Raw genomic sequence first — 113466 nt, 5'->3', positions numbered from 1 at the left:
ACACGCGCGACATTCGCCTGCTCGGCGCCTATCAAGGCGGCGCCGATGCCGAGCTCGACATTGCGGTGCGCCAGGTGCCGCTGATCTACGAAGCGCTGACGCAGTCGCCAAAGGACCGCGCCTCGAACGACGCATTCTCCGACCTCGCCCGTCATCTGAAAGGCAAGCAAAGTGTCGATGCAGGAGACTGAGCGCCAATACACCGAACGGCTTTTGCGGGAGATGCTGGCCGAGGCCACCGCCGCCGAGGAAGCCAGGGCTGACGAAGCACGGGCTGCCAAGGCGAAAGCTGAACGCGCCAAGGCAGCCAAAACCGAGGCCGCATTGGCCAGGGCGGCCAAGCCACCTTTGCCGAGACTGGTCCAGCCTGCGTTGCGCAGCGTGCCCGAACCTGCCTTGCTCGGCTCGCCTGAGGCTGCCTTGCCGAGCGTAGCCAACCTTGCCTTGCCAGGCATGGGTGAGCCATCCACGCCCGGCGCGTTCAGGCTTGCCCTGGTCGGTGCACCGAAGGCTGCCTTGCGCGGTATGTCCAGGCTTGCATCGGGCAGCGCGAAGCTTATATCGAGCAGCGCGTCCAAGGCGGCGTCGCGCAAAGCAGCCAGGGTAGCGGCGCGCAAAGCAGCCAAATCTGCCTCGCGCAAAATGGCAAAGCCTGCACCAACCGACGAAGCCAAGTCAGCATCGCTCAGGGCAGTCGAACCTGCATTGCGCAATGTCGGCAAGCCTGCCTTCCCGGAGGTGGCCAGACCTGCGCCTCCCGCTTTCGCCAAGCCCCCACTGCCCAAGGCTCCGCATGCCGAACTCAACGAGGCGATCGCGGCCAGCCGTGACTCGCTGCTCGACGGGCTCTTTCCCGACGTCGACTGGCCGCAGCCGCCAAGGGCGCAGTTTCCCAGGTTGAAAAAGAAGGATGACCGCCGCAGCGATATCGTCTTTGCCGCGCTCGGCATCACGCTCGGCCTGATATGCGCGCTGTTTCCCTGGTATATCTTCTTCAACCAGGACCAGTTCGGTGTCCAGGCGATCAAGTTCGGCGGCAGCGGCACCAATGCCGGTCGTGTCAGCGGTGGCTCGCAGATGGAAAATTCCGGCCAGCCGCTGACCGCAAACGATGTACCCGATGTCGACCTGTTCGCCACCGGCACGCTGCAGCACCCCGACGACAAGACCCAGCCTCCCGGGGCCGACGAGCAGCCCTTTCCGGGCGATCCCAAATTCCGCATGGTTCATGTCGCCAACGGCCGCGCCATGATCGAGGACGATGCCGGCCTGTGGATCGTCCAGCGCGGCTCGAAGCTGCCTGATGCCAGCACCGTCTCGTCGATCGAGCAGCGCGGCGGCAAATGGGTCATGGTCACCAGCACCGACCAGGTAATCGAACTCTCCAACTAATCCCACGCTTCAGCTGCGGCACGGGCCGGCCCGCGCAAGGTCCGCGCAAGACTGGCGGCCTAGTCTGGTGCGTACCAGCCTGGAGATCCCCATGGAGCCCGTCAACCTTTTCGATCTTGCAGCCAAGCAGTCGCAATGGCTGTCCGTGCGTCAGTCCGCCATTGCCGGCAACATCGCCAACGTCAACACGCCGGGCTACACCGCCGGCGATGTCGAGCCGTTCGAGAAGGTGCTCGACCGCACGGCGGTGTCGCTGACCGCGACCCAGGAAGGCCACCTCGGCACTGCCGCCACCAATGCCGGCTTCACGGTCAAGCCCGAAGAAACCACCGGCGCGATCATGCCGTCGAAGAACACCGTGGTGGTCGAGAACGAGCTGATGAAGGCCGGCGAGGTCCGTCGCTCCTTCGAGCTCAACACAGCGATCGTCAAGGCCTTCCATTCGATGATGATGATGGCGGTTAAGACCTGACCATGGACGCGCTCACCGCAGCCCTCAAGATCGCCGCATCCGGCCTCGGCGCCCAGTCGGACCGTTTGCGCGTGGTTTCGGAAAACCTTGCCAACGCGCAGTCGACCGGCAACACGCCGGGCGCCGACCCCTATCGCCGCAAGACCATCAGCTTCGTTTCCGAGCTCGACCGTGCCTCGGGCGGCACGATGGTCGAGGTCAACTCCATCGACCGCGATCCCAGCGACTTTCCCGTCGAATTCCAGCCCGGCAACGAGGCCGCCGACGACAAGGGCTATGTCAAGATGCCCAACGTTAACGTGCTGGTCGAGATGGCCGACATGAGCGAAGCCAACCGTTCCTACGAAGCCAACCTTCAGGTCATCAAGCAGGCGCGTGATCTGATCTCCATGACCATCGACCTGATGAGGAACCAGTAATGATCAGCGGCATTGGCGGTATCGGATCGCTTCCCCTCAAGCCGGAGATCGGCGGCACTGATGCCGCGACCGACCTGTTTCAGGGCACCACGGCGCCAATGGCCGGCGGCGAAATCGCCGGCACCTTCGCCGAGGCGCTGAGCCAGGCTGCCTCGAAGACCGTCAACACCTTGCAGAATGCCGAACAGGTCTCGATCCAGGCGCTCAAGGGCGACGCCGATACCCGCCAGGTCGTCGACGCCGTCATGAGCGCCCAGCAGGCCCTGCAGACCACGATCGCCATTCGCGACAAGGTCGTCTCCGCCTATCTCGAAATCAGCCGTATGGGCATCTGAGGAGACTTGCCGTGAAAGCACTCGCCATTGCAGCGACCGGCATGAACGCCCAGCAGACCAATCTGGAAGTCATCGCCAACAACATCGCCAACATCAACACCACCGGCTACAAGCGCGCGCGCGCCGAATTCTCCGACCTGCTCTACCAGGTCGACCGCTCGCAAGGCGTGCCCAACCGCTCCAACTCCTCGCTGGTGCCGGAAGGGGTGTCGATCGGCCTCGGCGTCAAGACGACGGCGGTGCGCAACGTCCATACACAGGGCGAGCTGACCTCGACCGGCAACAGTTTCGACATGGCGCTGACCGGCCGCGGCTGGTTCCAGATCGAGGGTGCCGACGGCGGCACGCTCTACAGCCGCGCAGGCGCCTTCAACACCAACGCCACCGGCCAGCTCGTGACCGTCGACGGTGCCAATGTCATCCCGGCCATCACCGTGCCGGTCGACGCCATCGAAGTCATCGTCAACAAGACCGGCCAGGTCTTTGCCCGCATCGACGGCCAGACCGATCTCCAGCTGCTCGGCCAGCTGCAGCTCGCCAACTTCGCCAACGAGGCCGGCCTGGCGCCGCTCGGCGACAATTTGTTCCAGGAAACGCCGGCCTCCGGTCCGGCCAATGTCGGCGTGCCCGGCGATCCCGGCTTCGCCACGGTCCAGCAAGGCTATCTCGAGGCGTCCAACGTCGATCCGGTCAAGGAAATCACCGAGCTGATCTCGGCGCAGCGCGCCTATGAGATGAACTCCAAGGTCATCCAGGCCGCCGACGACATGGCCTCGGTCGTGTCCAAGAACATCAGGTAAGGTTTGATGCTCTCTCCGGCCTCCCGCTTAGCGCTTTGCCGCACCGCGCTGATCCTCGCGCTGGCGGCCGGCGGCGTGCCTGCTTTTGCCCAGGAGAGCGCAGACCAGCAGGCAACGCAGGTCGCCAGCAACCAGGCGGCCGGCGAAGTCGTGTTGATTCCCAACCGGGTCATCTATCCCGGCGAGATGATCGATACCGGCGCCCTGAAGCCGGTGACGCTGCTGCCCGGCAAGCACAGGCCGGATGCGGTTGCCACGCAGGCCGAGGAACTCCAGGGCAAGGTCGCCAAGCGCACGCTGCTCCCCGGCCGCTACATTCCGGTCGCCGCCATCCGCGATGCCTGGCTGGTCGAACAGGGCGCCGCCGTGCAGGTCTATTTCATCGCCGGTGACCTCACCATTTCGGCCACGGCGGTGTCGCTGCAGCCGGGCGCCGCGGGCGATCTGATCAAGGTCCGCAACACCGACAGCGGCAAGATCTTTTCCGGCACGGTGATGGCCGACGGCACCATCCGGGTCAGCGCATCATGAGACGCGGACCTGCCCTTCTGCTCGCGGCCATTCTCGGCCTGCAGCCGGCGCTGGCCGACGGTCTTACGCCGAAGCAAAAGCGTGATCTCGCCGGCCAGAATGGTGGCGCCTTTGTCGACCCCGAATACGACCCGGCCACAACCAGCCGCATGTTCAGGGTGTCCAACGGCCCAAGCTCGCTGCCGCCCGGCCAGGTCGCATCGCGCATCAAGGACATCGCGCAACTGCAGGCTTCGCGCGACAACCAGCTTGTCGGCTACGGCCTCGTCATCGGCCTCGCCGGATCGGGCGACAGCTTGCGCAATTCGCCCTTCACCGAACAGTCGATCCGCGCCATGCTGGAAAATCTCGGCATCGCCACCGAAGGCGGCAGCGCGCGCGCCAAGAACGTCGCCGCCGTCATCGTCACCGCCAACATGCCGCCCTACGTCCAGTCGGGCGCCCGCATCGACATCGACGTCTCCTCGATGGGCGACGCCACCTCGCTTGCCGGCGGCACGCTGGTTATGACGCCGCTGAAGGCGGCTGACGGCGAGATCTACGCTGTCGGGCAAGGCTCGGTGATCGTTTCCGGCTTTACCGCGCAAGGACAGGCTGAGCAGCTGACGCAGGGCGTGCCGACGGCCGGCCGCGTGCCCAACGGCGCCATTGTCGAGCGCACGGTGCGCGCCGAGTTCGAAGACCAGTCGCTGCTCACCTTGCAGCTGCGCAATCCCGATTTCTCCACCGCCGTTCGCATCGCCGACGCCATCAACGGCTACACCTCACAGCGCTTCGGCATGCGCGTGGCGGCCGAGCGCGATGCGCGCACCGTCCAGATCAGGCGGCCGAAGAATGTTTCGGCGGCACGCTTCTATGCCGAGATCGAGAACCTGGTGGTCGAATCCGACACGCCGGCGCGGGTCGTCATCGACGAGCGCACCGGCACCATCGTCATCGGCAACGAGGTCAAGATCTCACGCGTGGCGATCAGTCACGGCACGCTCACCGTGCGCATCACCGAACAGCCGAAAATCGTCCAGCCGGAACCCTTCTCCAAGGGCGTGACGGCTGAGGAACCCTTCACCACCATCGAGGCCACCCGGCCCGACGCCCGCGTCGCCGTGCTCGACGGGCCTAATCTCGAAACGCTGGTGTCCGGCCTCAACCGTCTCGGCGTCAAGCCGGACGGCATCATTGCCATCCTGCAAGGCATCAAGTCGGCCGGCGCTTTGCAGGCCGATCTGGTTCTTCAATAGGCCATGAAGATGATCGATCGCCTTTCCCCAAAACATCGCCGCAACGCAGCCCTGGCAGCCTGCGCCGTCGCCACGCTTCTCGCCGCCACCTCGGTCGGTGCTGAAGAACCAGTGCGGCAGGTTCTGCCCGGCGGGCAGCAGCCGGCGGCAGCCCAGCAGCTGGTTCGCGAGAAAGCGCCGGACGAAAGCGAAATCCAGCGCTTCTGCTCCAACATCGCCGATGCCGCCCGCGACCGCCGCTACGCGCTGCAGGCCGAAGAGCTGAAGCAGCTGCAGGCCGGTATCGACCAGCGCATGAAGGCGCTGGACGACAAGCGCGCCGAATACGAGCAATGGCTGAAGCGGCGCGAAGTTTTCCTGGCCCGCGCCGAGGACGGCGTCGTCAAGATTTATGCCGGCATGAAGCCGGACGCCGCCGCCGAGCGCCTGGCCATGGTCACCCCCGATCTCGCCGCCGCCATCCTGATGAAACTCGATTCGCGCAAGGCCGGCGTCATTCTCAACGAAATGGACCAGAAGGCTGCGGCCACTCTCACCGGCATCATGGCCAGCGCGGCCCGAAGGGTAGATCCGTCATGAAGTTGCAGTTGCTCGTCCTGGTCGCGGCTGCCTCGCTGTCCGGCTGTGCCATCGACCCGAAGGAGATCGGCAGGGAGCCGGTGATGTCGCCGGTCGGCTCCGGCATTACTGGTAGCGTCAATGCGCCCTATGCATACCCGGAAGAGCCGCGGTCGCCGGTAAAGAAATTCTCGCTCTGGGACGATCGCCAGAGCCGATTGTTCACCGATCCGCGCGCGCTGCGCGATGGCGACATCCTGACCGTCAGGATCAAGCTCAACGACAAGGCCAACTTCAAGAACCAGAACGACCGCAGCCGCACCGCCGCGCGCAAACTCGGCTATGACGTCAAGCTCGGATGGGAAGATGCCAGCACCAGCGGCAAGGGCGACGCCGGCTTGAGCTCCAGCACCGAAACCAACGCCGACGGCGAGATCAAGCGTTCGGAAAACCTCGAGCTCAATGTCGCCGCTGTCGTCACCGAAGTGCTGCCCAACGGCAATCTGATGATCCGCGGCTCGCAGGAGGTGCGCGTCAACTACGAGCTCAGGGTGCTGACCATTGCCGGCATGGTGCGTCCCTCCGACATCGGCGCCGAAAACACCATTTCTTACGAACGCATCGCCGAGGCGCGCATCTCCTATGGCGGCCGCGGCCGGATTGCCGAGGTCCAGCAACCTGCTTACGGCCAGCAGATCCTCGACCAAGTCCTCCCCTTCTAGGTCAGGAGAACGGCGTCGTGGCAAATGTCGAACAGGTCCAGCCCAAGAAAGGCCCATCGCTTGTCATCCAGCTCGCGATGCTTCTCGCAGTGACGGGCGCTGCGATCGGCATGGGCTGGGTCTCCGGCGGCTATCTGAAGGGTGTCGGCGGACCGGTCCCGGTGCCCGCCGCACCCGAGAACCAGTCCAACGCCGAGCAGCCGAGCCCGGCCGCCGAACATGCGCCGGGCACCGGGCCGGCGCTCGTGCAGCTGCCGCCGATCACCACCAATCTGGCCGCGCCGGCCGATATCTGGATAAGGCTGGAAGCGTCGGTGGTCTATGACGCGCCGCAACCCTCGGAGATGACCGAGAGCATCCACCAGGACCTGCTGGCCATGGTCCGCACCTTGAAGATGCATCAGATCGAAGGAGCCAGCGGCTACCAGCATTTGAAAGCCGACCTCGAGGAGCGCGCAGCGATCCGCAGCGGTGGCCATGCCAAACAGATTCTGATCAGGACATTGCTGCTCGAATGAGAAAACTCATCCTCGCCGCCGCGATCGTCGTTGCTGCCACTTCTGTCGCCGCTGCCCAGCAGCTCGACCTCGGCGGCATCGGCAAGGCCGACGGCGCCACCGTCGGCTACATCATCCAGATGTTCGGCCTGCTCACCGTGCTGTCGGTGGCGCCGGGCCTGTTGATCATGGTGACGAGCTTCACCCGCTTCGTCATCGCCTTCTCGATCCTGCGCGCCGGCATCGGCCTGCAGTCGACGCCGGCCAATCTGATCCTGATCTCATTGTCGCTGTTCATGACCTTCTATGTCATGGCGCCGACCTTCGACCAGGCCTGGAACACCGGCGTCAAGCCGCTGATGGACAACCAGATCAGCCAGACCGAGGCGTTCGAGAAGATCTCGGACCCGTTCCGCACCTTCATGCTGCACAACGTCCGCGACAAGGATTTCGACCTGTTCGCCGATCTCGCCCGCGAACGCGGCCAGGTGGTTGCCAAGGAAACCGTCGACCTGCGCATCCTGGTGCCGGCCTTCATGATCTCCGAAATCCGCCGCGGTTTCGAGATCGGTTTCCTGATTGTGCTGCCGTTCCTCGTCATCGATCTGATCGTTGCCACCATCACCATGGCCATGGGCATGATGATGCTGCCGCCAACCGTCGTTTCGCTGCCCTTCAAGATCCTGTTCTTCGTCCTCATCGACGGCTGGAACCTGTTGGTCGGCAGCCTGGTGCGATCCTTCACCTGACCGCCGGCGGCGCTGCGTGGCGCCTGGCTAAAACTTTATCCAATATATTTCCGGTTAACCGTCCCGTTTAGCCCTTTGGTAGGGACTTGCCCGCATATTGCTCGCAGATGGCGGGTGATCGGGTCTCACGATCATTGGCATGATGCCGCTCCGTCATACCGGAAAAGCCGGTATGCAAAAAAACACCCTGTAAAAATCAAGGTACGAGTAGCCATGTCCAGTATCATGACGAACGCCTCGGCGCTGACCGCGCTGCAGAGCCTGAACAACACCAACAAATCCCTCGAGCAGACGCAGGCCCGCATTTCGACCGGCTACCGCGTCGCCACCGCCAGCGACAACGCTGCGTACTGGTCGATCGCGACCTCGATGAAGTCCGACAACAAGGCACTTTCGGCCGTTCAGGACTCGCTCGGCCTCGGCGCCGGCAAGGTTGACACCGCCTACACCGCCATCAACGACGTCAAGGACCAGGTCGACCTGATCAAGTCCAAGCTCGTCACCGCTCGCGGCGCCTCGAAGGAAGACCAGCAGAAGATCGCGACCGAAATCAACGCCATCCAGGCGCAGATCAAGTCCTCGGTCGCCAACGCCAACTTCGCCGGCTCGAACCTGCTGCAGAACGACGGCCTCGCTGCGTCCGACCTGAAGATCGTCGCTTCCTACAACCGTACCGGCGCGACCGTCACCATCGACACCATCGACGTCAAGGCTTCCGATACGCAGGTTCTCGACGTCGCCGGCACGGGCGGCATCGTCGGCGGCCTGCTCGCCACGGCCTTCTTCGATCCGAGCACCACGGCGGTTGCTTCCACCGCCATCGACACCGCGCTCGGCACCGTTGAAACGGCGCTTGCCAAGCTGTCCACCGGCGCTGCCTCGCTCGGCGCTGCCAAGTCGCGCATCGACACCCAGAAGAGCTTCCTGTCGAACCTGTCGGACTCCATCGACAAGGGCGTCGGCGCTCTGGTCGACGCAGACATGAACAAGGAATCGACCCGTCTGCAGGCCCTCCAGGTCCAGCAGCAGCTCGGCATCCAGGCGCTGTCGATTGCCAACGGCAACTCGCAGTCGATCCTGTCGCTCTTCCGCGGCTGATCTCTCGACTTTACGACTGACAAGATCCGATCGGGCCGCGCCAACAGCGCGGCCCGATTTCTTTTTGTGGCTGCTGATTTTCTGTTTAAATGGCGGCCGATTTTGCTTTTGGCCGGCGCCCGGATTGGCTTGTTTTAACAGGCCATTAACCATATCCCGCTAGTCATGGTTAACCATACCATGGCGGGCAGACCAGACGGTCGATGGGCTTATGCCTACCCCCTGATGAAGTTGATCCGGCGTGTGCAGGACACGCCAGTTTTTGAAAAGGGGTAGATATCTTGGCAAGCATCATGACGAACGCTTCGGCGCTGACCGCGCTGCAGAGTCTGAACAACACCAACAAGCAGCTCGAAATGACCCAGGCGCGCATTTCGACTGGCTACCGCGTCGCCACCGCCAGCGACAACGCCGCCTACTGGTCGATCGCCACCACGATGAAGTCCGACAACAAGGCGCTTTCGGCCGTCCAGGACGCGCTCGGCCTCGGCGCCGGCAAGGTTGATACCGCCTACACCGCCATCACCGACATCAAGGACCAGGTCGATCTGATCAAGGCCAAGCTGGTTACCGCGCGCAGCGCCTCGAAGGACGACCAGCAGAAGATCGCGACCGAAATCAAGGCCATCCAGGACCAGATCAAGTCGTCGGTCACCAACGCTTCCTATGCCGGCTCGAACCTGCTGCAGAACGATGCTACTGCAGCCTCCGACCTGAAGATCGTCGCGTCCTACAACCGCACCGGCACGACCGTCGCGATTGACACCATCGACGTCAAGGCTTCGGATACGCAGGTTCTCGATCTTCCCGGCACGGGCGGCATCGTCGGCGGCCTGCTTGCTGCGACCTTCTTCGATCCGAGCACCACCCAGGTCCTCCCGGCTGCCATCGACACCGCACTCGGCGCTGTTGAAACGGCGCTGGCCAAACTGTCCACGGGTGCCGCCTATCTCGGCGCCGCCAAGTCGCGCATCGACACCCAGAAGAGCTTCCTGTCGAACCTGTCGGACTCCATCGACAAGGGCGTCGGCGCTCTGGTCGACGCCGACATGAACAAGGAATCGACGCGGCTGCAGGCCCTCCAGGTCCAGCAGCAGCTCGGCATCCAGTCGCTGTCGATCGCCAACGGCAACTCGCAGTCGATCCTGGCGCTGTTCAAGCAATAGGCCTGACCCGGCTTTCCTTGCCTTCGAATTGAAGGGCCGCGCCAACAGCGCGGCCCTTTCGCTTTGTGGCTGTGTTTTGATGCATGTCGTTGGCCCGGAACCGCCGCACACTTCCGGGCGACATGCTCTATCATCTTCGCACAAGCTTCGCGGTCTAGTGTTCCCACGGAATATCATGCTGGGAGCGCTTGAATCGTGCCGCAACAGATCCAGAGCATCATCTCGAATCTCAGGGCATTTGGCGTCAGGCGCCTTGCCATGCTGGCCGGTATCGCCGCGCTGGTCATGGCCGTCATCGGCATTGGCTCGGTCTATCTCAACCGCCCCGCCTACGAGACGCTCTATGTCGGGCTCGACCGTTCCGACGTTAACCAGATCGGCCTGGTGCTCGGCGAGGCTGGTATCGGCTTCGACGTCGGCTCCGACGGCACGTCCGTGCTGGTGCCGGCCGGCACCACCGCGCAGGCGCGCATGCTGCTTGCCGAAAAGGGCCTGCCGACCAGCGCCAATGCCGGCTACGAACTTTTCGACAATGTCGGCGCGATGGGCCTGACATCCTTCATGCAGCAGATCACCCGGGTGCGCGCGCTGGAAGGCGAGATTGCCCGCACCATCCAGTCGATCGCCGGCATCAAGGCGGCACGCGTCCACATCGTCATGTCCGAGCGCGCCAATTTCCGCCGCGACGAACAGCAGCCCTCGGCCTCGGTTGTGATCCGCTATTCCGGCATCGACGCCGAAAAGAGCGCCATGTCGATCCGCCATCTCGTCGCCGCTGCGGTCCCCGGCCTGTCGGCCGACAAGGTGACCGTGCTCGATTCCAACGGCAATCTGCTGGCCGCCGGCGACGACCCCTCCAACACCAGTGCTGCCCGCACGCTCGGCGTCGAGCAGACTGTCGAGGCGCAGATCGGCGACAACATTCGCCGTGCACTGACGCCCTATCTCGGACCAGACAATTTCCGCGCCAGCGTCAAGGCCGATGTCAACACCGACACCCGCCAGACCGAAGAAACGATCTTCGATCCGGAGTCGCGGGTCGAGCGTTCGGTGCAGTCGGTGCGCGCCAACGAGAACAGCAACCAGAGGCAGACCTCGACTCCGGCCAGCGTCGAGCAGAACCTGCCCGAGACCCAGGCGACCAGCACCGAAGGTCCGCAGACGACATCGGCCAACGACCGCAAGGAGGAGATCACCAACTACGAGATCAACTCCAAGAAGATCGCCACCGTCTCCAACGGTTACTCCGTCACCAAGATGTCGATCGCCGTCGTCGTCAACCAGCAGCGGCTGATGACCATCCTCGGCAAGGACGCCACCCCCGAGCAGATCGCCAAGCGCGTCGCCGACATCCAGAAGATGGTGGCCTCGGCCACCGGCTTCGACGACAAGCGCGGCGATATCATCGACGTCTCGGCGGTCGAGTTCATCGACGGCCTGGACGGCGAGCCGATCGAGCAGCCGGGCATCATGGCATCGATCGGAATCCATGCCGGCACGATGATCAATGCCGGCGCCTTCATCGTCGTGGTGTTCCTGGTCGCCTTCTTCGGCCTGAGGCCGATGGCCGCCGCGCTGACCGCGCGGCCGACGCCCGCACTCGCCAGTCCAAGCTTCGACGATGTCCAGCGTTCGCTGCCGACACCTGAAACCACCGCCACTGCCGAACCCCCGCCGGCGGCATTGCCGAGCGGCCGTCCCGGGCCGACCCCGCTTGACGATCTTCGCCAGAAGATCAGGCCGGCGCCACAGGAACGGCTTGCCCGCATGGTCGATCTCAACGAGGAGCGCACCGCGCAGATCCTGCGCAAATGGGCGGCCCAGGAAGCAGCGGTGTAGACCATGGTCTCGGCAGCGCTTTTCGACCTTTTGCCTGATTTCGGCGCGCGCACCCAGCGCGCCGGCCAGCCGCCGCTTGCGACCAAGGCCGAGCCAAGGCCGGAGACGCCAGCGCCGCAGGCCGACATCGGCGCGCTGATCGCCGAAGCGGTCGTCGATGCCGAGGCCGCCCTTGAGGCCCGCCTTGCCGTGGCTCACGAGGCTGCGCTCGAAGCAGAACGCCAAGCCAGCGCCGATGAAGCAAAGGCCTTTCTGGAAAGCTTCGGCGGCGATGTCGGCGTAGCCGTTGCTGCCCGTATCGACGCCATGGAGGCAAAGGTCAGCGAGCTTGTCGGCGCCACCGTTGCCCGCATCATTGGCGGCATCGTCAGCGACGACCTGCAGAAGCGTTCGCTGGAAGCGCTTGCCGGCACGATCCGCGAAGCCGTCGGCGACAGCGAGGCGGTGCGCATCGCCGTGCGCGGGCCGCTGTCACTGTTCGAGACGCTGAAGGCTTCGCTTGGGCCGCGCGCGACCAATCTCGATTTCGTCGAGGCGCCCGGCTTCGACCTCACCGTCGCCATCGACGAGGCGGTGTTTGAGACCCGCATCGCCGAATGGTCTTCCGCCTTGTCCGAGGCCCTGTCATGAGTGCCGCCGACGCCGCCGAACACCCGCACGAGATCATCATCGTGCGGCGCAGTCACGACGACCACGACGACGCCCACCATGGTGGCGTCTGGAAGATTGCCTTCGCCGATTTCATGACCGCCATGATGTGCTTCTTCCTCGTCATGTGGCTGATCAACGCCGCCAACGAGCAGACCAAGGCAGCCGTCGCCAGCTACTTCAACCCGGTCAAGCTCGTCGACCGCAACGCCAGCCGCAAGGGCCTGGAGGATCTCGGCAACGGTCCGAGCGCGGCCGGCCAATCGTCAAGCGACCCACAGGAAAAGACCAGCAAGAGCGGACAGGACGAGAGCGGCGCTTCCGGCACGTCGGACAGCAGCGCTTCGGCGGCTTCGGAAAAGGGCACAGCTAGCGCGCCAGCCGAAAAGCAGACGAAGGATCTGGAGCAAAAGACCGATCTTTCCGACGAGCATCTGTTTGCCGATCCCTATGCGGTGCTGTCGGAAATCGCCACCGACACCGGCGTCATGCAGAATGTCAGCGAAAAGGGCGATGGCGGCGCGCAGGCGTCCGGCCCGGCCACCGGCGCATCGGGCGGCCAATCCTATCGCGACCCGTTCGCGCCGGATTTCTGGTCGCAGCAGGTGGCGGCACCAGGCGCCGAAGCCACCGCCGAACGCAGCAAGATCGAAGGCGATCCTCTCAAGCCCGGCGACAAGGCCGCAAAGGAGCAAGTGGCTGAAGTGAAGGCCGTGCCGCCCGCGCCGCCGGTGGTCGATGCGCCACTGCAGCCGCTGGCGAAATCCGCATCCGACAAGCCGCTTACGAAGGCTGAAGCCAAGGCAGAGGCCAAGGCAGAAGCCGCAAAGGCGGAAATTGCAAAGGCTGACGCCGCCGAAGCACAACCCGCACCCAAGCCCGAAGCCGCGGAAAAGGCGCCGAGTGCCGCCGCCGTCCAGGCCGCGGCGCAGGTCAAGCAGGAACTGGCCGAGGCCTTCAAGCCAGGCGACAAATTGCACGACGGCGTCTCCGTCGAGGCAACCGACAAGGGCGTCGTCATCTCAATCACCGACCAGTTCGATTTCGGCATGTTCGAGATCGGCTCGGCAGTGCCCAGGCGTGAACTGGTGCTGGCGATGGAAAAGATCGGCCGCATCGTCAACGAACAGAAAGGCACGATCAGCATCAACGGCCACACCGATGCGCGGCCGTTCCGCAGCGACACCTATGACAATTGGCGGCTGTCCACGGCGCGCGCCCATTCCGCTTACTACATGCTGGTGCGCGGCGGCGTCGACGAGCGCCGCATCACCGAGGTCGCCGGTTTCGCCGACCGCGAGCCGAAAATTGCAGCCGACCCGATGGCGGCCGCCAACCGCCGCATCGAGATCCTGATGGCGACCGACGGATGAGAAGCGGCGCCATCATCGGCCGCGCCGTCGGCCTGCTGCTGCTGAGCGCTGTCCATGTGCCGGCGGCTTTGGCCGAGGAGGGCCTGCAGCCCTATCAGCTGGTGCGCTCGCTGCAGCTGGTGCAGGACCGCATCGCCGCCGGCGACCATGCCGCGCTGCCGATGCAGGCCAAGCTGCTCGAAATGACCGACACAAGGCTGCGCGCGGCGGGCGCGCAGGACTTCAGCGACCCGAAGAATTTTCGCGCCTTGCTGGTCTATGGCATGAGCGGCGGCAACCCCGTCACTGTCGAGGCGGCGGTGTCACGCGCCAAGACCGACCCGCAAAGCCTTGCCATCGCCAAGGGCATTGTCGACTATCTGAACGGCCGCCCGGCGGCCGCGATCGAGGCGCTGAAGCCGATCGACCCGATGACGCTGCCCACCGATCTCGGCGCTTTCCTGGCGCTGGTCAAAGGCTCACTGCTCGCCACCGAGCAACCGGCCGCAGCACTTGCCCTGCTCGACGACGCTCGCCTGCTCAGCCCCGGCACGTTGGTCGAGGAAGCAGCGCTGCGCCGCTCGGTCGGCATCGCCGCCGCGCAAGGCGACGGCGCGCGCTTCGCGCTTGCCTCGACCCAGTATGTCGAGGACTACCTCTATTCGCCCTATGCCAGCCAGTTTGCCGACGCCTTCGTGTCCGGCGTGATCACGCTGCACATGGCGATCAGCCAAGACAAGCTCGCCGACATCACCGCAATGATGGATCCCGAACGTGAGACGGTGATCTATCTGCGCATCGCCCGCCGCGCGGCGATCGACGGCTTCGCCGATCTCTCCGCTTTTGCCTCGGCCCGGGCCGAACAGGGTCGCGACGGCATCCACAATCAGGACGACCCGCGCGCCCAGCTCTATTCCAGCCTGTCCACGGTGACATCGGGCACCATCGACGAGGTCCGCGCCAAGCTCGCCAAGATCGATCGCAGCCAGCTTTCGCAAAGCGATCGCGACCTGCTCGATGCCGCGCAGGCCGTGGCCGGCGAAGTGATCGCGCCCCCGGCGCCGCTGCCTGCCGACAAGCCGGCGCCCGCCGCAGCCAAACAGGAACCGGTCAAGACCGCGGCTGCGGTAAACCCCGATGAGCCCGAGCTGCCGCCGGTCGAAGGCGCAATGCCGGAGCAGCCAGCAGCTGGCGGACCGGCCGCAACCGACCAGCCGAAGGCCCCAGGCGAGCCTGCCGCTCAGGCACAAAGCACGCCTCAGACAAAGGCGCCGCAAGCGCCTGCGGTCGCCACCGCCGGTGATGCGGCGCCTGTCGTGCCGGCATCGGCGCCCGCAGCCGGCGCCGAGCCCGCCGATCCCACCGACGCCGCCATGGCCAAGACGCGTCGCCAGCTCGATTTGATCGACCAGATGCTTGGAGCAGCCCCGAAATGACCACCAATGTTGGCCAGGCCCTGCCGGGATTTGCGCCCGTGCACGCTGGATCGAAGCAGTCGGCACCGAACGCCAAGGGTGACGACAAAAGCTTCGGTGAACTGGTGCGCGGCGAGGACAATCCGCCGACCCAGAAAGGCCAAGGTGCAACTGAGGCCGCGCCGCACGAGCCACGCTGGACCCGACGCAGCGCGGCCGGTCCCATCAAGGGCGAGACTGCACACGCAGAGACGGGCAAGACGGCCTCCAAACCGGTTGTCGGGAAAGCTGCAAAAGACCCTGTCGACGGCGATCCGGACAAGACATCCGCTGACGCTGAAGCCGATGGAGAAGAGGCGGGCACGGCACCGCTGCAGGATCATCTGCCATTGCTGATAGCGTTGCATGATATCAGCCGTTTCTCGGCGGCCAGGGCGAGCGGGAACGGGCCCGCCGCGAACGAACAGAGTGAACAACCGGCACTCGACGGCGACACCGTTCCTGCGCAGACGCCGCCTCTGTCGTTGAAGAAATTCCGCGCGGCATCCGGCCCCGACAACAGCCTCGAAACGACGCCACGGCCCGAGCGGGCCAAGGCCGGCGCTGACATTTCCGAACAGGATCAGGGGCAAAAGCTGGCCACGATCGGACCCCAGTCCGACAAGCCGCCGCACCAGGATGGCGCGACGCCAACCCTGCCGGCGGACGGGCCGGCTAGCGACGGTTCAGCCCCCAATGCAAAGCGGTCTGCGCCGTCAATGAAGGCCGTCGATGGAGCCCATCCCGCTGCATCGTCCACACCCGAAAAACAGGCGCCGTCCGCCGGGCGCGTCGACATTGTCACCGAGCAGAGTTTCCCGGCGCCGGCGCAAAGCCCAATGAACCAGACGACGTCAGCTCTGGTCGACGCACTCGCTTCGGAAAACGGCCTGCGGCAAGCGGTTTCGACGCCGTCGACAAGCGCCCAGACTGCCGGCTCTGTTGCCGTTCCGACACATATATTGAAGATCGAGCTTCACCCGGCCGAGCTCGGCATGGTCACGGCCAGTCTCAGGCTCGCCGGGGAACAACTTTCGATAGAATTGAAGCCGGAAACGCATGAGGCTTATCGCCGTCTCGCCACCGACAGCGACGCCATTGTGAAGTCGTTGCGCGGGCTCGGTTTCGATGTCGACAAGGTCACCATCCTGCAACCCTCGATAGCAGTCCACGCGCCGGCGCGCAGCGATGCGGCGAACTCCCAGCCGATGCCGCAAGGCCGCGATCAGTCAGCTTTTCAGCCCGGTAACTCGAGCGGCAACAATGCGGGTTCGGGCGGCCAGCAGTCGGGAAGAAACCGCAATGACGATGCACAGGAATTCGGCCGCCCTGCAGCGCCTGTTCGCGAGCGTGCTGGCGACGATATGTTTATCTAGCCTCGGCATTGGCCCGGCCAACGCCGCTACCAACCCTTGCGAGCCCGAGATCCTGCGCGCCGCCGATCGCTATGGCGTGCCGGCCGGCATCCTGTATGCCGTCGGACTGACCGAGACCGGAAAGAAGGGCAGTCTGCAGCCTAATGCCTTGAATATAGAAGGAAAAGCTGTTTTTCCGAAGAGCCGCACCGAGGCTTTGGCGACCTTCGAAGCGGCCCGGCGCGAGGGCAAGACGCTCATCGATCTCGGCTGCATGCAGATCAACCATCACTATCACGCATCGCATTTTCGCAGCGTCGACGACATGCTCGACCCGCGCCAGAATGTCGACTATGCGGCGCGCTTCCTGGCCAGCCTGCATGCCCGTCACGTCAGTTGGTCGATGGCGGTCGCCCGCTACCACGCCGGCCCCAACAACGATCCCGCGCAGAAATTCTACGTCTGCCGCGTCATTGCCAACATGGTCGCCACCGGCTTCGGCAAATGGACGCCGAACGCCCGCACCTTCTGCAACCCATAGACGCATCCGCCCTTGTAGATGTGCCCAAGCCGCGAGCCTGCCAATGCCCCGGCACGTCACCGGTATCGGCAACCAACGATGCAACCCTGTGACTGCTGTTATTTCGAAAGCCGAAATAACTCCCAAGAAAATAGCTACAAGAAATGATGGTTGTTCAGGATTCCCGCCACCGGTTACGCCTCTTCCCACGGGGCAGATGATCTGATTCGGAGGCGGGGCCGATGATTGTAATCGTTGACGAGCGTGAGCTCGTAACTGAGGGGTATAACTCACTTTTCGATCGCGAGGGGGTCGCCTGCGCGGGCTTCGCGCCTGGCGAATTCGGCGAGTGGGTGACATCGGCCGCCGACACCGATTTGAAGTCGGTCCGTGCCTTCCTCATCGGCGACTGCCGCGAAGGCGCCATCTCGCCACGCCAGATCCGCGACCGCACCGGCGCTCCGGTCATTGCGCTCAGCGAACAGCACTCGCTTGAAAACACCCTGCGGCTGTTCGAGAGCGGCGTCGACGACGTCATCCGCAAGCCGGTCCACATCCGCGAGATCCTGGCCCGCATCACCGCCATCCGCCGCCGCGCCCATGAGGACGTCAGCTACACCGAGATCGGCGCCATGCGCATCTTCATGGACGGTCGCGATCCCGAGATCGATGGCCAGCCGCTGCCTCTGCCGCGCCGCGAGCGCCGCATCCTCGAATATCTGGCGAGCAACCGCGGACGCCGCGTCACCAAGACCCAGGTCTTCAACGCCATCTACGGCATCTTCGACGAAGAGGTCGAGGAAAACGTCGTCGAGAGTCACATCTCCAAACTGCGCAAGAAATTGCGCGAAAAGCTTGGCCAGGACCCGATCGATTCCAAGCGCTTCCTCGGCTACCGGCTGGTGTTCTGATGGCGGTCTGCGCCAGCCTCGCGCAAGACAGAAATTATACCCTCGCGACCACAGACATGGGCATTGAGGAGACGTTTCGATGAGCCTTTACGGAATGATGCGGACCGGCGTTTCCGGGATGAACGCACAGGCCAACCGCCTGTCGACGACAGCCGACAACATCGCCAATTCCGACACCACCGGCTACAAGCGATCCTCGGCCGAGTTTTCGACGCTGATCATGCCGCAGGTCGGCGGCGCCTATAACTCCGGCGGCGTCAACACCAGCATCCGCTCGGCAATCAGCGCCCAGGGCGTGCTTCAGTACACGACCTCGGTCTCGGACCTGGCAGTCAACGGCAACGGCTTCTTCGTTGTCCAGGACCCCAGCGGAACGCCTTTCCTCACCCGCGCCGGCGCTTTCGTCCCCGACGCCCAGGGCCGGCTGGTCAACGCCGCCGGCTACCAGCTTATGGCCTACAGCTACGCCAACGGCACACCTGCTGCCACCGCCAACGGCTTCGAAGGCCTGGTGCCGGTCGAGATTTCCGACCAGGAAATGACGGCGACGCCCAGCACCACGGGCAACTTCAACGCCAATCTGCCGGCCGGCGCCACCCCGCCCGCCGGTCCGCTGCCGTCTACCAACAGCCCGACGGCGGAGTACACGTCGAAATCCTCGATCGTCACCTACGACAATCTCGGCAACAAGAAGCTGCTCGACGTCTATTTCACCAATACCGGCACCGGCACCTGGTCGGTTTCGGTGTTCGACCAGTCCAAGGCGACGCCCGGCACGTCATTCCCCTACACGGGCGGTGCGCTGGCCTCGGCCAACCTGACATTCGACACCACCACCGGTAAAATCACCGGCGCCGTCGACTCGATTACGATCCCCGTACCCGGCGGCGCGTCGCTCGATCTCGATCTGTCCAAGCTGACCCAGCTCGGCACCGGCTTCACCGTCTCCGAAGCGAAGGTCAACGGCAACGCCCCCAGCACGATCGAAAAGATCCAGATCGGCGAAGACGGCGTCATCTACGCCCAGTATCAGGACGGCTCGACCAAGCCACTGTTCAAGATCCCGCTGGCCGACGTCCAGAGCGCCGACAACCTCACCGCACTGCCCGGCAATGTCTATGCGCAATCCACCGACTCCGGCACCGTGCGCATCGGCTTTGCCAATGAAGGCAAGCTCGGCAGCATCATCTCCGGCGCGCTCGAAAACTCCAACGTCGATATCGCCGAAGAACTGACCAACATGATCGCGGCGCAGCGCAGCTACACCGCAAACTCGAAAGTATTCCAGACCGGTTCCGACCTCATGGACGTCCTTGTCAACCTGAAGAGATAAACGACGGGCGCTAGTGGGATGAACCCAAACCAGAGCGGCGCGGTGCGCGGAGTTCGAATTCAAGGCCACACCGGCAAACCGGCTGGTGTGGTTTGGACTTGGAGGTTTCCGAATGCTGACGCCGCCAACAGGGCAGAAACGTCATCCCCCTCCCACTGGCCTCGTGAAAGACCCGCATGTCGCTGACTTCCGCATTGACCATAGCCCAACAGTCGCTTCAGACCACGTCGAAGCAGACCAGCGTCCTTTCCCGTAACATTGCCGACGCTAGCAATCCCGACTACGCCCGCCGCACGGCGGTCGTCGTCAGCAGCGCGCCCGGCGCCCGCTCGGTGGAAATCCAGCGCGCCGCCAACGCCCTGCTGTTTCGCCAGAACCTCAGCGCGCAATCGGCCTGGAGCGGCCAGAGCACGCTTTACAGCGGCATTGACCGCCTCGCCGTTGCCGTCAACGGCGTCGACAACGCCTCCTCTGCCTCGACCGCGATCGGCAACCTGCAAAACGCACTGCAGCTTTACGCCGCCACGCCATCCAACCAGAACCTCGGCTCCAGCGTCATCGACGCGGCCCAGCAGGTGGTACGCGCGCTGAACGACGGCACCAACGCGATCCAGGATTTCCGCACTCAGGCCGATGGCGAGATATCAACGGCCGTCGACGATCTCAAATCGCTGCTCAGCCAGTTCCAGGACGCCAACAAGGCAGTCATCTCCGCAACCCGCTCGGGAACGGACGCGTCCGACGCGCTCGACCAGCGCGACGCCCTGTTGAAGAAGATCGCCGACTATGTGCCGGTGTCAACCTTCACGCGTGGCGACAACGATATGGTCATCACCACCAAGGACGGCACGACGCTGTTCGAGACCATTCCGCGCTCGGTGAGCTTCACGCCGTCGGCGGGCTACACCGCCGGCACGCCCGGCAACACCATCTATATCGACAATGTGCCGGTCAGCGCCGGCACCGGCGGCAACGCCAGCGCCGACGGCAAGCTGGCCGGGCTGATCACCTTGCGCGACGGCGTTGCAGCGACCATGCAGAGCCAGCTCGACGAAGTCGCGCGCGGCCTCATCACCGCCTTTGCCGAGACAGCACCCGCGCAGCCCGACCGAACCGGTCTGTTCACCTGGTCTGGCGCGCCCGCCATTCCGGCCGCCGGCACGCTGATCGACGGCCTTGCCGGCTCGATCAAAGTCAACGCCGCAATGGATCCGAGCGTCGGCGGCAATCCGGTGCTGCTGCGCGACGGCGGCGCCAATGGCGCCGCCTATATCGCCAACACCGCCGGCAATGCCTCCTATTCGCAGCTTTTGATCGGCTATGGCGACAAGCTCGACAAGCCGATGCCTTTCGACGCTTCGGCCGGCATCACCGTCACCTCCAGCGTCTCCGACTACGCCGCCAACGCCATTGGCTGGTTCGAAGGCCAGCGCCAGCAGGCCTCGACCAACGCCGACGCCAAGGAAGCGCTGGCATCGCGCACCGCCGAGGCGCTCTCCAACGACACCGGCGTCAATGTCGACCAGGAGATGTCGCTGCTGCTCGACCTCGAACACACCTATCAGGCCTCGGCGCGCATGATGAAAACCGTCGACGACATGCTGTCGTCCCTGCTCGATGCTGTGGGATAAGCCATGAAAGCCACATCCGTCTCCTCAGCCGCCCTCTCCAACGCCGCGCGCTATCAGCAGATGCGCATGCAGGCCGAACTGGTCAAAGCCACCAAGGAATCGACGACCGGCACCGTCGCCGATGTCGGCCTGGCGCTCGGCGCGCGCACCTCGCAGGCGGTGACCTTCTCGCGCGATCTCGACCGGTTGAACGTCATCATCGATTCCAATTCGCTGGTCACCGCCCGGCTGTCCTCGACACAGAGTGCGCTTGGCCAGCTTTCCGACACGGCACAGAATTTGCTGACCGCGCTGACCGCCGCCGGCAATTCCTCGAGCACCATCACACAGCAAGCCGGCAAGGCCGCCGTGCAGCAGATGACCTCGATCCTCAACGCCAGCGTCAACGGCGAATATCTGTTTGCCGGCACCAACACCGACGTCAAGCCGATCGACGATTTCACCGCCGCCGGCTCACCGGCTAAGGCGGCATTCGACGCTTCCTTCGCCTCCTATTTCGGCTTCACGCAGACCGATCCGCTCGCCGCCAACATCACCGCCGCCCAGATGGACAGCTTCATCACCAGCAATGTCGTGCCGCAGTTCATGGGCGCAGGCTGGCAGGCCAACTGGTCGAATGCCACCGACCAGCAGATCGTCAGCCGCATTTCGCTCGGCGAAACCACCCAGACCTCGGCCAGCGCCAATGACGACAGCATCCGCAAACTCGCCATGGCTTCCGCCATGGTCACCAGCCTGCTCTCCGGCAACATCAGCCAGGCCGCGAAGACCACCGTTGTCGGCCGCGCCCAGGCGATGGTCGGCGAGGCCTTGGGCGGGCTCGGCCAGCTGCAGGCCGAGACCGGCCTTGCCGAAAAGCGCGTGTCCGACGCCAGCGACCGCATGAAGACGCAGGTCGACCTCTTCGAACGCCATATCCTCGATCTGGAAGGCGTCGATCCGGCCGAAGCCGCCACCCGCGTCGCGGATCTGACGCAGCATATCGAGACGTCCTTCGCGCTGACCGCGCGCCTGCAGCAGATGAGCCTGCTGAACTACCTGACCTGACAATCTCAACCGCAACGGTAGAGCCAAACGATGTACCAATTCTCCTACGCCGACATCCAGACCGACTCCGTCACCGACGCGAAGGATCGCGAGCGGCAGCTTTTGACCCGCTCGATCGAAATGCTGTCGGCGGCGGCGGCCGTCGGCCACACTTCGATGGAAGCGATCGAGGCGCTGCACTTTACCAACCGGGTCTGGACCACTTTCGTCGAGGATCTCGGCTCCAGCGACAATGTCCTGCCCAAGGAGTTGCGCGCCAACCTCATCTCCATCGGCCTGTGGCTGCTGCGCGAGGCCGAGGACATCCGCCAGGGCCGCACCAACAATTTCGAGGGCCTGATCGAAGTGTCCCAGATCATCCGGGACGGCATTCAATGACCAACACGCTGAAGATATCGCTGAAGCCGAACGAGAAGATCTACATCAACGGCGCCGTCATCCGCGTCGACCGCAAGGTCACCGTCGAGCTGATGAACGACGTGCAGTTCCTGCTCGAGAACCATGTCATCCAGGCCGAAGAGGCCTCGACACCTCTCAAGCAGCTCTACTTCATCCTGCAGGTCATGCTGATGAACCCCGCCGGCGCCATCGAGGCGCGCGCCATGTTCCGCCGCTCGCTGCCTCTGCTGTTGGCAAGCTTCGAGGACGAGCAGATCAGCAGCGCGCTGAAGCAGATCGACCGCATGGTCGGCGAAGACCATATCTATGAAGCGCTGAAGGCGATCCGTGCGCTTTATCCGCTCGAACGCCGCGCACTTGGCGGCAATGACGATGTTCAGGGCGCGCAGCGCCCGCTGGCCGTGGGAGCACACTGATGAATGTAGACATGACGACACAGATCCCGGCTGGCGCCAACCAGGGCACCCAGCAGACGTCGAAGACAGCGGTCGACTACCAGTCGTTCCTGAAGCTGCTGATCGCCGAGATGAAAAACCAGGACCCGACGAAACCGATGGATTCGACACAGTATGTCGCCCAGCTCGCCACCTTCTCGCAGGTCGAGCAATCGGTGCAGACCAACACCAAGCTCGACCAGATCATGCAGTCCTCGGCGCTGTCGCAGGCGGACGCCCTGATCGGCCGCTCGATCACCTCGGCCGACGGCAAGACGACCGGCGTCGTGGCCTCCGTCAAGCTTGCCAGCAACGGCCTGATCGCGGTACTTCAGAACGGCACCGAAGTGCCGGTCGGCGCGGGCGTTTCGATAAAGCCGGCCAGCTAGGCCCGGGTTCCGTAGAGGCGCACTCACATGAACGAGGCCGACGCTCTCGACATCGTCCAGTACGCGGTGTGGACGGTGCTCGTCGCCTCCGCGCCGGTGGTGCTGGTGGCCATGGCGGTCGGCATCGGCATCGCGCTGATCCAGGCCCTGACCCAGATCCAGGAAATCACCCTGACCTTCGTGCCCAAGATCGTCGCCATCATGCTGGTCGTGGCGCTGACCGGCCCATTCATCGGCAGCCAGATCTCGGCCTTTACCAACGTCATCTTCGAGCGCATCGAAAACGGGTTCTGAGCACCGCTTGCGGCCTGCCTCGTTCCAGCTAAATTGCGAGTCATGACCCAGGCAACAGCGACCGGCAGGCCATGTGCGGAATAGCCGGCGTCTGGCGTAAGCGAAACCCGATCGACGCCAATGACCTGTCGGATGTGATCCGCATGATGCAGGCGCTGGTGCATCGCGGCCCCGACGATCATGACAGCTGGAGCAACAACCGGCTGGCCCTCGGACACCGCCGGCTGACCATCATCGACCCCTCGCCCGCCGCCCGCGAACCCATGCTGACCGCATCGGGCCAGGGCGTGCTCGTCTACAATGGCGAGGTCTACAATTACCGCTCGCTGCGCGAAACACTACAGGCGCAAGGCTTGGTCTTTCGAACCGTCAGCGACACCGAAGTGGTGCTCGAAGCCCTGCATCACTGGGGCCCCGAAAAGGCCGTGCCGCTGTTCGACGGCATGTTTTCCTTCGCCTATTTCGACGCCCGCAACGGTACGCTGTGGCTTGCCCGCGATCGCCTCGGCATCAAGCCAATGTCGGTGGCGGAGATGCCAGATCGGATCCTGTTTGCCTCGGAGGACAAGGCACTCCTCGCCTGCGACGGTTTTGTGCGCGACATCGACAGCCGCGAGATGACCTTGCGGCTGGCCTGGCAGAGCCGCGATTCCAGCTACAGCCTGTTCGACCGCATCGAGCGCCTGCCGCCTGCCGGCCTGTGGAAGATCACCGACAGCGGCATCGAAAAGCGCCGCTTCTGGCACGTGCTGGACGTGCTGGAGACCGCGCGCATCACTGGCGACGTTGCCTCCGATGCCGAGCACACGGCGACGCTCGAGGCGCTGCTCAAGGACAGCGTCGGGCTTCACTGCATCGCCGATACCGGCGTCGCCACGGCCTGCAGCAGCGGCGTCGATTCAGGCCTGATAACGGCGCTGGCAAAGCGGTTCAGGCCGGAAGTCCATGGCTATGTCGTCGACCCCCGGCTCGGCCGCAGCGAGGCCGAAGACGCCGAACGCACCGGCCGCCATGTCGGTGTGCCCTTGCGCCGGGTGCCGGTCGACAGGGACCGGTTTTTCGAACTTTGGCCAAGGGTGATCTGGCATCTGGAAAGCGACGGCTGGCACGCCAGCCATGTCGGGCTGCTGGCGCTTGCCGAACAATGCCGGGCCGATGGCATCAAGGTGCTGCTGACCGGTGAAGGCGCCGACGAATTGTTTGGCGGTTACGCTCTACAGGCCCTGAGCATGAGGAAGTGGCGTTCCTGGTCGTGGCCCCGGCGTCTGTTGCATTCGAAGCGCTCGCTCGACCGGAAATTCGAACATCTGCGCCATGCCCCTTATAAGGTCTCGGCTGGCGGCCAATCGCAAATGGATCGCAGCATGGTCCTGCGCGCCCTGTCGCCGGAACTGAACTTCCTCCAGACCGAGATTTTCGACCGGCTGCAGCCGGTAGCGCCGCCCGCCGATCGTGCCTTCCTCGGACATTGCCTCTATGACCTTTATTCGCATCTGCAGGACATCCTCAACCGGCACGACCGGCTGAGCATGGCGGCGTCCGTCGAGCTCAGGGTCCCGTTCCTGGAGAACCGGTTGATCGACTTCGCGATCCATTTGCCGAGACGGCACAAACACCGCGACAAGACAGGAAAATGGCTTTTGCGGAAGGTCGCTGAAAAGCATATTCCGCGTCAGAACGTCCGGGCGCGCAAGATCGGCTTCGAGATATCGTCCGAATTTTCGGCCGGAACCGAGACTTTGCTGCGCGGCGGTTTCCTGCGCGATGCCATGAAGTGGCCCACAGCCAGCTTGGAGAACATGATCCAGCTGGCGCGGCGCGAGGAACCGTCCAGACTGCGGCTTGTCGGCATGGAGCTTTTCCTGCGCCTTCACGCCGGCGGCGAGACGACCGGCCGGCTCACCGAAGCCCTGCATGCCGCCGCCCGGGACAAAAGCTGACTTTGCCCAGCCGATAGCCCGGGGCCGATACCCTCCGCCGATACCCCGGCGCGGTGGACCAACGAGAACACCGCCCCTGGGTGGCGAACCCTTGCCGGCTGACGTATTTTCGCCTTGCTACCCTGTTGTTGGACCATGATCTTTCTCAAAGAGGCGTTCGCCCTTTTGGATGTCGTGCTCTATTTCAAACGGATGCCATGATTGTCGTCCCGGCGGACGAAACCAGCGCATGAAGGTGGGACAGGTCTGATGATCGATGACGAGCCGGACAGCGAACGCGTCTCGGCGCTGGCGCCGTTCCGGCATGGTATTTTTCGCGCCGTCTGGTCGGCCAGCCTGGTGTCGAATTTCGGTGGCCTGATCCAGGGCGTCGGCGCCGCCTGGATGATGACCACCATCGCCACCTCGCCCTACCAGGTGGCGCTGGTCCAGGCCTCGACCACGCTGCCGATCATGCTGTTTGCGCTCGTCGCCGGCGCTATCGCCGACAGCTTCAACCGGCGCAAGGTGATGCTGATCGCGCAGGTCTTCATGCTGGTCATCTCGGCGCTTTTGACGCTGTTCACCTGGAACGGCTGGATGACGCCGTGGACGCTGCTTGCCTTCACCTTCCTGATCGACAGCGGCACGGCGCTCAACAACCCGTCCTGGCAGGCGTCGGTCGGCGACATGGTGCCGCGCAACAAGCTGCCGGCGGCTGTTGCGCTGAATTCCCTCGGCTTCAACCTGACCCGCAGCGTCGGCCCGGCGATCGGCGGCATCATCGTTGCCGCCGCCGGTGCGGCCGCGGCGTTTGCCGCCAATGCGCTGAGCTATATCGGCCTCATCATCGTGCTCTTCCGCTGGAAGCCGGAGCTGCCGGTCTCGACCCTGCCGCGCGAGACGCTGGGCGCCGCGATGGGCGCCGGCCTGCGCTATGTCGCCATGTCGCCCAACATCGGCAAGGTGCTGGTCAGGGGCTCGGCCTTCGGCTTCAGCGCGGGTGCTGTGCTGGCGCTGCTGCCGCTGGTGGCGCGCGACGTCGTCAAGGGCGATGCCTTGACCTATGGCATCATGCTCGGCGCCTTCGGCATCGGCGCCGTTGGCGGTGCGCTGATCAGCGTGCGTCTCAGACAATTGCTGTCCAGCGAGACGATGGTGCGCATGGCCTTCGGCGGCTTCGCCGTCTGCGCCTTCAACGCCGCCATCAGCCACAATGCCTGGCAGACATCGGCGGGCCTGCTCATAGGCGGCGCTTGCTGGGTGATCGCGCTGTCGCATTTCAACGTCACCGTGCAGATGTCGACGCCGCGCTGGGTCGTCGGCCGGGTGCTTTCGGTCTACCAGACGGCGACCTTCGGCGGCATTGCGCTGGGCAGCTGGATCTGGGGCGTCGTTGCCGATGCGCATGGTGCCGAAACCGCGCTGATTGCAGCCGCCATCGCGATGCTTGTCGGCGGCGCCATCGGCCTGCTCCTGGCCTTGCCGCAGCAGGCCGCGCTCAACCTCGATCCGCTCAACCGCTTCAAGGAGCCGCATCTCGGCCTTGACCTCAAGCCGCGCAGCGGCCCGATCGCCATCATGATCGAGTATGTCATTCGCGACGAGGACGTCCCCGAATTCCTCGCCACCATGGCCGAGCGCGGGCGCATCCGCCGCCGCGACGGCGCCCGCAACTGGACGCTCGCGCGGGATCTGGAAAACCCATCCGTGTGGATCGAGCACTACCACACGCCGACCTGGCTGGAATACATCCGCCACAACCGGCGCGCCACTCATGCCGACGCCGTCGTCACCGAGCGGGTGCGGGCGCTGCACAGCGGCGACGAACCGCCGCGCGTGCGCCGCCTGATCGAGCGCCCGACGACCGCCGGCACCGCGCTGGTATCGCCGAAGGGCCCGATCGACCACTGATTTCGTCTGAACCGGTCCGCGCCTCTCAGCCCACGCTCTGGATCATGTAGAGCTTGCGGGTCGTCTCGCGTATCCGCCACTCGCCCTTCCAGCCCTGCGGCAGGACCAGCAGGTCACCTGGACCGAGTTCGCGCACCTCGCCATCGATGCGGCTCAGTTCCACGCGTCCTGAAATGATGTGGCAGATCTCCGACGAATCCGAACGATCGGCGGTGAAGCGGCCGGGCGTGCATTCCCAGATGCCGATATCGACGCTGCCGTCCGGTGACTGGAAGAACGAGCGGACGGCCTCGACCTGATCGCCTTCGAGGGAGGTCGGCTTGGGCGAGAACGCGCCGATCTCGGCATTGGCGAGATCGTGGAAGGTCGAAAGGTCGATCAAGTCTGGCTCCATGCAATGAGCAATTCCAGGAAAAGTGTGCAGCGGTTTTCCGTCCGGAATTGCGTGAAAACAAAACAAACTAGAGTGGTTCGGCAAACGCCGAGCCGCTCTAGTGGCCTGTGAGGCTGTCGGCAATGGCCGCCAGCTTCGAGGTGTGCGCAAGCCCTGCGGCCTCGCGACGATCGGCAATGCTGTAGAGCTGGTACATCGAATGCACGCCTAACCACCGGAAGGGCTCCGGCTCCCACGGCCTGACCTTGCGGTTGACCCAGGGCAGCTGCGTCAGCTCGGTGTTTTGGCCGAGAACAAGGTCGGCAAGCGTGCGCCCAGAAAGGTTGGAGCTCGACACGCCGAGCCCGACATAGCCGCCGGCCCAGCCGATGCGGGTTGCGGGATCGAGGCCGACCGTGGTGCACCAGTCGCGCGGCACGCCGAGCACACCGCACCAAGCATGGTCGATACGGCAGCCCTTGGTCTGCGGCAAGAGCGTCGTCAGGATCGTGTGCAGCTGGTCGATCGTGGCCTGCTGCGTCTGGCCGTTGACGTCGGTGCGCGAGCCGTAGCGATAGGGCACGCCGCGCCCGCCCATGGTGATGCGCCCTTCGCGCGTGCGCTGCGCATAGCAATAGGCGTGCGCCGCATTGCCGAGCAGTTCATGCCCTTCCCAGCCAATGTCGCGCCACAGTTCCGGCGGCAGCGGCTCGGTCACGATCTGCGCGCTGTTGAGCGCCAGCCAGGTCCGCTCCTCGCCGGGGATGCCGGCGGTGAATCCTTCGGTCGCGCGGATGATCGTCTCTGCCCTGACCGTGCCGCGGTCCGTCGTCACGCTGCCCTTGGCGATGCTGGTCACCGTCGTCTTCTCGTAGATTGGCACACCCAGCCGCTCGACGGCATCGGCCAGCCCGCGCACCAGCTTGGCCGGCTGCACCCGCGCCTGGCCATGGACGACGAAGCCGCCCATGACATTCCTGATGTTGATGCGCGCGCGGGTTTCGGCAGCGTCCAGCATCTCGACGCGGTTCGGATCGACATCCCACGAGCGGATCGTCTCGCACTCCTCGCGCACGCGCTCGAGCTGTGCCGGATTGGTCGCCACCGTCAGATTGTCGACGCGGCGAATGTCGGCGTCGATGCCTTCCTCGGCAGCCACCCGGATCACCTCATCCACGGTACCCGCCATCGCTGCCTGCATCGCCATCACGCCTTGCCGGCTCGATGCCTTGAGATATTTTTCGCGCGACCAGCTGAAGCCGCCCGACAGCCAGCCGCCATTGCGGCCCGAAGCGCCGAAGCCGGCAAATTCGCGCTCGACGATGACGACGCGCAGCGATGGCCTCGCCTTCTTCAGATAGTAGGCGGTCCACAGGCCGGTATAGCCTGCGCCGACGATTGCGACGTCGGTTTCGATCTCTCCGGGCAAGGACGGCCGTGGCGCCGGAACTGCCCCCAGATCCGCATACCAGAACGATATGTCGCCGTTGCGCTTGGCTTGCATGGAATGACTTTCAGACGGGATTACGTGAGAGTGGTATCGGCGGTGCTGTCGTCGGCGAGCATCTTGGCATCGGTGCCGTCGAAGCAAAGTTCGACCTTTTCGCCCAAGCCAAAACTCTCACCGGTCAAAGGTGAGCGCACGATGGCCGCGGAGCCGTCGGCGAGCTTCACTTCGTATTTCGATTCCGAACCGAGATAGATGGCTTCCGCGATTATCCCAGACAGGCGGTTGCCGCCGCCGGCGGCACTCTGGCCGGGTCGGCGGATCGCGAGTTTTTCGGGACGCAGCAGCATCACCGGACTGGCCTCCCCTGCCAGCCGGCGCGGCGCCGTCACCGTCTCGCCGGCGATGCTCAGCGCGGTGCTGGTGCCGTCGCTTCGCGCTTGCCCGCGCAGCACGGTGGAATCGCCGATGAAGCGGCCGACGAACAACGTTGCCGGTTCGTCATAGAGCTGGCGGCCGGTGCCGACCTGCTCGATGCGTCCGCGGTTGAACACGGCGATGCGGTCCGACAGCACCAGCGCCTCTTCCTGGTCGTGCGTCACATAGACGAAGGTGGTGCCGAGCTCGCGGTGGATGCGCTTGATTTCGAGCTGCAGCCATTCGCGCAGCTTCTTGTCGAGCGCGCCGAGCGGCTCATCCATCAGGAGCAGCGGCGGGTCGAAGACGATGGCGCGCGCCAGCGCCACGCGCTGCTGCTGGCCGCCCGACAATTCGCTGGGATAGCGATGCGCGAAATCGCCCATCTTGACCATGTCGAGCGCCCTTGCCACGCGCGCTTGCCGGCTCGCCTGGTCAACGCCGCGCAGCGTCAGCGGATAAGCGACGTTGCGGCCGACGCTCATATGCGGGAACAGCGCATAGTGCTGGAAGACGACGCCGATGTTGCGCTTGTGCGCCGGTACGCCGACGACGCTCTTTTCCCCGACCAGAAGCTTGCCGCTGGTCACATCGGTAAAGCCTGCAATCACGTTGAGCGTCGTCGTCTTGCCCGAGCCGCTCGGCCCGAGCAGCGTCATGAACTCGCCCGGCTCGATGCGCAGCGACACGCCGTCCAGCGCCTTGAAGCCGCCATAGGCCTTGCTGATCCCTTCCAGATCGATCGCCGCGCCCCTGCTTGCCTGCACCGGGTTCATGGGCGTCCTTTCCGCTCGCGGCCAAGAAGAAGCATGCCGCCGCCGATCAGGATCGTGGTCGCGAAAAGCAGGATCGTGCCAACAGCCGCAACCGTCGGGTCGGCGTCGCGCGTGATCGAGGCAAAAATCTGCACCGGCAATGTCTTGAGATAGGGGTTGGTGATGAACAGCGACACGACGATCTCGTCAAACGAGGTGGCGAAGGCGAACAGCAGGCCGGACGCCACACCGGGCGCGATCAGCGGCAGCGTCACCGTGCGAAACGTGGTCAGCGCGCCGGCGCCCAGGCTCGCCGCGGCTGTCTCCAGCCGCCGGTCGAACACTTCGAGACTGGCCGAGACGGCGATCAGCACAAAGGGTAGCGCAAGGATGGTGTGGGCGAGAACGAAGCCGAGCAGCGTGCCGACAAGCTGCGTGTCGAGATAGACGGCGTAGATGCCGATGGCCAGCACCACGCCCGGCACCACCATCGGCGTCAGCATCAGCATGCGCAAAAGGTTTGCCGGCCGCGCCTTCATACGGTCGAGGCCGAAGGCGGCAAGCGTGCCGAGCACCGTTGCCAGCACCGCCACGATCGACGCCACCTTCAGCGAGTTGAGGAAGCTCGACGACCAGTCCGGATTGGTGGCGAAATTCTGGTACCATTGCCAGGAGAAGCCTTGCGGCGGAAACGCCAGCGACTTGTTCTCGTTGAACGACATCGGCACCACGACCAGCGTCGGCGCCACCAGCCATATCGCCACCAGCAGGCAGACAAGGCCGAGAAGAACGCGGGTGAGCGGCTTCATTTCCATCAGCGCCGCCCCACTTCCCGGTGCCTGGACCGCATCACGGGTGCAGCCAGCGCCAACAGCACGAAGGTGGTGACCAGCAGCACCACGCCCATGGCGCCACCCCTGCCCCATTGCAGCAGGCTCAGCACCTGCGTCTGCACCAGCGTCGACAGCATGGTCGAGCGCGGTCCGCCAAGTAGGGCCGGCGTGATGTAGAAGCCGAGCGACAGGATGAAGACGATGATCGCGCCGGCATAGACGCCGGGCAGCGACAGCGGCAAATAGACGGTGAAGAACGCGCGGGAAGGTCGTGCGCCTAAACTTTGCGCCGCCCGCATCAGCCTGAGGTCGATGCCTTGCATAACGGAATAGAGCGGCAGGATCATGAATGGCAAAAGCACCTGCGCCATGCCGATGACCACGCCCGTCTGGGTGCGGATCAGCTTGACGCCGCTGAACCCGGCCGCGCGCAGCAGCGAATTGATGACGCCCGAATCCTGCAGCAGGATCACCCAGGACAGCGTGCGCACCACGCCGCTGACCCAGAACGGGATCAGCACGCACAGCACCAGCACTAGCCTCACGCGCGGCCCGACCGCGGTCATCAGATAGGCATAGGGATAGGCCGCGATGACGCAAACCAGCGTCACCCAGGCCGAAATGGTGAAGGTCCGCTGCAGCACCGTCAAATTGACCGGCGCACCGAAGAACCAGGTGTAGTTCTGCAGACCCCATTCGGGCTCCGACAGGCTGCGCAGCACGATGGTGGCGAGCGGATAGCCGATCACCGCAAAGAGCAGGATGAGCGCCGGCGCCGTGAGCGCGAACGGCCGCCATGCCCGACCCGGCCGCGCGTCGGCGGCGGGTTGGGCGATGGGGTCGGACGCGCTCACGGTCTCCCTCTCACGCGTTCGTTCAGTTGCCGGCCATCAGCGCCGCCCACTTCTCCTGCGCCACCGCAAAGTTCGGGACCCAGAACTTGAAGTTCTGCTTGTAGCCCTGCTTCTGGCGCTCTGGCGTGTTGGTCAGGAAGGCTGCGACCGAAGCGTCGACCTTGGGCTGCGCATCGTTGTTGATGGGCGTGTAGGAGGTCTTCTCGGCCAGGATTTCCTGCGACTGCTTACCGAGATAGGCGTTGAGCAGCGCATAGGATGCGTCCGTATCCTTGACGCCGACCGGGATCGTCATCTGGTCCATCACCACCAGCCAATCCTGCCAGGCCGGCGTATATTTGGCGCCGTTCTTCACCGCCGTCATGGCGCGGCCGGTCCACATCATCAGCATGTCGGCCTCGCCGGACTCGGCGAGCTGCTGCGATTCAGCACCCGTCTTCCAGAAAATGGTATCGGGGCCGAGCTTGCGGACCACATCGATGGCCTTGTCGATATCGGCCACCGTCATTGCCTTCGGGTCGCCGCCGGTGAGCTTGAACGCCTGTTCGAGCAGGCCGCCGGTCGGGCTGCCGGAGCCGTCGATCCCGCGCACGCCGGGGAATTTCTCCGTGTCGAAGAAGTCGGCCCAGCTCTTGGGCGGATTATCCTTGTACTTCTCGGTGTTGTACATCAGCACGACGCCGTAGTTCATCGCCGGCACCGAGCATTCGCCGACCTGGCCTTCCGGGATTTTCGAGACGTCAAGCTTCGTCAGATCCAGCTTCTGGAACAGCTTGCCGCAATAGACGTAGGGCGGCAGGTCGTCGGTGTCGACGACGTCCCAGGTGACGTTGCCGGATTCGACCTGCGCCTGCAGCTTGGCGATCTCGGTCGGCCCGTCATTGAGCAAGGTGACGCCGGACTTGTCGAGGAACTCCTTCAGGGCCGCCGCCTGGCCGTCCTGGTAGATGCCGCCATAGGAAACGAGCGTAAGCGTCTTGCCCTTGAGCGACCCTTCCTTGACCTCGCCGGCGACCGGCTTTTCCTGCGCCAGTGCCGCGGTTGCCAGCACGCCAAGCGCCAACACGGCGCCAAGCCCCAGATGTCTTGATTTCAGCATGATTGTCATTCTCCCATTTGTGACCCGCATTGGATTGAATCTACCTGGCTGCGAGCGGTTTCCAGGCCGTGTATTGATCGAGTTCGGCGCGCACCGATGTCGGCGGTGCAATGATCCACATCACCTCGGCTCGGCCACTGCCGATGTTCTCGGTGCGATGCGGGGTGGCGGTGGTGTATTCGACGCTGTCGCCTTCTTCGAGGACATGGCGCGCCTCGCCGAGCGACACCTCGACGACGCCGCGCAGCACGACGAGCATCTCGTGCGCGTCGCCATGCGTGTATTGATCGGAGCCGGTGGAGCCGCCGATTTCAAACTCGCCGACATAGACTTCCATGTCGCTTAGGGGAGGACGTGAAAGCAGCATCTTGCTGCAGCCGTCGCTGGGCGGCAGGCTCGGCCGCTCGCTGCGCCGCAGCACCCCGTGCTGCCCGGCGGCGCTGTCCTCGAACAGCATCGCGACGCTCACCCCAAGGGCGGAGGCTATCTGGTTGAGGGAAGCGGTGCTGGCGCCGGTCAAGCCGCGTTCGAGCTGGCTGATGAAGCTGGCGCTGGTTCCGGTCAGCTCGGCGAGCTCGCGCAGCGAAAGCCGGCGGCCAAGGCGCAGGCTCTTCAGCCGCTGGCCCAACATCTGATGGGCATGTGTCGCCGTCGAAGCGGCGCCATTCTTGACCGGAGCCTGGTTGCTGCTCATCCCGTCTTTCTCCCACTGAACAGTTTGTACAGTGACACTGTACAACTGGCAAGCACTGAGGCGGGGAGATTTTGAGATGCCGGCCGGGGGCCTACTCCTCCCCCGACAGGTCGCGCCGGGCCTTGTCGAGTTCCTCGGCGTAGCGCCGCATCAGATGGCTTTCAGTCAACAGGCCGAGCACGACGCGATTGTCGAAATCCTCGACCACGGCCAGTTCCTCAGCGCCGGCACGCTGAAAAGTTTCGGCGGCGGACTGGACGTTCATGGCGGGCACCAGCACCGCATCCGTGAATTTGGCCAGCGCCAGCACCGGCGTCTCGCCGTCGGACGGGTCGCTGTGCAGTTCGGCGACGATCAGCACGCCGACATAATGCTGGTCTTCGTCGACGGCGATGACGCGCTGCGCCGAACCGAGCGGCACGTCCTTGCGAAATGCGGCAAGCGTCTTTGCGGCATCGACGGTGCGGACATCCGACCGCATCATTTTTCCGACCGTCAGATTGCGCATCCAGCCGACGTCATGGGCGCTGCGGATCGTCTCGCCGCGCAGGTGAAAACGCCAGGTCGAGAAGGAGTAGCCGAAGGTCTCGCGCACCAGGATCGCCGCCATCAGCGACGCCGCCAGCACGACGCCGGTGAGCGTCAGGTCGCGGGTCGATTCCAGCGCCAGGAACGTCATCGTCAGCGGCCCACCGACGACGCCGACGGCAAGCGACGTCATGCCGACGACGGCGGCGACGGAAGGATCGATGCCGGTCGCCGGCGAGATGATCGCCATCACGGCCGCGAAGGCCTTACCGAGCAGCGCGCCAAGAAACAGCGAGGCAAAGAACAGGCCACCGCGAAAGCCGGAGCCGAGCGAGATCGCCGACGCCGCGAGTTTTAGCACAAAGACACTGGCGACGACGGCGAGCCCGTAATTCATCGCGAATTCGCGATGCAGCGCGCCATGGCCTGAGGACAGAACCTGCGGCGTGATCAGCCCGAGCAGTCCGACGGCGATGCCGCCGATCATCGGGCGCAGCGACCCGTCGACCGCCAGGCGCGCAAAGCCGCGCTCGACCAGGCTGACTAGATGCATGATGGCGATGGAGGCCGCACCGCCGAGCAGCCCGAGCAGCAGGAAAGGCAGATACTGGCTGGCGGTCAGCTCCGGCAGGCCGGAGAGTTCCATCGGAAACGGCACCACGCCGAACATCTCGGCAGTCAGCGACGCGCAGATCGCAGCAGTCATCACCGGCGCGACATTGGCGACCGAATAGATGCCGATGATCAGCTCGAAACCATAGAAGGCACCGGTCAGCGGCGCGTCGAAGGCCGCCGCGATGGCGCCGGCCGCGCCACAGCCGACCAGGATGCGGACATCGTTGCGGCGCAGCCTGAACGCCCGCGCCAGCCGCGACGCCAGGCCGGAGCCGACCTGCGTGTAGCCGGCCTCCAGCCCGACCGAAGCCCCGAAGCCGCTGGAGATCATCGTCTGTCCGGCGATGATGAACGTATCGGTGAGCCACATGCGTCCGCCATAGAGCGCATTGGCCTCGATCGGATCGACCGGGGTGCGGAATTTCCGCTTCCGCAGCCAGATCACCGTCAGGCCAAGCAGGATGCCGCCGATTGCCGGTATCAGCGCCTGGAACGGGCTTTGCAGGGAAAACATCCCCGACAGGCGGCCACCGGGCTGGACGCCGAACAAAAGGAAATGCAGGCCTTGCACCGCCTCGCTCATGCCGGTGACCAGCACCGCCGAGATCACCCCGACGACACCTGCGAGCGCAACGATGACGATGCCGCGTGCCTCGAGCAGCGGGATCGATCGGATCAGCACGGCGCGCAGGCGACGGGCATAGACCTGGGGTTCGTTAGGCAACGGAGCGGCTCGCCGGGTGCGAGGGATGAAAGCTGCCGTGCCTGTTACGCCCGGCGGCATTGCGTGGCAATCGCAATGCCGACTGCTTGTGGCGCCATTTTGGCGCTGCGGAGCAGATAGGCTTGCTGCCCCGGTTTCAACTTCCGTGCGAGCGTCTGTCGAGCTATATGAGAGGTCGCTTACGCAAGCGATGCAACTATGGTATTTTGCCCGTCTCCATGTCCCTCAAGGAGGAGAACATGAGTGCGCGGGGATTTTTTTCATTAGCTGTTGGCATGATTTTTTTGAGCTCGTCTGCAGTGAGCAACTCAAGCGTGGATATGCCAGTCAAGTTGAGTATCTCATACCCAACGTCTCTTTTGTCTGGCGACAATCCGGAAAAACAAAGTCGGCCAATAACAGAGTTTATTCAGACTGCGCAGCAAGACGTTTGCTGTCCTGGCGGCTATCCTTGGTATCGCAATTCGACAAACACCTGCTACGGCAGCTATGAAGACTGCCACGATACCGATGGCGGAGGTTGGTCCTGCAGACAGGTCAACGCCTGCTAGACCTTCTTGCCCCTAGGCTTACTTAGCCATTGCCTGATCCTCAGGTCGGCTTGGGCTCGCCTGCCTCATAAAGCAAGAGGTTGCGCTCGCCTATGCCGTGGACTGCCCAGCTCGCCCGCCAATCGGCGATGTGCGGCGAGCGAAAATGCGCGTCGAGTGCGGCCCTGTCGCCCCACACCTCCGTCACATGGATGAGCCCGGCGTCGAGCACGTCCTGCGCATAGGAATAGTCGATGCATCCGGGCTCGGCGCGGCTGCCTAAGATCATGCGCTGCATGGCCGGCTTTGCCTCGTCGAGCCGTTCCGCCGGCAGGCGGATGGTGCCGATGATCACCAGCATATTTTCCTCCTTGAGCACTGTGACCTCCCGGCAGTAGCCAGTCTCCCACCCTCGCGCAAGCTTGGCCGGTTAGGCTCGAAGGGCTGCCCTCATATCCGGGCAGTCCATGGCTCGGGGACGATATGGCGATCAGCGAAAGCTTAGCGACGGGAACAGTGGCCAAGAACGGCCGCGATGTCTTCTTCGCCATCGGCATCGTCATCATCCTGGCGGTGCTGTTCCTGCCGATCCCGGCCTTCCTCATCGACATCGGCCTCGCCTTCTCGATCGCGCTGTCGGTGCTGATCCTGATGGTGGCGCTGTGGATCCAGCGGCCGCTCGATTTCTCGTCCTTCCCGACCGTGCTGCTGATCGCGACGATGCTGCGGCTATCCCTCAACATCGCCACCACGCGCATGATCCTGTCGCATGGCAATGAGGGTACGCATGCCGCCGGCTATGTCATCGCCGGCTTTTCCAGGCTGGTGATGGCGAGCGACTTCGTCATCGGCCTCATCGTCTTTATGATCCTGATCGTGGTGAACTTCATCGTCATCACCAAGGGCGCTACCCGTATCGCCGAAGTCGGCGCCCGCTTCACCCTCGACGCCATCCCCGGCAAGCAGATGTCGATCGATGCCGATCTGTCCGCCGGCATGATCGACGACAAGACGGCGCAGCTGCGCCGCAGGGAACTGGAAGAAGAATCCTCCTTCTTCGGTTCGATGGACGGCGCCTCGAAATTCGTGCGTGGCGACGCCATTGCCGGCCTCATCATCACCGCCATCAACATCGTCGGCGGCATCGCCATCGGCTACATCAGGCACGGCATGGGCATGGGCGAAGCCGCCGACGTGTTCATCAAGCTGTCGGTCGGCGATGGCCTCGTCACCCAGATCCCGGCGCTCATCGTCTCGCTCGCCGCCGGCCTGCTGGTGTCCAAGGGCGGCACGCGCGGCTCGACCAACCAGGCGGTGTTCGGCCAGCTCGGCGCGCATCCGCGGGCGCTCTATGTCGCGGCCTCGCTGCTCGTCCTGCTCGGCCTGATGCCCGGCCTGCCGTTCTTCCCGTTCTTCACGCTGGCCGCCGGCATGGCCGGCCTCGGCTACGTCATCCCGATGCGCGCCAACCGTGAGGCTGCCGCCGTCGAAGCGCTCAAGGACCAGGAGAAGGCGAACAAGATCGAGGAGGAGAAGAACTCGGTCAAGGCGTCGCTCACCACCGCCGAGATCGAGCTTCTGATCGGCAAGCAGCTGTCGACCAGGCTCTTGGTGTCGCACCAGGAACTGGTGTTCCGCATGGCCAAGATGCGCAAGAAGTTCGCCACCCAATACGGTTTCGTCGTGCCCGAAGTGCGCGTCGCCGACGATTTCGGCATCCCGCCGAAAAGCTACCAGATCAAGGTCCACGGCACCGTCGTCGCCGAATACCAGATGCGCGTCGGCGAGATCATGGTGCTGCTCGGCACCCGGGACCTGCCCGACGTTCCGGGTGAGGAAATCCGCGAGCCGGCCTTCGGCATGCGCGCCTTCTCGGTGCTCGAAACCTTTGCCGAGGATCTGAAGCGCGAGAACTACACCTTTGCCGACAACATGTCGGTGCTGCTCACCCATCTGTCCGAAGTGATCCGCAACAACCTGCCGCAGCTTCTGTCCTACAAGGACATGAAGGCGCTGCTCGAACGCCAGGACCCGGAATACAGAAAACTCGCCGACGAAATCTGCACCTCGCACATCTCCTATCCCGGCCTGCAGGCGGTGCTGAAACTGCTGCTGGCCGAACGCGTCTCGATCCGCAACCTGCACCTGATCATCGAGGCCATCGCCGAGATCGCACCGCATGTGCGCCGCACCGAGCAGATCGTCGAGCATGTCCGCATCCGCATGGCCCAGCAGATCTGCGGCGACCTCTCCGAGGGCGGCATGCTCAAGGTGCTGCGGCTCGGCAATCGCTGGGACCTCGCCTTCCACCAGAGTCTCAAGCGCGACGCCAAGGGCGAGGTGCGGGAATTCGACATCGACCCGCGCCAGCTCGAAGAATTCGGTCAGGACGCGACCAAAGCGATCCGCAAGCATCTCGAGGCCGGCGAACGTTTTGTCCTCGTCACCGCACCCGATGCGCGCCCCTATGTGCGCATGATCATCGAGCGGCTGTTCACGACGCTTCCCGTTCTCAGCCACGTCGAAATCGCCAAGGGCGTCGAGATCAAGGTGCTCGGGACAATCTCGTGAACGTATTGTCGCAAGGCGTCGTCATCGCCGCCTTCCTCGCCTTCTGCCGCATCGGCGCCTGCTTCATGCTGATGCCGGGCCTGTCGAGCGCGCGCGTGCCGGTCCAGGTCCGGCTGTTCGTGTCGATCGCCGCCACCGGCGGCCTGCTCGCCTTCCTGTGGGACAAGATCTTTCCCTTCGTCGATGCGCGTCCGCAGGTGCTGGCGCCGATGATCATTTCGGAACTGCTCGTCGGCGGGCTGATCGGCGCCATGACCAGGCTTTACATGGAAGCGCTGCGCTTCATGGGCTCGGCCATCGCCATGCTGATCGGCTATGGCGGCACCGGCGGGCCGGCGATCGAAGAGCCGGAGCCGCAGGCGGCGCTCGCCGCCATCATCTCGTTTTCGGCGCTGCTGCTGCTCTTCGTCTTCGATTTCGACCATGAGATCATCCGCGCTCTGGTCGCTTCCTACACGGTGGCGCCGGTCAACGTCTTCTTCAACCCGCAGGCCGCACTGGTCGATCTCACCGACACGGTGTCGGACGCCTTCTTCCTGGTCATCCGGCTCGGCAGCCCGTTCATCGCCTATGCCATCCTGGTCAACCTGACCATCGGCTTCGTCAACAAGCTGACGCCGCAGATCCCGGTCTATTTCATCTCGCTGCCCTTCGTCATCGCGGGCGGCATGATCATCTTCTACTTCGCCATCGGTACCATGCTGTCGCTGTTCGTCGACGGCTTTGTCGACCTGACGCTGGCGAGGTGAGATGACCACACGCAAGGAACGGCTGAAGAAACTGGTCAAGGTGCAGGAGCAGTTGAAGGCGCTGCATGAGACCCGCCATGCGAGTTTCCTGGCGGCGGCGGCAACCGCCGAGACCGAGGCCAAGGAACTGGTCCAGCATTTCGACGACCAGTCGATGGCGGTCCTGTTCCCGGACCTTTACCATCGCCGCATCGCCAACGCGCTGGTCCGGCAGGAGGCGAGCCTGGAAAGCGCCAGGCAGGAGGTCACCCTCATCGCCACCGCGACTGCGCGCACCAACATTGTCGAGCGCGCCTACAAGGACGTGCGCCGCCAGGACGAGCGCGAACGCTCCGACCGCGATCGGCTCGATCTGATTGGGCAAAAGCGGGGACAAGAGTAGCTGCAGGGAATTTACCGCCATGCCCGTTCGATATTGGCAACGTCGTTTGACGCCGCTAGTGACGCTATCCGGCGAACAGGGCCAGACTTCCGCTGGAGATGATTGACGCTTTTGCCCGCCGCCATTGGCTGGAGCGCCTTCCCGGACCAGGCGTGTCGCGTCAGATCCTGCGGAGCGCGTCGGCGGGGAGAAGGCGCGTGGCGCGCCAGGCCGGGTAGAGCGCGCCGAGCGGGCCAGCGATGAAGACGAAGATCAGTGCCTGCGCGATCGACCAGCCTGACAGGTAAGGCACGATCAACCCCGCCGCAAAGTTTGTCTTCGCCGCCATCTCCATCGTGAGGACGCCCAAGACAATCCCGATTACCCCGCCGGCTGCGCTCATGATCACGCCTTCGATGAGAATGAGCCGAAGAATCCGCCGCGGTGACCAGCCAAGCGCCGCGAGAACGCCAATCTCGAACGTCCGTTCGTTCACGGCCATCAGAAGTGTATTGGCAACGGCGACAGAGGCCATCGCCATGACGACCAGTGAAATTGTCTGGGCAATCGCCCGAAGCAGATCGAAGATGCGGATGCTGTTGGCAAACTGCTCGGTGTCGCCGACCTCGAACCCCGGTGCGGCTGCGATGAGCTGGGTTCGGGCAACCGCGATGTCGTTCTTGTCGAGCGGGCGCTTCAACCTCACCTCGTACAAGGTAAACACGTCCTCCCGCGACAGGAGTTGCTGCAGCCCCTCGAGCGGAACGATCGCGCTGTTCTGGTTCAGCATGGACGAGAACGACGCGATGCCGACAACCGTATAGGGCTGGAACTGCAGCTCGACCGTATCACCGACCCGCTTGTCCAAGGCGCTGGCGATCGACTCGCCAAGGATCACCGGCCACTGGTCGCCCGGTGCAGGGATTCGCCCCGCCACGAGGTGCATGTCCTTCCACAGGAAGCTGCCGCTCGGCCAGCCGGCCATGACGATATTCGCGGCGTCGTCAGCGGTGGTGATGTTCAGGAGAACGCCCGATACGGCCTCGACGTTTGGCACCGCGGAAAGCCCGGAGCCCAACGATCTGGGCACGGTGCTGCTCACCAGGTTGAATGCGCTGCGCTGGCTTACCACCAGGTCCGCACCGTTCTCATCGATTCCCGATGCAAACGAATGCTGGACGCCAGCGGTCAGGCCGGTAAGCGCCACGAACCCCGCGACCGCCAGCGCGATGCCGAGAACCGTGAGCAGGGTGCGAAGCGGGCGCGCAATGAGACCGCGCAACGGAAGGGTCAGCTCTGTCATGGATTAGCCGATCCGCGACGCTGGCGCGGGCGCAAGCGTCGCCGCCATTCGGCTGTCCGAACGGATGCGGCCGTCGGAGATCTCGACACGCCGCCCGCACAGCGCGGCCACGTCCTCGTCATGCGTCACCACGATCACTGCGGTACCGAACTCGCGATGCACGTTGCCGATGATGCTCATCACGGACTGGCTCGTCTGCACGTCGAGGCTTCCTGTCGGCTCGTCCGCAACGAGAAGCTTCGGACGGTTGGCGAGCGCGCGGGCAATGGCAAGCCGCTGGCGTTCGCCACCCGAAAGCTCGGCCGGCCGGAGCGTCCCGCGCTCGGCAAGACCGAAATGTGCCAGAAGCTCGAGTGCGCGAACACGACGCTGCCGCGCTCCGCCGAGGTTTCCTAACAACGCCACCTCGATGTTCTCGCGCGCCGACAGGGACTGGAGCAGGAAGAAGTTCTGGAAAACGATGCCGATCCTGCTGGCCCGCACCGCCGCCCATGGGGCCCTGCCGCTGATGGCCCGTCCTTCGAACCGAACTTCGCCCCGCGTCGGCCGGTCGAGCCCACAGACCAGGTTCAGGATCGTGGACTTGCCGCTCCCGCTGCGGCCGACGATGGCGACGGTCTCGTCATTCCCGATCGTGAGCGACACATCATCGACGGCGACGATGCGGCCGCCGTCGAAGTCGCGGCCGACATTGCTCAATTCGACGAGGGCGGACATGAGCACGAGCGAGAAGTCATACCCGGCCTTTCCTGAGATCGGCGACAAGTGCTGGGATCGAGCCGCCATTGCCGGCGAGCAGCTGGGCTACGCGGTCCCGCTGCTGCACGGTCACCGAGCCGCCGTCGACAAAGACATCGCCGATGCAGAGTTGTCCGCGGCAGTGGCGCACACGCCAGTCCACGGAGGTTGGGCCGTGGAGCGGCCGGCGGAATTCGCTGCGCACCAGGATGTCGCCGTTGGCCAGAGCCTTTGTGCCGAGCACGGTGAAAGTCTTGTCCTGCGTCCGCTCCAGCTTGTCGGCCAGCCTGTGTGCGATAGCATAAAGGAGCGCATCGACCACCGAGGCGCGGTCGTCTGCACTCGCCCGGCGCCAATACGTCCCGAGCACGGCTTGCGCGATCCCCCTACCGTCGAACGCCGCGGAGATCGAACGGAGCTGCCCATCTGCGGATCCACCGTGCCCAAGCGCGATCGCCGCCTGGCGCACAGTCTCGACCAACCTGACCGCATCACTCTGCTCATCGGCAGATGCGGAAAGCGGTAGGACGCAGGTCGCCATCAACAGAGGGACGAGCAACAGCCGGGCGAAGGCTGCCAAGCTTGCGTGCGACCATCGGGCTGTCGTCATCATCTCATGTCATCCAATGCGCGGTTGGCTGTCAACATTGAGATTGGGCGTGCCGGGAGCCTGCGCCGGCGCATGCCCAAAAGCGGCTGCCAGCGGTGCGAGGCGAGCGGTGCGCGCTTTCTGCCTTTCCGTCAGGTGGGGATGGCGGTCGCGCACCTGTTTGCCGAACGTCGCGGCGACCCGCAGCATCCGCTCCTCGCGGTCGCGGAAAAATGGCAGGCCGAGTTCATGGTAGATCCGCTTCATCTCGCCCACGGGGTCGGCGGTGAGATCCTGCAGCCGCACTTCCGCGAGGTCGCCAGCTGGAATCTGAGCTCTATCGGCCAGATAGTGCGTCTCCGTCGCGAGATATTCGTGAGCGATGATCTCCTCCTGCTCGTCCTCGGCCAATGGCGGCTGCAGGGCGAATGCACGTTGCAATTCGCGCACCAGAAGGAGGTTGGACCGGAACACGACTTCCGGCGAACGGGAGATGTGGACAAACTTGGCGCCCGGGAACAGTTCCCGGAGGTAGCGGACGCGCGCCGTATGGCTAGGCGACTTGAGCAGAAGTCGTCGCCCGCCTGCAACCAGCGTGAGCTTCTGGACGAAAGCAAACTGATGTGAGCGCCAGCGGCTTAGCTCCGCCGCCGAAAGCCCGTCGAGATCGTGAAATCGATTGAAGAAGGCTTGCCGGCGGGGGAGCACGGCACGTCCCGCCAGGACGGACATCCCACCCAGATTGTTCAGCGCGAAGTCATCCTCTGCTGGCAGCCTGGCGCCCATGGGCACGACTGCGTCGAGGCGCGTCAACGGCAGCAAGGGGACGAAAAGGTAGCGCAGCAGAGCCCAGCCCAGAATGAATGTCTGAGGCGCCAGGACCTGCGGCCAGCTCGGCGATCTCAGGTTCGGATCGGTTGCCAGCAGGTTCTGCAAAAACGTCGTCCCCGATCGGAAGTAGCCGAGAACGAACACAGGAGCGTTGTCCCGCTCCATCCGGGGAGGTCGCAGCCGCAGCCATGCCCAAAGAATCACGCGCTCCGGCAGGGAGGCGATCGTGTTGATGCCGGAAAGCAGGAGCAGGAGCACCAGGCGCGGCCAGTAAGCCGGAGGGATTTTGCCCTCCGCGTACCACAAGACCCGCAGCACGGCGTCAAGAGGCGCCACACACATAAAGTGCGGAGACGGCAAATACGGCACCAGCCAGCGCTCTGCGAAAGCTCGGATGCGGTGCCGGATAGTGTTCGATGCCATCAGGCTGTCCTGAACATCATGGTCTCGGTGGTCAATCCTGGGCCGAACGCCATGCCGCAGCCGAGCAAGCCCGCCGGCTCCTTCAGCATTTCGGCCATCACGAACATCACGGTTGCCGACGACATGTTGCCGTATCGCCGCAGCACTTCGCGCGATGCGGCGAGCGCGGTCGGCTCCAGTTTGAGTGCCCGCTCGACCGCGTCGAGCACGGAGCGGCCGCCGGGATGCACCGCCCACAAATCGATCTCGCTCGCAGGCCTGCCGCCGAGGATGGCCGCACGGTCGTTGCGCAGTGTCTCACGCACCGCGCCCGGAACCTGGCCGGACAGCACCATGTCAAAGCCGTCGTCGCGGATGTGCCAGCTCATCAGCTCCTTGCGCTCCGCCGCCACGATGGCGTGGAAGCTTTCGAGCAGGATGCCGTGCGGTTCGGCCGTGATCAGTGCGGCCGCGCAACCGTCGCCCCACAGGCAGAACGAGATCAGCTTCTCAAGCTCAGTGGCTTCCCTGAAATGCAGCGTGCACAATTCGATGTTGACGATCAGCACGCGGGCTTTCGGGTCGGAGCGCACGATATGGCGTGACAGCTTCAAGGCGTTGATGGCGGCATAGCATCCCATGAAGCCGATGATGGTGCGCTCGACCGACGTCGCCAGGCCACATCGCTGCACCAGTTCGAGGTCGATGCCGGGCGCCGAAAAGCCGGTGCAACTCGTCACGATTAAATGCGTGACCGCCGAGCGGTCGTCGTCGGCCAGCAGCTTGTCGACGGCTTCTTGCGCCAGCTCCGGCGCCGCGGCTTCGTACATCTCCATGCGGATTGCGGTGCTGGCGAACGAGCCCCTGACCGAGGTGCCGTCGCGGTCGATTGCCCCACCGCAGGGATCATCGGCGGGCGCAAAGCAGGAATAGCGATGTTCGATCCCGGCCAGAGCGACCATTCGCTCGAAGAGCGCTAGGCGCTGGGCATCGTCTTCAAGCAGCAAAGCTCCATAGCGGAGGTAGAACTGATGCACGTCGTGTTCTGGAACTGACGTGGCAATGCGGTTCAGATACGCTTGAGGGGACAAAATTGCTCCGACAATGAGCCCAATCGGGTCTCATAAGAGGTCTAGGAATTCGGGAAGCGTTTCCTAAGGCAAACGTCGGCATAAGGCATTTTATTGCGTGGCGCCGATATTTCTTATTAGCAAATTGTGATACCAGCCTCCGATCCTGTATGAAAGAGACCTCGCCATCCGGATTGAGTTCACATGCGAGTTCCGTCATGAACTGCGCGCAGCCATACGGGTACGGCCGAATTCTATTTGCCGGATTGACGGCTGATGCCCTAGGTTGCCGATCCATCGCATGACCGACATAAACATCCGGCATCTGGAGCCAGAGCTCCTCGACGGCCTCGCGGCCGATGATCCTCGTGCGATCGCATCGCGTCGTGATCTCGTTCGCATCAACGCATTGATGTTCCAGGCCAGGTTCATGGCATCGCTCATGCGGGCGAACGTGCAAACGCCGCCGCTGCGCATCCTCGAACTCGGCGCCGGCGACGGAAAGTTCATGCTGACGGTGGCGCGGCTGATGGCGCGGCGTTGGCCCAACGTCGAGCTCGTCATGGTCGACAGAATCGGACTGATCGGCAAGGATGTGTGCGACGCGTTCGCCAAATTTGGTTGGCGGGCGCAACCCGTAACCGCCGATATTTTCGAGTGGACAGGAGACAAGCCTTTCGATCTTGTCTGCGCCAACCTTATCCTCCATCACTTCGACGACACGCGGCTCCTGGAGCTGTTTTCCCGTATCATGACGATGGCCCCGATGCTCGTCACGACGGAGCCGCTTAGGGCCAAGGTGCCGCTTGTCGCGACCCGGTTCCTGCGACTGATCGGCGCCTGCGCGGTTACACTCAACGACGCGACGCAAAGTGTCCGCGCCGGTTTCCGCGGCACGGAACTTTCCCAACTGTGGCAACTGTCAGGGGGCACGCCCGTGATGGAGGGCCGCAAAGGCCTGTTCACTCAAGGTTTTGTCGGTGCCAGTTTCCCCGGGGCAAGCATGCCCGGCACCAGATGATACACGACGCAATAGTTATCGGTGCTGGCCCCGCCGGCAGTTCTACCGCCGTTGCGCTGGCCCAGCATGGTTGGTCGGTGGCAATGGTGGAGAAGGTGGTGTTTCCGCGCCGAAAGGTCTGCGGCGAATTCATGTCGGGGACCAGCCTGGCCTTGCTCGACCGGTTGGGCGTCGGCGAGATCTGGCGCGCGGAAGCCGGCCCCGAAATACGTCGCGTCGGGTTCTTTTCGGGCGATGTCTCGGCGCAAGCGCGAATGCCGATCGCCAAGACGGGTCTCGGCCGCGCGCTCGGCCGCGACCGTTTGGATTACATCCTGCTGCAGGCCGCAGAACGCGCGGGTGTCGAAATTCTCCAGCCTTGCAAGGCTGTCGCCATTCGTCGGCGCGATGATTTGCAATTTGTGACCGTGGAGGCGGAACAGCACCAAAAGATTTTGAGTGCACCTGTCATCATTGCCGCGCACGGATCCTGGGAACCCGGGAAACTTCCAAGCCAGATTGAAAGAACAAGCGCCCCCTCCGACCTTTTCGGGTTCAAGGCGCATTTTACCGGCGCCGCGCTGCCGCCCGACCTGATGCCGCTGCTGGTATTCCCGGGCGGCTATGGTGGAATGGTAACAGCGGACCGTGGCCGGGTTTCGATTTCCTGCTGCATCCGCCGGGACGTTCTATCCGGCCTGCGCCAGCGCTTTGGAAACATTGCGGCCGCCGATGCATTGTGGCGCCACGTTCTGGCCTCGTGCCAAGGCGTAGAGACTGCGCTGGCCGGTGCCGAACTGGATGGCCCATGGCTCGCCGCGGGACCGATTCATCCCGGCATTCGCGCTGGCTATGATCAGGGCATCTTCCGCGTCGGCAACATCGCGGGTGAGTCACATCCTGTCATCGCGGAAGGGATTTCGATGGCGCTGCAATCCGGCTGGCTTCTTGCGAGAGAACTGATCGCATCGGGCAAGGGTCCCGAGGGCCACGACGCGGCCGGACGTCGCTACGAACGCGCGTGGCGCCGGCAATTCTCGGCTCGTCTGCGCGCCGCAGCCTTGATAGCCCGAATAGCGATTGGGCCCGGTGGCGGAACGGCCATGCGCGCCGTGATCAAATATTTTCCGGCGGCTTTGACGCTTGGCGCTCGATTGAGTGGAAAGACCCAGCCTGTTCCGGGCTTTTGACATTGAGTAGCGCCGCTTATTGGCCAACTGAATGAGGCGCTGGGGTGACGCAGACGTCGAGCAGATCCGCGCGTGCGCCGAGAGGCTTCCGTTGAGATGCTTCTTACGCCTGATGTGCCAGGGCTGACACTGGATCGAGCGCTCGTGCTTATCGCGATGTTCCGCCACGCCTATCATTTGGTTGGCTGATTGAGCCAGCCGTTGACACCGCGACGTAGGGCCCTGAAATGCCTGTATGGATAAGTCCGCAATGTCTTTGAAGTCGCCTAGAGCCGGGCATTCCCGCCTCCACCCTCGCTGGAAAGCCAGAATTTGCCGCACATGAGGGTGAGCCTTGCAAGACTGGTCAAGTTGGCCCGCCCGGCAGAGCCGACATGGCTGCTGCTTCGGGTCGTCATCAGCGACGGCGGTGACGCCGCCATGGCCTGGCGGCAGTGGTCGGACGCCAGAGCGGCCATCGAGCCGAGCGCGGCCGAAGTCCGTTTGATGCCGTCAGTGGCCGAGAGGCTGACGCAGTTGGGAATTTCAAGCAGCGCATCTGACAAGGTTGCTGCCGCGCGCCGCAATGCCTTTCTCGCCAACCATGCGCGCCTGACCGCCGCTTGCCCGTTGATTGAGCGCCTGGGCGCCAAAATGCCGGTCATGTTGCTGAAGGGGGGAGCGCGCATAGCCGCAAACCCCAGAGACTTGCACTTGCGAGCGATCAGGGACATCGATCTCCTGTTCAGGCCGGATGAATTGCCGCTTGCCTTGGAGATCGCGATAGGCCTGGGCTATCGACCGATCAGCGGGGTGCTCCCTGGGCCCGTCAAATCCAGGGCGCTTGCTCCGCTCTTTGCCGCCGGTCGGCCCGACTACATAGAGATCGATTTTCATGCCGCACCGCTACGCTTCGGTCGGCTCGGATCTTACGACGCTGGATTGTGGCAGCGGGCGGTCGATGCCGAGATCCTCGGTATAGCTGTCAAGATACCCTCGGCTTCGGACCGGTTCCTCCAGGCCATTGCGCATGGTCTGGTCTTTGACGACGACAGCCCCGCGGACTGGCTCGTCGATTCATACCTCGCACTTCAGGATGCTTCATTCGACCCCCAGATCGTCGCCGACGAAATCCGTCGACGCCGGATTGGCTTGCCGGTGATGATAGCAGCGGCGCTCCTGAACGAGCTTGGCACGGTGGTTCCAGCGCCGATCCTTGCGGCCTGCGAGCGCGATGGTTCCAACCCGCTCTACCGTCGGGAACTCGCGGCATCGATGAAACCGACGCGGGCGCGTACATGGCTTGATCGCGCCCTTGTCGTCGGCGCGGAGTTGCATCGCTCCTGGCGCTGGCTGGCGCACATCCCGAGCTGGAAGACATCCTGGCTGGTGGCGCCCTCGCTGCGTCGCAAGCAGGCGGGCTGGTGCAGGTTTGAAAACGGCAGAGCGACAATGCCGGTAAGCGGCATAGGCGAAGGCGGATTGACCGTTCGCTTTGCCGATGTTCCGCCAGGACTGGAACGCCTGTCATTCGATGTCTTGGCTGAGGACAAGTGGATCGGGCGAATCCGGTTTCGACTGGCGTACCGGCTTCTGCCCATATCGCCGCAATCCTGGCGCGCTCGCATGACTTTTCGCCATCCCGTGCAGTTGCCCGATCCAGCGCGGCTCACCGTAGTTGCCCTCAACGCGGAAAACACAGCGACGACCGGTATCGCCGAGGGCATGTCACTGACGATTGAACCGGTGGGCAATTGACGTCTTTCGAACCCGGTCGGATTATTTGGCGGCTCGGCTTGATTGCGGTGCTTCACACAAATTAGAGTGCAACCATGAACACAACTGCAAAACCAATGTCGGCCTACGGACTAAAGGGAAACGGGTCAGCCTGTCGCTTCATCGACGGCGAAGCGGTGCTGATCAATGCCGAGACATCAGCCTATTACAGCATGAACCGCACCGGCACCTTCGTTCTGCGCGAGCTTGTTGTCTCAGGCCGGCAGCCGGAGGAAATCGCCCGTATGTTCGAGGATCGTTTCGGCGCCCAGTCGGCGGACTGGAACGGCGATGTCGGCAAAACCATTGCACAGCTTGAATCGGAAGGCCTGATCGTGTCGGCGGACGGTCCTGCGCCGCAGCTCGAGGGCGCCGACGCTGTCGAACTCCCGCAAGTCTACGAGAAGCCGACGCTTGAGCGCCACGGCGAGCTCGAGCAGCTGATCCTGAGCGGCGAATAGACTTCCACCGATGGACCCCGACCACGCCAGGATGATCGGCAAGGAGCTTCAGGTGTCGGTGTCATCGACCGACCGCTCGCTCTATTTCCACGGCAACAGCATGCTGCCCTTCCTGCAGGAGGGCGACATGGTGGTCGTGCGGCCGGTCGCCTGGGCCGACCTGTCGCGCGGCGATATCGTGACCTATCGCAATGGCGAAAAGTTCCCGACCCGGCGCATTTTCTCCAAGCAGGCCGATCGGCTGACGCTCTACTGCGACGGCTGGAAATATCTGCACTTTTACGCCCACCGAGATGACATTCTGGGGCGAGCGGAAGCGCGCCTGCGCGGCGACCTTTGGATTACAATGTCGGATCCGGAGTGGCGGCGCACGGCACGGCGCTCGTTGCTTCATGCCTGGTGGCGGTCCTTGCGCGGCCGTTTCCGGCCGGCAACCGGACCCATACAGTGAGGCCGGGGCATGTTGCCATTCTCAGGATTGGCAGCCTTCGCGTCGAAGTCGATGCGTCGCAGGAACGCTACCTCGACGACCTCGCTCAGATCTATTCGACAGGGCTGCGGCCCTGCGACGACGAACTGTCGGTCGGCTTGCGTCTAGACATCGTCGATAGCCCCGGACCGACGCCGTTTGTGGTGCCTCCCGATGGCCTGGTCATCACGGCCGACGGCACGCTTCGCACCGAGGCGATCGATGCGCAGACCGCGCTGGAAGGCGACGCGTCGCGCGCCCGGTTCACCGTTCACAAGACCGGTCTGACCGACGCGGAAAGGCGTATCTATCTCGTCGTTCTCTTGAACAAGATCCTGTTCTGGATGGGCTATATCAGGCAGCATTCCTCGGCGATTTGTCTCGACGGGGTGGCCAGCATGTTCGTCGGCGACAGGGGGGCGGGCAAGAGCAGCACCTGCGCCTATCTCGCCGGCCGCGGCGCGCTGGTGCTGGCCGATGACGATGTCATGATCCATCGCAACGGCAAGGCATTCACGGTGAGCGGCTGCGACGAAACCATGCGGATCATGGCGGATGCCGAGCGGCGCCTGTTCGGTCATCTGGCCTTGCCGGCGCTCGATTTCGGCGGCATCGCGAAGAAGCAGATTGCGACTGCCAATCATTTCACAACCGCGCCCTATGTGGACTATCCTCTCAAGCAGATCTTTTTCCCCAGGGTCGGCGAGGCGTTCGAACTCGACCGCCTGCCGCCAAGTCGGGTGGCGGTTCGCTTGCTGCATTCCCTTGCGCCTTCCAACCGCTTTGCGGGAACGCAAGACCATCTGGATACGCTGGGCTATGTCTCCGAACTCGCAGCCCGCGTTCCGGCCTATGCCTTGACCCTGACCCGCGACTATCAAGGTCTCGACCGGCTTTTCGAGCACCTCACGGACCCGAGCCGGCCATGAAGATCTTCTACGTCATCAGCAATGCATGCGAAGTCGCCGGAGGGGCCGAGCGCGCTGCGCGGGCGGCACTGCGGCAGCTCCAAGCGCGCTATGGCTTCGCTTGCGAGATGCTCTCCGGCCACCCGGCGCCTTTCGAGCGGACCAGCGACGGAATTCGCCTGCGCGGATTCCGCGACGTGGAAGAACTGAAGACTATTGTCGGCGCTGAGCGGCCCGACGTCATCATCGCCTCGCTGGGCGATGCGGTGCCGGCGTTCCGAGTGGCACGGCGCTTCCGCATTCCGCGCATATTGTGGATACACGCCTACGAGCTCTCGCCGCCCTCGGACGAGGAAAGGCTGCAGTGGTCGATACCTCCAGCGCACCGCGCTTTGCCTGCGGATGATATCGACTTCGTTCTGAAGTCTGCGGATCACGTTTTCACCTGCTCGCAGCACATGCAGGGGTTCCTGCGCGATCGCGCTCATCGCGACAGCGAGGTGTTGCTCAACTCCTGGGACGAAGATGAGGTGCTCATCGCTGAACCCGCGGCCGGCGATGCCGCCTGCATCACTGCCGTTTGTGGGTATCGCCACAAGGGCAGCGACATCTTCCTTGAGATGGCGCGCCGGTTTCCGCACAAGCGCTTCATGCTCGTTGGTGAGCCGGGCAGCGACCTGTCCATCAGCACGGTGCGTGAAGCCGCGGCCTTGCCTAATGTCGAGCTGCCCGGCCGCATGCGTCCGCGCGATTTCCTGGCGCTGAGCAAGCTGGTTCTTGTGCCTTCGCAATGGCCCGAACCTTTTGGGCGGATCGCCGTCGAGGCTCTGGCCAATGCGATCCCGGTCCTTGCCAGCCGGGCAGGCGGGCTCAGGGACATCATCGGCGACGGTGCGATGGGTATCGACGACTACACCAGCATCGATGCCTGGGAGAGCCGCTTGTCGGCGGCGACAAAGGGGCATCTCATTCCGCCAGCCGACCTGCAGGAGAGTTGCGCGCGGGCACGCCGCATCATGCGCAGCGAACCTGTGCACCTGCTTTCCCAGACAATTCGATCGCTCTCCTCAGCTCCAGATTGGACATCGCCGGCCATTGCCTTTTCAGGCGGGATTGGCGGTGTGGAATCCTTCAAGAAGGACAACGCTGCCTGGAGCGAGGATCTGACCGGCCGCGGCTACACGATCAGGTCGATCGATGACGACCGGCACGACCTGCACAACGCTGTTTTGCTGCACGACTATCTGCACGACTTCAATGATTTCCGGCCGCCTGACGCCGGCCATTGCATCGCGGTCAGAACGTCGGATTTCGGACCCTACCCGAAAAGCTGGGTCACCAAGATCGAAACCGAGTTCGACCAATTGTGGGTGTACACGGAATGGATCGCCGAGCAGGCCCGCGCAAGCGGGATCGATCCGGCAATGATACGCGTGGTGCCGGTCGGCTTCGATGCCGATGTTTTCCGTCCTGACGGGCCCGTCTCGCCGCTGGTTCCAAGCGACCGCTTTGCGTTCCTTTTCGTCGGCGGAGCGGTGCGACGCAAAGGCATCGATATCCTGATCAAGGCTTACCAATCCGCCTTCTCGGCGAGCGATATGGTTGCACTGGTGATCAAGGGGGACTCGAAGAACAAATTCTACGCGGGCCGCAGTGAGGTCGAAGGCATCCTCCAAGCCGACGATCGCGCCGATCCTCCGCTGGTCGTCCACATCGATCAGCGCCTCTCGGTCGAGGAGCTCGCCGCGCTGTTTCGAGGCTGCGATGTCGGCGTGTTTCCTTACCGCGCCGAAGGTTTTGCAAAGCCGATCCTCGAAGCCATGGCATCGGGACTGCCATCGATCGTGCCGAACCTCGGGCCGGCGATGGACTACTGCTCGCCAGCCACGTCCTTCCTGGTACTGGCACGGCGCATCCGGCTGCCGTTCTCGCGCAACATCAATCTTGCGATGGGCTTCGAGATGGATGTGGAGGCGGTTGATTTTTGCGAGGTGCGGGTCGACGCGCTCGCAAAGACCATGCGCGAGATATTTGAGGCTGGTCGCGGTGCATTGCGTTCAAAGCAGGAGACCGGGATCGAGTTCGCACAGGCCAGGCTGAACTGGAGGTCATCCACTGACAAGGTCGAGGCAAATCTACGCGAATTGATTGATACAATCCCGCGTCGGATCATTTCCCAGCGCGAAGCGGCGGAAAAGCAGCACCGGCTCCAGGCCGCTGCCCGTCAAATGCTGATCGAGGCAGCGATCACTGGTCAATAGCACGACCGGCAGTACAGGCTGCGGATAGATCGCGACAGGATCGCGCACTGCAAACTCGGATCTCCAGCGATCTGCACGACAGCGCAAGAGTGACGGCGGACGGTGGCGGCTCAATTCGACGGCGCCGGGATGAAATCGGTCAACGCCGCGACAACCTGCTGTGGCTGTTCCTCGGCGATCCAGTGGCCCGAATCCTCGATGATGACCGTCTTCACGTTGCTTGCCACGTTGCGCAGCAGGATACCGATCGTGTCCCCCAATCCTCCCGACGCGCCTAGACCAAGAACGGGGATCGTCAGCGGCCGCTTGGCTAAAGCGCGGTTGTCGATCTCGTCTTGCGCAAAAGCGCGATAGTATTCGAACCCACCGCGCAGCGCGCCGGGTCGCGCATAGGATTTCGCGTAATAATCCTCCGACTCCGGGGTTAGCGCACTGGTATTGACGGCCTCGACGTTTCGGAACCAGCGGATGAATTCGCTTTCCCGTCCAGTGATGAGCATCTCGGGCAGATCGCGCACGTTGAAGAAGCGAAAATGCCAGGTTCGGGGCGTCGCCGATATATCCTTCCAAGGGTCGATTCCGGGGAGTGGCACATCCATGACGACGAGCCGCGATACCTCATCGCGATATTGCGCGGCATAGGCATAAGCGATCATACCGCCCATATCGTGCCCCGCGACAGTGACGCGCGGCCCCAGCCCCAGTGCCGCAACTAAAGCGTGAATGTCGCGCGCGACATTCGCCTTGTCATATCCCGTGGCCGGCCGCGCTGTATCGCCCAACCCCCGGAGATCGGGCGCCAGCACCGTGTGCCCACGTGCGATGAGTGCAGGCATCACATAACGCCACATATAGGATGTTTCGCCCCAGCCATGGAGCAGAACGATCGGCTCCCCGCGACCCATGGCTATCAAATAATGATATTGGACGCCGTTCACCTCGATCTTTCCGTCGCGGATCACGGTCTGCGACGTCGCCGCAGGGACAGGAGACTGCGCAGCGGCGGTGCCGGGCAGGCTGAGGGCGAGGATGGCGAAAGCGGCGGCGGCGAGAAGGGGTTTGCTCATTTGTCAGGCTTTCGGTTGTGAGTAAGACGCGTTGTTGATGAAAGGCCTTCTGACTGCGGTTCTGGAACCGATAGGCGGGCTCAATTAAGGATGTTTCATATCCTTGTGGATATACAATATCCTTATTTGCCGAGGTGTAAAGCGCGATGGCAAGATCAAACTATGGCAGAAGCGGAACGACGGGTTTTGCCCCAGCTCTTTAGAACCCGACGGGCAGCTCTCGGCCAAAACGCGACGTGCGAGTAGTGGCTTGGCGATGTCCGTAGTTGGCGCGAAAGCAGACGATCCCCCATCCGAATTTCGCCTCTGCTCTCTTGGCAAGCCTGCCACAAGCTTGTTGCGGCATGGTCGTTTCAGGAAACCCGGCAAAGAGGCGGACTTTCTTGGCGATTTCTCCACCCAGTGACATCGTTCTCGATGTTGCCCGAGCCGTCGACCCGACGGACATCGAGGCTGCCCGTGCCGCGCTCACCAAGCGGGCCAACGGCGTTGGCGGCGCCTTTTCTGTCGGCATGGCGGCTTCGGTCGATGCCGGCTCGATCCTGTCCCGCGCCACCGCCGACAAGGCTGCGGCGAACGCCGATCCCGCCAGCAAGTTCAAGAAGTTCGAGGCGATGGTCTTGCAGACCTTCATCCAGAACATGCTGCCCAAGGACACTGAAGGCGTCTATGGCAAGGGGCTGGCCGGCGACATGTGGAAATCGCAGCTCGCCGAGCGCGTCGCCGATGTCATGGCCGAGCGCGGCGGCATCGGAATCGCCAAGTCGCTGCTGGCCGACCACTACAAGGACGGCAAGCGCACCGTGCCGATCGGACCGGTGTCAACCGGGCCGCAAAAGACCGAGATCGACCAGCAGACCCGGCTCTCCACCTCGCTGGTCGAGGAATTGCAGCGCAAGGTCGCACGGTCGATGACCGGCGACGAGACGACCATCAAAACCGACATCAAGATCTAGACCAGGATTTTCAATGGCCGATTTTTCAAAATTCTCTTCCAACCTGCCGGCGCGTACTTCCGAGGCGCCGATCCCTTTTGCACGGCCGGGCAACCTTGCCGCCATCATCGGCCGCATCGAGGAGGCGGTCGAGGAAGAGACGGCGGGCCTGAAGAACGACACCAGCTATGACCTCAAGGCCTCCAACGCCCGCAAGAGCCGCTACCTCTATGAGCTGACCCGCGCCATGAAGGGCGCCAACGAGATCGAATTCCTGGAAGAGCATCGCGATAGCCTGGCGCGGCTGCGGCAGAAGCTGGCCAAGAACGAGGCGGCGATCCTCGCCCACCTCAACGCAGTCAACGAGGTCGCGACGCTGTTGAAGAACGCCATCCAGCGCGCCGAAGCCGACGGTACCTACTCTGCCGGTGAATTCGGATGGGCGAGCTGATGTTCCAGGTAAGACTTGGCGGGAAAAGCCGGTGATCAAATTCATCGCCGCCGCGATCTGGATCTGCGCCGCTACGCTCGGCGCCGTGTTCTATTCGTTCCAGGCAGCCGGCGAGCGCGGCGTCGGCGAAACGCCGAAGCCGATGCTGGGCGGTCTCGACTACGTCAAGACCGACGTCATCTCGGTGCCGCTGATCCGCAATTCCAAGATCGACGGCTATTTCCTCACCAAGCTCGTCTACACGGTCGAGCCGGCCGAGATAAAGAAGATGTCGATCCCGGCCGAAGCGCTGATGACCGATCAAGTCTATTCCTATCTCTACTCCAACCCGCAGATCGACTTCACCAAGAAGGAAACCATCGATCTCGACGCCTTCCGCACGGCCATACGCGACACCGTCAACACACGCGTCGGCGCCGACCTGGTGCATGAAGTGCTGATCGACCAGGTCAACTTCCTGACCAAGGACGAGATCCGCGACAACGCCATGCGCCGTCGCAAGGACCCGGCCACGCCGACCGAGCCGGCTGCGGCGGAATCCGCCCAGGCCGAGCCAGCCAAACCGGCCGCGGCACACTGACCCCGCCGCAGGGCGAATATTTCTCTGCCGCATTCCTTCCGACTGAAACGAGATGACGCATCGCGACCGCGTTGACGTTTACGTCAACTCGAAGCTATATGCGCCAAGCGACCAGGATCGCGGCACGCGCGACGGCGACTTCGGCAGAGGCCGGTCCGCGTGGCAAAACGCAACGAGACGAGGAGAACAGTCATGAGCGTTCAGGAGATTGCCGAGAAGATGAAGTCGCGCGTGGCGAGCGCCGGGTTCGAACATTCGGTGAAGTTCGATACCGGCAGCGACGGCGTCATCGTTATCGACGGCGCGACCGTCTCGACCACCGACGCTCCGACCGACTGCACCGTCAAGCTGTCGCTCGACGATCTGGATTCGCTGATCGCCGGCGACCTCAACCCGACCATGGCCTTCATGTCGGGCAAGATAAAGGTCGAAGGCGACATGACGGTCGCCATGGCGCTCAGCCAGCTGCTCGGCTAATCCCGTCGCAAAAGCAAAACGCCGCCCATCGGCGCCGTTTTGCTTTTGTCGACCCCCAGGCTTTGCGCCGCGGAAAGCCGAAGGCTTTACGCCGCGAAGGTCAGCGGCAGCGCCTTGGGCTTGCGCCCAGCCGCCTTCAGCGTGCCATGCGCACCGTCGAGTGCGCCCTCGACCAGCTCCAGCGCCAGCAGGCGGTGCCGCTCATACGGGCCGGGCATGGCGAGCAAACCGGTCTTGTCAGCCGAGAAGCCGAAGCGACCATAGTAAGGCGCATCGCCGACCAGCAGGATCGCCGCATGGCCGAGACGCTCGGCCTCGGCCAGGGCGTGACGCATCAGCCCCGAGCCGATGCCGGCGTTCTTCAGGGCCGGATCGACGGCGAGCGGGCCGAGCAGAAGCGCTACCGGACCGCCCTCGCCCAGGCGCACATCCCACAACCGCACGGTGCCGACCACCGCGCCGGCCGCATCGCGCACGACAAAGGCGAGGCCTTCGGAAGGCCGGCGGCCGCGCCGCAGCTTCTCCGACGATTTCTTGCGCCGCATCGGCCCCATGGCGCGGTCGAGCAACGCTTCACGCGCCGCGACATCGGCAGGGGTTTCGGCGACGATGGCAAGGACCGGCAAGGGGTCCACGATTTCAACTGGCATTTTCATTTCCGCGATCCTTCACGAGCGGAGCTTGTTCCACAGGCGAACCCAAGTGGGCGACTGACGCCCACCTGGGATGATCTGATCGGTTCTTTCGAACCGTCAGATCACGTAGGATCGGAGAGGCTCGAAGCCGTTGAAGGCGACCGCCGAATAGGTGGTCGTGTAGGCGCCGGTGCCTTCGATCAGCACCTCGTCGCCGATGGTCAGCGACAGAGGCAGCGGGTACGGCGTCTTCTCGTACATCACGTCGGCCGAATCGCAGGTCGGGCCGGCGAGCACGCAAGGCGCGGTCTCGGTGCCGTCATGGCGAGTTACGAGCGGATAGCGGATCGCCTCGTCCATCGTCTCGGCCAGACCGCCGAACTTGCCGATGTCGAGGAATACCCAGCGCACATTGTCGTTGTCGGCCTTCTTGGAGATCAGCACGACTTCCGACTTGATGACGCCGGCATTGCCCACCATGCCGCGGCCCGGCTCGATGATGGTTTCCGGGATAGCGTTGCCGAAGTGCTTGCGCAGCGCCGAGAAGATCGCCTGGCCATAAGCCTGAGCCGCCGGCACGTCACGCAGGTAGCGCGTCGGGAATCCGCCGCCCATATTGACCATCTTCAACACGATGCCTTCGTCTGCGAGCGTCGCGAACACCTTCTTGGCGTCGCCCAGCGCACGGTCCCATGCCGTCAGGTCGATCTGCTGCGAGCCGACATGGAAAGACACGCCATAGGCGTCGAGGCCGAGCGTCTTGGCATGGCGCAGCACGTCGACGGCCATCGCCGGCACGCAGCCGAACTTGCGCGACAGCGGCCATTCGGCGCCTTCGCCGTCGGTCAGGACGCGGCAGAACACGCGGGCGCCGGGAGCGACGCGGGCGATCTTGTCGACTTCCTCGACGCAGTCGACCGCGAACAGGCGAATGCCGAACTGGTAGGCGCGTGCAATGTCACGCTCCTTCTTGATGGTGTTGCCGAAGGAGATGCGGTCCGCCGGCGCACCGGCGTCCATCGCCATCTCGACCTCGGCAACGGAAGCGGTGTCGAAGGACGAGCCCATCGCAGCAAGGAGGCGCAGGATTTCCGGCGCCGGGTTTGCTTTCACCGCGTAGTAGATCTTGGAATCGGGCAGCGCCTTTTCGAAGGCGCGGAAATTGTCGCGCACGACATCGAGGTCGACGACGAGGCAGGGGCCGGACGGACGTCGGGTGGCGAGGAAGTCAAGGATGCGCTGGGTGGCCATCGGGGTCTCTCCATCGCGCCTTTCGGCGCGCACAAGGGTGCGGACGCGGGCCGTCGGCCTCGCGAACACGCGGTCAAACAAAGGCGGGACGTCGAATTCATGGAACCAGCCGGTGGAGACCCCGGAACCATGAAACGCCGTCTCGCGGCGATGAACCTTGGCCTTGCCCGGCCTCGGTTCGCTTTGTCTGCCTTGGCTTGGATGGGAGACCCGTCCGCACTGCCGGCAATGAAGGTGTGCCTCTTTAGTAACCCCGGTCTTTGGACAACCGGAAGAGAACCAGAAAGGCCCGCACCGTCGTTGCTTCAAGGTGTCCTCGGGCTGGCGGTTGGCCGCTAGACCGACTGGAGGGGTTGGCTCCAGTTACCTTACCGATTTCCCTCACCATTCGAGGATCGGCGGACACCCACAGGCACGTGCGACTTTGGGCAAGCGCGATATAAGATCGAAAGATTTCACAATCAATAAAAATCGTATCCCAGGTTGTAAAATTTCTGGCATCGAACAATGCTGCGCCAACCGTATACGGATATCGAACGATGCCAGGGACGCACGGCCCGCTCAACGCCTTCCTCGACCTTCGCCGCATGCCGGTCGCCAATGCGGAACTGGGCCCGCTGGCCGGGCTGCGCCTTGCCGTGAAGGACATTTACGACGTCGCCGGCTACCGCACCGGTTGCGGCAATCTGGTGAAGTTTGCCGAAGCGCACGCTGCTTCGAGCACGGCGCCCGCCGTACAGATGATTCTCGACGCCGGCGCGCGTTTCATCGGCAAGACGCAGACCGATGAGCTCGCTTTCTCGCTGATGGGCCAGAATGCGCATTTTCCGTTTCCAGTGAACCCGGCAGCACCCGATCGCGTCACCGGCGGCTCGTCCTCCGGGTCGGCGGCGGCGGTCGCTGGCAAGCTTGCAGACATTGCCACCGGCTCCGACACGGGCGGCTCGATCCGCGCGCCGGCGAGCTTTTGCGGGCTGATTGGGCTGCGCACCACGCATGGCCGCATTTCGCTGGAAGGCACCATGAAGCTGGCGCCGAGCTTCGACACGTTCGGCTGGTTCGCCGACGACATCGAAACCTATGAGACGATCGGCAAATTGCTGCTCGGCCGCGACCCACACCAGCATCCGCTGAACCGTCCACTTTCGATCCGCTGGCTGGATGCCTTCGTCGCAGGCCCGGCCGAGGCAGCCGAGTACGCCAGGATGAGAGCGCTGGCGGCCGCTGTCGTCGGCGAACCCAAGCCGGTGGAATACGTCTTCGCCTCCTTCCCCGACGAGCTCTACTGGTGCTTTCGCCGCCTGCAGGCCGCCGAGGCGTGGCAGCAGCATGGCGCCTGGATCGTGTCAGGCGAACGCGATCTCGGGCCGGGCGTCGAGGAGCGCTTCGGCTTCGGCCGAACAATCGACGCGAAGACCGCACAGGCCGAGGCGGTGCGCCGCCTGACCTTCCGCTCCGAGCTCGCCGCCCTGCTCGGCCAGGACGGATACCTGGTCCTGCCAACGGTTCCGGGTCCCGCCCCTCTGGTCAAAAGCTCGCCTGAGCAGCTCCAGGCCTACCGCGAAAGGGCCTTGCATCTTCTATGTCTTTCGGGTCTTTCAGGCTTTCCGCAAATCACCCTGCCCCTGGGCTCGGTCGACGGCGCCCCTTTCGGCCTCTCGCTGCTCGGCCCTCCCGGCAGCGACATTGCCCTGATACGGCTCGGCCGGCGGCTTCTCGATACGGCACGAAAGGCCTGATCCATGGACACACTGACCCGCATGCGCGCCTTCATCGACGTCGTCGAGGCCGAAGGCTTTTCGGCCGCGGCGCGCAAGATCGGCCGTTCCAAGGCGCTGCTGTCGAAATATGTGCGCGAACTCGAGGACGAACTCGGCGCGCTTCTGCTCAACCGCACCACGCGGCAGTTCTCGATGACCGAGGCCGGCCATACCTATTACAGCCGCGCTTCGGAAATCGTGCGCGAGGTCGACAGCCTGGCCGACGCGGTGCGCGAATCCTCCGGCGACGTGCGCGGCCGGATCAAGCTGTCGGCGGCTCGTACCTTTGCCGACGCGCCGATCGGCCAGTCGCTGATCGACTTCGCCAAGCAGCATCCCGACATCGTGCTCGACATCCATCTCGACGACCGTTTCGTCGATCTGGTCGAGGAGGGCTTCGACCTTGCCGTGCGCATCTCGCGGCTGGAGAACTCCTCCCTGATCGCCCGGCGCCTGGGGCCATTCTCGGTCAGGCTGTGCGCATCGCCGGAACTGATCGCCAGGCACGGCAAGCCGACGCGCCCGCAGGATCTCGCCAACATGCCCTGCATCGTCGACACCAATGGCCGCTCGCTCGCCAACTGGCGCTTCAAGGGCGATGGTGAGGAGTCCGTCAGCGTCAACGTGTCGGGGCCGATCGAAGTCAACAGTCCGATGGCCGCACGCGCTGCCGCCGTGTCGGGCCTGGGCTTCGCCATCCTGCCCGATTTCATCGCCGCCCCCGACCTCGCATCGGGCAAGCTGGTTTCCTTGCTCGACGACCGCATCCAGTCGGGCAGCGGCATTTTCGCCGTCTACCCGCATCGCCGCTATCTGCCGGCCAAGGTCCGCGTTTTCGTCGATTTCCTGGTGCAGTGGTTCAAGAACCGCGAGGGCGCCTGACCTGTCTTGGCTGTCAAAGCGCGTTGCGCTTTGAGTTTTGTAGGGCGCGTGTCGTTATCCCAAAACCGCTTCGCACTTTTGGGCGACACGCGGCAGCGGTCCCAATTTCGCCCGCTTTCTGGTAACCTCTCGAAATCTTCCCGAGGCCGATGGAACAGCGACCGAGAATGCACCTGAATCGCCACGCAATCATGCTGGCTTCGGCCTTGGCGGCGCCTTTTGCCGCCGTCGGAGCGGCTGGCGCGCATCCTCACGTCTTCGCCGAGGCTCGCCTCGACGTGATCCTGTCGCCGGATCACCAAAGTGTGAAAGCGCTGCGCCATCTCTGGCGCTTCGACGATTTGTTCTCGAGTACGGTGATGATGGAGTTCGACAAGAACTCCGACCTGAAGCTTGACGACAAGGAGCTGAAGGACGTTGCCGACACCGTCCACGCCTCGCTGGCCGAGTTCAACTACTTCCAGCTCGTCACCGTCGACGGCAAGGACGTGCCGATGACGCCGCCGCCGCATTTGATGGCGAATTTCGACAATGACCAGCTGATCATCCTGTTCGAATCCGAACCGAAGGAACCGATCAAGCTCGCCGGCAAGATCGATTTCGGTGTCTACGACCCGACCTTCTACACGGCCATCGATTTCACCGAGGATTCCAACATCACCGTCGAAGGCCTGCCTTCGAACTGCACCAGCAAGGTCATCCGGCCCGACCCGGACGAGGCGATCAAGGAAAACCAGAAGACCCTGACGGAAGCCTTCTTCAACGACCCGACAGGCACTGACATGAGCAAGATCTTCGCCACCAAGCTCGAACTGAACTGCCCGCCAGAAGGATAGATCCGGTGATGAAACCGTCCCTGCGTTTGGCATTCGGCCTCGTCGCCGCTGCCCTGGTGATGACGCACTTTCTCGGGCAGGCCCACGCCCAGAGCTCGCTCGGCATCGGCGTCAATGACGGCATGGCGCCCACCACCGGACCGTTCGCCCACATCCTGATGTGGATCAATCTGCGCCAGCAGGAATTTTATCGCGCGCTGGCCGCGGCTATGAAGGAAATGCGCGAAGACGGCAGCAAGATGTGGCTGCTGATCGGCCTGTCCTTTGCCTACGGAATTTTCCATGCCGCCGGCCCCGGCCACGGCAAGGCGGTGATCTCCTCCTACATGGTGGCCAATGAAGTGGCGCTCAGGCGCGGCATCCTGTTGTCCTTCGTCTCGGCGCTGTTGCAGGGCCTGACCGCGGTCGTGGTGATGCTGCTTGCGTATTTCGTCCTGCGCGGCACCGCCATCTCGATGACCGACGCAGCCTGGTTCATGGAGATCATGAGCTATGTCTTCGTCACTTTGTTCGGCGCCTGGCTGCTGTGGCGCAAGCTTGGCCCGACGGTCCAGCGCTGGTTCGGCAAGGCGCCCGCCTACAGCCTGTCGGCGGCTCACGCCGGTCATTCCCATGGTGGCCACTCGCATGCCGGACATTCGCATGCGGGCCATAGCCATTCCGCGCATGGTCATTCGCATGCGCTTCACGCCCATCACGATCATGCCGCGCACGATCACCCTCACGATCACGGCGCCCACGATCATGATCATGCTGGACATGACCATTCCCATCACGACCACGCTCACCGCGATCATGCGCATCACGACCATGCTCATCATGATCACGCGGCCGGCGAGGTCTGCGACACCTGCGGCCATTCCCATGCGCCCGATCCGGCGCTGCTGTCGGGCGACCGCTTCGACTGGCGCACGGCGTGGTCGGCGGTGGCCGCCGTCGGCATCCGTCCCTGCTCCGGCGCGCTGATTGTGCTGAGCTTCGCGCTGCTCAACGGCTTGTGGCTCGGCGGCCTGCTGTCGGTGCTGGCGATGTCGATCGGCACCGCGATCACCGTCTCGGCGCTGGCGACGATCGCGGTGACGGCCAAGAACTGGGCGGTCTATTTCGCCGGCGACGGCCGCATGGGCAACCGCATCCACACCTTCGTCGAGATCGGCGGCGCCGCCTTCGTCTTCCTGTTCGGGCTGCTGCTCCTGTCGGCGAGCCTGACCGGCAGCGTATGATGATTGCGGGTCAGGCCTGACCCGCAATCTTGCCATCGAGCTCATCCTCGATATGCGCTTGGATGATTTCATCAAAACTCTTCTCGGCGCTGAAACCGAGATCCCGCGAGCGCCGCGCCTCGAAGCGCGTCGGCCAGCCCTTGACGATCGCCCAGATCGTTTCGTCAGGCTGCTCGCGGATCAGGCCCGCGACCTTCGGTCCGGCAATGCGCTCCAGCGCCTCGATCTGCTCGCCGACGGTGACGGCAACGCCGGGCATGGTGAGGTTGCGGCGCGGGCCGACGGCGGCACCGTCGATCCCCGCCGCATGGATCAGGAAACTGACCGCCGAGCGCGGGCTGGCGTGGGTGTGCAGCACCGAACGCGGCACCGGCAGGATCGCCTCCTGCCCGGCGAGCGGCTCGCGGATGATGCCGGAGAAGAAGCCGGACGCAGCTTTGTTCGGCTTGCCGGGCCGCACGCAAATGGTCGGCAGGCGAATGCCGATGCCGTCGAAGAAGCCGCGCCTGGAATAGTCGGCCAGCAGCGCCTCGCTCATCTGCTTCTGCGTGCCGTAGGACGTCAGCGGCGTCGGATGAAAATCGTCCGGGATGACATCCGGGAACGGCGCGCCGAACACGGCGATCGACGAGGTGAAGACGAGGCGCGGCGCAAAGCCCGCCAGCCGCACGGCGTCGAACAGCGCCCTGGTGCCATCGAGGTTGACGCGATAGCCGAGATCGAAATTGGCTTCCGCTTCGCCCGACACGATGCCGGCGAGGTGGAACATCACGTCGGGGCGTGAGGCGACCAGGCTTTCGGCCGCGCCGGGCTCGGCAAGGTCGCCGGTGTGCGCGGCGATGCTCACACCCTCCATCGCCGGCGCCTGCGGCGGCACGATGTCATGCAGGTCGAGTGCCGTGATCTTGCGGCCGTTGAGCGTGCCGTCCTTGGCCAGCCGGGCGATAAGCTTGCGGCCGACCATGCCGGCCGCACCAGTAATCAGGATGCGCATTTGTAAAAGCCTCTTATTTGCCCTTGTTCTGGCTGCGGCTGCGCAGCCAGAACACCAGAAAGAATGCCAGCACGAAGCCGATGCCGACGATGCCGGCAAGGACGGTCGAGACATTGCCGAGCGCCAGCATCACCGTCGGCAGGTAGAACGCCGCGATGCCGAACAGCAGCATGATCCAGGCTGCGGCAATCAGCGCGTTTCTGTTGTCGCGATCCATCATGCCGTCCCGCCGTCGCGGGAGCTCGTCAACCTGGATGCCAATGCCATGAAGTTCCCTGTCAGTGGTAATGGCCGTGATGCGGTGGCGCACCATGGTCGTGGTCATGATCGTGGTCGTGCTCGTCATGGCTGTCGGCGCACTGGCCGAATTCCGGCTCGACGGTGGCGTGGCTGATGCCATGCTCGGCGGCGAGCCGCTTCTTGATGGCGCTGACCGCCTGATGCGGGTCGACGCCATCATTCAAACAAGCATGCAGCGTCGCCATGTTGCTGGAGCCGTCCAGCGACCAGACATGCATGTGGTGCACCTCGCGCACGCCCTTGACGGTGCCGGCAATATCCTTGGCGATGAGGTCGCGGTCGAGGCTCGCCGGCACGCCTTCGAGCAGCACATGGGCGGCTTCGCGCATCAGCGACCAGGCGGTAGAAAGGATCAGCACCGAGACCAGCACCGACAGGATCGGATCGATCGGCGTCCAGCCTGTCGCCAGGATGACCAGCGCCGCCACGATCGCCGCCGCCGAGCCGAGCAGATCACCCAGCACATGCAGGATGGCGCCGCGCATGTTGAGGCTGTCGCGGTCGCCGCCATGCAGCACGAAGAACGACGCGATATTGACGAGAAGGCCGGCGATCGCCACCACCAGCATCGGCCCGCCCAGCACCGGCGCCGGCGTCATCAGACGGCCCCAGGCCTCGTAGACGATCCACAGCGCGATGGCGAAGATGGCGATGCCGTTGGTGTAGGCGACCAGTGTCTTGACCCGGCCAAAGCCATAGGTGAGGCGCACCGTCGCCGGCCGTCCGCCCAGGTGGAAGGCGTACCAGGCAAGGCCGAGCGCGATCGAATCGGCCAGCATGTGGCCGGCGTCGGCCAGCAGCGCCAGCGATCCGGTCAGCAAGCCGCCAAGCACTTCGGCAACCATGAAGCCGGCGGTCAGGCAAGCCGCGATCAGCACCCGCTTCTTGTCGGTCGAACCATGCACGTGACCGGCGCCATGGCTGTGTCCATGCGCACTGTGCGAACCATGATCGTGGCTGTGCGCCATATGTTTTCTCCTACGCGCCGAACTCGGCGCGGAAATCCTCGAGCCGACGCTTCTGCCGGCCTTCGCCATCGAAATTGGCCGGATCGAGCCATGCCTCATAGGCTTTGCGAAGCGCCGGCCATTCCTTGTCGATGATCGAGTACCACGCGGTATCGCGGTTTTCACCTTTGACCACAAGATGCTGGCGGAAAATGCCCTCGAACTTGAAGCCGAACCGTTCCGCCGCGCGCTTCGACGGCTCGTTGCGGTTGTTGCATTTCCACTCGTAGCGGCGATAGCCGAGCCCCTCGAAAATGTACTTCATGAACAGGAACTGCGCCTCGGTCGCCGCGGGCTTCCTCGAAATCAGCGGCCCCCAATAGATGTTGCCGATCTCGATGACGCCATAGGCGGGATCGATGCGCATCAGCGTCTGCCGCCCGGCGACCTTGCCGCTGGCCTTGTCGATGACGGTGAAGAACAGCGGATCCTCACTTGCCTCGACCCTGTCCAGCCAGGGCTGGAAGTCGGCGCGGGTCTGCGGCGGATAGTCGGGCAGCCAGGCAAAGCGGCCGTCGATGTCGGGCACGGATGACGCCTCGTAGAGACCGTCGCCATGCTTTTCGGCGCTCAGCGGTTCCAGTCTGGCATAGCGGCCATCGATGGCCTTGCGCTCGGGTCGCGGACGCGCTTGCCAGTCTTTGAGATTTTCAGACACGTAGAACTCCAATCCGTTTGACTTTTGTGAGCAGACGCTCACAAAAACGCGACCCAACAGCAAGAACCACACGGACGGGAAAAATGCTCCACACGATTTCGGCCTTCGACCGCCTCGGCGAGGAAAACGCCTTTGCCGTGCTCGCGAGGGCGACGGCGCTGGCGCAACAGGGCCGCGACATCGTCAATCTCGGCATTGGCCAGCCCGACTTCAAAACGCCGCAGCACATTGTCGAGGCGGCGATCAAGGCGCTGCGCGACGGCCACCATGGCTATACCCCTGCCAACGGTCTGCTGGCGACGCGCGAGGCGGTGGTGCGGCGCACGCTGACCACGACCGGCGTCGAGGTCTCGGCCGAGAATGTGATGATCCTGCCCGGCGGCAAGCCGACCATGTTCGCGGCGATCCTGATGTTCGGCGAACCCGGCGCCGAAATCCTCTATCCCGATCCCGGATTTCCGATCTACCGCTCGATGATCGAGTTCACCGGCGCTGCACCCATTCCGGTGCCCATCCGCGAAGAGAACGGCTTTGCCTTCTCGGCGGAGGAGACGCTGGCGCTGATCACCTCGAAGACCAGGTTGCTCATCCTCAATTCGCCGGCCAACCCGACCGGCGGCGTCACGCCGCGCGCCGAGATCGAGAAGCTGGTCAAGGGACTGGAGAAACACCCACAGGTCGCCATCATGTCGGACGAGATCTACGACGTCATGACCTATGACGGCGAGACGCATTTCTCGCTGCTCAATTTCCCCGAAATTCGCGACCGGCTGATCGTGCTCAATGGCTGGTCGAAGACCTGGGCGATGACCGGCTGGCGCATGGGCTGGTCGATCTGGCCGAATGGCGAAAAGGGCGCCCACCTCTACGACAAGGTGCGCAAGCTCGCGGTCAATTGCTGGTCCTGTGTCAACGCCCCCAGCCAGTTCGCAGGCATCGCGGCCATAGACGGCCCGCAGGACGATGTCGACAAGATGATGCGCGCCTTCGATCGCCGCCGGAAGGTCGTGGTAGAGGGGCTGAACGCCCTGCCCGGCGTCTCCTGCATCACGCCGAAGGGCGCCTTCTACGCCTTCCCCAATGTTTCGAAGACCGGCTGGAAAGCGAAGAAACTCGCCTCGGCGCTGCTCGAGGATGCCGGCGTGGCGCTGATCGGCGGCCCCGATTTCGGCATTCTCGGCGAAGGCTATATCAGGCTCTCCTACGCCAATTCCGAAGAGAACATTCTGCGCGCGCTGGAGCGGATCGAGGCGTTCCTGAAGAAGTAGGGCTTACTACAAAAGCGCGCGCTGCCCCTCATTGCCCTGCCGGGCATTTCTCCTCGTATAGTGACGGGGAAGAGCTGGCCGCACCCCCGCACCTACGCGACAGCGCCCCTCGCCCCGATTACGGGGAGAGGATGCTGGCAGGCAGGTGAGGGGCGGCGCCGACGCTTTGGCTTGCTGCCTACCCCCTGCCCACAAACGGCATCTTCGTCGCCATCACCGTCATGAACAGCACATTGGCGTCTAGCGGCAGGCTGGCCATGTGGACGACGGCGTCGGCGACGCGCTGGACGTCCATCACCGCTTCGGCGGCGATCGAGCCGTTGGCCTGCGGAACGCCGACGGTCATGGCATATGCCATGTCGGTCAGCGCATTGCCGATGTCGATCTGGCCGCAGGCGATGTCATAGGGCCGGCCGTCAAGCGCCAGCGTCTTGGTCAGTCCTGATATGGCATGCTTGGTCGCCGTATAGGGCACCGAGCCCGGCCGTGGCGCATAGGCCGAGACCGAACCGTTGTTGATGATGCGGCCGCCCATCGGCTTCTGTCTGCGCATGGCGCCAAAAGCGGCGCGGGCACACAGGAACGAGCCGGTGAGATTGACGCCGACAATGTCGTTCCAGACCTCGACCGGGATCTCGTCGATCGGTGTCGACTTGTAGCTCATGCCGGCATTGTTGAAGAGCAGGTCGACGCGTCCGAAGGCCGCTGCCACCGTCTCGAACAGGTCATCGACCTGATCGGCCTTGCTGATGTCGCAGGCAACCGCCAATGCCTTGGCGTCCGTCTTGCCGGCTTCAGTGATCGCGGCGTCGAGCACCTGTTTGCGGCGGCCGCAAAACACCGTGTTCCAGCCCGCCTTGAGCAGCGCCGTGGCGACGCTCTTGCCGATGCCGGTGCCGGCGCCGGTGACGATGGCGGTTTTCTCTGTGAGGGCTGTCATGATTTTGCTCCTGCGCACCGCGCATCCCGGGCACAGTTCGGGATGCATCCGAACGCACCGAGGCATCGCAAATGACGGGGATCATGGCAAGCCGAACACTCGGTGATCGGCTGAACAAAAAGGGCGGTCATTGGCGACCGCCCTGATCTGAACCGGGCTTGGGAGGAGGAAAAGCCGATCCGACTGCTAGAATCATGCGCTTCCTCGGTAAACGAGACGTTAACGCTTTTTTCCGGCCCGGCGGCTCTGCCTACCAGCGCGGGTTCGGCGCGGTCCCCGCAGGGGCCGGCACCTTGGCCGCCGACACGGTCGCCTCGACATGGTCGACCAGTGCATCCGGCAGGCCGAGCCGGCCTGCGAGCAGGTCGAGATAGCCGCGTTCGGCGCGCGTATCGGGGTCGATGGTCAGCCGCGACGCTGTGTAGAGTTCGAGCCTCTGCTCATCGGTCTTGGCGCCGGCGACCAGCGTGTCGAGGTCGAGCGGGCTGTCCAGCTCGGCCAGCAGGAACTTTTCGGCATCGGAACCGACGCCGGCGAGTTTGAGCTTGCCGGCGATCTTTTCGCGTTCCTCGTCGTCGACATGGCCATCGGCCTTGGCCGCCGAGATCATCGCCCGCACCAGCGTCAGCGTGAACTCGTCCTCTCCCTGCGGCGCCTGCGAGGGATGGAAAGCGGTGTCGGCGGGCGGCGGCAGCAGTTCCGGCTGGCCGGCCGCCGGCGCTTGCTCGGGCGCATTGCCGGCCTTGTAGTTCTGATAGGCCTTGTAGGCGAGGCCGCCGATCGCGGCCAGTCCGCCGAGCTTGATGGCGGTGCCCGTCACCTGGCGTCCGGTGCCGGTCCCAAGCAGCACCGCGGCCAGCGCGCCGGCGGCCAGCGGATTGTCCTTGGCCATCTGCACGGCTTGCCCTGCCTTATCGCGGACGGTGCCGGTGGTGCCGGGGACTTGCGAGCCGAGCAGGTCGTCGAGAAGCTTCTTGGGGTCGAACATGGTGCCTCCAGAAAAGGGCCCGCGCCAAACGGGTGCAGGCGGGTTTTGGACGTTGCAGACGTAGGTCCCGCTTGTTGACATTACAATGACGGACGGGCGCTTTGCCAGCGATGCAGCCTTCGAAAAAATCGGCATTACCATGTGTCGAAATGGGCTGTGGCTTCCGCTAGTGTTGCCGCCGCACTGCCGAGGGAGGACCTGCTATGACCGAAAAGACCGAACGCGAAACCGCCCGCGATCCGCAGGATCTGGAACGCCTGCTGATCGACCGGCAGTGGGTGGGAGACATTGACGGCATGGTGGCGCTGTTCGAACCCGATGCGGTGGTAGACACCGGCCAAGCCGACTTGACGCGCGGCCACGACGCGATCCGCGCCCTGTTTGAAACATTCGTCGCAAGCGGGCGAAAATTCCAACGCGGCGAGCAGCGCCCAGCGGCCATCAATGGCGATCTCGCATTGACCTCGACCCGGCTTCCCGATGGCTCGATAACCTCGGAGGTCGCGCGCCGGCAGGCCGATGGCAACTGGCTATGGGTGATCGACCGCTACTCCGTCGCCTGGTGACCGAAGCCAGCTGAGCAATATCGATCTAACTGCCGATATGGCCCCTGCCCTGCGCTTGCGCCAATTCGACCTGGCGCTGCCGCTCGGCGTAGCGGGCGCGGTCTTCGTCGGAGCGGGCCTCGTAGCAGTGTGGGCAGGACACGCCGGTGGCATAGTGCGGCGACAGCCGGTCCTCCGGCGTCAGCGGATGCCGGCAGGCGCGGCACAGTTCAGCCTCGCCCTCAGTGAGCCCATGCGACACCGAGACCCGCTCGTCGAAGACAAAGCATTCGCCCTGCCAAAGGCTGTCTTCGGCCGGAACCTCTTCGAGATATCTCAGAATGCCGCCCTTGAGATGGAACACATCCTCGAAGCCGAGCGACTTCACATAGGCCGTCGCCTTTTCGCAGCGTATGCCGCCGGTGCAGAACATCGCGACCTTGCGGCCGTCGAGCTGGTCGCGATGCTTTTCGACCCAGGCCGGGAATTCGCGAAAGCTCGACGTGCGCGGATCTATGGCGCCCTCGAACGTTCCGATCGACACTTCATAGGTGTTGCGGGTGTCGATGACGATGGTGTCGGCATCCGAGATCAGCGCGTTCCAGTCGGCCGACGTGACATAGGTGCCCGCGCCCTTCGCCGGGTCGAGATCCTCGACGCCCATGGTGACGATCTCGCGCTTCAGCCGCACCTTCATGCGATGGAACGGCATCTCGGCGGCAGTGCTGTACTTGACCTCAAGATCGGCGAGGCCTTCGATGGACTCGAGATAAGCGATCAGGTCGGCGATATCGGTCTCCGAGCCGGCGACCGTGCCGTTGATGCCTTCCTGCGCCAGAAGCAGCGTGCCCTTGATGCCGCGCCCGCAGCAGAAGGCAGCAAGCGGCGTGCGCAATTCCCGCAGCGCGTCGAAGTCGCCCAACGCTGCAAATTTGTAGAGCGCGGCGACGCGCACAGGTTCATGGTTGGACAGTGTCATCGCCAAGCCACTAAACCGTGGTCAAAGCGGATTCAAGGCAGCGCTGAAGAAGCCATCCTCCCTTCAGCCGGTCGGCCGACAGATGTGACATCGCGGCAGGCCGGGTTTCGTGGACTCGGAATCGGCCTTCTGCTAATCGGTTGAAATCATCGTTGCCGGAGAGACAAGCCAATGCCCAGCAAGACCGAAAAGCTCCTGTCGCTGCTCAACGGCCAGCCGGTCATCCCGGTGTTGAAGATCGCCAATGTCGCAGACGCCGTGCCGCTCGCCCGGGCGCTCGCCGCTGGCGGCCTGCCGGCGATCGAAATCACGCTGAGGACCGCCGATGCGCTGGAAGCGATCCGCCGCGTCGCCGGTGAGGTCGAGGGCGCCATCGTCGGCTCAGGCACCATTCTCGATGCCAGGCAGTTCAAGGAGGCGGCGGCCGCCGGCTCGAAATTCATCGTCAGCCCCGGCATCACGCGCGAGTTGCTCGCGGCGGCCAAGGATAGCGATGTGCCGCTGCTGCCCGGCGCCATCACGCCCGGCGAGATCATGGCCGCCCGCGAAGCGGGCCTGCGCTTTCTGAAATTCTTCCCGGCCGAGCAGTCCGGCGGCATCGCCTCGCTGAAGGCCTTCGCCTCGCCACTGGCCGACGTGAAGTTCTGCCCGACCGGCGGCATCTCGGCCAAGAAYGCCGCCGACTATCTCAGCCTGCCCAACGTCATCTGCGTCGGCGGCTCGTGGGTGGCGCCGGACGAGTTGGTCAAGGGCGGCAAGTGGGACGAGATCGAGGCGCTCGCCCGAGAAGCAAGCAAGCTCAAGAAGTAAACGCCAGGCACTAAAAACCCGGCCGGCTTGAGCCGACCGGGTTCGCTGCTTGGATAATGGTCAGCCGCAGACCGTAACCTTCTTCACGAACTTCTGGTGATGCCGCCAGGTCGTGACCCACTTGGTCCGGCAGTGGTTGTGATGCATGCGCATATGGTTGTTCGTCTTGATGATGACGGTAGCGGCCTGTGTCGGGGCGATTGCGGCCGAAACCGTTGCCAATGCGATGGCCGACGCCAAAAGAATGTTTTTCATTGATATCCCCAGGTTGGAACGAACCCAGCCTAACCCGCAAAAGGGCCAGTCGTTCCGGCTTCACGAGAAGTTCAGCCGCGCGTGATCGCCAGGGATGGCGTGGCATAGCTGCCAGGGCCGTGGATGGAGAGTTGGTTCCCGCTCATGGGCTCGAACCACGATTCACGCCTTCAAAGGGCGCTGTCCTACCATTAGACGAAGCGGGAATGCAGGCTGGTGGTTAGCATTCCGGAACGCTGGAAGCCAGTGCCGGAGCTTAGCCAACAGCAAAAAGCCGCGCAGGTTGCCCAGCGCGGCTTTGATGTCTGTTCCGGTCGAGGCCTCTACTTCGTCTGGAAACGGGCGACCGAAAGGAATTTTACGGCATTGCCGGTGAAGCGGTTGGCATCGGCCATCTGGTTGTCCGCCTGGAAGCCTGCGGTGTAGACCTCGCTCGGCGGCGTATGCACGATGTTGTAGGCATAGCGCGGCGCAGTCGTCGGGCTGGAAACGGTGGCGATGGTGTCGCCGCTGCTCAGCGCCCAGCGCGCCGCCTGCGGTTCCGCCGCCACCACCACGGCCTTCGGCCCTGGCTTCAGGTCGCGGGCCGAGGCCCTGGCTTCCTTGCGCGTCGTCTTGACGCCGGCGCCGATCACCGAGGCCGGATCGGTACCAGCCGGACGGGCAGCAATGGCGCCACGCGGCGTTGCTGCATCGACACCTGACGGATCGTTGAACGCCGAGCGCGGCTCAAGCGAGGCAACCTGATAGTCGTCGGTGGCACTGGCCTGTTCGAGAACGGCCTTGACCTCGTCCGGACGCTGCGACGGCAGCACCGAGAAGGCGTCGGTGGCAGTCTGCTTATGGGCAGCCGTATCGGCCAGCGCCAGAAGCACACCCTTGTCCTGTGACGAAAGCTCGGCCGGCGGCGACGAGCGGTCGGGACGCCAGGTCGGCAGCGGCACGTTGACCGCGACCTGCGCCGGTTCTGCAGCGCCCTGGTCGGCCCCTTGGTCGGCGTTGTTCGGATCAGCCATGCCAAACGGCACGCTGGTCGGTGCCTGCGCCGTCGCCACCGTCTGCTCGGTGGTGGCATCGGCCATACCGAACGGCACGGTCTCAGGCTGCTGCGCGCCGACATCGGCTTTCGGCCGCGGCGCGAAATCGGGCAGTGGCACTTCCTTGGCCGGGAGTGCGGCGATGATCGTCTCCGGCGTGTCCTGCTGCGGTTCGGAATCGTCCGCGCTGTCGTCGGCAAGCTGCGGAATATTGGCGCGCTTGGCGTTCTGCGGCGACACGATGGCGATGCCGGGCAGGTTGCTGTTGTTGTCGTTGCTCCTTGCAGCCAGGACCGGCTTCACGCTTCTCGGCGACGGCGCGTCGCTTCTCGGCGACGGCGCGGCGGTCGCGACATCGGCGCTGTCGTCGGCTTCGTCTTCGCCGCCACCGCCAAAGAAAGCAGACAGGAAGCCACCGGATTTCTTGGTGCTGCCGCCAGCGCTGGCCATCATGATGGCCGGGGAACCGGCGCCCTTGCGCGCCTTGTATGCGGCGAGTGCCTGATCGTAGCCCGGCAGCGGCCGGCCGTCGCTCGGCACATGCAGCGTCTTGCCGTTGGGGAACAGGCTGACCAGTTCCTGGCGGCTGATGCCGGGCCAATGGCGCACATTGCCGACATCCATATGAACGAAGGGCGAGCCGGACGATGGATAATAGCCGACGCCGCCGCCCTGCATCTTGAGGCCGATGTTGCGCAGCTTCTTCAGCGGCACGCCGGGAATGTAGAAGTCCATCGCCTTGCCCAGCATGTGCTGGCTTTCCTTGGCGACACCGCGGCTGCGGCTGCGCAGCATCGAATTGGTTGCCGGCGAGCGATAGCCGCAGACGACCTGGATGTAATCGGTGGCGCCGGCCTGCCGGTAGGCTTCCCACACCAGGTCGAGCAGGCGCGGATCCATTTTGGTCGGTTCGTTGCGACGCCAGTCGCGCAGGATGATGTTGATCTTCCTGAGGCCTTCCGGATCGTAGCGGCCGTTGCGCTTGTAGACGATCTCGGCCTTTTCGTGCGTGTGGAGGTGATAGAGTTTCAGCGAGCGCGTTTCAGCGCTGGCGCCGGTTGCGGCCATTGCAAGGAAACCGAACGCAACAATCACCGCTGCCAGCCATCTCGGCCAGACGCCAATGTGATAGTGCCGCCCGTCGCTGTGTCGTTCGACTTTGTTCAAATCAAAAGGCCTTGCAGGCTGCCGTTTGTCCCCGGATTTGCCCAAACGGATGCGTGGTTCTCACATCCGAATATCGATCCTAATGGTTAATCATCGCTTATTGAAGCCGAAATGCGGTAACACCGTGGCGATATCCCGTCAAAAATAATACACAGGATTTCTTGGTAAACCGCTGGTTTAGATCAAGATTCAGCCTTTTCCCGCTACACGATCTGTTACCGTTAGCCTTAATGCGTGAACAGCGCTGCTCGCATCGGCCGTATTCCCGCCGCAACCCCTTGTGCAGCGCCGACTATCGCCTGGCAAGCTGGTCCCGGCCTTGCGTTGGCAAGTTATGGAATTCGTATTTTCAATGCATGTCGCTCAAAAGTGGTCCCGGTTTTGAGAGAACGACATGCACAAATGCAAAGACCTGAAGCGCGTCGCCTGATTCCGTTCAAGCGCGACGCGCTTCAGGAGGCAAGACGGTCGAGCCGGCCGGTCTCCGGGTCGATGCCATATTCCTTGAGCTTGCGGTAGAGCGTCGAACGGCCGATGCCGAGACGGCGGGCGACCTCGCTCATCTGACCGTTATAGTGATCGATGGCCAGCTTGATCATTTCGAGTTCGACATCGGCCAGCGCGCGCACATTGCCGCGCTCGTCCAGCGCCCTCAGCGTGCCGAAACGCTGAACTAGCCTGGCCGGAGGCTCGATCTCCGCCGCGACGGGACCGACGCCATCAGTCTGCGCGCTGTCGCCTTGCGATTCGCTTCTCCAGGCCATGACGGGGTCCGACAGGGGGACGTCGGCATCGAGATTGACCGTACCATCGACCTGCGCCCGGATCTGCGGGAATTCGTCTGGTGTCAGCACGTCGCCCTCGGCAAGCACCGATGCCCGGAACACGGCGTTTTCCAGCTGCCTGATGTTTCCCGGCCAGTCATAGGCCTGCAGCATGGCCAATGCAGCTTCCGAAATGCCGTGCAGGCGATGGCCCGCCGGCGCAACCTTGTCCATGAAATGCTTGACCAGATACGGGATGTCGTCGCGCCGGTCGCGCAGCGGCGGCACGAAGATCGGGTAGACGTTCAACCGATAGAACAAATCCTCGCGGAACTTGCCGTCCTTGACCTGCTGCAGAAGGTTGCGGTGCGTGGCCGAGATCAGCCTGATATCGACCCTCACCGTGGAGCGGCCGCCAACCGGATCGACCTCGCCATCCTGCACCGCGCGCAACAGCTTGACCTGCACGTCGAGCGGCAGGTCGCCGATTTCATCCAGGAACAGCGTGCCCGAATGCGCCTCGACGAACTTGCCGGTGTGTTTGTCGGTGGCGCCGGTGAACGACCCTTTCTCGTGGCCGAACAGGATCGATTCGACCAGATTGTCGGGGATGGCGCCGCAATTGACGGTGACGAAGGGTTTTGAGCGACGATCACCGGTGCCCTGGATGGCGCGCGCCACCAGTTCCTTGCCGACGCCCGACTCGCCCTCGATCAGGATCGGGATGTTGGAGGCCGCTGCCTTCTGGCCCAGGCGGATAACCCGGTCCATCGCCGGGCTGTGCGTGATCATGTCCTTGAAGGTCAAATGCCCGCCGCGCCGCCGCGACGTGCGCTTGACCTCGTCCTCGACCGCCTCGACCTTGAGCGCGTTGCCGATCGCGGTCTGCAGCCGGTCGGGAGACGCCGGCTTGACGACGAAATCGAAAGCGCCGTGGCGCATCGCCGAAACCACCGTCTCGATGCCGCCCTGCGCGGTCTGCACGATGACAGGAACAGTAATGCCGCGTTCGCGCATCGCCTTCAGCACGCCGATGCCGTCGAGGCCGGGCATGACAAGGTCGAGGATGACCGCCGACACATCGCGCGCGCCGGGTCCGTCGAGGGCCTCCAGGCCTGCCTCGCCGCCATCGGTAACGATGGCGCTGTGGCCGAATTTCGTCACCGCCGCCTCGAGCAGCCGGCGCTGCACGGGATCGTCATCGACTATGAGAATGGAACCTGTCATGACTGATTTCAGTTGTCCGCCCGGGAAATTCCCATGGATCATCCTGGCACAGGGTTCTAAACAAGGTTTCAAAAAACCCGGTGAATGAATTCCTTAGGATTTGACCGGCTTGCCCTTTCCCTTTGATTCCAGAAGGTAATTGTTGATGAGCAGGATTCTCGGTCGGCAGCTTGCGGCGGCAGCGTCCGGTCAGGGCGCGGCGGAGCTCGGCGACCTGCCGGAATGGAACCTCGGCGATCTCTATTCCGGCATGGAGGCGCCCGAGCTGAAGCGCGACATTGCCAAGGCGGCGGCCGACGCTGTCGCCTTCGAGAACCGCTGGAAGGGCACGCTGGCCGCGGAGGCCGGGCGAGGCAGCGCCGGCAAGCTCGGCGAGGCGCTGGCAGCCTATGAAGCGCTGGAGGAACTGATCGGCCGCATCGTCTCCTATGCCGGTCTGATCTATGCCGGCAACACCGCCGATCCGCAGCGCGCCAAGCTCTATGGCGACATCCAGGAGAAGATGACCGATGCCAGCGCGCATCTGTTGTTCTTCGCGCTGGAGCTGAACCTGATCGACGACAAGGCGCTCGAAGCGGCCCTCGCCGCCGACGCGGGCTTCGCGCATTATCGGCCCTGGGTCATCGATCTGCGCATGGACAAGCCATACCAGCTCGAGGACCGCGTCGAGCAGCTTTTCCATGAAAAGTCGATCACCGGGCGCGGCGCCTGGAACCGCCTGTTCGACGAGACGATGACCGATCTGCGCTTCGACATAGACGGCGAGGAGCTGACGCTGGAGCCGGCGCTGAACCGCCTGCAGGACGCCGATGGCGAGGTGCGCCGCCGCGCCGCCGAGGCGCTGGCCACGACCTTCCGCAAGAGCCTGCGCACCTTCACGCTGATCACCAACACGCTGGCCAAGGACAAGGAGATTTCCGACCGCTGGCGCGGCTTCGAGGACATCGCCGATTCACGCCATCTCGCCAACCGTGTCGAGCGCAGCGTGGTCGACGCTCTGGCGTCCGCCGTGCGCGAGGCCTATCCGCGCCTGTCGCATCGCTACTATGCGATGAAGGCGCGCTGGCTCGGCATGGACGTGATGAACCACTGGGACCGCAATGCGCCCTTGCCCGAAACCCCGCAGGCGGTGATCCGCTGGGACGACGCCAGGAACACGGTGCTGTCGGCCTATCAGCGCTTTTCCCCCGACATGGCGGAGATCGCCCGCGTCTTCTTCGACCGCAACTGGATCGACGCGCCGGTCAGGCCCGGCAAGTCGCCAGGCGCCTTTGCCCATCCGACCGTGCCTTCGGCGCACCCCTACGTGCTGCTCAACTACATGGGCAAGCCGCGCGATGTGATGACGCTGGCGCATGAACTCGGCCATGGCGTGCATCAGGTGCTGGCCGGCGGCCAGGGCGCGCTGATGGCCTCGACGCCGCTGACTTTGGCCGAGACGGCCTCTGTCTTCGGCGAGATGCTGACCTTCCGTTCGCTGCTCGACCAGACCACCGACAAGCGCGAGCGCAAGGCCATGCTCGCCCAGAAGGTCGAGGACATGATCAACACGGTCGTGCGCCAGATCGCCTTCTACGAGTTCGAGCGCAAGGTGCATGCCGAACGCAAGAACGGCGAACTGACTTCCGACAAACTTGGCCAGTTCTGGCTGGAGGTACAGGCCGAGAGCCTGGGGCCGGCGATCAAGCTGCGTGAGGGCTACGAGGTCTTCTGGACCTACATCCCGCACTTCATCCACTCGCCCTTCTACGTCTACGCCTATGCCTTCGGCGACTGCCTGGTGAATTCACTCTACGCCGTCTACCAGAATGCCGAGCACGGCTTCCAGGACAAGTATTTCGAGATGCTGCGTGCCGGTGGAACCAAGCATCACTCCGAGCTTCTCGCGCCCTTCGGCCTCGACGCCACCGACCCCGCCTTCTGGCAGATCGGCCTTGGCGTGATCGGCGGCTTGATCGACGAACTGGAAGCGCTCGACAGTTGACGTTGCGCACCCGTTGGACCGGTGGCGCAAAGCGACAGGTTCGGCGGCGGACTCGACTTTGCGAAATCACAGAACAGTTTAGCCGGAATGCATGTGACGGCAGCTCTGTTCTTGTTCTAAATACCTGTTCTTGAAGAACTCTCCGGCGAAATTTTCCGTTAGCTTTCCAGAATCCGTATGATAGCCTTTCCGACTGAAGCTCAGCCGGGCGCGCGGCTCAGGCCGGACAGCATCCCGGCCCATGGCAGCGGTCCGGCGAATGCGACAGCGACGGTTGGCAATGGGCGGGAAAGCCGAACGCCGGCAGTCGACGACAGAGCGGCTGTTCCCCGAACCGCCGAACCACATTGGATGATCCGATCTGCCAAGGTCATGACTTGAGGCGGCGGCGGACGGATCCGACTGGAGAGAGACGATGACCTTCTTCTACATTGTCCTGGCGTTCCTTGTAGGTTTGTTGGTTGGCTGGTTTATCTGGGGCCGGCTGCGCGGCGAGCTTGACAGCCTGCGCGGCGACCTCGACCGCACCCGCAGCGAGCGCGACAGGCTGCGCGCCGATGCCGATCGCCTGACCGGCGAACTCGACGCCTGCGGTAAAACCCGCGCCGATCTCGAACGCCGGCTGCGTGAAACGTCTGCTCCATCGGCCAAACCTTCCAGCGCGGCGCCGGCAGCGCTGGTGTCGACACCCGCAACGGCGAAGTCCGCCCCGGCTGCGAAGCCGGCCGCGCCCGCCAAACCCGCCGCGGCAAAGCCTGCCGCCGCCAAGCCAGCTGCGGCCAAGTCCGCGGCCGCCAAGCCGGCTGCCAGCAAACCAGCGGCTGCCAAGGCGAGCGCCGCTCCGATGCCTGCCGCTTCAAAGCCGGCCGCAGCCCCGAAGAAGGCTGCCCCGGCAGCTGGGAAGGCCGACAATCTGCGCCGCCTGATCGGCATCGGTCCGGTCAACGACAAGCTGCTCAAGGGCCTCGGCGTCACGACCTACGCCCAGATCGCCGCATGGACGGCCGCCGACGTCAAGCGCATCGAGGACACGCTGAATTTCGACGGCCGCATCGCCCGCGAAAAGTGGATCGAGCAGGCCAGGTTGCTTGCCGCCGGCGACGAGACGGAATTCGCACGCCAATTCCCGACCGCCGGGACCGCCAACAACACCTGACCGATCATTGGCGATAAGGCCGACAAGGCGGCGCCTTCGGGCGCCGCTTTTGTTTTCGCAAGCGCCACCGTCTTTGCGCCCTGCGACGCCGCTCCCTCGATTGCACGCCGCGCGCCCCCCATATAGAGCGGTTCTGGCGTCATCGACCGCAGCATCCGAGCCCCATGCCCCTGCCCTCTGCCATCTTCCGCAACGACGAAAGCGGCCGTCAGCTGGTCTTCGACCGCCCGGCCGACATCATCGTCGCCAATGATGCCAAGGATTTTCCGCCGGCGCTGGCGGCCGCGCAGGCGGCAACTGACGCCGGCAAATGGCTGGCCGGCTACTTCTCCTATGAAGCGGGTTATTTACTCGAGCCGAAGCTGGTACCGCTGCTGCCCGAGGGCCGCCGCGCGCCGCTTGTTTGTCTGGGTGTCTTCGATGCTCCCGTCGAAGAGGCCGTGCCGCGCGCCGATGCGCCGGCTACCAATGGCCCCATCTTCGACGCCAGGGCCAGTTGGTCCGCCCAGGATTACGCCAAGCGCTTCACACGCCTGCACGAGCACATCCGCAAGGGCGATTGCTACCAGGGCAATCTGACGTTTCCGGTCCATGCGCAATGGTCCGGCGATCCGCTCGCCGCCTTCGACGCGCTGACCGGTCGCCAGCCGGTCAAGTACGGCGCGCTGATTTCGCTCAGCGATCCCATCGTTTTGTCGCGCTCACCCGAACTGTTCTTCGAAATCGACACCGAAGGCGTGATCGAAACCCATCCGATGAAGGGCACCGCGCCGCGCGGCGCAACCAAGGCCGAGGACGCGCGGCTGAAGGCGTTCCTGCGCAATGACGAAAAGAACCAGGCCGAGAACCGGATGATCGTCGATCTCCTGCGTAACGACATCTCGCTGATCAGCGAGGTCGGCACGCTGGAGGTGCCGGAACTGTTCCGCATCGAGAGCTACCCGACCGTTCATCAGATGGTGAGCCGTGTGCGGGCAAAGCTGTTGCCTGACCTCGGCATCCGCCAGATTTTCGCAGCACTCTTCCCCTGCGGCTCGATCACCGGCGCGCCAAAGATCCGCGCCATGGAAATCCTGCACGATCTGGAAGCAACGCCGCGCGACGTCTATTGTGGCGCCATCGGCTGGATCGCGCCCGGCGGCACGATGCGCTTTTCGGTGGCGATCCGCACCATCTCTCTCTTTTCCAGCGGCGAGGCCGTCTACAATGTCGGCGGCGGCGTCGTCTTCGATTCGACGGCTGAGGAGGAGTATCAGGAGTGTCTGCTGAAGGCGCGCTTCGCGACAGGAACACCACCGACTTCGAGCTGATCGAAACCATGCGCTGGGAGTCCAGCCAGGGTTTCCTGCGCTTCGAACGCCATCTTGCGCGCCTCTACGGCTCGGCGGAAGAACTGGGCTTTGCCTGCGATCCGCAGCGGGTCGGCGAGGTGCTGGCGAACACTGTCGGGTCGCAGCAGACGACGCTGCGCACCCGGCTCGTCCTGCAGCGCAATGGCGAGGCGACCGCCTCAGTCCAGCCTTATGTGCCGCTCGCCGCCGACAAGGTCTGGCGGCTGCAACTGGCGCGCGTTCGGCTCTCCTCCTCCGACACGCTGCTGCGCCACAAGACCAGCCGGCGACAGGTATATACCCATGCCCGCGCAGAATATCTGATCACTCAGGCCGACGAGGTGCTTTTGGCCAATGAGCGCGGCGAAATCTGCGAGGGCACCATCACCAATGTCTTTGCCGATTTCGGCGATGGTGTGCTGATGACACCCCGGCTCGACAGCGGCCTGCTGCCTGGCGTATTGCGCGCCGAGCTTCTGGACGAAGGCCGCGCCGGCGAAGCCATCTACAGCTATGACGAGCTGAAGTCGGCGAAGGCTATCTATGTCGGCAATTCCCTGCGCGGCTTGATCCCGGCAACATTGGCCTGATACGAAGTTGCGCGCGAGAGTGACCGCCGCCGGACTGGACCTCACCCAAGCATGAATTCTCGCCTGCCCACGCACACGCCCTACGATGGCTCGTCAAAACTCTTCACCATCGGGCTGAAGCCACTTGAGCTCGACAAATGGATCGAGGTCGACGGACACCTCATCGACCATCTCGCCGAGAAGCGGCGGCTGTATGCCGAAATCCCCGACAAGGTGTTTGTCGAGGAGAATGGCACGCGCGACGCCCAGGGCGAAGTGCGTGACCTCATCGAAGCGCATCTGTTGGCGACATTTCCCGACACCTACCGACGCACGAGCGAGGGGATCGGGGTGATTGGTGCCGGAGGCAACAGCGCCGATCTCTTCAGCGACGCCCCGCTGGTCGCAGCCTCGCTGCTCGTCCAGGAAGACCTGATCCTGATGCGCCGCGATGACAGCGGCTGGCGGCTCGCCGCCGGCTCGCTATGCTTCCCCTCATCCTGGTTGCTGGTCGAAAAATTCGGGCGGCCGCTGCAGGAAATCCACGCACCGGTGCCGGGCTTCGGTCCAGGCACCAGGCCGGCCGAGCTCATCAACCGCATGTTCGACGGTCTCCAGGGTCAGGCCGTCGAGCGCTTCAACTGGTCGATCCAGGCCGACGACGCGCTCTATCATCCACTCTCCAATGTCGAGCGCATCGACCGTGCCACCAACCGCCCCTCGCGCTTCCCGGACGGCGACGTCAACGCGCACGCCTTCATCCGCGTCGAGCGCCAGACGCTGCGCAAGCTGCCCGTGTCGCGCGACATCCTGTTCACCATCCGCATCCATCTCGACCCGCTGAAGGTGCTGGCGCGGCATCCCGACAGGGCGACGCTTGCGGCATCTTTCGCGGAGCAATTGCTGGCGCTGGATGAGGCTCAACTCGACTACAAGGGCATGACCGCTGACCGCGACCGGCTGATCGTCCTCCTTAACCACATGGCCAATGCTGCCTAGCGGACGGTTGGCGCTTTTTGCTGGTTTGTGACAATGATCTGTGATGTAGCGCATGAGCACCGGGCAAAAAGCCCGGTTTTGTGCGTGTTTTCCCGGCTTTTGTGGGTTTTTTTGAAGGAGTGCTCGATAAAATGGCGAATGAAAACTGGCCCGTTTACGGTGAAATCACCGGCCCTGTCGTGATGATCGGCTTCGGTTCGATCGGACGGGGAACGCTGCCGCTGATCGAGCGCCATTTCAAGTTCGACAAGTCGCGCATGACGGTCGTCGACCCGCTCGATACCGACCGCAAGCTGCTCGATGAGCGCGGCATCGCCTTCGTCCAGGAACATGTGACCGAGAAGAACTACAAGAAGCTGTTGACCCCGCTTCTGACCAATGGCGGCGGCCAAGGCTTTTGCGTCAATCTGTCGGTCGACACCGGCTCGGTCGACCTGATGCGGCTCTGCCGCAAGCTCGGCGTGCTCTACATCGACACCGTCGTCGAGCCGTGGCTCGGCTTCTACTTCGACGCCAAGGCCGACAATGCCAGCCGCACCAACTACGCGCTGCGCGAAGCGATGATCAAGGAAAAGCACGACAAGCCCGGCGGCGCGACGGCGGTTTCGACCTGTGGCGCCAATCCGGGCATGGTCTCGTGGTTCGTCAAGCAGGCGCTGCTGAACCTCGCCGGCGATCTCGGCCTCGAATTTGCCGAGCCGGCGCAGGACGACCGTGACGGCTGGGCCCAGTTGATGAAGAAGGCCGGCGTCAAGGGCATCCACATCGCCGAGCGCGACACCCAGCGCACCAAGAAGCCGAAGCCGATGAATGTGTTCTGGAACACCTGGTCGGTCGAGGGCTTCATCTCGGAAGGGTTGCAGCCGGCCGAGCTCGGCTGGGGCACGCATGAGAAATGGATGCCGAAGAACGGCAAGGAGCACAAGCATGGCTCCAAGGCGGCGATCTATCTCGAACAGCCCGGCGCCAACACGCGCATACGCTCCTGGTGCCCGACGCCCGGCGCGCAATACGGCTTGCTGGTAACCCACAACGAGGCAATCTCGATCGCCGACTTCTTCACCGTGCGCGGCAAGAAGGGCAAGGTGCATTACCGCCCGACCTGCCACTATGCCTATCATCCCTGCAATGACGCGCTGCTGTCGCTGGACGAAATGTTCGGCGCCGCCGGCAAGCCACAGCCGGTCCACCATGTGCTTGACGAAAACGAACTGGTCGACGGTGTCGACGAGCTCGGCGTGCTGCTCTACGGCCACGACAAGAACGCTTACTGGTACGGTTCGCAGCTGTCGCTGGCTGAGGCACGCAAGCTGGCCCCTTACCAGAATGCCACCGGCATGCAGGTCACCTCGGCCGTGCTCGCCGGCATGGTCTGGGCGCTGGAAAACCCGGAGGCCGGTATCGTCGAGGCCGACGAGATGGACTACAAGCGCTGCCTGGAAGTGCAGTCCCAGTATCTCGGGCCGGTCAAGGGCTACTACACCGACTGGACGCCGCTCGATAACCGTCCGGGTCTGTTCCCGGAGGACCTCGACAAAAACGACCCGTGGCAATTCCGCAACATCCTCGTCCGATAGCGGTTCCATCCCCCTGCCTCACTGCCTTGCAATCGCCCGGAAATCGGGCGATTGAAGGGATGCGGACGAGAGCAGTGTGCGCCCCTTGGGGCGCACGAGGGACCGCTCTGGAAACTTGAGGCCACGCACATCGTGCTTCCCAAACGTCGTTTGGCGATTGGGCCGATGCGTCAGGAGAGGATTTCATATGACGATTGCGCGCAAAATTCTTTCGGCGGGCGCGGCGGGCGTTCTTGCGACGATGCTTGCCGCCTGCACCACCGGCGGTTCCGACGGGCCACCGATCGGATCGCAACCACGCGGGGTCGAAGGGTCCTGGCTGAACGCCGAAGGCAAGGCGGTCTCGACATTGAGCGGCGGCGTCTTCACCACCGTTTCGGCAGAGACCGGCGAGAAATTCGCTGATGGCAGCTACACCAAGACCGGCGCCACCTCGGTTGAGATCAACGGAACTTCGCTGATCCGGCAGCAGCCGATCGCTTTCAACTGCCTGCTGGTGTCGATCAACCAGCTGAATTGCACCAGCTCCGCCGGCCAGAACTTCGTGCTGACCAGGCGCAGCTGAGCATATCTCATACGGCCTTGCGAAAAGGCGGCGGCGCGATGCCGCCGCCTTTTTTGCGCCGGCAAACCGATGCCGATTTCGCCCGCCCTGATTCCTCTTGCATCGCCACAACCGCGATGGGAACATGCTGGAAAAGCTGGCTGTTATCCTGCAGTCAAGCAAGAGCGTTGAACGCTTTGATCAGGTTCCATCCGGGAGACGAAGATGAAGAAGCTCGCTGCCATTGCCGCCCTTTCTGCCTCGACGCTTGGCCTGTCGGCCGCACCATCCTTTGCCGACTACACGCTGAACATCCTGCATTTCAACGATTGGCACAGCCGCATTGAAGGCAACAACAAATACGAGTCGACCTGCTCGGCCGAGGAGGAGACCAAGGGCGAATGCATCGGCGGCGCCGGCCGGCTGGTCACCGCGATCGCCCAGGAGCGAAAGAAGCTCGAAGGCCAGAACGTGCTGCTGCTCAATGCCGGCGACAGCTTCCAGGGATCGCTGTTCTACATCACCTACAAGGGCACCGCGGAGGAGGAATTCCTCAATCAGATCAAGCCCGACGCGGTGACGCTCGGCAACCACGAGTTTGACGATGGCGAGAGCGCGCTGGTGCCTTACCTCGACAAGGCGCAGTTCCCGGTCGTGAGCGCCAATGTGGTGCCCAACGACAAGTCCGGCGCCGCGGGCAAGATCAAGCCGTCGATCGTGCTCGAGGTCGGCGGCCAGAAGATCGGCATCATCGGTGCCGTCACCAACGACACGCCGGAGCTGTCCTCGCCAGGCCCAAACATCACCATCGCCGACGACGTCAAGTCGATCACCGCGGAAGTCGAGAAGCTGAAGGCGCAAGGCGTCAACAAGATCATCGCCGTCACCCATATCGGCTACCGGCGCGAGCGCGATGTCATTGCCAAGATCCCCGGCATCGACGTGGTCGTCGGCGGCCACAGCCATTCGCTTCTGTCCAACACCGACCCGAAGGCCGAAGGCCCCTACCCGACCATGGTCGACAACCCCGACGGCTCCAAGGTGCCGGTGGTGCAAGCGGCGTCCTATTCGAAATATCTCGGCGAGTTCAAGGTCGTGTTCGACGACAATGGCAACGTCAAGGAAGCCAGCGGCGACCCGATCTTCCTCGACAAGTCGATCACGCCTGATCCGGCCGTGCTTGCCCGCATCAAGGAACTCGGCGCGCCGATCGAGGCGCTGAAGAACAAGGAAGTCGCCGAGACCACCGAGGCCATCGACGGCAGCCGCGAGAATTGCCGCACCAAGGAATGTGCAATGGGCAACCTCGTCTCCGACGCCATCCTCGACCGCGTCAAGGGACAGGGCGTCGAGATCGTCGTCTCCAATGGCGGCGGCCTGCGTGCCTCGATCGACAAGGGCACCGTGACTATGGGCGAGGTGCTGACCGTGCTGCCGTTCCAGAACACGCTGGCGACCTTCCAGATTTCCGGCAAGGATCTGGTTGCCGGGCTGGAAAACGGCGTCAGCCAGGTAGAGGACGGCGCCGGCCGCTTCCCGCAGGTGGCGGGTCTCAAATATTCCTTCGACAGGTCGGTCGCGCCCAATGCCGGCCGCGTTAAGTCGGTCGAGGTGATGGAAGGCGGCGCCTGGGCGCCGATCAACCCGGACAAGGACTATCTGGTCGCGACCAACAATTATGTCCGCCAGGGCGGCGACGGCTACAAGGTCTTCGCCGAAAAGGCCAAGAATGCCTATGATTTCGGCCCCGGCCTGGAACAGGTGGTTGCCGACTATCTCGCAGCGCACCGGCCCTATACGCCCAAGCTCGACGGCCGCATCACCGAAATCGCGGCAACCGTAGCGGCGGCTCCGGCCGCCGAGCCGGCAAAACCCGCTGAGGCAGCGCCAGCCGAACCGGCAAAGCCGGCCGAGGCAGCTCCAGCCGCGGAGCCGGCGATGCCCGCGTTGCCGGCAGGATCTGGCGACATCACCACCACGCCGCCGACTGTCCCGGCAGAAACCGCCCCGGCGGCGCCCGCGCCTGCCCCGGCGGCGCCTGCGCCTGCCGAACCGGCCAAGCCGGCTGAGGCRGCCCCTGCCCCCGCAACGCCCGCCCCCGCCGAGCCGGCGAAGCCGGCYGAGGCCAGCCATGTCATCGTCGCCGGCGATACCTATTGGGACCTGGCAAAGAAGGCCTATGGCGACGGCGCCAAATGGAAGGTGATCTCCGGGGCCAACAAGAGCTACGAGCCACGCCGGCTGCCTGTCGGCGCGACCCTGACCATCCCGCCGGCCGCCAACTAGAGCCGGTAGAAATCCGCAACACCCGTCCGGTCAGCCGGGCGGGTGTTGCTTTTCCAGACAGGTGCGGCCAGACGTGGCATTGAAAACGGGCGCGGCGCCGTTAGTTTCGCGGCGTGTCCGGAGAATTGCCATGACGATTGATCCCAAAGCCGCGAAAGCGCTCGGCCCGCTGCCGGCCGGACATCCTCCGGTCAAGGCAGGCAAGATCGGCGTCATGCTGGTCAATCTCGGCACGCCCGACGGCACCGATTTCAAGCCGATGTGGCGCTACCTCCGTGAATTCCTGTCCGATCCGCGCGTCATCGAACTCAACAAGGCGATCTGGTATCCGATCCTCTATGGCCTGGTGCTGACGACGAGGCCGAAGAAGTCCGGCGCCAATTACGCCAGGATCTGGAACCAAGAGAAGAACGAGTCGCCGCTGCGCACCTACACCCGCGCCCAGAGCGAAAAGCTGGCCGCGGCGCTGCGCGACCTGCCCGATGTCGTCGTCGACTGGGCGATGCGCTACGGCAACCCGTCGACCGCGAGCGTCGCGCAAAGGCTGGTCGCGCAGGGCTGTGACCGCATCCTGTCGTTCCCGCTCTATCCGCAATATTCGGCGACCACGACCGCGACCGCCAACGACCAGCTGTTTCGCGCGCTGATGAAGATGCGCCGCGCGCCTGCCGTGCGCAGTGTTCCGCCCTACTATGACGAGCCGGTCTACATCGAGGCGCTCGCCCTTTCGATCGAGCGGCATCTGGAAACGCTAGACTTCGAACCGGAGGTTGTCATCACCTCCTATCACGGCATCCCGAAGCCCTATTTCGAGAAGGGCGATCCCTATCACTGCCACTGCCAGAAGACGACGCGGCTGCTGCGCGAACGACTGGGGTGGGATGAAAAGAAACTGATCATCACCTTCCAGTCGCGCTTCGGCGCCCAGGAGTGGCTGCAGCCCTACACCGACAAAACGGTCGAGAAATTAGCCAAAGACGGCGTGAAATCCATCGCCATCGTCAATCCCGGTTTCTCCGTCGACTGCATCGAGACGCTGGACGAGATCGGCCGTGAGGCGGCCGAGACTTTCCATCATGCGGGCGGCGAGAAATTCGCCCACATTCCATGTCTCAACGACAGTGCCGAGGGCATGGCGGTGATCGAGGCGATGGTGCGGCGCGAGCTGTCAGGTTGGGTCTGAGGCCGCCGCATTTCGGCGATCGATCACCCCTGTTGTGCTATTCCACGCACTAATAATCAGCGATCACCAGATTGTAACATTATTGAAACACACCTAAGTGTTTGGTGAAGTCGGCTGCATGGAATCAACGCCATGGCCGGCATCTGAGGGAGATTTAAATGGACTTCAGCGGTTTCGGTATTGCAATTGGTGCGCTTGCCTTTCTGGTGTTGGTGCTTCTTATCAAAGGCATCCGGACAATCCCGCAAGGTTATAATTATACCGTGGAGCGGTTTGGCCGTTACACCAAAACACTGAGCCCGGGCCTCAATCTTATCGTGCCGTTCGTCGACCGTATCGGCGCCAAGATGAACATGATGGAGCAGGTCCTCGACGTTCCGAGCCAGGAAATCATCACCCGCGACAACGCCATAGTCGGGGTCGACGGCATCGCCTTCTACCAGATTCTGAATGCCGCGCAGGCCGCCTACCAGGTCGCCGGCCTGGAGAACGCCATCCTCAACCTGACGATGACCAACATCCGTACCGTCATGGGCTCGATGGACCTCGACGAGTTGCTGTCGAACCGCGACGCCATCAACGAGCGCTTGCTGCGCGTCGTTGACGAGGCGGCGCATCCGTGGGGCATCAAGATCACCCGCGTCGAGATCAAGGACATCAACCCGCCGGCCAACCTCATCGAATCGATGGGCCGGCAGATGACGGCTGAACGCAACAAGCGTGCGCAGATCCTCGCCGCCGAAGGCCTCAAGCAGTCGCAGATCCTCGAGGCCGAAGGCCGCAAGGAAGCCGCGTTTCGCGACGCCGAAGCCCGCGAACGCTCGGCCGAAGCCGAAGCCCGCGCCACCCAGGTTGTGTCGGAAGCGATCTCCAAGGGCGACGTGCAGGCGCTCAACTACTTCGTGGCGCTGAAATACACCGAAGCGATGGGCAAGATCGGCACCGCCAACAACAGCAAGGTCGTGCTGATGCCGATGGAAGCCTCGGCGCTGATCGGCACGCTCGGCGGCATAAGCGAGATCGCCAAGGAGGTGTTCCGCAGCGAAGGCACCGCCGGCGCCGCGCGGCAAGCTGCCCGCCCTCCGGTGGTTCGCCCAAGCGAGAACTGAGATCAGGCGAGAACTGAGATCATAGGAGCATGATCCCGAAAAGTGGGAACCGGTTTTCGGACAAGATCATGCTCTCAAACAAGAACTAGGAGCATACTCCCATGTTCGACCGCATTGTCTCTGAACTTGGTCCGTGGAACTGGATGGTTCTGGGCCTCGTCCTCCTGGTGATGGAGGTCATCGCGCCAGGCATCTTCATGCTGTGGATCGGTATCGCTGCATTGGTGATCGGCCTGATTTCGCTGCTCATCTGGGACGCAAGCTTCTGGACCTGGGAAATCCAGGTCCTTGCCTTCCTGGCGCTGTCGCTGGTCTCGGCCTTCGCCGGCAAGAAGCTGGTTGGCGGGCGTCATGACGCGACCGACCAGCCGCTGCTCAACCGGCGCGGCGCGCAGCAGGTCGGCAAGATGGCCACCCTTGCCGAACCGATCAAGGACGGCCGCGGACGCATCAAGCTCGGCGACACGCTGTGGCGCGTGTCGGGCCCCGACCTGCCGGCCGGCACGCAAGTGCGCGTCGTCAGTTCAGCCGACACCGACCTGGAACTGACGGTCGAGGCCGTCTGATCGCCCGAAAGCGCGCAGCGCTTTCGAAAGAGAAAAGCAGGGCGCGTCGCGTAGGGCTTTCCCCGAACGTGACGCGCCTTTATTTTTCAGGCCGCCCCGATGCGCAGCAGATCGTGGAGATGGACCAGTCCCACTGGCCGCCTGTCCTCGACCACCATCAGGCTGGTAATGGCCGAGTTGTTGATGGTCTGCAGCGCCGTCGCCACCAGCGTGTCAGGTGTGGCCGTCTTCGGCTTTTTCGTCATCACCTGATCGACGCTCATCTCCATGAGATTGCTGCCGATATGGCGCCTGATGTCGCCATCGGTGATGATGCCGACCAAGGCGCCGTCGGCCGCTGTGATGGCGACGCAGCCGAAGCCCTTGCTCGACAATTCCAGGATCGCCTCGCGCATGCCGGTGCCCGAAGTCACCAGCGGCAGCCTGTCACCGACATGCATGATCTCCTGGATCTGCGTCAGGTTGGCGCCGAGCTGGCCGCCGGGATGGAAGGTGCGGAAATGGTCGGGGGTAAAGCCGCGGGCTTCGAGCAGCGCGATGGCCAGCGCATCGCCGACGACCAGTTGCAGCAGTGTCGATGTCGTAGGCGCCAGACCGTGCGGGCAGGCCTCCGGCACGGTCGGCAGAAGCAGCACCACGTCGGCGGCACGCGCCAGCGCCGAAGTGGCGCCGGCGGTAATCGCAATCAGCGGGATCGAAAAGCGCCTGGAATAGGCGACGATGCCCGTCAATTCCTTGCTCTCGCCGGACCATGACATGGCGATGATGGCATCGTCCCTGGCAATCATACCGAGGTCGCCGTGATTGGCCTCCGCCGGATGGACGAAGAAGGCAGGCGTGCCGGTCGAAGCCAGACTCGCCGCGATCTTGGTGCCGATATGGCCGCTTTTGCCGACGCCGGTGACGATGACGCGGCCATCGATGCGCGAGATGATGTCGACGGCGTGCGCGAAGGGTTCGGCCAGTCCGTTTTCCAACGCGGCAGCCAATGCCGCCACGCCGGCCTGTTCCGTGGCTACCGTTCTCAGCGCCGAGGCGATCGAAGCCTGGCTGTCCAAAGGCTTCTTTTCTGGGGATCCCGCATGCATGGCTGATGCGATTAGCGCGTTGCTGTTCGCCTGTCCAACAGAATTGCCGTCCGGCCAGGTCTGACAGGCACCCCTTCAACCTCCCGTTAACCATCCCCGTTTACGGTTCGGTAAGTATGGCGCGCTTGCGCCGCGCAAGCAGTGGTGACGATGTCGCGGTCCCTTCCTGAAAAGAAAAAAGGTCGAACGGGCGGAGCCTTTTGCGCTCTGCTCTTGGCGACGAGCATGCTCGCTCTGCTGCGGCCAACTGCGCTTCATGCCCAGGAAACCGAGCTGCGCGGTGAAGTCTCGGAATCGGCGATTCTGTCCGACCAGCAGCGCCGGGCCAGGCAATTGAGCAAGGCCAACACGCAGGTCAAACCGGCGCCTGCCGACACCGCCCCCACGGAAAACACGCCAACCGCCTATGCGCCGGCCAGCGATGGCGCCCTGCCTGACGACACCAACCCGTCACAAGCCGGCGCAAACAGCATTTTCGACCAGCCGGCAGCGACCGACGACTCGTTCGCCGACCAGCCGCCAACCGTCCAGCCACGCCGGCCATCGACCGCAAAGCAACGCGCCGCCGCTGCGGACAAGACCAAGGACAAAACCAAGGCTGCCGACAAGAAGAAGCCTGGCCAAGCCACGGACCAGACCACGACCGGAACAACGCCAACCGACACGACGACAGACGGTACAGACCAGGATACGGCCAACCGCCGTGCCCTGACCGTCGACAGCGTCGACCGGCAGAAGCTCGATCCTGGCGCCGAGCGCACCGACGCCATCGAAGGCCAGAAGAAGAAGCCCGAGGACGACCCGTACGCGGCAACCGGCATCAAGGTCGGCTCCTTCCTGCTGCGGCCGACGCTCGAGCAAGGCGTTACCGTCACGTCGAACGCCGATTCCAGCAGCGGCGGCAAATCGGCGGCGCTGTCCGAAACGGCGCTGCGTTTCTCTGCCGCCTCCGACTGGCGCGAAAATTCGGCTGTCATCGACGGCTACGGCACCTTCCGCAACAGCATTTCGGGCCAGAAGATCAACGAGGGGCGCGGTCGTATCGAAGGCACGTACAATGTCGATCTCGACAATGAGCTGCGCGCCATCGCCAAGCTCGGCTACGAGATTGCACCGGAATCGGCCTCCTCGCCCGACGCCATTGCCGGCGTTACATCGCAGCCAAACCGCCAGACCATCGACGGCAGCCTCGCCATCAAGAAGGATGTCGGCAAGCTGCGCTTCGCGCTGACCGGCGCGGTCTCCCACGACATCTATGGCGACGCCAAGCTGACGGACGGCACAGTGTTGTCGCAGAAGGATCGCGACAACACCCTCTACACGGCGACCCTGCGCACCGGCTACGAGATCTCACCGGCCATCACGCCTTTCGCCGAAGTCGAAGTCGGCCGCCGCGCCTATGATTTGCGTCACGACTCGGGCGGCTTCGAGCGGTCATCCACCCGGCTCGGCGCACGCGCCGGCGTCGAAGTCGACATGGGCGAGAAACTGACCGGCGAGTTCTCGGCCGGCTGGCTTCGCGAAGCAATCGACGACAACAGCCTGGAGGCAAATGCCGGCCCATCCGTGAACGCCGACCTCAAATGGTCGCCCGAGCGCGGCACCATCATCGGCCTCACCGGGCAGACCACCATCGAAGGCACGACGGCCGCCAATGAGAGCGGCGACATCCTCTATTCCGGCCGCCTCACCGGCGAACGGCAGATCCGCGCCGACTTGACCGGCAACGCGGCACTTGGCCTCGACTGGCGCAATTACACCGGCTCCGACGGCCATGACATGACATTGAGCGCCGAGGCCGGGCTGACATGGTGGCTGAACCGCTATGTCGGCCTCACCAGCCGCGCCCGCACCGAAAAGCTGACCAGCAATCTGCCCGGCCGCAACTACACCGCCAACAGCATTTATTTGGGGCTGAAGCTGCAGCGGTAGCGGCGATCTATAAGCAACGTCGGCGAGACAGCACCCCCCTCTGTCCTGCCGGACATCTCCCCCTCAAGGGGGGAGATTAGCAGTGTCGGCGGCGGCGCCTTCCTTCAACATTGAAAATTGGCGAAAGCATTCGCGAAATCTGATCTCTCCCCTTGAGGGGGAGATGTCCGGCAGGACAGAGGGGGGGTGGGCGGGAACTCGACTTAAGCCGTTGGATCTCTGCTCACCAACGAATTGCGAACTAAAACGCCGCGCCCCGACGCTCCGACGGCTTCATCTCGTCGAGCAGCGTGCGGATGACGCCGGCCATGTTTTCGTTCATGTCGCTGCGCCAGAGCGCGAAGGCGACATTGGCCTCGACAAAACCTTCCGGCGAACCGCAATCGAAGGTGCGGCCCTGATAGTGGTAGCCAAAGAAGGGCTGCTGCTTTTCCAGCTTCAGCATCGCGTCGGTAAGTTGGATCTCGTTGCCGGCGCCCTTTTCCTGGCTTTCGAGGATCGTGAAGATCTCCGGCTGCAGGATGTAACGGCCGTTGATGTAGAGATTGGACGGCGCGGTGCCGGTCTTCGGCTTCTCGACCATCTCGGTGATGCGGAAGCCGTGGTGCGTGTCCTCGCCGCGGCCGACAATGCCATATTTATGGGTTTCGGCCGGATCGCATTCCTGCACGGCGATGATGTTGTTGCCGGTCTCCTCGTAGAGCTCGACCATGGCCTTCATGCAGCTCTTTTCCGACTGCATGATCATATCGGGCAAGAGCAGCGCGAAGGGCTCGTCGCCGACCAGCTCGCGCGCACACCAGACGGCATGGCCGAGGCCCATAGGCACCTGTTGGCGGGTAAACGAGGTCTGCCCCGGCGCCGGCTGCAGGCGCTGCAGGCGGGCCAGCTGCTCGTCCTTGCCGCGCTGGGCGAGCGTGTCATAGAGCTCGAACTGGATATCGAAATGATCTTCGATGACCGCCTTGTTGCGGCCGGTGACGAAGATGAAATGCTCGATGCCGGCCTCGCGCGCCTCATCGACGACATACTGGATGACCGGCCGGTCGACGACGGTCAGCATTTCCTTGGGGATGGCCTTGGTGGCCGGGAGGAACCGCGTGCCGAGACCGGCGACCGGGAAAACTGCCTTGCGAACTCGCTTCATGCGTCAATTATCCGTTTGATTGCCTGCTCCGCAATCCCGTTTCGAGACATTTTCACGCCGAAATCGAGGATTACGAGCTACTGGTGAGAACTTCCAGTGCCTAAAGCATCGACGTGTCTTTTCGTTCCAGGCGCCACCTATGGTAAACTAATTCCTAACCCGGTTCGGCGATGAATGGTCTTTCCTGAGATAAAGAAGGGGGAAAAGATGTCCGTTCGCAATGCCGCAAAACGTTTTACCAGCGTCATGACGGCAGCCAGCCTCTCGCTCGCTTTGCTGATGCCTGCCGGGCCGGCCTTTGCCGATGCCGGTTTCCGGCAATGGGTCGCCGGTTTCCGCGCCACCGCGGTGGCGGGCGGTGTTTCCGGCGCGGTCTACGACCAAGCTTTCCGCGGCATCAACGAACCCGACCCGGTGGTGCTGGAAAAGGCACGCACGCAGCCTGAGTTCACCGCACCCGCCTGGGATTATTTCGACAACCGCGTCCACGACCAGTCGGTTGCCGTAGGCCAGCAGATGGCCAAGAAATGGAAGCCCTGGCTGGACCGGATCGAAGCGAGGTTCGGCGTCGACCGCTACATCCTGCTCGCCATCTGGTCGATGGAATCGAACTATGGCGAGATCCTCAAGCGCGACGACATCATGCGCAATGTCATCCGCTCGCTGGCGACGCTCGCCTATGGCGACCCGAAGCGGTCGAAATTCGCCCGCACCCAGCTGGTCGCGGCGCTGAAGATCCTGCAGACCGGCGACATCGACGAAAGCCACCTCATGGGCTCCTGGGCCGGCGCCATGGGCCAGACCCAGTTCATTCCGACCAGCTACCAGCACTATGCCGTCGACATGGACGGCAACGGCAAGCGCGACATCTGGAATTCGATCCCCGATGCGCTGGCGACATCAGCCAATCTCTTGAAGAAGAATGGCTGGCAAGGCGGCAAGACCTGGGGCTACGAAGTCACCATTCCGGCCGGCAAGCTGCCCGCCGGCTCGAAGACGCTGGCACAATGGCAGGCGCTCGGCGTCGCCAGGGCCAACGGCAAGCCGTTCAAGAACGCAACCGACAAGGCAACGCTGAAAGTGCCGGACGGCCGCGGCGGACCGGCCTTCCTGATGATCAAGAACTTCTCCGTCATCAAGGCCTACAACAACGCCGACAAGTATGCCCTTGCCGTCGGCCTTCTTGCCGACGAAATCGCCGGCTCTAGTGGTCTGGTGCAGGACTGGAAGCGGCCTTTCACCAAACTGTCCTTCGAGGAAAGGCAGGAGTTGCAGAAGCGGCTTTCGCAGCACGGGCTTTACGACGGCAAGTTCGACGGCAAAATTGGCGATGGCACGAAAACCGCCATCATGACCTATCAGGCAACGGTCGGCTTGACCCAGGACGGGTATCCGAGCATGGAAGTGCTCAAATGGCTCAGAAAGAAATAGGGCCATCGGCGGTGCAGCGCATTTGCGACGCGCAAGGGACGCTGTAGCATCGATCTGTGCATGATCCCCCACGGGGCCATGTGCCAAGGGATGGAGAGGGTGCTTGGTTTCGGCAGCGCGTATCCGTGTGATCGTTTTCCGCTTGCCGATCCTCGTTCTGGCCATCGTTGTCCTAGCGACGGGAATAGCCGGCTCTTTCCACACACCCGCCTTGGCGCAGGAACAGCCGCAGAACCGTGGCTGGTCGCTGCGCGACCTTCTGTTTCCGCGCCGCAGCGAGCGCATCGAGCCGCCGCTCGACGTCCGCAAGGCAAAACCGAAGGTCAAGAAAAAGCCCCGTGCGCCCGTTGAACCTGCCGTTCCTGTCGTCGAGAAGGCGCCGGATTCCCGCGTCATCCTGGTGATCGGCGATTTCATGGCCAGTGGCCTTGCCGAGGGCCTCGACACCGCCTTTGCCGCCAACCCGGCCATCAGGATCGTCCAGCGCGCCAACGGCTCGTCAGGCTTCGTGCGCGATGACGTCTACAACTGGCCCGAACAGGTCAAATCGCTGATCGAGGCCGAGAAGCCGGCAGCGGTGGTCGTCATGCTCGGCTCCAACGACCGCCAGCAGATGCGCGTCAACGACGTGCGCGAGCAGCCGCGTTCCGAGAACTGGACCAAGGAATACGAACGCCGGACCGAGGCGTTGGGCGAGGCGCTGGCGTCGACCAAAGTGCCGTATCTGTGGGTCGGCATGCCGGCCTTCAAGGCGCCGAAGATGACCTCCGACATGCTGGCCTTCAACGACATCTACCACTCGGCCGCCGAGAAGAATGGCGGCGAATTCGTCGATGTCTGGGACGGGTTCGTCGACGAGAATGGCGCCTTCGTCACCACCGGCCCCGATATTAACGGACAGCCCGTGCGGTTACGCTCCGACGACGGCATCAACGTCTCGAAGGCCGGCAAGCGCAAGCTCGCCTTCTACACCGAAAAGCCGCTGGCCAAGATCCTTGGCCTGGCAGCGCCTGGAAGCGTGGTGACGGCTGCCGCACCGGCGGGCGCCCCGGTCGAGGAGCCGTCGCTGCCCGCCGCCCCGATTGTGGTCGACCGCACCGTTCCGATGCTGCTCAACGATCCAGCGCTCGACGGCGGTATCGAACTTCTCGGCGCCTCGGCGGCGCCAAAGGCCAATCCGGATCTGCCGGGCGAAAAGCTCATCCTCGAAGGCAAGGCGCCCGAGGCGTCACCCGGCCGCGCCGACGATTTCTCCTGGCCGCCCAAGGCACCCGCCACGGCCGCTGCCGCGACGGATACGACGACGGCGATCAATCGTTAAGTCCTGAGACTGCTTTCAGCGCGGCAGGACGGTCGTCCCCATCAGCGCTTCGTCGATCGAGCGTGCCGCCTGGCGGCCTTCGCGGATCGCCCACACCACCAGCGACTGGCCGCGGCGCACGTCGCCGGCAGCGTAAAGCTTGTCGACGCTGGTCTTGTAGTCGCGATCGTTGGCTTCGACATTCCTGGAACGGCGGTTGTCGGTGACGATTTTCATCTCGCCTTCCAGCTCCTTCGCCACGCCCACGCCAGCCGGTCCGGCAAAGCCGATGGCGATGAAGGCGAGATCGGCGCGGATGACGAATTCGGTGCCGGCGATCGGCTTGCGCTTCTCGTCGACTTCGCAGCACTTGACCCCGGTCAACTGGCCGTCTTCGCCGATGAATTCGAGCGTCGCCACCTGGAATTCGCGCTCGGCACCCTCGGCTTGCGAGGATGACGTCCGCATCTTGGTTGCCCAATAGGGCCAGACCGAGAGCTTGTCTTCCTTCTCCGGCGGCTGCGGGCGGATGTCGAGCTGGGTGACGCGCACCGCGCCCTGGCGGAAGGCCGTACCGACGCAGTCGGAAGCGGTATCGCCGCCGCCGACGACGACGACATGCTGGCCGCCGGCGATGATCGGATGCGACGGCCACGCCACTGACTGGATCGGCTCGCCTCCGACGCGGCGATTCTGCTGCACCAGATAGGGCATGGCATCATAGACGCCGCCGAGATCGTCGCCCGGAATGTTGGCCGGGCGCGGCGATTCCGAACCGCCGCAATAGAGCACCGCATCGTATTCGGCGAACAACTCTGCCACGGGCTTGTCGACACCGACATTGACGCCGCAACGGAAGGTCACGCCCTCGCCCTGCATCTGCTCGATGCGGCGGTCGATATAGTGCTTCTCGATCTTGAAGTCGGGAATGCCGTAGCGCATCAGCCCGCCCGGCCGGCTCTCACGCTCATAGACACTGACCTCGTGCCCGGCGCGGCCAAGCTGCTGCGCGGCCGCCATGCCGGCCGGGCCGGAGCCGATGACGGCGACCCGCTTGCCGGTCTTCTTCTCCGGCGGATAGGGCCGGATATGGCCGGTCTCGTAGGCCTTGTCGGCGATTGCCTGCTCGACCGTCTTGATGGCGACCGGAATGTCCTCGAGGTTCAGCGTGCAGGCTTCCTCGCAAGGCGCGGGGCAGATGCGACCGGTGAATTCGGGGAAGTTGTTGGTCGAATGCAGGTTGCGGATCGCATTGTCCCAATCGCCATTATAGACGAGGTCGTTCCAGTCGGGGATCTGGTTATGGATCGGGCAACCGGTCGGCCCATGGCAGAACGGAATGCCGCAATCCATGCATCGTGCGGCCTGTTTCTCGACCTCTTTGTCCGACATCGGCAGCGTGAACTCGCGGAAATGCCGGATGCGGTCGGAGGCCGGCTGGTACTTGTGCACCTGCCGGTCGATTTCGAGAAAGCCTGTTACCTTGCCCATAGTCCAGTTCCTGCTGTCCAGATGGTGCGGGGTTCGCCGCACCCGTTAACCCCTTGAGGCAGCCATGGCAACCTTGCATCCGAGGTCAAACTGTCGCTGAAAGTTCCGCCGGGAAGCCTGGACCTCCCGGCAAGTTCAAAAGCTTATTCCGCCGCCACGCCCATGCGCATGCGTTCCATCTCGATCAGCGCGCGGCGATACTCGACGGGCATGATCTTGCGGAATTTCGGCCGGAAGGTCGTCCAGTCGTCGAGGATCTCGCGGCCGCGCACCGAACCGGTGAAATGGACGTGGTTCGAGATCAGCTGGTAGAGCCGCTCCTCGTCATGGCTGGTCATGTCGCCGGAGACGTCGACGCGACCCTTGTGGTCGAGGTCGCCGCCATGATGCAGCAGCCTTTCCATCAGATCGTCCTCTTCCGGAACCGGCTCCAGCTCGACCATCGCCATGTTGCAGCGCGCGGCGAAATCGCCGGCTTCGTCCAGCACATAGGCGACGCCGCCCGACATGCCGGCGGCGAAGTTGCGGCCGGTCTGGCCGATGACGACGACGATGCCGCCGGTCATGTACTCGCAGCCATGATCGCCGACGCCTTCGACGACGGCGGCCACACCCGAATTGCGAACGGCGAAGCGTTCGCCGGCGACACCGGCGAAATAGGCCTCACCCTCGGTGGCGCCATAGAGCACCGTATTGCCGACGATGATCGATTCCGCCGCGACGATCTTGGACTCTTCCGGCGGCCGGATGACGATGCGGCCACCCGACAGACCCTTGCCGACATAGTCGTTGGCGGCGCCGACGAGATCGAACGAGATGCCGCGCGCCAGGAAGGCGCCGAAGGACTGGCCGGCGGTGCCGGTCAGCTTCACCTGGATCGTGTCCTCGCGCAGGCCCTTGTGCCTGAAGCGCTTGGCGACTTCGCCCGACAGCATGGCGCCGGTCGAACGGTCGACATTGCGGATGTCGACCTCGATCTTGACCGGCTGCTTGGCCTCGAGCGCCGGCTTTGCCAGTTCGATCAGCTTGCGGTCGAGCACATCGTCGATCGGGTGCTTCTGCCGCTCGGTCCAGTGGATGGCTTCATGCGGCGCGTCCGGCTTGAAGAACATCTTGCCGAAATCGAGCCCGCGCGCCTTCCAGTGCTGGATCATCTCGCGCTTTTCCAGAAGGTCGCTGTCGCCGACGATCTGGTCGATATGGGTGTAGCCCATTTCGGCCAGCAGCCCCCTCACCTCTTCCGCAACGTAGAAGAAGAAGTTGATGACATGCTCGGGCGTGCCCTTGAAGCGCTTGCGCAGCACCGGGTCCTGCGTCGCGACGCCGACCGGGCAGGTGTTGAGATGGCACTTGCGCATCATGATGCAGCCGGCCGCGATCAGCGGCGCGGTCGAGAAGCCGAACTCGTCGGCGCCGAGCAGCGCGCCGATGATGACGTCACGCCCGGTGCGCAGGCCGCCATCGACCTGCAGCGCAACGCGCGAACGCAGGCCGTTGAGCACCAGCGTCTGGTGCGTCTCGGCAAGGCCCATTTCCCACGGGCTGCCGGCATGCTTGAGCGAGGTCAGCGGCGACGCGCCGGTGCCGCCATCATAGCCCGAGATGGTGATGTGGTCGGCGCGCGCCTTGGCGACGCCGGCCGCAACAGTGCCGACACCGACTTCCGACACCAGCTTGACCGACACGTCGGCCGCCGGATTGACGTTCTTCAGATCGTAGATCAGCTGCGCCAGATCCTCGATCGAATAGATGTCGTGATGCGGCGGCGGCGAGATCAGGCCGACGCCGGGCGTCGAATGCCGGACCTTGGCGATGGTCGCGTCGACCTTGTGGCCGGGCAACTGACCACCCTCGCCGGGCTTGGCGCCCTGCGCGACCTTGATCTGCATGACATCGGAATTGACGAGATATTCGGCGGTGACGCCGAACCGGCCCGAGGCGACCTGCTTGATCGCCGAGCGTTCGGGGTTCTTCCCGCCGCCGGGCAGCGGCAGATAACGGTCGGCTTCTTCGCCGCCCTCGCCGGTGTTCGACTTGCCGCCGATCTGGTTCATGGCGCGCGCCAGCGTGGTGTGCGCTTCGCGCGAGATCGAGCCGAACGACATCGCCCCGGTCGAGAAGCGCTTGACGATGTCGGCGGCCGACATCACGTCCTCTATCGCGACCTTCTTGCGGCCGGTCTCTTCGGCGAACTTGATCCTGAACAGGCCGCGAATGGTCTGGGCGCGGGCCGTCTCGCCGTCGATCTGCGCCGAGTATTCCTTGAACGTCTCCCACGACCCCTGGCGCACGGCGTGCTGCAAGGTGGCGACCGCGTCGGGCGACCACATATGGGCTTCGCCGCGCATGCGGTACATGTACTCGCCGCCGACCTCGAGGCTGTTGCGCAGCACCGGATCGTTGCCGAAACCGTCGGTGTGGCGGCTGAGCGTCTCGGCCGCGACCTCGTCCAGACCCACACCTTCGATCAGCGTCGCGGTGCCGGTAAAGTACTTCTCGACGAAATCCGTCTTCAGCCCGATGGCGTCGAAGATCTGCGCGCCGCAATAGGACTGGTAGGTCGAGATGCCCATCTTGGACATCACCTTGAGGATGCCCTTGCCGATCGACTTGATATAGCGCGAGACGACTTCGTAGGCGTCGACCTCGGCCGGCAGTTCGCCGCGCTTGTGCATGTCGAGCAACGTGTCGAAGGCGAGGTACGGGTTGATCGCCTCAGCGCCGTAGCCGGCGAGGCAGCAGAAATGATGCACTTCGCGCGGCTCGCCGGATTCCACGACCAGGCCGACCGCGGTGCGCAGGCCCTTGCGGATCAGATGGTGGTGCACCGCCGCCGTCGCCAGCAGCGCCGGGATGGCGATCCGGTCCGGCCCGACCTGGCGGTCGGACAGGATGATGATGTTGTAGCCGCCGGCGACAGCTGCTTCCGCCCGCTCGCACAGACGCTCGACGGCGCCCTGCATGCCGGCGGCGCCCTCGCTCGACCCGTAGGTGATGTCGATCGTCTTGGTGTCGAAACGGTCTTCGGTGTGACCAATCGAGCGGATCTTTTCCAGATCGCCATTGGTCAGGATCGGCTGGCGCACTTCGAGCCGCTTGCGGCGCGAATTGCCGACCAGGTCGAAGATGTTCGGCCGCGGCCCGATGAACGACACCAGGCTCATCACCAGCTCCTCGCGGATCGGGTCGATCGGCGGGTTGGTGACCTGGGCGAAGTTCTGCTTGAAATAGGTGTAGAGCAGCTTCGACTTGTCCGACATCGCCGAGATCGGCGTGTCGGTACCCATCGAACCCACGGCCTCCTGGCCGGTGGTCGCCATCGGCGACATCAACAGCTTGGTGTCTTCCTGGCTGTAGCCGAACGCCTGCTGGCGATCGAGCAGGCTGACATCCTTGCGCAGTTCGCGCGGCTCGACCGGCTTCAGATCCTCGAGGATCAGCTGCGTGTTGTTGAGCCAGGTCTTGTAGGGATGCCTGGTCGCGATCTCCGACTTGATCTCCTCATCGGAGATGATGCGACCCTTGGCGAGGTCGATCAGAAGCATGCGGCCGGGCTGCAGCCGCCACTTCTTGACGATCTTCTCCTCCGGCACCGGCAGCACGCCGGCTTCGGACGCCATGATGACGCGGTCGTCGTCGGTGACGATGTAGCGCGCCGGGCGCAGGCCGTTGCGGTCGAGCGTGGCGCCGATCTGGCGGCCGTCGGTGAAGGCGACCGCGGCCGGCCCGTCCCACGGCTCCATCAGGGCTGCATGGTATTCATAGAAGGCCTTGCGGTCGGCATCCATCAGCTTGTTGCCGGCCCAGGCTTCCGGGATCAGCATCATCATGGCGTGGCTGAGGCTGTAACCGCCCTGGAACAGGAATTCGAGCGCATTGTCGAAGCACGCCGTGTCGGACTGGCCGTCATAGGAGATCGGCCACAGCTTCGAGATGTTGTTGCCGAACAGTTCGGAATCGACCGAGGCCTGGCGCGCCGCCATCCAGTTGTTGTTGCCGCGCACCGTGTTGATCTCGCCATTATGGGCGACCATGCGGTAGGGATGCGCCAGCTTCCACGACGGGAAAGTGTTGGTGGAAAAACGCTGGTGGACGAGGATCAGCGCGGTCTCGAAACGCGGATCCGACAAATCCTTGTAGTAGGCGCCGACCTGGTAGGCCAGGAACATGCCCTTGTAGACGATGGTGCGCGCCGACAGCGACACGCAGTACGCGCCGATATCCCTGTTGTTGTTCTCTGCATAGATGCGACCGGAAATGACCTTGCGCAGCAGGTACAGCCTGGCCTCATACTCCTCGTCGTCGGAAATATCAGCGGTGCGACCGATGAAGACCTGGCGATGGAACGGTTCGGAGGCCGCGATATCGGGCGCCTTCGACAGCGATGAATTGTCGACCGGCACGTCGCGGAACCCGAGCAGCGGCAGCCCTTCCGACTGCGCCGATTCGGCGATGACGTCTTCGATATGGGCACGCAGTGCCGCGTCCTGCGGCATGAACCAGTGGCCGACGCCGTATTGGCCCGTCGGCGGCAGTTCGACGCCCTGCGCCGCCATCTCCTCGCGGAAGAAACGGTCCGGAATCTGCACCAGAACGCCGGCGCCGTCGCCCATCAGCGGATCGGCGCCGACGGCGCCGCGATGCGTCAGGTTTTCGAGCACGAACAGCCCGTCCTTGACGATCTGGTGCGACTTGACGTTCTTCATGTTGACGATGAAGCCGACGCCGCAGGCGTCATGCTCGTTGCGCGGATCATAGAGACCCTGCGCGGCCATACCGTTGGTGGCTAGGCCATTGGTGGTTCGCCCGGTATTGGTCAGAACGGTATTTTTAACGGCTGCCGCTTTCGTCTGCGCGGCCTGGCCGATAATCGCAGATGGCGTCAGTTCCGTCATCGTCCTGTCCTCCGTTCCGGCCCCTTGCACGTCTAGCGTTTGGGGCGCTGGTCTACCTTGGGAAGCGACTGGCTTCCGCTCTCATTCTTGCGGCACGTCTTGCGAAATCCTTGGCGAACCGAGCGGTGCGCCGCCGGTTCGTATCCGGTATCGTACAGGCCACAGCCGAGCCGTCTACCCGTCGCTCGCGGCAACGGCCGGAGTGGCCCAAATGATACGCCAATCCAGCCTGACTTGTGCGACAAAATAAGACAGCACTGCTGTCCTAAATTTTTATGGCAGAAATCCTGAGCACACACAAGACCGATTCACAAAAATCTTGGGCATTTCGCGACAGAAAATTGCGCGACGCGCAGTCGAAACGAAAACTTCGGTCCCCGCACGCCTTCGTGATCAGCCTCTGGCTTTACCGCTTTTCCAGCCCTTGGCCCTTGCGCGTCAAACCCCGAAGCGGCCATGGTCGCGCTCTTTTTCGCAATCAGCCATGGACTTTTTGAATGTTCTTTGCATCCGACAACTGGGCGGGCGTCCATCCCGGCATTGCCGCCGGCCTGTCAGCCAATGCCGGCGGCTTTTCGACCGCCTATGGCGATGGCGATCTCGATCGCGCCGTCTACCAGCGTTTCAGCGAGATTTTCGAGCGCGAAGTCGCGGTGTTCTTCGTTGCCACCGGCACAGCCGCCAACTCGCTGGCGCTGGCCGCCTACAACAAACCCGGCAGCATTTCCTTTGCCCACCGCGAATCGCACATCATCGAGGACGAATGCGGCGCGCCGGAATATCTCGGCGGCGGCTCGCGCCTGCATGCGATCGACGGTGCACTGGGTAAGATCGATCCGCACAATCTTGAGCGCACCATCGCCCGTTTCGCGCCCGAGATCGTCCACTGGGGACGGCCGACAGCCGTCTCGATCACCCAGTCGACCGAGGTCGGCACGATCTATGGGCTCAATGATATCTCCGCGATTTCGGATATCGCCCAGCGCTATTCCCTGCCGCTGCATATGGACGGCGCGCGTTTTGCCAACGCGTTGGTCGCGCTTGAGACGACGCCTGCTGAAATGACCTGGAAGCGCGGCGTCGATATCGTCTCCTTCGGCGGCACCAAGAATGGCTGCTGGTGCGCCGAAGCCATTGTGCTGTTCGATCTCGACCGCGCCAAGGAGCTGTCTTTCCTGCGCAAGCGGGCCGCGCAGCTGTTTTCCAAGTCGCGCTTCATATCAGCCCAGTTCGACGCCTATTTTAGAGATGGGCTGTGGTTGGACACGGCCCGCCACGCCAACGCCATGGCCGCGCGCCTGGCCGCGGCAATCGAGGATTCGGCAACGGCGAAGCTCGCCTGGCTGCCGCAGGCCAATGAGGTGTTTGCGGTGATGCGGAAGGATCAAGCTGAAAAGTTGCAGTCGGCGGGCGCCGCCTTCTACGACTGGCACAAGCCGCACAGCTTCGATGGCCATGTCGGCGAAGACGAGTTGCTCTATCGCTTCGTCACCAGCTTTGCCACGACGTCGGATGAAGTCGACCGCTTCGGCCAGTTGATCGCCTGAGCGCCCAAGGGATCGAGCGTAAAGAGATGACCAAGCCACCCCTCGGCTCGACCATGCAGCTGCTTCGCCCGGCGCCAAACGTGCTGGGCTTCTACGATGGCCGCATCGACGGCGTTCGCGCCTGGTCGGACGAGCCGAACTGGCTGGACGACGGCGCCTATGCCCTCGGCATCTGCACCTATGCCGTTGTCGATGGGCCGCAGGCGCTTGTCTACGACACGCATATTTCGCTGCCCCATGCGCGCTTTGTCCGGCAGACGTTAGAAGCCATGGGGGTAAGCTCGATCCGGGTCGTGCTCAGCCACTGGCATGACGATCATATTGCCGGCAATGAAGTGTTTCAGGACTGCGAGATCATCGCCAACACGCTCACCGCCGCGGCGCTGGCGAACAACCGGGCCGAGATCGAAGGCGGTGTTCCGCCGATCAAGCCGCTCGTGCTGCCGAACAGGACCTTCGCAGGCAGTCTTGACCTCACCGTCGGATCGATTGCCGTCGAGCTGCGCCAGGTCGAAATCCACAGCCATGACGGCACGGTGCTGTTCATGCCTGGGAACGGCCTGCTCCTGGCGGGCGACACGCTCGAGGATCCGATCAGCTATGTCAGCGAGGCAGATCGGCTGGCTGAACATCTGGTCGATCTCGAACGCATGGCCGGCTGGCCGATAGACCGCATCCTGCCCAATCACGGTTCGCTCGAAGCGATCGAACGAGGCGGCTATGACAAAGGCCTCATCGCCGCCACGCAAGCCTATGTCCAGAAACTGCTCCGTTGCCGGCATGAGCCCGATCTGGCGAAGCAGGATCTGAAAACCTTTGGCGCCGACATGTTCGCCACCGGTGCGGTCGAGTACTTCGCGCTATACGAGCCCGTTCACCGGCAGAACGTCGAGGCCGTTCTCGCGACCGGCGCCAGCCGCTAGGCGAGGAATGGCCGCAGCAGAAGCTCCAGCCCAAGCAGGATCAGGAAGATCAGGAACCAGCGTCGGAAGGTCGCCGGGCTGATCCGCTGCCGCAGCAATTGTCCCAGCCACATGCCGAGCAGCGCTGGCAGGACCGCCAGCGACGACATGGCGATGTGCTCGACCTGGAACGCGCCATGCGAAGCAAGGCCGGCGGCAAGCGCGATGGTCGACACCGTGAAGGACAGGCCGAGCGCCTGGATCAGGTCGTCGCGGCTCAACCCCAGTGCCTGGATGTAAGGCACGGCAGGGACGACGAACACACCGGTGCCGCCGGTGACGAGGCCGGTGAGAAAACCGACGACAGGTGACGACCAGCGCTCGGCTGACGCGGGAACCGTCAATTGCCGCGCCAGCAGCGTGTAGACGGCATAGATGATCAGCGCAGCACCAAGGCCGGCGGTCGTCCATTTGACGTTGTCGCTGGCCAAGAGCCATGAGCCGGCCAGCGTGCCGGCGACGATGCCGACCATCATCAGCCACAGCTGCTTGAGGATCGAGGCAAAGCTCGGTCCGGCGAACAGCTGCCAGATATTGGTGACGAAGGACGGCACGATCAGCAGCGAAGCCGCCGCGACCGGCGGCATGATGGTGCCGAGCAGCCCCATCGCCAGTGTCGGAAGGCCCATGCCGGTAACACCCTTGACGAGGCCGGCAAGCAGGAAGGTGACGGCAATGGTGGCTGCCAACGCCAGCGAGAAATCAGACATCGCCCTTCATGGGAAGGCGGCGCCCCTACCAAAAGAGCCAGAGCCCATGGTTCTGGGTGACAGAGGCGTCGGCGCAACAAAAAAGCGGCGCCTTGCGGCGCCGCTTTCGTCTCGGGAGGAGACGCTTCTATCTCTGGGCGTTACCACGTCCCTTGGGCGATATCACGCCGCCGTCTTGATTACGCGGCGTTCTTGGCCTCGATCTGCTTGGCCTTCTCGGAGCTCGCGGTAATCGCGATCTTGCGCGGCTTCAGCTCCTCCGGGATGTTGCGCGTGAGATCGACGAAGAGCAGGCCATTCTTCAGCGTGGCGCCGACGACCTCGACATGGTCGGCGAGCTGGAAGCGACGCTCGAAGGAGCGCGAGGCAATGCCGCGATAGAGCAGCTCGGAGCCTTCGCCATTACCCTCTTCCTTGCGCTCACCCTTGACGGTCAGCACGTTGCGGTGGGCTTCGATCGAGATCTCTTCGTCCGAGAAGCCGGCAACCGCCATCGAGATGCGATAGGCGTTCTCGCCGGTGCGCTCGATGTTGTAGGGCGGATAGGTCTGCGCGCTCTCAGGCTGGGCCAGCGAGTCGAGCATGGCAAACAGGCGGTCGAAACCGACGGTCGAGCGATAGAGCGGGGAAAAATCAACGTGACGCATGAGGTGTTCTCCTGTTGAGCAACATGGTTTGCGTGTGGTCGGTGCGAAACCCTGAAAAAGGCGTTTCGGGTGGACCAGCAGCCCCGACATCGGCGGCTGCATCAGACATTTGGGGAGCGCAAAAGCGCATTTCAAGGATTTTTGAACAGCTGTGAATTGAGGCGTCGATGAACGGCAGATGAACCGCCGCTTCGGCGCCCGTTCAGCCGGCCGGCGTTAGAGTGCAGTCAGGATCAAGAACCAGGCGGCGCCGGATGAAGGTGCCGCGACGAAGCCGAACCGGGTGTAACGTCCCTTCCTCCCGGATCGACAGAGGCCGGAAGCACGCCGCAGGCTGCTTCCGGCCTTACTCGTTCTTCGTCCGCCCCCTTGGCGCCCCTCCCTTTGCTTTTCATCCATTGGCGTCTATCACCATGCCGACGCCCTGCCGGGCGAAACACCACCAAACGCAAGCACCGAATGACGGACCTCTTCCACCCCACGCCAGGCAACCCGCCGCCGCAAAATGTCGCCGGCGGGTTCTTCACCACGCGCGACGGTAAAAAGATCCGCTACGGCCTGTTTGCCGCGGTCACCCGGCCGCTGAAGGGCACGGTCGTCCTGCTGCCCGGCCGCAATGAGTGCATCGAGAAATATTTCGAGACCATCCGCAACCTGACAGATCGCGGCCTCGGCGTCGCCACGCTCGACTGGCGCGGCCAGGGCGGTTCGGACCGGCTGCTCCGTGACCGGCAACGCGGCTATGTCCGCTCCTTCTACGACTACACCGGCGACCTCGAGCAGTTCTTCGAGGATATCGTGCTGCCCGACTGCCGCGGCCCGTACTACATCCTCGCCCATTCGGCCGGAGCCGTGATTGCGCTGCTGGCCGCGCCGTCGATGGTCAACCGGGTGCGCCGCATGGTCCTGATTGCGCCTTTTCTGACGGTGCCCGATTTTCCGCTGTCTGCAAAAACGGTGCGCCGCGTCTGCTCTGTATTATGCTTTCTCGGCCTCGGCCGGCTCTATGCCGCCTGGGGCCCGCGTCCGCGGCAAACCCTGCCCTTTGCCCTCAACAAGGTGACTTCGGACCCTGAGCGTTATCAGCGCAACACGCAGATTTATGAAGCATGGCCGCAACTGGCGCTCGGCGGCCCGACCATCCGCTGGCTGCAGGCCGCCATCAAGGCAGGTGAGGTCATCACCGAGCCGGATTTCATGGCCAGGATCCAGGTGCCGCTGCTGGTGATCGCCGCCGGCGCCGATCAGGTCGTCTCGACCAAGGCAGTGGAAGCCTACACCAGGCGTCTGCGCGTCGGCTCGCTGCTGATGATCGATGGCGCCAAGCACGAGATCCTGCAGGAGGCCGATGTCTATCGCGAGCAGTTGCTCGCCGCCTTCGACGCCTTCATTCCCGGCAACGACGACCCCACCGCCTGATGTCGGCAGCGCCGCTGGTTGCGGCGCGCCTTGAGCTTGCGCCTGCTGACAGCCTTCTGTCAGGAGGACCGCCCGGCAGCGCCGGCCGCACGCAAAGAGCTAAAGATTCTGACAGCCGGTGCTGCCCCCGGAATGCTCATCTCCACGTCGAACTGAACGCCAAGGAGATGACATCATGACCGAGAAAACCTGCGCTGCCTGCGATTGCCGGCTGGACGCCAACCCGATCCGCGTCAAGGTCGGCGGCAAGACCGTCGAGGTCTGCTGCGAGGAATGCGCGATTGCGCTGAACGAAGCCGGCGCCTCAGTGGCCGGCGCCTCAGTGGTCGGCAACGGGGAGGCCTGAGCGATGCGCCCCGATCATGCAACGGTGGTGCACCTGGCACAGGCACCCACAACCCAATCCGCGACCTTCTGGCGGTCCTTGCGGACACACTGCATCGCGGCGGCCAACTGGATCGGCCGCCAACTGGAAAGGCGTCGGAGTCGCCTCGCACTGCTCGAAATGACCGACGAACAGCTCAAGGACATCGGCCTGTCGCGCGGTGAAGCCCACGGCGAATACATGCGCCATCTGTGGGATTGAGCCATGGCCGTTGCGACGGCGCTGACAGGTGAAGTCTCCTGACAGGTTTGGGCAGGCCGATCGCCTAAAGTGCCGGGATAGCTTCCGGCGCAAAGGGAATGCACGGCCATGTCTCAATTCACGTTACAGACGCTCCTCGACACCGGCACCGTCAGGGTAAGGGACGTTGTCTGCAGCGGCGAATGCCGGCACAGAAGCGAAGAAGAATGCACCGCCGCCACGCATCTGGTGTTTCCCTACCGCGGTGTCTTCGTGCGCCATGTCGGCCGCAACGATGCGGTCGCCGAAGCCAACCAGTTGCTGTTCTTCAATGAGGCGGAACCCTACCGGATCAGCCACCCCGTCGAGGGTGGCGATTCCTGCCTCGATCTCGTCATCGAGGAGGCGCAGCTGCAGGAACTGACGCCGAAGGACCAGTTGCGCTCGGGCAGCGCGTTGGCGTTTCGCCGCCAGCGCCGCCGCATCGACCCGCGGGCTCAGGCGCTGGTGGCGGTGCTGCGCCACAGCCTGAGCCGCAACATTGCCGAAACGCTGGAGGCCGAAACCTTGGCGTTGACGCTGGTGCGGCGCTCCCTCGGTGAACGCACCTCGCACGCCGCCGGTGCCAGCGCCGGCCGGCAGAAGCTGGTCGATCGCGCCAAGCTTGTCCTGTCCTCGGACCTGTCGCGGCGCTGGACGCTGGCCGAGATTGCCGCCGAAGTCGGGGTGTCACCGGTCTATCTGACGCAAGTGTTCCAGCAGGTCGAGGCGATGCCGCTCTACCGCTATCACCTGCGCCTGCGCCTGGCGCGCGCGCTCGACCTGCTTGGCCGCTACGACAATCTGACGACGCTTGGGCTGGACCTCGGCTTCTCCAGCCACAGCCATTTCAGCGCGGCGTTCAGGCAGGTCTACGGGCGAACGCCGGCGGAGTTCCAGCGTTCGATCAAGCCGCGTTGACAGGGACAGAATATCAGCCGCGCAGCGCCGCCATCGCCGCCGCGTGAAGCTCCGGCGTCACCGCCGCAAGTATGTCGCCGCCCTTCTCCGCCGGACCGCCTTCGAAAGTGGTGACGACGCCGCCGGCCTTTTCGATGATCGGGATCAGCGCCACGATGTCATAGGGCTTCAATCCGGGATCGGCGACGATGTCGACGCTGCCCGACGCGATCATGGCAAAGGCGTAGCAATCGGCGCCGTAGCGAACGAGCTGGACTTGCTTTTCGAATTTGTCGAAGCGCGTGCGCGCCTCGCCCTTGAACAGCGCCGGCGTGGTGGTGAACAAGGTCGCCTCGTCGAGCTTCGTCGTCTTGCGGGTCGACAGCTTCCGCGGACCGCCCGGGCCCTCATAGTGGGAACCGGAGGCGTTGGCATAGAACAGCTCGCCGGTGAAGGGTTGCGCCATCATGCCGGCGACAGCGTCGCCGTCGACCGTCAGCCCGACCAATGTTCCCCACACCGGCAGGCCGGAGATGAAGGCGCGGGTGCCGTCGATGGGATCGATCACCCAGACATGCCTGGAGGAAATGTTTTCGCTGCCGTGCTCTTCACCCAGGATGCCGTGATCGGGAAACTCGGCCGATATCAGCGCCCGGATGGCGCGTTCCGCCTCGCGGTCGGCTTCCGTGACCGGATCGAAGCTGCCCTTCTCCTTGTTGGCCACCGCGCCCTGTGCGCGGAAGCGCGGCAAGGTTTCAGCCGCCGCCGCTTGCGCGATCCGGCGCATGAAATCGATGCTGATGTCCACCTGATTCTCCCGCATTGCAGAGTGCCTGATCCGGTCTGGCGGCACTTTTGCGCCAAAACAAGCCGGTTTATCGATTTATCACTGAGATAATTGTTGCCAAAATGTCACATCGGCGCCACACAAACGCAATTTCCACATCAGAGTGAATTAAAAAAGCGTGGAATCGATTGACATTTGTGCATCGCACAATAACTTTGTACTCGGACAGGTTTTCCTGTCCATGCCCTCCTTGGGCGTTTCCTCCCTAGACTTCGACCGTGTCGTGCAAACGATGCGGTCTTTTTTTACGCCGCCGCATGGCTGGCGCGGGATCCCGTGAACAGCCGCCGTTCCGGCGTCATTCGGCAGCCAGCGGCAGGTCGATGAAATGGTGGTCGGGCATCGCCATCAGGTCGGCCGAAAAGCGCGCCATGTCGTCGGCCAGCGCATCGAAACCAGCCGATTTCTGGAACGTCCGCTCATTCATGTAGAGCCCGCGATTGACCTCGATCTGCAGCGCATGCAGATGGCGCGCCGGCCGGCCGTAATGCTCGGTGATGAAGCCGCCCGCATAGGGCTTGTTGTGAGCGACGGTATAGCCCATGCCGGTGAGCAGGCCTATCGCCGTCTCGGTCAACGCAGCCGTGGCCGAGATGCCGAAACGGTCGCCGACGATGAAGTCCGGCCGCAGGCCGCTGTCGCCCACCCTGATGCTCGCCGGCATCGAATGGCAGTCGATCAGCACGGCATAGCCAAACCTCGCATGGGTTCGGGTCAAAAGCCGCTTCAGCGTCTCGTGATAGGGTTTGTAGACGGCCTCGATGCGCTGCACGGCCTCCGCCAGCGGCAGCCGCCCGGAATAAATGTCGAGCCCCTCGCCCACCAGCTTGGGCACGGTGCCGAGCCCGCCGGCCACGCGCGCCGAGCGGATGTTGCAGAAGGACGGCACCGGCTCGGCGAACATGCGCGGGTCGAGTTCCCAGGGTTCGCGATTGACGTCGAGATAGGCGCGCGGAAAATTCGCTGCCAGCATCGGCGCGCCGAGCGCCACTGCACCGCCGAACAACTCATCGACATAGCAGTCCTCGGAACGCCGGATGGCGTTGCGGTCGAGCCTGGCCATGGCCAGGAAGCGGTCGGGATAATAGCGGCCGCTATGCGGCGAGTTGAAGACGAAGGGAACGCGCTGCTCGGCGCCCGATCGGATTTCGAAGGGTGGAACGACCGAAAAATCCTCGGCTGCCGTCGTCAATTTGAACGAACCCGGAAACAGCAATGCATCATGATGGGAAACTGCCACCTCATCAGCCGCATGTCCAGCATTTCGGCGTGCCAGAAACCCCGTCAAATCAGGATTAATGCTGCTAGCGTTCACTTGATGTTTACCGTCACCTCCTCATATACAGGATGGTTAACGGGCTTGCCGGACGGCAGGCTTGGGTGGGGTGATTCGGACGGGATATGATGGCACGCATTCTGCTGGCGGAAGACGACGACGATATGCGCCGGTTCCTGGTCAAGGCGCTGGAGCGGGCGGGCTACCAGGTCAGCGATTTCGACAATGGTGCCAGCGCCTATGAGCGGCTGCGCGAAGAACCCTTCTCCTTGCTGCTGACCGACATTGTCATGCCGGAGATGGACGGCATCGAGCTCGCCCGCCGCGCCACCGAGATCGATCCCGACCTCAAGGTGATGTTCATCACCGGTTTCGCGGCTGTCGCGCTCAACCCCGATTCCAAGGCGCCGAAAGATGCCAAGGTGCTGTCGAAGCCCTTCCATCTGCGCGATCTCGTCAATGAGGTCGAAAAAATGCTGCAGGCCGCCTGAAGCACGCCCAGTACGATTCCGCCGCTCGTCTGGCGGCGCGACAAAACGAGCCGTTCTTTCCCTTTTCCGGCTATTGACGCGCTGGATCAAAAATGGTGTATGCGCGGCTTCGGATGGGCGTGTAGCTCAGCGGGAGAGCACTGCATTGACATTGCAGGGGTCACAGGTTCAATCCCTGTCACGCCCACCATCCTTTCAATAACTTAGCTGAGCGCTTGTGCTGGTAGGCACAGAAACGCAGGCTCACTCCGCTCATATCGGACAGAACGACCCCGCGCCTTCAGCAACATTTTCTATCTTCTGATTTGCTAGACCAGGCGGGAAGGTGCTTTCGACGGAGAAGCCAAGTTTCATGCACGCCGATACGCACTGCGCAACGTAGGGATCCACGCGCTCACGGACTGGAAGAAATGCCGGTACCGTGTGTCCGCAATGTGCCTTCGACCCATCCGCGCGAACAAGGTCGAACGTCTGGATACTTTCTCCCCCGCAACCTGTTAGGGCGATCATAAAGAAAATAACGCACGTTTGTCCTGCCGCCTTCATTCTAGACCTCGCAAAGATCGCGCCGAACCGGACTTTTTCAACGCCTCAATCTATGCTGTAATTTCTCTCAGATAGGACAGTTGGAGGGAGGACATTGAGACTTATCTTGATAACTGCGATTGCAGGCGTTTGCTTCATATCTTCTGCTGCTTCAGCCGGTGAGGGAGAGAAAAAGAACATTGAGCACTTGGCTCGGATGCCGGACGCCCAGCTGAAGATAGCTGCCACCATGGCCGGTAACGTCAATGGGGTTATGCAAAGGTGCCGGAAGTTAAGGCCTGGCGAAGATGCAAGAACCTTCATCGCTGTTCCAGTGCTGCTATACGACGGCGTTGACAAGCATCTGACGTCCAACCCATCCAAATTCAAATGGGCGATACGCATCTACGAGAACTCATTTGTCCAAGCCGCAAACCGGCGAGATAGCTGCCAGGCCGAGAAGGCAAAGTATCCCGGACTGTACAAGTAGCTTGGGCACTTTCTGACATCAGACCTCGGCGGCATTCTTTGGAAGTCGGCATGGTGATGCCCGTACACTTTTGCATCGTCCCCGCCATTCGCCGCCCCGCAGGGGCCACGCGCCTGTCTTGACAACCGGGCTGATTTCACCCGGAGGTCGCCGGATGCATTATCTCAATGCTCACAAGCTCATGACCAACCTGCCGGTCGTCCAGGCCTATTTCGCCAAGCGTGGCGAACCGCGTGCCGATTTGCGCATCTTCATGCAGGACGAGCACAATCTGGTGCTCCCCGGCGGGCGCGACATTCCCCGCTCATCGCCCCGGGGCGTCGTCCCATCGATGTTCGGCGGCGACGAAAAATACCTGGTGCGCATTGCCAGGGAAAAGCAGTTCCGCGCCGCCGATATCGTGCTGGAATACAATGTGCCGAACATCGTCAACATCAGATCCAGCGGGAAATTCTCGCGCGATCTGTGCGACCGCATCGTC

109 protein-coding genes and 2 tRNA genes (2 of these 111 cut by a window edge) are annotated in these 113466 nt (G+C 63.6%); 75 read left to right on the top strand and 36 right to left on the bottom strand.

Annotated elements, in window-relative coordinates:
* The 30 genes from fliI to AC1DZ8_RS10710 form a co-directional block, all read left to right on the top strand.
* Positions 1–191, top strand: the final stretch of a protein-coding gene (fliI, locus tag AC1DZ8_RS10855; protein ID WP_477400871.1) for a flagellar protein export ATPase FliI. 1231 nt of this gene lie to the left of the window's left edge; the window shows 191 of its 1422 coding nt (coding positions 1232–1422); its start codon lies beyond the left edge, outside the window; the stop codon is at positions 189–191.
* Positions 178–1392, top strand: a complete 1215-nt coding sequence (locus AC1DZ8_RS10850) for a hypothetical protein (protein ID WP_477303559.1) — start codon at positions 178–180, stop codon at positions 1390–1392. The genes fliI and AC1DZ8_RS10850 overlap by 14 nt, the downstream gene beginning before the upstream one ends.
* A 91-nt stretch (positions 1393–1483) precedes the next feature.
* A complete protein-coding gene (gene flgB, locus AC1DZ8_RS10845; RefSeq protein WP_477260886.1) occupies positions 1484–1864 on the top strand; it encodes a flagellar basal body rod protein FlgB in 381 nt (126 codons plus the stop codon).
* Positions 1865–1866: 2 nt separating this feature from the next.
* Complete coding sequence (gene flgC, locus AC1DZ8_RS10840; RefSeq protein ID WP_142865957.1) at positions 1867–2283, top strand: flagellar basal body rod protein FlgC; 417 nt, start codon at positions 1867–1869, stop codon at positions 2281–2283.
* The gene (fliE, locus tag AC1DZ8_RS10835; protein WP_192254420.1) at positions 2283–2618 is read left to right on the top strand and encodes a flagellar hook-basal body complex protein FliE; all 336 of its coding nucleotides are present in this window, start codon (positions 2283–2285) and stop codon (positions 2616–2618) included. Before flgC ends, fliE begins: the two co-directional genes overlap by 1 nt.
* A gap of 11 nt (positions 2619–2629) precedes the next feature.
* Positions 2630–3418, top strand: coding sequence for a flagellar basal-body rod protein FlgG (gene flgG / locus AC1DZ8_RS10830; protein WP_477303564.1), 789 nt, complete (start codon positions 2630–2632; stop codon positions 3416–3418).
* Positions 3419–3424: 6 nt separating this feature from the next.
* A complete protein-coding gene (gene flgA, locus AC1DZ8_RS10825; RefSeq protein ID WP_477303566.1) occupies positions 3425–3949 on the top strand; it encodes a flagellar basal body P-ring formation chaperone FlgA in 525 nt (174 codons plus the stop codon).
* Positions 3946–5187: a flagellar basal body P-ring protein FlgI gene (locus AC1DZ8_RS10820; RefSeq protein ID WP_477233034.1), complete on the top strand. Its 1242-nt coding sequence runs from the start codon at positions 3946–3948 to the stop codon at positions 5185–5187. Before flgA ends, AC1DZ8_RS10820 begins: the two co-directional genes overlap by 4 nt.
* 3 nt (positions 5188–5190) lie before the next feature.
* Positions 5191–5766, top strand: a complete 576-nt coding sequence (locus AC1DZ8_RS10815; protein ID WP_477303568.1) for a MotE family protein — start codon at positions 5191–5193, stop codon at positions 5764–5766.
* Positions 5763–6467: a flagellar basal body L-ring protein FlgH gene (gene flgH / locus AC1DZ8_RS10810; protein WP_477303570.1), complete on the top strand. Its 705-nt coding sequence runs from the start codon at positions 5763–5765 to the stop codon at positions 6465–6467. The genes AC1DZ8_RS10815 and flgH overlap by 4 nt, the downstream gene beginning before the upstream one ends.
* Positions 6468–6484: 17 nt before the next feature.
* The gene (locus AC1DZ8_RS10805; RefSeq protein ID WP_477303572.1) at positions 6485–6985 is read left to right on the top strand and encodes a flagellar basal body-associated FliL family protein; all 501 of its coding nucleotides are present in this window, start codon (positions 6485–6487) and stop codon (positions 6983–6985) included.
* The gene (gene fliP / locus AC1DZ8_RS10800; protein ID WP_192254432.1) at positions 6982–7713 is read left to right on the top strand and encodes a flagellar type III secretion system pore protein FliP; all 732 of its coding nucleotides are present in this window, start codon (positions 6982–6984) and stop codon (positions 7711–7713) included. Before AC1DZ8_RS10805 ends, fliP begins: the two co-directional genes overlap by 4 nt.
* A 213-nt stretch (positions 7714–7926) precedes the next feature.
* Complete coding sequence (locus AC1DZ8_RS10795; protein WP_477303575.1) at positions 7927–8811, top strand: flagellin N-terminal helical domain-containing protein; 885 nt, start codon at positions 7927–7929, stop codon at positions 8809–8811.
* A 281-nt stretch (positions 8812–9092) separates the two neighbouring features.
* Positions 9093–9977 (top strand): flagellin N-terminal helical domain-containing protein, encoded by an 885-nt coding sequence (locus AC1DZ8_RS10790; RefSeq protein ID WP_477400868.1) that lies wholly within the window; start codon positions 9093–9095, stop codon positions 9975–9977.
* Positions 9978–10172: 195 nt separating this feature from the next.
* Positions 10173–11816 carry a flagellar basal-body MS-ring/collar protein FliF gene (fliF, locus tag AC1DZ8_RS10785; RefSeq protein WP_477303579.1) on the top strand — a complete coding sequence of 548 codons (1644 nt, stop codon included), beginning with the start codon at positions 10173–10175 and terminating at the stop codon, positions 11814–11816.
* 3 nt (positions 11817–11819) lie between these two features.
* The gene (locus tag AC1DZ8_RS10780) at positions 11820–12446 is read left to right on the top strand and encodes a hypothetical protein (protein ID WP_477303581.1); all 627 of its coding nucleotides are present in this window, start codon (positions 11820–11822) and stop codon (positions 12444–12446) included.
* Positions 12443–13837 (top strand): MotB family protein, encoded by a 1395-nt coding sequence (locus AC1DZ8_RS10775; protein WP_477303583.1) that lies wholly within the window; start codon positions 12443–12445, stop codon positions 13835–13837. The genes AC1DZ8_RS10780 and AC1DZ8_RS10775 overlap by 4 nt, the downstream gene beginning before the upstream one ends.
* Positions 13834–15252 (top strand): chemotaxis protein MotC, encoded by a 1419-nt coding sequence (locus tag AC1DZ8_RS10770; RefSeq protein WP_477303585.1) that lies wholly within the window; start codon positions 13834–13836, stop codon positions 15250–15252. Before AC1DZ8_RS10775 ends, AC1DZ8_RS10770 begins: the two co-directional genes overlap by 4 nt.
* A complete protein-coding gene (gene fliK, locus AC1DZ8_RS10765) occupies positions 15249–16646 on the top strand; it encodes a flagellar hook-length control protein FliK (RefSeq protein ID WP_477303587.1) in 1398 nt (465 codons plus the stop codon). Before AC1DZ8_RS10770 ends, fliK begins: the two co-directional genes overlap by 4 nt.
* Positions 16579–17166, top strand: coding sequence for a transglycosylase SLT domain-containing protein (locus tag AC1DZ8_RS10760; RefSeq protein WP_477303892.1), 588 nt, complete (start codon positions 16579–16581; stop codon positions 17164–17166). Before fliK ends, AC1DZ8_RS10760 begins: the two co-directional genes overlap by 68 nt.
* Before the next feature lie 221 nt (positions 17167–17387).
* Positions 17388–18056, top strand: a complete 669-nt coding sequence (locus tag AC1DZ8_RS10755) for a response regulator transcription factor (protein ID WP_112559323.1) — start codon at positions 17388–17390, stop codon at positions 18054–18056.
* 79 nt (positions 18057–18135) lie between these two features.
* The gene (locus AC1DZ8_RS10750; RefSeq protein ID WP_477303589.1) at positions 18136–19389 is read left to right on the top strand and encodes a flagellar hook protein FlgE; all 1254 of its coding nucleotides are present in this window, start codon (positions 18136–18138) and stop codon (positions 19387–19389) included.
* Positions 19390–19565: 176 nt separating this feature from the next.
* Positions 19566–21020 (top strand): flagellar hook-associated protein FlgK, encoded by a 1455-nt coding sequence (gene flgK / locus AC1DZ8_RS10745; RefSeq protein WP_477303591.1) that lies wholly within the window; start codon positions 19566–19568, stop codon positions 21018–21020.
* A gap of 3 nt (positions 21021–21023) precedes the next feature.
* A complete protein-coding gene (locus AC1DZ8_RS10740; RefSeq protein WP_477303593.1) occupies positions 21024–22067 on the top strand; it encodes a flagellar hook-associated family protein in 1044 nt (347 codons plus the stop codon).
* A 30-nt stretch (positions 22068–22097) separates the two neighbouring features.
* Positions 22098–22445 (top strand): flagellar biosynthesis regulator FlaF, encoded by a 348-nt coding sequence (flaF, locus tag AC1DZ8_RS10735; RefSeq protein ID WP_477288307.1) that lies wholly within the window; start codon positions 22098–22100, stop codon positions 22443–22445.
* Complete coding sequence (gene flbT, locus AC1DZ8_RS10730; RefSeq protein ID WP_477303597.1) at positions 22442–22882, top strand: flagellar biosynthesis repressor FlbT; 441 nt, start codon at positions 22442–22444, stop codon at positions 22880–22882. Before flaF ends, flbT begins: the two co-directional genes overlap by 4 nt.
* Positions 22882–23289 carry a flagellar hook assembly protein FlgD gene (gene flgD / locus AC1DZ8_RS10725; RefSeq protein ID WP_477288311.1) on the top strand — a complete coding sequence of 136 codons (408 nt, stop codon included), beginning with the start codon at positions 22882–22884 and terminating at the stop codon, positions 23287–23289. Before flbT ends, flgD begins: the two co-directional genes overlap by 1 nt.
* A gap of 27 nt (positions 23290–23316) precedes the next feature.
* Complete coding sequence (gene fliQ, locus AC1DZ8_RS10720) at positions 23317–23583, top strand: flagellar biosynthesis protein FliQ (RefSeq protein ID WP_192254461.1); 267 nt, start codon at positions 23317–23319, stop codon at positions 23581–23583.
* Positions 23584–23654: 71 nt separating this feature from the next.
* On the top strand, positions 23655–25523 hold the full coding sequence (asnB, locus tag AC1DZ8_RS10715) for an asparagine synthase (glutamine-hydrolyzing) (RefSeq protein ID WP_477303600.1): 1869 nt from the start codon (positions 23655–23657) through the stop codon (positions 25521–25523).
* Between the two features lie 249 nt (positions 25524–25772).
* Entirely contained in the window at positions 25773–27416 is a 1644-nt protein-coding gene (locus AC1DZ8_RS10710; RefSeq protein WP_477303602.1) for an MFS transporter, read from the top strand.
* A gap of 25 nt (positions 27417–27441) precedes the next feature.
* Here the strand turns inward: AC1DZ8_RS10710 and AC1DZ8_RS10705 are convergent, their stop codons facing one another.
* The 9 genes from AC1DZ8_RS10705 to AC1DZ8_RS10665 all read right to left on the bottom strand — a co-directional run bounded on the left by AC1DZ8_RS10705 (position 27442) and on the right by AC1DZ8_RS10665 (position 36646).
* The gene (locus AC1DZ8_RS10705; protein WP_477303604.1) at positions 27442–27810 is read right to left on the bottom strand and encodes a cupin domain-containing protein; all 369 of its coding nucleotides are present in this window, start codon (positions 27808–27810) and stop codon (positions 27442–27444) included.
* Positions 27811–27907: 97 nt separating this feature from the next.
* On the bottom strand, positions 27908–29293 hold the full coding sequence (locus AC1DZ8_RS10700; protein ID WP_477303606.1) for an NAD(P)/FAD-dependent oxidoreductase: 1386 nt from the start codon (positions 29291–29293) through the stop codon (positions 27908–27910).
* Between the two features lie 20 nt (positions 29294–29313).
* Complete coding sequence (locus tag AC1DZ8_RS10695; protein WP_477303608.1) at positions 29314–30429, bottom strand: ABC transporter ATP-binding protein; 1116 nt, start codon at positions 30427–30429, stop codon at positions 29314–29316.
* The gene (locus AC1DZ8_RS10690) at positions 30426–31223 is read right to left on the bottom strand and encodes an ABC transporter permease (RefSeq protein ID WP_477303610.1); all 798 of its coding nucleotides are present in this window, start codon (positions 31221–31223) and stop codon (positions 30426–30428) included. Before AC1DZ8_RS10690 ends, AC1DZ8_RS10695 begins: the two co-directional genes overlap by 4 nt.
* On the bottom strand, positions 31223–32095 hold the full coding sequence (locus AC1DZ8_RS10685; protein ID WP_477303612.1) for an ABC transporter permease: 873 nt from the start codon (positions 32093–32095) through the stop codon (positions 31223–31225). The genes AC1DZ8_RS10690 and AC1DZ8_RS10685 overlap by 1 nt, the downstream gene beginning before the upstream one ends.
* A gap of 22 nt (positions 32096–32117) precedes the next feature.
* Complete coding sequence (locus tag AC1DZ8_RS10680) at positions 32118–33194, bottom strand: extracellular solute-binding protein (protein WP_477303614.1); 1077 nt, start codon at positions 33192–33194, stop codon at positions 32118–32120.
* Positions 33195–33234: 40 nt separating this feature from the next.
* The gene (locus AC1DZ8_RS10675) at positions 33235–33888 is read right to left on the bottom strand and encodes a helix-turn-helix domain-containing protein (RefSeq protein ID WP_477303616.1); all 654 of its coding nucleotides are present in this window, start codon (positions 33886–33888) and stop codon (positions 33235–33237) included.
* Positions 33889–33979: 91 nt separating this feature from the next.
* Positions 33980–35815, bottom strand: a complete 1836-nt coding sequence (locus tag AC1DZ8_RS10670) for a chloride channel protein (protein ID WP_477303618.1) — start codon at positions 35813–35815, stop codon at positions 33980–33982.
* A gap of 531 nt (positions 35816–36346) precedes the next feature.
* Positions 36347–36646 (bottom strand): putative quinol monooxygenase, encoded by a 300-nt coding sequence (locus AC1DZ8_RS10665; protein WP_477303620.1) that lies wholly within the window; start codon positions 36644–36646, stop codon positions 36347–36349.
* 122 nt (positions 36647–36768) lie between these two features.
* Here AC1DZ8_RS10665 and flhA point away from each other — a divergent pair, with 122 nt between their 5' ends.
* From flhA to AC1DZ8_RS10650, 3 genes are read left to right on the top strand one after another with little or no spacing between them, the layout of a single operon-like run.
* Positions 36769–38856, top strand: a complete 2088-nt coding sequence (flhA, locus tag AC1DZ8_RS10660) for a flagellar biosynthesis protein FlhA (protein ID WP_477303622.1) — start codon at positions 36769–36771, stop codon at positions 38854–38856.
* Positions 38853–39605, top strand: a complete 753-nt coding sequence (gene fliR, locus AC1DZ8_RS10655; RefSeq protein ID WP_477303624.1) for a flagellar biosynthetic protein FliR — start codon at positions 38853–38855, stop codon at positions 39603–39605. Before flhA ends, fliR begins: the two co-directional genes overlap by 4 nt.
* Position 39606: 1 nt before the next feature.
* Complete coding sequence (locus AC1DZ8_RS10650) at positions 39607–39987, top strand: hypothetical protein (protein ID WP_477303626.1); 381 nt, start codon at positions 39607–39609, stop codon at positions 39985–39987.
* Between the two features lie 160 nt (positions 39988–40147).
* On the opposite strand, the gene AC1DZ8_RS10645 is transcribed toward AC1DZ8_RS10650, so the two are convergent.
* From AC1DZ8_RS10645 to AC1DZ8_RS10625, 5 genes are all read right to left on the bottom strand, one after another.
* Entirely contained in the window at positions 40148–41269 is a 1122-nt protein-coding gene (locus AC1DZ8_RS10645; protein WP_477303628.1) for an ABC transporter permease, read from the bottom strand.
* A 3-nt stretch (positions 41270–41272) separates the two neighbouring features.
* On the bottom strand, positions 41273–42034 hold the full coding sequence (locus AC1DZ8_RS10640) for an ABC transporter ATP-binding protein (protein ID WP_477303630.1): 762 nt from the start codon (positions 42032–42034) through the stop codon (positions 41273–41275).
* Entirely contained in the window at positions 42003–42377 is a 375-nt protein-coding gene (locus AC1DZ8_RS10635; protein ID WP_477400861.1) for a Tgt2/MlaC family protein, read from the bottom strand. The genes AC1DZ8_RS10640 and AC1DZ8_RS10635 overlap by 32 nt, the downstream gene beginning before the upstream one ends.
* 249 nt (positions 42378–42626) lie before the next feature.
* The gene (locus AC1DZ8_RS10630; protein WP_477303634.1) at positions 42627–43850 is read right to left on the bottom strand and encodes a sulfotransferase family protein; all 1224 of its coding nucleotides are present in this window, start codon (positions 43848–43850) and stop codon (positions 42627–42629) included.
* Positions 43850–44866 carry a type III polyketide synthase gene (locus tag AC1DZ8_RS10625; RefSeq protein WP_477303636.1) on the bottom strand — a complete coding sequence of 339 codons (1017 nt, stop codon included), beginning with the start codon at positions 44864–44866 and terminating at the stop codon, positions 43850–43852. The genes AC1DZ8_RS10630 and AC1DZ8_RS10625 overlap by 1 nt, the downstream gene beginning before the upstream one ends.
* Positions 44867–45200: 334 nt before the next feature.
* Here AC1DZ8_RS10625 and AC1DZ8_RS10620 point away from each other — a divergent pair, with 334 nt between their 5' ends.
* From AC1DZ8_RS10620 to AC1DZ8_RS10590, 7 genes are all read left to right on the top strand, one after another.
* Positions 45201–45920, top strand: a complete 720-nt coding sequence (locus AC1DZ8_RS10620) for a class I SAM-dependent methyltransferase (RefSeq protein ID WP_477303638.1) — start codon at positions 45201–45203, stop codon at positions 45918–45920.
* The gene (locus AC1DZ8_RS10615; RefSeq protein ID WP_477303640.1) at positions 45917–47089 is read left to right on the top strand and encodes an NAD(P)/FAD-dependent oxidoreductase; all 1173 of its coding nucleotides are present in this window, start codon (positions 45917–45919) and stop codon (positions 47087–47089) included. The genes AC1DZ8_RS10620 and AC1DZ8_RS10615 overlap by 4 nt, the downstream gene beginning before the upstream one ends.
* 321 nt (positions 47090–47410) lie before the next feature.
* Positions 47411–48826, top strand: a complete 1416-nt coding sequence (locus AC1DZ8_RS10610) for a nucleotidyltransferase family protein (RefSeq protein WP_477303642.1) — start codon at positions 47411–47413, stop codon at positions 48824–48826.
* 74 nt (positions 48827–48900) lie between these two features.
* Entirely contained in the window at positions 48901–49305 is a 405-nt protein-coding gene (locus tag AC1DZ8_RS10605) for a PqqD family protein (protein WP_477303644.1), read from the top strand.
* A 10-nt stretch (positions 49306–49315) separates the two neighbouring features.
* Positions 49316–49756, top strand: coding sequence for a S24/S26 family peptidase (locus AC1DZ8_RS10600; RefSeq protein ID WP_477303645.1), 441 nt, complete (start codon positions 49316–49318; stop codon positions 49754–49756).
* Positions 49753–50703, top strand: a complete 951-nt coding sequence (locus AC1DZ8_RS10595) for a hypothetical protein (RefSeq protein WP_477400858.1) — start codon at positions 49753–49755, stop codon at positions 50701–50703. The genes AC1DZ8_RS10600 and AC1DZ8_RS10595 overlap by 4 nt, the downstream gene beginning before the upstream one ends.
* On the top strand, positions 50700–52943 hold the full coding sequence (locus AC1DZ8_RS10590) for a glycosyltransferase family 4 protein (protein ID WP_477303649.1): 2244 nt from the start codon (positions 50700–50702) through the stop codon (positions 52941–52943). The genes AC1DZ8_RS10595 and AC1DZ8_RS10590 overlap by 4 nt, the downstream gene beginning before the upstream one ends.
* Positions 52944–53053: 110 nt before the next feature.
* On the opposite strand, the gene AC1DZ8_RS10585 is transcribed toward AC1DZ8_RS10590, so the two are convergent.
* On the bottom strand, positions 53054–54010 hold the full coding sequence (locus AC1DZ8_RS10585) for an alpha/beta fold hydrolase (RefSeq protein ID WP_477303651.1): 957 nt from the start codon (positions 54008–54010) through the stop codon (positions 53054–53056).
* Between the two features lie 383 nt (positions 54011–54393).
* Here AC1DZ8_RS10585 and AC1DZ8_RS10580 point away from each other — a divergent pair, with 383 nt between their 5' ends.
* From AC1DZ8_RS10580 to AC1DZ8_RS10565, 4 genes are all read left to right on the top strand, one after another.
* Complete coding sequence (locus AC1DZ8_RS10580) at positions 54394–54966, top strand: rod-binding protein (RefSeq protein ID WP_477303653.1); 573 nt, start codon at positions 54394–54396, stop codon at positions 54964–54966.
* A 13-nt stretch (positions 54967–54979) separates the two neighbouring features.
* Entirely contained in the window at positions 54980–55396 is a 417-nt protein-coding gene (locus tag AC1DZ8_RS10575; RefSeq protein WP_477233066.1) for a hypothetical protein, read from the top strand.
* A 31-nt stretch (positions 55397–55427) separates the two neighbouring features.
* Positions 55428–55976: a hypothetical protein gene (locus tag AC1DZ8_RS10570; RefSeq protein WP_477303657.1), complete on the top strand. Its 549-nt coding sequence runs from the start codon at positions 55428–55430 to the stop codon at positions 55974–55976.
* A gap of 192 nt (positions 55977–56168) precedes the next feature.
* On the top strand, positions 56169–56453 hold the full coding sequence (locus AC1DZ8_RS10565) for an SCP2 sterol-binding domain-containing protein (RefSeq protein ID WP_454574533.1): 285 nt from the start codon (positions 56169–56171) through the stop codon (positions 56451–56453).
* 86 nt (positions 56454–56539) lie between these two features.
* On the opposite strand, the gene AC1DZ8_RS10560 is transcribed toward AC1DZ8_RS10565, so the two are convergent.
* The gene (locus AC1DZ8_RS10560) at positions 56540–57109 is read right to left on the bottom strand and encodes a GNAT family N-acetyltransferase (protein ID WP_477303659.1); all 570 of its coding nucleotides are present in this window, start codon (positions 57107–57109) and stop codon (positions 56540–56542) included.
* Between the two features lie 96 nt (positions 57110–57205).
* Positions 57206–58339, bottom strand: coding sequence for an ornithine/lysine decarboxylase (gene odc2, locus AC1DZ8_RS10555; protein WP_477303661.1), 1134 nt, complete (start codon positions 58337–58339; stop codon positions 57206–57208).
* A gap of 539 nt (positions 58340–58878) precedes the next feature.
* On the opposite strand from odc2, the gene AC1DZ8_RS10550 reads away from it, so the two are divergent.
* The 4 genes from AC1DZ8_RS10550 to AC1DZ8_RS10535 all read left to right on the top strand — a co-directional run bounded on the left by AC1DZ8_RS10550 (position 58879) and on the right by AC1DZ8_RS10535 (position 63040).
* Complete coding sequence (locus AC1DZ8_RS10550; RefSeq protein ID WP_477303663.1) at positions 58879–60078, top strand: amidase; 1200 nt, start codon at positions 58879–58881, stop codon at positions 60076–60078.
* 3 nt (positions 60079–60081) lie between these two features.
* Positions 60082–60981: a LysR family transcriptional regulator gene (locus AC1DZ8_RS10545; protein WP_477303665.1), complete on the top strand. Its 900-nt coding sequence runs from the start codon at positions 60082–60084 to the stop codon at positions 60979–60981.
* Positions 60982–61148: 167 nt separating this feature from the next.
* On the top strand, positions 61149–61817 hold the full coding sequence (locus AC1DZ8_RS10540) for a DUF1007 family protein (RefSeq protein WP_477400855.1): 669 nt from the start codon (positions 61149–61151) through the stop codon (positions 61815–61817).
* Between the two features lie 8 nt (positions 61818–61825).
* Positions 61826–63040 (top strand): nickel/cobalt transporter, encoded by a 1215-nt coding sequence (locus tag AC1DZ8_RS10535; protein WP_477303894.1) that lies wholly within the window; start codon positions 61826–61828, stop codon positions 63038–63040.
* 10 nt (positions 63041–63050) lie between these two features.
* On the opposite strand, the gene denD is transcribed toward AC1DZ8_RS10535, so the two are convergent.
* The 4 genes from denD to AC1DZ8_RS10515 are packed head-to-tail and all read right to left on the bottom strand — an operon-like array spanning position 63051 to position 65999.
* The gene (denD, locus tag AC1DZ8_RS10530) at positions 63051–64034 is read right to left on the bottom strand and encodes a D-erythronate dehydrogenase (protein WP_477303669.1); all 984 of its coding nucleotides are present in this window, start codon (positions 64032–64034) and stop codon (positions 63051–63053) included.
* 13 nt (positions 64035–64047) lie between these two features.
* The gene (locus AC1DZ8_RS10525) at positions 64048–64254 is read right to left on the bottom strand and encodes a hypothetical protein (protein ID WP_352586290.1); all 207 of its coding nucleotides are present in this window, start codon (positions 64252–64254) and stop codon (positions 64048–64050) included.
* 58 nt (positions 64255–64312) lie between these two features.
* Positions 64313–65302, bottom strand: a complete 990-nt coding sequence (locus AC1DZ8_RS10520) for a cation diffusion facilitator family transporter (protein WP_477303671.1) — start codon at positions 65300–65302, stop codon at positions 64313–64315.
* A 10-nt stretch (positions 65303–65312) separates the two neighbouring features.
* Positions 65313–65999, bottom strand: coding sequence for a GNAT family N-acetyltransferase (locus AC1DZ8_RS10515; RefSeq protein ID WP_477303673.1), 687 nt, complete (start codon positions 65997–65999; stop codon positions 65313–65315).
* Between the two features lie 83 nt (positions 66000–66082).
* Here AC1DZ8_RS10515 and AC1DZ8_RS10510 point away from each other — a divergent pair, with 83 nt between their 5' ends.
* Positions 66083–67267, top strand: a complete 1185-nt coding sequence (locus AC1DZ8_RS10510) for a pyridoxal phosphate-dependent aminotransferase (protein ID WP_477303675.1) — start codon at positions 66083–66085, stop codon at positions 67265–67267.
* Positions 67268–67445: 178 nt separating this feature from the next.
* Here AC1DZ8_RS10510 and AC1DZ8_RS10505 read toward each other — a convergent pair whose 3' ends face one another.
* Together AC1DZ8_RS10505 and AC1DZ8_RS10500 are read right to left on the bottom strand one after the other, a co-directional pair.
* Entirely contained in the window at positions 67446–68207 is a 762-nt protein-coding gene (locus AC1DZ8_RS10505) for an SDR family oxidoreductase (protein ID WP_477303677.1), read from the bottom strand.
* 250 nt (positions 68208–68457) lie between these two features.
* Complete coding sequence (locus AC1DZ8_RS10500) at positions 68458–69195, bottom strand: tellurite resistance TerB family protein (protein ID WP_477303679.1); 738 nt, start codon at positions 69193–69195, stop codon at positions 68458–68460.
* Between the two features lie 203 nt (positions 69196–69398).
* Here AC1DZ8_RS10500 and AC1DZ8_RS10495 point away from each other — a divergent pair, with 203 nt between their 5' ends.
* Positions 69399–69761, top strand: coding sequence for a YybH family protein (locus AC1DZ8_RS10495; RefSeq protein ID WP_477303681.1), 363 nt, complete (start codon positions 69399–69401; stop codon positions 69759–69761).
* A gap of 25 nt (positions 69762–69786) precedes the next feature.
* Here AC1DZ8_RS10495 and trhO read toward each other — a convergent pair whose 3' ends face one another.
* Positions 69787–70719, bottom strand: a complete 933-nt coding sequence (gene trhO / locus AC1DZ8_RS10490; protein ID WP_477303683.1) for an oxygen-dependent tRNA uridine(34) hydroxylase TrhO — start codon at positions 70717–70719, stop codon at positions 69787–69789.
* Positions 70720–70890: 171 nt separating this feature from the next.
* On the opposite strand from trhO, the gene AC1DZ8_RS10485 reads away from it, so the two are divergent.
* Positions 70891–71529 (top strand): 2-dehydro-3-deoxy-phosphogluconate aldolase, encoded by a 639-nt coding sequence (locus AC1DZ8_RS10485; protein WP_477303685.1) that lies wholly within the window; start codon positions 70891–70893, stop codon positions 71527–71529.
* Between the two features lie 60 nt (positions 71530–71589).
* Here AC1DZ8_RS10485 and AC1DZ8_RS10480 read toward each other — a convergent pair whose 3' ends face one another.
* From AC1DZ8_RS10480 to AC1DZ8_RS10465, 4 genes are all read right to left on the bottom strand, one after another.
* Complete coding sequence (locus tag AC1DZ8_RS10480) at positions 71590–71784, bottom strand: hypothetical protein (protein WP_477303687.1); 195 nt, start codon at positions 71782–71784, stop codon at positions 71590–71592.
* Positions 71785–71916: 132 nt separating this feature from the next.
* A tRNA-Gln gene (locus AC1DZ8_RS10475) sits at positions 71917–71990 on the bottom strand.
* Positions 71991–72107: 117 nt separating this feature from the next.
* Positions 72108–73946 (bottom strand): peptidoglycan L,D-endopeptidase MepK, encoded by a 1839-nt coding sequence (mepK, locus tag AC1DZ8_RS10470; RefSeq protein ID WP_477401043.1) that lies wholly within the window; start codon positions 73944–73946, stop codon positions 72108–72110.
* A 494-nt stretch (positions 73947–74440) separates the two neighbouring features.
* Positions 74441–75979: a sigma-54-dependent transcriptional regulator gene (locus AC1DZ8_RS10465; RefSeq protein WP_477303689.1), complete on the bottom strand. Its 1539-nt coding sequence runs from the start codon at positions 75977–75979 to the stop codon at positions 74441–74443.
* A 145-nt stretch (positions 75980–76124) separates the two neighbouring features.
* Here AC1DZ8_RS10465 and AC1DZ8_RS10460 point away from each other — a divergent pair, with 145 nt between their 5' ends.
* From AC1DZ8_RS10460 to AC1DZ8_RS10410, 11 genes are all read left to right on the top strand, one after another.
* Complete coding sequence (locus AC1DZ8_RS10460; protein ID WP_477303691.1) at positions 76125–77963, top strand: M3 family oligoendopeptidase; 1839 nt, start codon at positions 76125–76127, stop codon at positions 77961–77963.
* A gap of 415 nt (positions 77964–78378) precedes the next feature.
* Positions 78379–79119, top strand: coding sequence for a proton-conducting membrane transporter (locus tag AC1DZ8_RS10455; protein ID WP_477303693.1), 741 nt, complete (start codon positions 78379–78381; stop codon positions 79117–79119).
* A 164-nt stretch (positions 79120–79283) separates the two neighbouring features.
* Positions 79284–80429, top strand: coding sequence for an aminodeoxychorismate synthase component I (locus AC1DZ8_RS10450; RefSeq protein ID WP_477303694.1), 1146 nt, complete (start codon positions 79284–79286; stop codon positions 80427–80429).
* A complete protein-coding gene (locus AC1DZ8_RS10445) occupies positions 80378–81040 on the top strand; it encodes an aminotransferase class IV family protein (RefSeq protein ID WP_477303696.1) in 663 nt (220 codons plus the stop codon). The genes AC1DZ8_RS10450 and AC1DZ8_RS10445 overlap by 52 nt, the downstream gene beginning before the upstream one ends.
* A 51-nt stretch (positions 81041–81091) precedes the next feature.
* A complete protein-coding gene (locus tag AC1DZ8_RS10440) occupies positions 81092–82018 on the top strand; it encodes a heme-dependent oxidative N-demethylase family protein (protein WP_477303698.1) in 927 nt (308 codons plus the stop codon).
* 131 nt (positions 82019–82149) lie between these two features.
* A complete protein-coding gene (locus AC1DZ8_RS10435) occupies positions 82150–83595 on the top strand; it encodes a homospermidine synthase (protein ID WP_477303700.1) in 1446 nt (481 codons plus the stop codon).
* A gap of 187 nt (positions 83596–83782) precedes the next feature.
* Positions 83783–84160: an Omp10 family outer membrane lipoprotein gene (locus AC1DZ8_RS10430; RefSeq protein ID WP_477400850.1), complete on the top strand. Its 378-nt coding sequence runs from the start codon at positions 83783–83785 to the stop codon at positions 84158–84160.
* 204 nt (positions 84161–84364) lie between these two features.
* Positions 84365–86425 (top strand): 5'-nucleotidase C-terminal domain-containing protein, encoded by a 2061-nt coding sequence (locus AC1DZ8_RS10425; protein WP_477303702.1) that lies wholly within the window; start codon positions 84365–84367, stop codon positions 86423–86425.
* Positions 86426–86555: 130 nt separating this feature from the next.
* Positions 86556–87608: a ferrochelatase gene (gene hemH / locus AC1DZ8_RS10420; protein ID WP_477303704.1), complete on the top strand. Its 1053-nt coding sequence runs from the start codon at positions 86556–86558 to the stop codon at positions 87606–87608.
* 158 nt (positions 87609–87766) lie between these two features.
* The gene (locus AC1DZ8_RS10415; RefSeq protein ID WP_112559280.1) at positions 87767–88717 is read left to right on the top strand and encodes an SPFH domain-containing protein; all 951 of its coding nucleotides are present in this window, start codon (positions 87767–87769) and stop codon (positions 88715–88717) included.
* Positions 88718–88818: 101 nt separating this feature from the next.
* The gene (locus AC1DZ8_RS10410; RefSeq protein ID WP_477303707.1) at positions 88819–89283 is read left to right on the top strand and encodes an NfeD family protein; all 465 of its coding nucleotides are present in this window, start codon (positions 88819–88821) and stop codon (positions 89281–89283) included.
* 86 nt (positions 89284–89369) lie between these two features.
* Here AC1DZ8_RS10410 and AC1DZ8_RS10405 read toward each other — a convergent pair whose 3' ends face one another.
* Entirely contained in the window at positions 89370–90371 is a 1002-nt protein-coding gene (locus tag AC1DZ8_RS10405; protein WP_477303709.1) for a KpsF/GutQ family sugar-phosphate isomerase, read from the bottom strand.
* 150 nt (positions 90372–90521) lie between these two features.
* On the opposite strand from AC1DZ8_RS10405, the gene AC1DZ8_RS10400 reads away from it, so the two are divergent.
* On the top strand, positions 90522–92303 hold the full coding sequence (locus tag AC1DZ8_RS10400) for an outer membrane beta-barrel protein (protein ID WP_477303711.1): 1782 nt from the start codon (positions 90522–90524) through the stop codon (positions 92301–92303).
* Positions 92304–92544: 241 nt separating this feature from the next.
* Here the strand turns inward: AC1DZ8_RS10400 and galU are convergent, their stop codons facing one another.
* Positions 92545–93450, bottom strand: coding sequence for a UTP--glucose-1-phosphate uridylyltransferase GalU (galU, locus tag AC1DZ8_RS10395; RefSeq protein ID WP_192254541.1), 906 nt, complete (start codon positions 93448–93450; stop codon positions 92545–92547).
* A gap of 207 nt (positions 93451–93657) precedes the next feature.
* Here galU and AC1DZ8_RS10390 point away from each other — a divergent pair, with 207 nt between their 5' ends.
* Together AC1DZ8_RS10390 and AC1DZ8_RS10385 are read left to right on the top strand one after the other, a co-directional pair.
* Positions 93658–94881: a lytic murein transglycosylase gene (locus AC1DZ8_RS10390; protein ID WP_477303713.1), complete on the top strand. Its 1224-nt coding sequence runs from the start codon at positions 93658–93660 to the stop codon at positions 94879–94881.
* A 103-nt stretch (positions 94882–94984) separates the two neighbouring features.
* Positions 94985–96202, top strand: a complete 1218-nt coding sequence (locus tag AC1DZ8_RS10385; RefSeq protein ID WP_477303715.1) for an SGNH/GDSL hydrolase family protein — start codon at positions 94985–94987, stop codon at positions 96200–96202.
* Positions 96203–96217: 15 nt separating this feature from the next.
* Here AC1DZ8_RS10385 and AC1DZ8_RS10380 read toward each other — a convergent pair whose 3' ends face one another.
* Together AC1DZ8_RS10380 and gltB are read right to left on the bottom strand one after the other, a co-directional pair.
* Positions 96218–97672 carry a glutamate synthase subunit beta gene (locus tag AC1DZ8_RS10380; protein WP_477303717.1) on the bottom strand — a complete coding sequence of 485 codons (1455 nt, stop codon included), beginning with the start codon at positions 97670–97672 and terminating at the stop codon, positions 96218–96220.
* Between the two features lie 143 nt (positions 97673–97815).
* Positions 97816–102567, bottom strand: coding sequence for a glutamate synthase large subunit (gltB, locus tag AC1DZ8_RS10375; protein WP_477400847.1), 4752 nt, complete (start codon positions 102565–102567; stop codon positions 97816–97818).
* Between the two features lie 497 nt (positions 102568–103064).
* On the opposite strand from gltB, the gene AC1DZ8_RS10370 reads away from it, so the two are divergent.
* Together AC1DZ8_RS10370 and AC1DZ8_RS10365 are read left to right on the top strand one after the other, a co-directional pair.
* Positions 103065–104114, top strand: coding sequence for a threonine aldolase family protein (locus tag AC1DZ8_RS10370; protein ID WP_477303721.1), 1050 nt, complete (start codon positions 103065–103067; stop codon positions 104112–104114).
* Positions 104115–104140: 26 nt separating this feature from the next.
* A complete protein-coding gene (locus AC1DZ8_RS10365) occupies positions 104141–105037 on the top strand; it encodes an MBL fold metallo-hydrolase (RefSeq protein WP_477303723.1) in 897 nt (298 codons plus the stop codon).
* Here the strand turns inward: AC1DZ8_RS10365 and AC1DZ8_RS10360 are convergent.
* Both AC1DZ8_RS10360 and AC1DZ8_RS10355 read right to left on the bottom strand, forming a co-directional pair.
* Positions 105034–105786 carry a sulfite exporter TauE/SafE family protein gene (locus tag AC1DZ8_RS10360; protein ID WP_477303725.1) on the bottom strand — a complete coding sequence of 251 codons (753 nt, stop codon included), beginning with the start codon at positions 105784–105786 and terminating at the stop codon, positions 105034–105036. The genes AC1DZ8_RS10365 and AC1DZ8_RS10360 overlap by 4 nt on opposite strands.
* A 179-nt stretch (positions 105787–105965) precedes the next feature.
* The gene (locus AC1DZ8_RS10355) at positions 105966–106433 is read right to left on the bottom strand and encodes an Hsp20 family protein (protein ID WP_477303727.1); all 468 of its coding nucleotides are present in this window, start codon (positions 106431–106433) and stop codon (positions 105966–105968) included.
* A 459-nt stretch (positions 106434–106892) separates the two neighbouring features.
* Between AC1DZ8_RS10355 and AC1DZ8_RS10350 the strand changes: the two genes are divergently transcribed.
* From AC1DZ8_RS10350 to AC1DZ8_RS10335, 4 genes are all read left to right on the top strand, one after another.
* Positions 106893–107852, top strand: a complete 960-nt coding sequence (locus AC1DZ8_RS10350; RefSeq protein WP_477303729.1) for an alpha/beta fold hydrolase — start codon at positions 106893–106895, stop codon at positions 107850–107852.
* A 175-nt stretch (positions 107853–108027) separates the two neighbouring features.
* Positions 108028–108198, top strand: a complete 171-nt coding sequence (locus AC1DZ8_RS10345; RefSeq protein WP_477303731.1) for a hypothetical protein — start codon at positions 108028–108030, stop codon at positions 108196–108198.
* 3 nt (positions 108199–108201) lie between these two features.
* Positions 108202–108438, top strand: a complete 237-nt coding sequence (locus AC1DZ8_RS10340) for a DUF1127 domain-containing protein (RefSeq protein ID WP_477303733.1) — start codon at positions 108202–108204, stop codon at positions 108436–108438.
* A gap of 108 nt (positions 108439–108546) precedes the next feature.
* A complete protein-coding gene (locus AC1DZ8_RS10335; protein WP_477303735.1) occupies positions 108547–109377 on the top strand; it encodes a helix-turn-helix transcriptional regulator in 831 nt (276 codons plus the stop codon).
* 13 nt (positions 109378–109390) lie between these two features.
* Here AC1DZ8_RS10335 and hisN read toward each other — a convergent pair whose 3' ends face one another.
* Complete coding sequence (hisN, locus tag AC1DZ8_RS10330; protein WP_477303737.1) at positions 109391–110164, bottom strand: histidinol-phosphatase; 774 nt, start codon at positions 110162–110164, stop codon at positions 109391–109393.
* 337 nt (positions 110165–110501) lie between these two features.
* Positions 110502–111443, bottom strand: coding sequence for an N-formylglutamate amidohydrolase (locus AC1DZ8_RS10325; RefSeq protein ID WP_477286170.1), 942 nt, complete (start codon positions 111441–111443; stop codon positions 110502–110504).
* A gap of 164 nt (positions 111444–111607) precedes the next feature.
* On the opposite strand from AC1DZ8_RS10325, the gene cpdR reads away from it, so the two are divergent.
* From cpdR to AC1DZ8_RS10305, 4 genes are all read left to right on the top strand, one after another.
* The gene (gene cpdR / locus AC1DZ8_RS10320) at positions 111608–111970 is read left to right on the top strand and encodes a cell cycle two-component system response regulator CpdR (RefSeq protein WP_006199474.1); all 363 of its coding nucleotides are present in this window, start codon (positions 111608–111610) and stop codon (positions 111968–111970) included.
* A gap of 115 nt (positions 111971–112085) precedes the next feature.
* A tRNA-Val gene (locus tag AC1DZ8_RS10315) sits at positions 112086–112160 on the top strand.
* Positions 112161–112610: 450 nt separating this feature from the next.
* Positions 112611–112985, top strand: coding sequence for a hypothetical protein (locus AC1DZ8_RS10310; RefSeq protein WP_477303739.1), 375 nt, complete (start codon positions 112611–112613; stop codon positions 112983–112985).
* Between the two features lie 154 nt (positions 112986–113139).
* Positions 113140–113466: the start of a hypothetical protein gene (locus AC1DZ8_RS10305; protein ID WP_477303741.1), read on the top strand. It continues 555 nt past the right edge of the window; 327 of the gene's 882 nt are visible here — the first part of the coding sequence; its start codon is at positions 113140–113142; the stop codon falls past the right edge of the window.

Source organism: Mesorhizobium sp. P2_F7 (assembly GCF_056403695.1).
This window is presented reverse-complemented; position numbering and strand designations above follow the sequence as displayed.

Bases quoted from the DNA above. Each gene is read 5' to 3' on its own strand.
- AC1DZ8_RS10850 (WP_477303559.1), top strand. From the start codon at position 178: ATGCAGGAGACTGAGCGCCAATACACCGAACGGCTTTTGCGGGAGATG.
- flgB (WP_477260886.1), top strand. From the start codon at position 1,484: ATGGAGCCCGTCAACCTTTTCGATCTTGCAGCCAAGCAGTCGCAATGG.
- flgC (WP_142865957.1), top strand. From the start codon at position 1,867: ATGGACGCGCTCACCGCAGCCCTCAAGATCGCCGCATCCGGCCTCGGC.
- fliE (WP_192254420.1), top strand. From the start codon at position 2,283: ATGATCAGCGGCATTGGCGGTATCGGATCGCTTCCCCTCAAGCCGGAG.
- flgA (WP_477303566.1), top strand. From the start codon at position 3,425: ATGCTCTCTCCGGCCTCCCGCTTAGCGCTTTGCCGCACCGCGCTGATC.
- AC1DZ8_RS10820 (WP_477233034.1), top strand. From the start codon at position 3,946: ATGAGACGCGGACCTGCCCTTCTGCTCGCGGCCATTCTCGGCCTGCAG.
- AC1DZ8_RS10815 (WP_477303568.1), top strand. From the start codon at position 5,191: ATGAAGATGATCGATCGCCTTTCCCCAAAACATCGCCGCAACGCAGCC.
- flgH (WP_477303570.1), top strand. From the start codon at position 5,763: ATGAAGTTGCAGTTGCTCGTCCTGGTCGCGGCTGCCTCGCTGTCCGGC.
- fliP (WP_192254432.1), top strand. From the start codon at position 6,982: ATGAGAAAACTCATCCTCGCCGCCGCGATCGTCGTTGCTGCCACTTCT.
- AC1DZ8_RS10795 (WP_477303575.1), top strand. From the start codon at position 7,927: ATGTCCAGTATCATGACGAACGCCTCGGCGCTGACCGCGCTGCAGAGC.
- AC1DZ8_RS10780 (WP_477303581.1), top strand. From the start codon at position 11,820: ATGGTCTCGGCAGCGCTTTTCGACCTTTTGCCTGATTTCGGCGCGCGC.
- AC1DZ8_RS10775 (WP_477303583.1), top strand. From the start codon at position 12,443: ATGAGTGCCGCCGACGCCGCCGAACACCCGCACGAGATCATCATCGTG.
- AC1DZ8_RS10770 (WP_477303585.1), top strand. From the start codon at position 13,834: ATGAGAAGCGGCGCCATCATCGGCCGCGCCGTCGGCCTGCTGCTGCTG.
- fliK (WP_477303587.1), top strand. From the start codon at position 15,249: ATGACCACCAATGTTGGCCAGGCCCTGCCGGGATTTGCGCCCGTGCAC.
- AC1DZ8_RS10760 (WP_477303892.1), top strand. From the start codon at position 16,579: ATGCACAGGAATTCGGCCGCCCTGCAGCGCCTGTTCGCGAGCGTGCTG.
- AC1DZ8_RS10755 (WP_112559323.1), top strand. From the start codon at position 17,388: ATGATTGTAATCGTTGACGAGCGTGAGCTCGTAACTGAGGGGTATAAC.
- AC1DZ8_RS10750 (WP_477303589.1), top strand. From the start codon at position 18,136: ATGAGCCTTTACGGAATGATGCGGACCGGCGTTTCCGGGATGAACGCA.
- flgK (WP_477303591.1), top strand. From the start codon at position 19,566: ATGTCGCTGACTTCCGCATTGACCATAGCCCAACAGTCGCTTCAGACC.
- AC1DZ8_RS10740 (WP_477303593.1), top strand. From the start codon at position 21,024: ATGAAAGCCACATCCGTCTCCTCAGCCGCCCTCTCCAACGCCGCGCGC.
- flaF (WP_477288307.1), top strand. From the start codon at position 22,098: ATGTACCAATTCTCCTACGCCGACATCCAGACCGACTCCGTCACCGAC.
- flbT (WP_477303597.1), top strand. From the start codon at position 22,442: ATGACCAACACGCTGAAGATATCGCTGAAGCCGAACGAGAAGATCTAC.
- flgD (WP_477288311.1), top strand. From the start codon at position 22,882: ATGAATGTAGACATGACGACACAGATCCCGGCTGGCGCCAACCAGGGC.
- fliQ (WP_192254461.1), top strand. From the start codon at position 23,317: ATGAACGAGGCCGACGCTCTCGACATCGTCCAGTACGCGGTGTGGACG.
- asnB (WP_477303600.1), top strand. From the start codon at position 23,655: ATGTGCGGAATAGCCGGCGTCTGGCGTAAGCGAAACCCGATCGACGCC.
- AC1DZ8_RS10710 (WP_477303602.1), top strand. From the start codon at position 25,773: ATGATCGATGACGAGCCGGACAGCGAACGCGTCTCGGCGCTGGCGCCG.
- AC1DZ8_RS10705 (WP_477303604.1), bottom strand. From the start codon at position 27,810: ATGGAGCCAGACTTGATCGACCTTTCGACCTTCCACGATCTCGCCAAT.
- AC1DZ8_RS10700 (WP_477303606.1), bottom strand. From the start codon at position 29,293: ATGCAAGCCAAGCGCAACGGCGACATATCGTTCTGGTATGCGGATCTG.
- AC1DZ8_RS10695 (WP_477303608.1), bottom strand. From the start codon at position 30,429: ATGAACCCGGTGCAGGCAAGCAGGGGCGCGGCGATCGATCTGGAAGGG.
- AC1DZ8_RS10690 (WP_477303610.1), bottom strand. From the start codon at position 31,223: ATGGAAATGAAGCCGCTCACCCGCGTTCTTCTCGGCCTTGTCTGCCTG.
- AC1DZ8_RS10680 (WP_477303614.1), bottom strand. From the start codon at position 33,194: ATGCTGAAATCAAGACATCTGGGGCTTGGCGCCGTGTTGGCGCTTGGC.
- AC1DZ8_RS10675 (WP_477303616.1), bottom strand. From the start codon at position 33,888: ATGAGCAGCAACCAGGCTCCGGTCAAGAATGGCGCCGCTTCGACGGCG.
- AC1DZ8_RS10670 (WP_477303618.1), bottom strand. From the start codon at position 35,815: ATGCCGCCGGGCGTAACAGGCACGGCAGCTTTCATCCCTCGCACCCGG.
- AC1DZ8_RS10665 (WP_477303620.1), bottom strand. From the start codon at position 36,646: ATGCTGGTGATCATCGGCACCATCCGCCTGCCGGCGGAACGGCTCGAC.
- flhA (WP_477303622.1), top strand. From the start codon at position 36,769: ATGGCGATCAGCGAAAGCTTAGCGACGGGAACAGTGGCCAAGAACGGC.
- AC1DZ8_RS10650 (WP_477303626.1), top strand. From the start codon at position 39,607: ATGACCACACGCAAGGAACGGCTGAAGAAACTGGTCAAGGTGCAGGAG.
- AC1DZ8_RS10645 (WP_477303628.1), bottom strand. From the start codon at position 41,269: ATGACAGAGCTGACCCTTCCGTTGCGCGGTCTCATTGCGCGCCCGCTT.
- AC1DZ8_RS10630 (WP_477303634.1), bottom strand. From the start codon at position 43,850: ATGGCATCGAACACTATCCGGCACCGCATCCGAGCTTTCGCAGAGCGC.
- AC1DZ8_RS10620 (WP_477303638.1), top strand. From the start codon at position 45,201: ATGACCGACATAAACATCCGGCATCTGGAGCCAGAGCTCCTCGACGGC.
- AC1DZ8_RS10615 (WP_477303640.1), top strand. From the start codon at position 45,917: ATGATACACGACGCAATAGTTATCGGTGCTGGCCCCGCCGGCAGTTCT.
- AC1DZ8_RS10610 (WP_477303642.1), top strand. From the start codon at position 47,411: ATGAGGGTGAGCCTTGCAAGACTGGTCAAGTTGGCCCGCCCGGCAGAG.
- AC1DZ8_RS10605 (WP_477303644.1), top strand. From the start codon at position 48,901: ATGAACACAACTGCAAAACCAATGTCGGCCTACGGACTAAAGGGAAAC.
- AC1DZ8_RS10600 (WP_477303645.1), top strand. From the start codon at position 49,316: ATGGACCCCGACCACGCCAGGATGATCGGCAAGGAGCTTCAGGTGTCG.
- AC1DZ8_RS10590 (WP_477303649.1), top strand. From the start codon at position 50,700: ATGAAGATCTTCTACGTCATCAGCAATGCATGCGAAGTCGCCGGAGGG.
- AC1DZ8_RS10585 (WP_477303651.1), bottom strand. From the start codon at position 54,010: ATGAGCAAACCCCTTCTCGCCGCCGCCGCTTTCGCCATCCTCGCCCTC.
- AC1DZ8_RS10575 (WP_477233066.1), top strand. From the start codon at position 54,980: ATGGCCGATTTTTCAAAATTCTCTTCCAACCTGCCGGCGCGTACTTCC.
- AC1DZ8_RS10565 (WP_454574533.1), top strand. From the start codon at position 56,169: ATGAGCGTTCAGGAGATTGCCGAGAAGATGAAGTCGCGCGTGGCGAGC.
- AC1DZ8_RS10560 (WP_477303659.1), bottom strand. From the start codon at position 57,109: ATGAAAATGCCAGTTGAAATCGTGGACCCCTTGCCGGTCCTTGCCATC.
- odc2 (WP_477303661.1), bottom strand. From the start codon at position 58,339: ATGGCCACCCAGCGCATCCTTGACTTCCTCGCCACCCGACGTCCGTCC.
- AC1DZ8_RS10550 (WP_477303663.1), top strand. From the start codon at position 58,879: ATGCCAGGGACGCACGGCCCGCTCAACGCCTTCCTCGACCTTCGCCGC.
- AC1DZ8_RS10545 (WP_477303665.1), top strand. From the start codon at position 60,082: ATGGACACACTGACCCGCATGCGCGCCTTCATCGACGTCGTCGAGGCC.
- AC1DZ8_RS10540 (WP_477400855.1), top strand. From the start codon at position 61,149: ATGCACCTGAATCGCCACGCAATCATGCTGGCTTCGGCCTTGGCGGCG.
- AC1DZ8_RS10535 (WP_477303894.1), top strand. From the start codon at position 61,826: ATGAAACCGTCCCTGCGTTTGGCATTCGGCCTCGTCGCCGCTGCCCTG.
- denD (WP_477303669.1), bottom strand. From the start codon at position 64,034: ATGCGCATCCTGATTACTGGTGCGGCCGGCATGGTCGGCCGCAAGCTT.
- AC1DZ8_RS10525 (WP_352586290.1), bottom strand. From the start codon at position 64,254: ATGATGGATCGCGACAACAGAAACGCGCTGATTGCCGCAGCCTGGATC.
- AC1DZ8_RS10520 (WP_477303671.1), bottom strand. From the start codon at position 65,302: ATGGCGCACAGCCACGATCATGGTTCGCACAGTGCGCATGGACACAGC.
- AC1DZ8_RS10510 (WP_477303675.1), top strand. From the start codon at position 66,083: ATGCTCCACACGATTTCGGCCTTCGACCGCCTCGGCGAGGAAAACGCC.
- AC1DZ8_RS10505 (WP_477303677.1), bottom strand. From the start codon at position 68,207: ATGACAGCCCTCACAGAGAAAACCGCCATCGTCACCGGCGCCGGCACC.
- AC1DZ8_RS10500 (WP_477303679.1), bottom strand. From the start codon at position 69,195: ATGTTCGACCCCAAGAAGCTTCTCGACGACCTGCTCGGCTCGCAAGTC.
- AC1DZ8_RS10495 (WP_477303681.1), top strand. From the start codon at position 69,399: ATGACCGAAAAGACCGAACGCGAAACCGCCCGCGATCCGCAGGATCTG.
- trhO (WP_477303683.1), bottom strand. From the start codon at position 70,719: ATGACACTGTCCAACCATGAACCTGTGCGCGTCGCCGCGCTCTACAAA.
- AC1DZ8_RS10480 (WP_477303687.1), bottom strand. From the start codon at position 71,784: ATGAAAAACATTCTTTTGGCGTCGGCCATCGCATTGGCAACGGTTTCG.
- AC1DZ8_RS10465 (WP_477303689.1), bottom strand. From the start codon at position 75,979: ATGACAGGTTCCATTCTCATAGTCGATGACGATCCCGTGCAGCGCCGG.
- AC1DZ8_RS10460 (WP_477303691.1), top strand. From the start codon at position 76,125: ATGAGCAGGATTCTCGGTCGGCAGCTTGCGGCGGCAGCGTCCGGTCAG.
- AC1DZ8_RS10455 (WP_477303693.1), top strand. From the start codon at position 78,379: ATGACCTTCTTCTACATTGTCCTGGCGTTCCTTGTAGGTTTGTTGGTT.
- AC1DZ8_RS10450 (WP_477303694.1), top strand. From the start codon at position 79,284: ATGCCCCTGCCCTCTGCCATCTTCCGCAACGACGAAAGCGGCCGTCAG.
- AC1DZ8_RS10440 (WP_477303698.1), top strand. From the start codon at position 81,092: ATGAATTCTCGCCTGCCCACGCACACGCCCTACGATGGCTCGTCAAAA.
- AC1DZ8_RS10435 (WP_477303700.1), top strand. From the start codon at position 82,150: ATGGCGAATGAAAACTGGCCCGTTTACGGTGAAATCACCGGCCCTGTC.
- AC1DZ8_RS10430 (WP_477400850.1), top strand. From the start codon at position 83,783: ATGACGATTGCGCGCAAAATTCTTTCGGCGGGCGCGGCGGGCGTTCTT.
- hemH (WP_477303704.1), top strand. From the start codon at position 86,556: ATGACGATTGATCCCAAAGCCGCGAAAGCGCTCGGCCCGCTGCCGGCC.
- AC1DZ8_RS10415 (WP_112559280.1), top strand. From the start codon at position 87,767: ATGGACTTCAGCGGTTTCGGTATTGCAATTGGTGCGCTTGCCTTTCTG.
- AC1DZ8_RS10410 (WP_477303707.1), top strand. From the start codon at position 88,819: ATGTTCGACCGCATTGTCTCTGAACTTGGTCCGTGGAACTGGATGGTT.
- AC1DZ8_RS10405 (WP_477303709.1), bottom strand. From the start codon at position 90,371: ATGCATGCGGGATCCCCAGAAAAGAAGCCTTTGGACAGCCAGGCTTCG.
- AC1DZ8_RS10400 (WP_477303711.1), top strand. From the start codon at position 90,522: ATGTCGCGGTCCCTTCCTGAAAAGAAAAAAGGTCGAACGGGCGGAGCC.
- galU (WP_192254541.1), bottom strand. From the start codon at position 93,450: ATGAAGCGAGTTCGCAAGGCAGTTTTCCCGGTCGCCGGTCTCGGCACG.
- AC1DZ8_RS10390 (WP_477303713.1), top strand. From the start codon at position 93,658: ATGTCCGTTCGCAATGCCGCAAAACGTTTTACCAGCGTCATGACGGCA.
- AC1DZ8_RS10380 (WP_477303717.1), bottom strand. From the start codon at position 97,672: ATGGGCAAGGTAACAGGCTTTCTCGAAATCGACCGGCAGGTGCACAAG.
- gltB (WP_477400847.1), bottom strand. From the start codon at position 102,567: ATGACGGAACTGACGCCATCTGCGATTATCGGCCAGGCCGCGCAGACG.
- AC1DZ8_RS10370 (WP_477303721.1), top strand. From the start codon at position 103,065: ATGTTCTTTGCATCCGACAACTGGGCGGGCGTCCATCCCGGCATTGCC.
- AC1DZ8_RS10365 (WP_477303723.1), top strand. From the start codon at position 104,141: ATGACCAAGCCACCCCTCGGCTCGACCATGCAGCTGCTTCGCCCGGCG.
- AC1DZ8_RS10360 (WP_477303725.1), bottom strand. From the start codon at position 105,786: ATGTCTGATTTCTCGCTGGCGTTGGCAGCCACCATTGCCGTCACCTTC.
- AC1DZ8_RS10355 (WP_477303727.1), bottom strand. From the start codon at position 106,433: ATGCGTCACGTTGATTTTTCCCCGCTCTATCGCTCGACCGTCGGTTTC.
- AC1DZ8_RS10350 (WP_477303729.1), top strand. From the start codon at position 106,893: ATGACGGACCTCTTCCACCCCACGCCAGGCAACCCGCCGCCGCAAAAT.
- AC1DZ8_RS10345 (WP_477303731.1), top strand. From the start codon at position 108,028: ATGACCGAGAAAACCTGCGCTGCCTGCGATTGCCGGCTGGACGCCAAC.
- AC1DZ8_RS10340 (WP_477303733.1), top strand. From the start codon at position 108,202: ATGCGCCCCGATCATGCAACGGTGGTGCACCTGGCACAGGCACCCACA.
- AC1DZ8_RS10335 (WP_477303735.1), top strand. From the start codon at position 108,547: ATGTCTCAATTCACGTTACAGACGCTCCTCGACACCGGCACCGTCAGG.
- cpdR (WP_006199474.1), top strand. From the start codon at position 111,608: ATGGCACGCATTCTGCTGGCGGAAGACGACGACGATATGCGCCGGTTC.